We start from the raw sequence: 86,404 nt of genomic DNA, 5'->3' as shown, positions 1-86,404 counted from the left end.
GAGTGGCTTCAGAGGAGCTTCAGAGGGGCTTCAAAGGGGCTTCAGAGTGGCCTGTTGCGCCGGCTATCAAGATCGCCCGCGGTTGCCCCGCCTATGCAAACACCAGGCATACCGGTGTTGGCGTCTGCGCTGCCACGTCCATGTCGCTTAGCTGCCCTGTTGCCGCATCGATGCGCAGGCGCAGGATGGAGTCGCCCTTTTGGTTCAGCGCGTACAGGCTGCCGCCGTCTGGCGCCAGGGTCAGTGCGCGGGGGAAGCGCAGGCCCTCGGTCCAGGTTTGTACGCGGCGTAATGCGCCATCCTTGGCAACGGCGAAGACGGCGATGCTGTCGGCTTGCGGGTGGTCGTTGTCGACGCGGCGGGTAGAGGCGTACAGGAAGCGGCCGGACGGGTGGACAAGCAACGCCGCCGCGTTGCCCGCGCCGGTGAATCCGGGCGGTGTGGCGGGGACCAGGTGGCGCTGCGCCAGCACCCGGCCGGCGTGGGCGTCGTAGCCGAAGCACGCGATTGAGGCGTCAAGTTCGTTCAAGACGTATAACAGCGCGCCATCGGGATGCAGCGCAAGATGGCGTGGCCCGCTGCCCGCGGGCAGCGTCGTGCGCTCGGACAGCGACAGATTGCCATCCTTGAACGTGAACAGATTGATGCGATCGCTGCCCAGATCGGTGGCCAGGACGCGCTGGCCGGTGGAGTCGAACAGCACCATGTGCGGATGCGCGGATTGCTGTTCGGGGCGCGGCCCCGAGCCGGTTTCCTTGACGATGCCCGACACTTCACCCAACGCGCCGTCGGCCTGGATGGGCAACACGTTATACGTGCCGCCCCCGTATTGCGCCGTGACCAGGTAGCGGCCGTCTGGAGATACGGCAAGGAACGCGGGCGCGGTGCTGGATAGCGACAGGGGCTGCCGGTTCAGGAAGCGCAGGCTGCCGTCAGCCGGGTCGATCGCATAGGATTCGGCGGTGCCTCGGGCCAGGCCTTCCCATTGATCGATCTCGTTGATGGCGTAGAGAAAGCGCTGCGTGGGGTGCACGGCCAGGTAGGACGGGTTGTCGCTTTCTATCACCTGGATCAGATGCCAGCCGCCCTGCGGACGCAGGGCATAGGCGTGTATGCCGTGCGATGGCGGCCCGCCGGCCGTGCCCCCGGGCGCATCGCGGGTATAGGTGCCCACATAGGCGTAGCGGGGGTCGGCGCGCGCGGTGGCGGCGCCCATGGCCGACAGCCAGGGGCCTGCCGCGCCGGCCGCGGACAAGCTTCCGGCGAACTGGATGAAGGATCGGCGGGGTGCGCTGGATAGGGAATTCATGGCGAAGTCCGGCAAGGCGGGCGGCGCGTCATGACGGGCGCACCGACATCGCGTGGTGAAAAACGTTGTTGGGATCGTAGCGGCGCTTGACCTCTTGCAGGAAAGGATAAAGCCCGCCGTCGCCGTAGTACAACCGTGGCCAGAAGGGGTACGCCAGCATGTCGCTGTCGGGGTAGTTGATGTAGCACCCTTCGTAGCGGTCGCCGGGAAACGGGGTGCCGGCGTGGTCGGGCCGGGATGCCGGGTCGGCATATACGTCGCGATAGAAATCCGCCATCCAGCGTACGTGCAGGGCGTCGTGGTCGGCGTGCGTCCAGTACGTTTGGTATTGCAGCTTCATGATCGACGCCCGCTGGTGCACGGCGGTGTCGCGCAGGCGATCCGGCTGGTTGACGGCGCCCCCGTACGAATCCACCTGCAACAGCGATTGGCGCAGGTCGGCGCCGGGGACATCGCGCGTCAGGTGGGCATGGATACGCGCGGCTTCGTGCGCCGTGAAATTGCGCTTCATGTAGGCGGATTTGTATTTGCCGCGCTGATTCGGCCCCGAGCCGTTAAGCGTTTGCGTGGCCACCAGCCAGTCATGGCGAATGACCGTATGCGGTTCGCTGCAAAGCAGGTCGCCGCCCGCGCGCGGACGTGGCAAGCCGGGCGTGGTGGCGCGCGCGGCCACCGGTGCGCAAGGGCGAAAGCGATCCAGGAAATCTTGCAGCACGGTCAGGTCCTGGCAGGTGCCGTCGGGGTTGCAGAACTGCACGATCATGACAATCTGCCCGGCGGAGCGATGCGTCAGTTTCAGCAGCGAGAACAGGCCCCAGGTATCGGCGTCGCGGCCGCGCGTGTTCCAGTAGCTGCCGTAGATATCCAGCAACTGCGCAAAGCGCCCGGGCGTCATGCCCGCCCAGTCGAATGCGACGGTGGCGATGGCCACTTCGCGCGGGGCGCGCGGCAAGGCGGCAAAGCCATAGCTGGTGATCACGCCGAAATTGCCGCCACCACCGCCCCGGCATGCGCGGAACAGGTCGGCGTCTTGGGCGGCGCTGGCGGTGCGTGGCACGACATTGCCGTGGGCGTCCACGGTCAGGATGTCGACCGCGCTTAACCAGTCGCAAGCCAGCCCTTGCAGGCGCGACAGCAGCCCATACCCGCCGCCGCTGATATGGCCGCCCGCGCCAACCGAGTAGCACGACCCGCCGGGTAGCGACACGCCGTGACGCTTGTAGAGGTCTTGATCGCCATTCCAGTTTTGCGAACCGGCCGCCACACGCAGCAGGCCATCCGAGGACGGCACGCGGTCGAGCAGGCTGAGGTCCAGGATGACGCCGCCGGGATTGTTGGAGACAAAGTCTTCGTAGCAATGGCCGCCGCTGCGTATCGTGGGGCGCTTGCCCTCGGCAACGATATGGGCCAGCGCTGCCGCCGCCTGGGCCGGGGTTTCGCAGAGTTCGATGCGCGTGGCCGCATGGCTGGGCCGCGCGGGCCACCGTAGGTTGAAGCCCTTTTTCAAGGTCTTGTAGCGGGGATCGCCTGGCGTCACGCTGATGCTCATCTTGACTCGCCCTCCTGGCCTGGGGTCAGGCCGCGACGTGTCTAGGATAGGCCGGTGGCGCGCCAATAGCTGTAGTAGAAATCTTATTTTCGGGGGGAGTTCGGCCAGCACTTTTGCCAGTGCCATAGCGAATTCTTCGACGTCCTATTGATAGCGGTCCCGATACCCGACCGGCGACATCCCGCAGTGCTTGCTGAAGATGTCGCGAAACGCCTTCGTGTCGTTGTAGCCCACTTCATACATGACTTCGGCCACGCTTTTGCGCGACGTTTCCAGCCGCTTCTTGGCGGCCTCCACGCGCACGCGTTGCAGGTACTGCACGATGCTGTTGCCCGTCGCCTGGCGAAAGCGCCGTTCCAGCGTGCGCCGCCCCATCGCGTGGCGCTCGGCCAGGGATTCAACGGTGATCTTTTCGGTGTAGCAACGTTCGATGTAGCTCTGCACCGCGCGCACGACCTCGTCGGCATGCGCCTTCTGGCCCATGAACACGGCGAACGGCAGCTGGCTCTGGCGGCTCCAGTCCAGCTGGAAGTATTTGGCGCACCAGATGGCGGTATCGCGATCGGTGTATTTTTCGATCAGGTGCAGCACCAGATGCGCGGCGGAAAACGCGCCGCCGCTGGTATAGACACCGTTTTCGGCCATCACCACGCGATCGCTGATCCAGTGGACGTTGGGAAACAGGCTGGCGTACAGATTTTGCGCCACCCAATGCACCACCGCCTGCTGCCCGTCCAACACGCCGCCCGCCGCCAGCAAGGCGGCTCCCATGCACAGGCTGGCCACTTCGCCACCGGCGCGATGGTGGCTTGCCAGCCAATCGATCAGCTCGCGGTTGGACAGCACCACATCGGGCACCGCGCCCAGCAGGGGCGGCGCGATGCAGATATCGATACGCGGCGCGTCGGCCAGCACTTGGTCCGCCAGCACCTTGATACGCCCGTCGTCCAGGCTGACCTCGTGCGTCAACGCCAGCGTGCACACGTGAAATTGCGGTTCGCGGCCTTGCGCGACCAGGTAGGCGTTGGCCACCTGGAAGCCGTGGCGCGCCGTTTCCAGGGACGCAATATTGGTGCCCGTCGGCAGCAGGAAAGCGACGTTTTTCATGTCGGTAAGCATACGCCCGAGCGCTGTCGCAATCCACCCGCAAAAATGTCGCAATCCCCTATCTGAAAGCGCCGGCGATCCCGATAAAGTGGCGTCTACCGGCCGCTCGTGCCGGGTGGACGCGGCGTGACCAGCGGGCATGCCGAATCCCACACAACAACAGCAACCCGAGGAGTGTGCGATGCAGGAATACATAGATGGTTTTTTGCTGCCGGTGCCCAAGGCGAACGTGCCGGCCTACCAGCAGATGGCGGACCAGGCCAAGGCGGTCTGGCTGGAGCACGGCGCGCTGGATTACCGCGAAGGCGTGGCCGATGACCTGGCCAGCGAAACCTTCCGGTCGTTCAGGGAAGCGGCCAGCGCCAAGGACGATGAAACCGTGGTGTTTGCCTGGATCGTGTACGCCAGCAAGGCCGAACGCGACCGGATCAACGCGCTGGTGATGGCCGACCCCCGTCTGGCCAACACGTGTTGCGAAGGCGTGTTCGATTTCAAACGCATGTGCTGGGGCGGATTCAGCACGCTGGTAGCAAAATAAAAACCGTGGGGCGTGTCGATATCGGCGCTGCCCGTTCGTCGTATAGGCAGGGACACGCCTACCGCCTGTCCCGCCAACCCAACACCGATTTTGGAGACGCATCATGGCTACGCCCGCAACCACGCCCATTCCCGCCGGCATGCACACGCTGACCGCGCACATCGTTTGCGAGGGCGCGTCCGACGCCATCGCCTTCTACAAAAAAGCCTTCGGCGCGGAAGAACTGGCGCGCATGCCCGGGCCGGAAGGCAAGGTCATGCACGCCGCCATCCGTATCGGCGATTCGGTGCTGATGCTGATGGACGATTTTCCTCAGTGGGGCAGCCTGGGCCCGAAGGCGCTGAAGGGCTCACCGGTGACGTTGCATCTGTACGTCAAGGACGTGGACGCCTCGTTCAAACAGGCGGTGGATGCCGGCGCCACCGTGGCGATGCCGGTGGCCGACATGTTCTGGGGCGACCGCTACGGCCAGGTGATCGATCCGTTCGGCCACCGCTGGTCGATCGCCACGCACCAGTTCGATTACACGCCCGAGGAAATCCAGCAGAACATGGCCAAGATGGGCGAGATGTCAGGCTGCGGCAACGCCGACTGACCCGCCTGACGGCCCCGCGCTTCCTGGCCACGTCAACATCCGCTTACTGCGAATACGGACCCAGGAAGTCCAGCTTGCCGATCTTCACGCCGGCGTGGCGCAGGATGTCGTAAGCGGTCGTCACGTGGAAGTAGAAGTTGGGCAGCGCGAAGGTCAGCAGGTAGGTATCGCCGCGAAATTCCGGCTTGAAGTCGCCAAAGTTGACGACGATCTGCCGGTCTTCGGCGCCTTCCACCTGTTCGGCCGTCACGCTTTGCAGGTAGGCGATGGTGTTGGCGATGCGCTGCTGCAACTCTTCCAGGGTCTTTTCTTCGTCGGCGAACTTGGGCGCCTGACCTTGCGACAGGCGCTGCACCGCGAATTTGGCGGCGTCGCTGGCGCGTTGGATCTGACCGGACAGCGGGTACATGTCGGGCGCCAGGCGGGCGTTGACGAGTTCAACGGGGTCGATGCCGGCGGCCTGGGCATGCGCGGCCGCTTTTTCAAGCAGCGTGGCCAGCACGGTCATGCCGCGGATGAAGACAGGCACGGAGGCCTGGTAAACAGAAAGAGTCATGGCAGAAGTTCCAGTTGGGTCCTGGCCGGCGGCTGCGTCAATGCAGCGCCAACCGGGGATGCGGCGATGTTACCGCCGCGACGAGCCATCGCCATGACGCGCCGAGTCGACATATCCATTCCCAATCGGCGAACAATCGGTAGCCGGGTCCACGTCCTGGGTCGGGTCCACGTCCTGGGTCGGGTCAACGTCCTGGGTCGGGTCCAAGTCCCGGGTCGGGTCCGGATCTGGGTCGGGAGCTGGCCTGGGTCCGAGTCCGCGTCCGCGCTCACTGCCTGCTCAGGCCCCGGCCCCCGGTTCGCCCGCCCCCACGCGCCGCAGTCCCTGAAAAAACCGCCACACCAACGCCGACGCATCCGGGCCGTTGCGGGCGTGGTACTTCACCGACGGATCGCCGCCGCTCCAGGCGTGTTCCAGCCGCGTGATCTCGCACAGGCGCAGCACCGTCTTGCGTCCCCGCGTAAGGTCCACGCGGCGATAGGCCTTCTCGGACCCCAAACCCAGCACACGCTCGATGGGCATGTCCTCGGGGCGCGGGTGGTTCAAGGCGCGAAACTGCTCGAACAATTGCTTGGCGTTGCGCGGGGCCACCGCCGGGTCCAGCTGGCCGTGCAGGATCAGCGCGGGCATGCCCAGGTCGAACGCAGCGGGGTCCGCCACGTCACGCACCAGCGACGGCAACGGCTTGAGCGAGCCGCGCCGCATGGTGCTGATGCCGGCGGCGGCACTATGGGCGTCGCCCACCACCGGACCGGAATGCATGGCCACGGCGGCAATCAATGACGGGTGCCGCAACGCCACCAGCGCCGCCATGCCGGCGCCCGCGGACAGGCCGGCCACATACACGCGTTCGGGATCCAGCCCATGCCGCGCCACTTCTGATTCGATCAACGCCGCAATCAGGTCTGCCTCGGCGCCGCCATGTGCGTCATCGGGTTGGAACCAGCGCCAGCAGCGCTGCACCTGACGCGTCATGGATTGCTGCGGGTACAGCACCATGAAGCCGCCGGCGTCCGCCCATTGGTTCATGCGCGTACCGCGCGCGAAAGCCAGCGCGGTCTGCCGGCAACCGTGCAGCATCACCACAACCGGCATGCCTGCCGGCGTGGCCCCGGCCGGGGTGTAACGCGCAAACGTCAACTGCCGCCCCTTGCCGTCGGAAAATTGACGCGTGCCTTCCCAGCGCCCGTTGCCCAGCGATGGGGTCGCGGGCTGACGGGTCGCGGCAGCGGAAGACGCGGTCTTGGTAGCGGTCTTGGTAGCGGTCTTGCGTGGGGTGGTGGCGCGCTTTCTGGCGGGCTTGGGCGATGCCATGCGCAGCGCCGTGCGCTGTAGCTTGCTGATCTTCTTTGCGGCTTTGAAAAACAGATTGGAAAAACTGCGCGCCATTGGTAGGCCTCGGCCAGTAAACCTGCTTGAACCTTCCCGGCGTAGCCGGGGCCACCTGTCGCCATGGCGCACAGGCCACCAGCGCGACGGCGATGGTCAGATCGGTAAGGATATCCGTTGCGTCTTGCGCGACTGCGCGAGCGCGGGTGCGAGCCCAGAAAAAAGAACGTGGTCGCCTCTGCGGGCGGTAGAACTCAACCAAACGGTGTCGGTAAAACAGCCGCAGGAAATGTATCACAGGGTAACCAGCGTTCCCACCCTTTTGTCCCGAGCGTGGCAGCGCCTATTGCTGAAAATCAAAGCGGTGCGGGTTTGCGACCGACTGAACGCCGCCGTGGCGTTGAGCCTGGCACGCAAAGCGCTTAAGGTGATGACCTTGCACCCCCCATCACGTATCACGCATTCACCAGACGCACCATGTTTCCCAATGACAGACCCCAGACCCTGGGCGAAGAAATCGCCAACACCATCAGCCACGGGATCGGCGCGGTAGGCGCTTTGGCCGCCGCGCCCATTTTGATCGTGGCCGCCGTGCGCCAGGGCGACACGGCCTTCATCGCGGCGGCCGCGGTGTTCGCGGCGTCGATGTGCCTGTTGTACCTGGCGTCCACCATCTATCACGCGCTGCCGCTGTGCCGCGCCAAGCAGATTTTCAACGTCCTGGACCATTCGGCCATCTACCTGCTGATCGCCGGTACGTACACGCCGTTTGCGCTGGGCGCGCTGCGCGGGCCGTGGGGCTGGACGCTGTTCGGCCTGGTCTGGGCCATGGCCTTGCTGGGAGTGGGCCTGAAAGCCAGCAAACGCTTGAACCGGCCGGCGCTGTCCACCGGGCTGTACCTGGCGATGGGCTGGCTGGTGGTCATTGCCATCAAGCCGCTGATCGAAAGCGTGCCCACGGGCGGGCTGGGCTGGTTGGTGGCGGGCGGTCTGGCGTATACCGGCGGCGTCGTGTTCTTCGTGTTCGACAACCGTTGGCGCTACGGCCACTTCATCTGGCATCTATTCGTGCTGGCGGGCACCGTGTGCCACTTCTTCGCCGTGCTCTGGTACGCGGCGTGACGGGCAGGCCACAGGCCGCTACCCGCCGCGCAAGTAGTCCGTGGGCGACTGGCCCAGCACGCGTCGGAACATCGTTGAGAACGCCGCAGGGCTTTGGTAGCCGAAGTCCAGTGCAATGGTGGTGACGGCCCCGCCCGCAGCCAGCCTTGCAAGCGCCAGCACCACGCAGGCGCGTTGGCGCCATTCGGAAAACGTCATGCCCGTTTGGCGGCGGAAATAGCGGCTGAAGGTGCGCGGGCTCATGTGCAGGCGCGCGGCCCATGCGTCGGGCGGCGTGCGCGCATCCGGCGCGGCGATAAAGGCGCGGCACAGCGGCGCCAGCTTCTTGTCGCGAGGCAGCGGAATGTGCAGCGGCAACACCGGCGCACGGTCGATTTCATGCAGCAGCAAGGCGGCTAGCGCGCCATCGCGCCCGTCTGACGCATACGCAGCGGGCATGTCCACTGCTTCCAGCAACAGCTGCCGCAGCAGCGGCGATACCTCGATTACCTCGCAGGCCTGGCGCCCTGCCCGCGCGGCATCTGGCTCGATATACGCGCTACGCGTGCTGACCTCCAGCATGCGCACCTGATGCGTCACCCCTGCCGGAATCCACACCGCGCGCTGGGGCGGCACCACCCAGTTGCCATCGCGTGTGGACACCTGCATCACGCCGGTCGCGCCGTACAGCAGTTGCGCGCGCCGGTGCGAATGCGCGGGCAGCACATGGCCGGTCGGATAGTCATTGCCGATGGCAACCACGGCGCGGTCCAGCTGATCGTAGCGGTCGATGTGCGTATTGCGCATGGCGGGAGCGTGGGGGTGGAAGTGCGGGGCTGAAGTGCGGGGCTGAAGTGCGGGGTTGAAGTGCGGGGCTGAAGTGCGGGGCTGAAGTGCGGGGCTCACGTGCGGGGCTGGAGCGCGGGTCGGGAAATGTGCACCCCGGCGCGCGGCTTGGCCGAAACGCAAACATTATTGTCCAAAGCACGAAAGCCGGCCACCCCCGCCTTTCGTATCGTGACGACTTCCCAACCTGGACCCGTCCGATGCTCTACCTGATACTGGCTTTCTTCGGCTGCGCCAGCGGCGTCACCACCGTGCTGTTCGGCTTTGGCGGCGGCTTTGTCGTGGTGCCGGTGTTGTATGGCGTGTTGACCGCCGCGCATGGCGCGGACGACGCCGTCGGGGCGTCGGCCATGCACATTGCCGTGGCCACCTCAACCTGCGTCATGGTCGTCAACGCCATCGCCGCCACGCGCCGCCAGCAACGCGCGGGCAACCTTGTGCGGGCCTATATCTGGCCTCTGGCGGGGTACATCGCGGTGGGCGCATTGGTGGGCGCGTTGGCCGCCACGCACGCCAGCGGCACGCTGGTGCGCTGGGCCTTCGTGGCCTACCTGGCGGTGACGATTCTGGACTGCCTGCTGCGCCAGGGGTTCCTGGCGCAAGCCGACGGGGCCGACGCGGTGCCCTTGAGCCCAGGCGTGGTGGTGGGCGGCGGCGTGGTGATCGGCATCGTGGCCACGTTCCTGGGCGTGGGCGGCAGCGTGATGACGGTGCCCCTGCTGCGTCGGCGCGGCCTGCCGATGGCCAAGGCGGCGGCCATGGCCAACCCGTTGACGATACCCGTCGCCATCGTCGGCACCGTGGCCTACATGGCAGCGGCGCGCGATCTGCCCGCGCCGCTTGCGCCCTGGATCGTCGGCTATGTCGACCTGCTGGCCTTCGCCGTGCTGGCGCTGGGCGCGCTGCTGGGCATCCGTCTGGCGGCGCCGCTGATTCCGCGCCTGCCCGACCGCCTGCATGCGCGCGTCTACATCGCGTTGCTGGTGTTGGTGATGCTGGCCATGCTGCTGATGTGACGGCACCGCGCGCTGCGACGCCAGCACCGCCTTCGGCGGAAAACCGGCACACCTGCGGAAACATCGCGGCCAGCAGCGACTACGAAACCACGCAAAACGTTTCCGGGCCGCCTCCCCGGCCCCCCTCCTGAGATGCTGCCCGCCATCGTGTCCTGCCGACACAGGAAAACACATCGCGAAACTTGTCCCATGGCGGTTGTGGTCGTCATCATGGTCGGACATTAACCGGAACACGGAGGTTTCATGCAGCGTTCCAAATACGCATTCCTATCCGCCGCCATCTTGTCGACGGCGCTGTCCGGTGCAGCGGCCATGGCGCAAAACGCCAGCCAGCCGCCGGCGCAACCGCAGATGGCCCCCGCCATCACGCAACCCACCGACCAGCAATTGCAGCGCTTCGCATCGGCATCGCAAAAGGTCTCGGGCGTGGTTGACGAATACCGCCCGAAGGTCGACGCCGCCAAGACCGATGACGCCAAGCAGAAGGTCGTGCAAGAAGCCGACGCCAAGATGGTGCAGCTGGTGCGCGCCGACGGCCTGACGGTGGAAGAATTCAACGGGATCGGCCAAGCCGTGCAACAGAATCCGCAGCTCAAGCAGCGGGTGATGAGCATGAGCAAAGGCGCGCCCAAGTAGGGCAACCAAAGCAGGGCAAGGCTGGACCGGGGATTGTCCGGCCTGCGCCACGCGTCCCTTGGGCGCGTGGCGCTTTTCATTGGTGCTCTTCATTGGCGCTTTCCTTTGGCACTCTTCATTGGCACTCTTCATTGGCGCTTTTCCTTGACGTTTCCCGCACGGGCGCAAAGCAGTATCCTGGCAGCCGGTTTGCATTCGACCCACTCGGCAAGGAGCACGGATCTTGACCCCGGACATCACCCTGTATGACCTGGCTGGCGCGGACGAGTCGCTGCGCTTCAGCCCGCACTGCTGGAAAACGCACCTGGCGCTGGCGCACAAAGGCCTGTCGGCCAAGACCGTGCCCTGGCGTTTCACGGAAAAGGAAGCCATCGATTTTTCCGGCCAGAAGCTGGTGCCCGTGCTGGTGCACGGCGAACACGTGGTCAGCGATTCGTGGCGCATTGCCTGCTATCTGGAAGACACGTTCCCCGAGCGGCCCTCGCTATTTAACGGCGCGGGCGGGCGCGCGGTCAGCCTGTTTGCGAACGCCTGGGCCGACACCACCTTGGTGCCCGTGCTGGCGCGCTTGCTGCTGCCGGCCATCCACGGGCTGATCCACGAGAAAGACAAGGACTATTTCCGCGCCTCGCGCGAAAAGCGCTTTGGCCGTCTGGAAGACCTGCCGGCGGGTTACGACGAGCAGATCGGTGCGCTGCGCGCTGCGCTGCTGCCCTTGCGTCACACCTTGGCCCGGCAACCTTTTCTGTCGGGCGAGCAGCACGGGTATGCCGACTACGCGGTCTTTGGCATGTTCATGTGGGCGCGCTGCACCAGCACGCTGGAACTGCTGGAGGCCGACGACCCGGTGTATGCCTGGCGCGAGCAGTTGCTGGACGCCTTCGACGGCCTGGCGCGCCGTGCGCCGGCCGTTGCTGGCTGATCGAGCTGATCGGTCGGGGCGGTTGGGACCGTCCCGACCGTTTGATTAGGTCTTCAGGCGATAACCCGTCTTGAAGATCCAGCGCACGCCGATCAGGCAGGCCAGCAGGAACACCAGCGTCATGCCCACGCTGACGCCGACGCTGACGTCCGACACGCCGTAGAACGCCCAGCGAAAGCCGCTGACCAGATAGACCACGGGGTTGAACAGCGTGGCGGTCTGCCAGAACGGCGGCAGCATCTTGATGGAATAGAAGGTGCCGCCCAGGAACGTCAACGGCGTGACGATCATCAGCGGAATGATTTGCAGCTTCTCGAACCCATCGGCCCAGACGCCGATGATGAAGCCGAACAGGCTGAACGTCACCGCCGTCAACACCAGAAAGCCCAGCATCCAGATGGGGTGCGCGATGTCGAACGACACGAACAGGCGCGCCGTGGCCAGCATGATCAGCCCCAGGATGATGGACTTGCTGGCGGCCGCCCCCACATACCCCATGACGATTTCCACGTACGAGATGGGCGCCGAATGGATTTCGTAGATCGTGCCGGAAAAGCGCGGCATATAGATGCCAAAGGACGCGTTGGCGATGCTTTGCGTCAACAGCGACAGCATGATCATGCCCGGCACGATGAAGGCGCCGTAGCTGACCCCGTCGATCTCGACCATGTGAGAACCGATGGCGGACCCGAACACCACGAAATACAGCGACGTGGAGATCACGGGCGACAGCACGCTTTGCATCAGCGTGCGCCAGGCACGGGCCATTTCAAACAGGTAGATAGCGCGAATGGCGTAGAAGTTCATGATTGACCGTGTACCAGGCTGACAAAGATATCCTCAAGCGAGCTTTCCGATGAATTCAGGTCGGTGAATTCAATCTGAAGCCGGCTCAGGTCCTGCAGCAATTGCGAAATCTGCCCGCCGCCCTGGTTGTCGTAGGTGTAGACCAGTTGATAGCCATCGGCGGACAGGTCCAGTTGATAGGCGTCCAGCGCCGTCGGGATACCGGGCAGCGGCGCCGTCAACGTCAGCGTCAGCTGGCGCTTGCCCAGCTTGGCCATCAGCGCGTTCTTTTCTTCCACCAGGATGATCTCGCCCTTGCGGATCACGCCGATGCGGTCGGCCATTTCCTGGGCTTCTTCGATGTAGTGCGTGGTCAGGATGATGGTGACGCCGCTTTCACGCAGCCGCCGCACCATTTCCCACATGCCCCGGCGCAGCTCGACGTCCACGCCCGCCGTGGGCTCGTCCAGGAACAGGATGGCCGGCTCGTGCGACAAGGCCTTGGCGATCATCACGCGGCGCTTCATGCCGCCGGACAAGGCCATGATGCGGCTGTCCTTCTTGTCCCACAGCGACAGGTCGCGCAACACCTTTTCGATATAGGCCGGGTTGGCCGGCTTGCCGAACAGGCCACGGCTGAAGGTAACCGTGTTCCAGACGCTTTCAAACGCGTCGGTGGAAATTTCCTGGGGCACCAGCCCGATCTTGGAACGCGCGGCGCGAAAGTCCGACACGATGTCATGGCCATCGGCCAGCACCCGTCCGTCGGACGGGTTGACGATGCCACAGATGATGCTGATCAGCGTCGTCTTGCCCGCGCCGTTCGGCCCGAGCAAGGCGAAGATCTCGCCGCGCTGGATTTCCAGGTTGACGCCCTTGAGCGCCTGGAATCCCGAGGCGTATCGCTTGGATAAACCTTGAACTGATATAACCGGCTGCACACGAGCCCCCAACGTGATCGATAGCCGGGAATTTTACTCGTTACCCTGGCGCCGCTTGGTCGACGTGGTGGAACGCTGTGTTTGGGCCCCGGCGGCGAGGCCGGGCCGGGGCCCCGCGATGCGCGCACGGGCGACGCAGCCGCCCGTCGAAGACAAGCCCGTTACCGCCCCCAGCGCAACACCAGCGGCTGCAGCCGCCGCGCCGTTTCCAGCAGGCCCTGGCGCACGTCGTCGCGCATCGGCGGAAACGGATGCCGGGGCGCGTCGCAATCGATCACGCCGCCCGCCTTCATCAGCGCCTTGGCCGTCAGGATGCCGCCCTGGCGGTTTTCGTAGTTGATCAGCGGCAGCCAGCGTTCGTACCGCCGGTAGGCCTCGTCGCGCCGGCCGTCGCGGTGCGCCTCGATGATGGGGCGGATGCCGTCGGCAAAGCCGCCGCCCGTCATCGACCCGGTGGCGCCCGCGTCCAGGTCCGGCAGCAACGTGATGGCTTCTTCGCCATCCCAGGGCCCTTCCACCGCTGCGCCGCCCAGCGCAATCAGGTCGCGCAGCTTCGAGGCCGCGCCCGCCGTTTCGATCTTGAAGTACGACACCTGTTCAATTTCGCGCGCCATCCTGGCCAGCAGCGCGGCGGACAGCGGCGTGCCTGCCACCGGGGCATCCTGGATCATGATGGGAATGTCCACCGCGTCCGACACCTGCTGGAAAAACCCTTCGATTTGCGCCTCGGGCACCCGGATCGTCGCGCCGTGATACGGCGGCATGATCATCAACATGGCCGCGCCCTGCTCTTGCGCGCGGCGGCTGCGCGCCGCGCACACGCGCGTGCCGAAGTGCGTGGTCGTCACAATCACCGGCACGCGGCCGGCCACGTGTTCCAGGATGGTTCGCGTCAGCACTTCGCGTTCATCGTCCGACAACACGAACTGCTCCGAGAAATTGGCCAGGATGCACAGGCCGTCCACGCCGGAATCGATCATGAAATCCACCGCGCGCTTCTGGCTGGGCAGGTCCAGCTCGCCTGATTCCGTGAACGTGGTGGGCACTACCGGGAAGATGCCGCGATAGCGCGGCGCCTGGGATATGGCAGTCATGGCGGCCTACTCGATGATGTTGAAATCGTTGAGGTATTCGGTTTTCAAGGTCAGCCCCAGGCCCGGCTTGTTGTCGTCCAGGTCGATGAAGCCTTCCTTGGCGACGGGCTCGCCGTCGAAGATGTAGTAGAACAGTTCGTTGCCCACTTCCACGTCGAACATCGGAAAGTACTCGCTCATGGGCGAGGCCAGCGTGCTCATCGTCAGGTGATAGTTGTGCATCTGGCCGGCGTGCGGAATGACCGGCACGCTATACGCTTCGCACAGCGCGTTGATCTTGTGCGCCGCCGTGATACCCCCCACGCGGTTGGTGTCGTACTGCACCACCGACACCGCCTTCCGGTCCAGCAATTGCTTGAATCCGTACAGCGAAAATTCGTGTTCGCCGCCCGAGATCGGAATCGAGGTCAGCTGGTTCAATTCGGCGTAGCCGTCGATATCGTCGGCAATGACGGGCTCTTCCAGCCAGCGCGGCTCAAATTTTTCAAGCTTGGGCAGGATGCGCTTGGCGTATTCCAGCGTCCAGCCCATATAGCATTCCAGCATCAGGTCGGTGTCGTAGCCGATGACTTCACGAATGGCTTGGACCGACTTCAGGTTTTCAACCACGCCCTTTTGCAAGTGCGCCGGGCCGTAGCCAAAGCGCATCTTGAACGCGGTAAAGCCCTGGTCCAGATAGGTCTGCGCTTCGTCTTGCATGGCTTTCAGGTCGGTGCGGTACAGCTTGGAGTAATAGACGGGAATCTTCTCCTTGGTACGCCCGCCCAGCAGCTTGAACACGGGCTTGCCCACCGACTTGCCCAGGATGTCCCAGATGGCCAGGTCCACGCCCGAAATCGCCGCCATGGTTACGCCCTTGCGGCCCCACGCATGCGTGGCGCGGTACATGCGCTGCCACAGGAATTCATAGTCCCAGGGGTCCTGCCCCACCACCAGCGGCGCCAGGTACTGGTCGATGATGGCTTTGGCCACGCGCGGCGCCAGCGCCACGTTGCCCAGCCCGACGATGCCGTCGTCCGTTTCCACTTCCACCACCGTCCAGCCATGAAAGCGGAAGGTGCTCATGGTTTCCTCGCGCGAGGGCACCAGGTCCATCGCGTTGGAGCAGAAGTTGCCTTGCGGCGGCACGGTCTTGCCGGTCCATTCGAAAACGCGGGCGCGGACGGATTTGATTTTCATGGTGTGATCCTGTTCAAACAAGGGAAGCTCGGTGCGACGCACCCGTGGACGCACCCATACGGCACGCAATCAGAAACGCCTGCCAGGTAGCGTCCACGTTGGCGCGGCCCTGGCCGGCGATGTCATACGCCGTGCCGTGCGCCGGCGTGGTGATGGGAATGGGCAGGCCACCCTGCACGGTGACCCCGCGCGAAAAGCCCAGCAACTTGATCGCGATCTGCCCCTGGTCGTGGTACATCGTGACAATTGCCTGGAACTGGCCCGCCTGCGCCTTCAGGAAAATCGTGTCGGCGGGAAACGGTCCGGCGATGGGCAGGCCTTCCTGGTTCAGCTGCCGCACGGCGGGTTCGATGATGTCGACTTCTTCGCGCCCGCACGTGCCGCCGTCGCCGCCGTGGGGGTTGAACGCCGCGACCGCCACACGCGGCTGGGCGATGCCGTTGGCCTGCAACGACCGGTAGATCAGGCGCGTTGCGGCCTTGATGCGGTCCACGCTTAACGCGGCGGCGGCGTCCTTCAAGGGAATGTGCGACGACACGCGCGACGTCCACAAATCGCCCAACGTATTGAATTCACAGAAGGTGCCCGTCACGCCCAGGTACTGGGCAAAGTGGTGCAGTTCATCGTCGTGCTTCAAGCCGCCCTGCTTCATGGCGAACTTGTTCAAGGGCGCAAAGCAGATGGCGTCGATATGCCCGTCGCGCGCCGCGTCCATGCAGGCGTTCAGTACGCGCAATACCGACGCGCCGCCCGCCGCACCGGCCTGCCCCACGGTCACCTGGTCGGGGCGCAAGGTGTCCATGGCCAGCCACGCGGGCCGGCTTGTGTCGGCGCGGGCCCGCACTGCCGCCATGCTGGTCACCGCTTCGGTGGGCACGTCCACGCCGGCCACGCGCTGGCCTTCGCGCCACAGCCAGGCATCGCCCACCAGCACGATATTGGCGCGTTCGCAGGCCTCGGCTTGCGCCAGCAAGCGCGCGATCAGTTCGGCGCCGATGCCGGCCGGGTCGCCCAGCGTCAAGGCCACCACGGGTTTTTGGGGCATATCCGGTTTTTGCTGCATAGCTATCTTTTGCTGCGCGTGCATACAAGCCTCACTCCACGGAAATGTGGTTCTTTTTGATGATGCCGGCGTAGCGCTGGTTTTCGGCGTTATGGAACTGCGCGAACTGCGCCTGGCTCATTGGGGTGATGTCCGCGCCAATGGCCAACAGCCGCGCCTGCGTTTCGGGCATGGCCAGAATGCGGTTCACGTCGTCGTGAATGCGTGTCTGGATGGCTGCCGACGTGGCGGTGGGCATGTAGATGCCGTACCAGGCGCTCATTTCGACGCCGGGCACGCCGGCTTCCGCCATCGTCGGCACGTCGGGCAGCTGCGGGTTGCGCCGCGCGCTCAGCACCGCAAGCGCGCGCACCTTGCCGCTCTTGATGTGCGGGATGACCGACGACGCGGTTTCGAAAGCGATCTGCACCTGTCCGCCCATCAGGTCCACCATGGCCGGGCCGCTGCCGCGATACGGAATGTGCGTCATCTGGACGCCGGTGGCATCCTTGAAGAGTTCGGCCGCGATGTGTTGCGTGCTGCCCGAACCACTGCTGGCAAAGTTCAATTCACCCGGACGACGCTTCAGCAGCGCAATCAACGCCTGCACCGAGTCGGCCGGCACCTGGTTGTTGACCACCAGGATGTTCGGCACCGCGCCCACGAACACCACGGGCGTCAGGTCGCGGTCGTTGTCGTAGGCCAGCTTCAGCAGATGCGGGGCGATGGCGTGGGCGGTGGACACGCCCATCACCATCGTGTGGTTGTCGGCGGACTTGGAGGCCAGATCGGCGGCCAGCGTGTTGGATGCGCCCGGCTTGTTTTCCACGACCACGGTCTGGCCCAGCATCGGCCCCAGCCGGTCGGCCACGGCGCGCGCCATGGCGTCGGTGCCACCACCGGGTGCGGACCCCACCAGCAGGCGCAGCGGCTTGGTCGGCCAGTCGGCGCGAGGCGTCTGGGCGAACGCGGATGCCGACAGGCACAGGGTGCCCGCGGCCAATGCGGCCGTCGCCGCCAATATGCGGATCTTCATGGTTGTCTCCTTGATGTTTCTTCGCCGCATGGGCTAGTTGTTGTGCAGTCATCTTAGAAACAACGCCTGTTTCCGTAAAATGAAACTTTTGCACCAACCGTTCACCACAGGCGATCAATCATGGAACGCAACTTGAATGTGCCCGCCCTGCTGTCGCGGCTGCGCATGCGGCAGATCGTGCTGCTGCTGGCTATCGACGAACGCGGCACGCTGCGCGCGGCGGCGGCGCAACTGAACATGACGCAGTCGGCCGCCAGCAAAATGCTGCACGAACTGGAATTGGCGTTGGGGCAGCCCCTGTTTGAACGGGTGGGTCGCGGGCTGGCGCTGACGCCCGCCGGCGTATGCGTGATGGGCTACTTTCGCGGCATGCGCGGCACCATGTCGTCGCTGGCGCGCGAGCTGGACGAGCTGCGGCTGGGCAGCGCGGGCAAACTCTTCATCGGCAGCATCATGGCGGCCTCGCCCGGCCACCTGACCGACGCCTTGCTGCGCCTGAAGCAGACCTATCCGCTGCTGGCCGTGGAAATTGCCACGGGCACCAGCGACCTGCTGATCGCGCAGCTGAACGAAGGCAAGCTGGATGTGGTGATCGGCCGCATGCTGACCCTGTCGGACCGCAACTACGTGTTCCGGCCCATCGGCGACGAGGCGCTGTCGGTGATCGCAGCGGTGGACCATCCGCTGGCCGGGCAAAAGCGCCTGGCGTTCGACGCCATGTTGGCGTATCCCTGGATCTTGCAGCCGCACGGCAGCCCGATGCGCGATGTGATCGAACAGGAATTCCGGTCGCACAACGTGGCGACGCCGCCGGGGCTGATCGAGTCCGCGTCCATTTTGACCACAACCAACCTGGCGATGAAGTCGCACATGCTGGGGGTGATTCCCGAATCGGTGGCCAGCCGGTATGCGGCGCACGGCTTGCTGGCCATCCTGCCCTACCAGATACGCCAGTCGCTGACCGAGTTCGGCAGCATCGTCCCGCGCGACCGCCCGTTAAGCGCGGCGGGCCAGCATTTTGTGGACCTGCTGCACGATATTCAACGATGATGCGCGCGCGTTAGGCGAATTTTGCGTATCAGGGGAAGTACAATCGCCGATTGCGCCCCGCGCGCGTTTTATCCGAGGTTTTCCCCGTGAGTGTCCTGCCCGCCTGTCCGAAATGCCAATCCGAATACACCTACGAAGACGGCGGCAACTACATCTGCCCGGAGTGCGCGCATGAATGGCCCATCGCGGCCGGCGATGACACCGCAGCCACCGAGGACGCCCGCGTCTACCGTGATTCGGCCGGTAACGTGCTGCAGGACGGCGACACCATCACCGTCATCAAGGACTTGAAGCTCAAGGGCTCGGGCGGCGTGGTCAAGATGGGCACGAAGGTCAAGGGCATCCGCCTGGTCGACAGCGACCACGACATCGATTGCAAGATCGACGGCTTTGGCCAGATGAGCCTGAAGTCGGAGTTCGTGAAGAAGGTCTAGCGTCCGGTTGCGCCTGTGACGCTGCCCCGCGCACGGCGCGGGGCAGCGTTCTATCAAAGGTCTTCGTCTTCAACCGCCTTGGGCATCAGGTAGGCGGTCAGCAGGCTGGACAGCCCCGCCATCACCCACAGCACGAAGAACGACACCGTATAAAAGCCCATGCGCCCGGTGGGCACGTGCCCGAAGACGGCCACATCCAGCGGGTCGATCAGCGCGAAGATCAACGCGCTGCCCATCGCCGCCGCCAAGAACGACGGCCACAAAATCCACATCAATGAACGCAGGCCCATCTGTGCTCTCCCTGGTTAAGGGTTGGCTTGCGCGGCGCGTGCGCCCTCGCTTGCCCGGGGTGCGACCTGTTCGATCACCAGGCCGCGCTTGACCACGCCGTCCTGGATCGGCTCGTGGGTGAAGTTGCTGTAGGCGAAGTAGATCGTGATGAAGCATCCGATCATGGCCGCGAAGGGGCCGGCCATCAGGATCCACGGCCAGGGCTCGCGGTACCAGGGCTTGGGCGTGGGCAGGGATGAGGCGGTTGTCATGGAAAGTCCTTGAAGCGGGCGAAGCGGGCTTAATCGGGTACGTAGAAACTGGCGGCTTCGTCGGTCTGGATGGACCGGTTTTCGCCGTCGTGGCCGCGCGCGCGCAGCGTGATGGGATGGGCGCCCGGCTCCACGCCGGCAGGCGCGCGGATCACCATGGGCACCAGCTTGTTGGCGGCCGGCTCAACCTCAACCATGTCGGACCCTTGGCGCCCGGCCATCACTTGCAGGCCCGGCATGCCGTCCGCCGACAGGCGCAACCGCATGGCGGTGTCCGACGTGTTGATGATTTGCAGGCGGTAGACGTTTTCGATCTGCCCGCCGGCCACTTCGCGGCCCAAGGCGCCCCGGTCACGGATGACGTCGACCCGCAAGGGGTTGCGCATGGCCAGCGACGCCACAAAGGCCACGGCCAGTATCAGGATCAGCGTGCCGTAGATCAGCACGCGCGGGCGCAGCAGATGCGAGCGCGCGCTTTTGGCGCTCAGGCCATCCTGCATGGCGCGGTCGGACGTGTAGCGGATCAGGCCGGGTTCGTACTGCATCTTGTCCATGACCTGCTCGCAGGCGTCGATACAGGCGCCGCAGCCGATGCACATGTATTGCAGGCCGTCGCGGATGTCGATGCCGGTGGGGCACACTTGCACGCACAGGCTGCAATCGACACAGTCGCCCAGGCCGGCCGCCTTGTGGTCCACTTTGCGCGAGCGCCCGCCGCGCGGGTCGCCCCGGCGCTTGTCATACGTAACGACAAAGGTGTCCGGGTCCACCATGACGCTTTGGAAGCGGGCATAGGGGCACATGTACTTGCACACGGATTCGCGCATGAAGCCGGCGTTGCCCCAGGTGGCAAAGCCATAGAACAACATCCAGAACCATTGCCACGGGCCGAGTTGCAGCGTGAACAATTCGTGGCCCAGTTCGCGGATCGGCGCGAAATAGCCGATGAAGGTCGACCCCGTCCACCATGCCAGTGCAATCCACAGCACATGCTTGGTGATCTTTACGCGTGCCTTGTGCAGGCTCCAGGGTGCTTCGTCCAGACGGATGCGGGCGATGCGGTCGCCTTCGACCTTGCGCTCGATCCACATGAAGATTTCGGTGTAGACGGTTTGCGGACAGGCGTAGCCGCAGAACAGTCGGCCGGCGACGGCGGTGAACAGGAACAGCGCCAGCGCCGAGATGACCAGCAGCACGGCCAGGTACACCACGTCTTGCGGCCACAGCACCAGGCCGAACAGATAGAACTTGCGCGCGCCCAGGTCGAACAGCACGGCTTGGCGGCCGTTCCATTGCAGCCAGGGCAAGCCGTAGAAGATCAGCTGCGTGATGAAGACAAACGCGATGCGCCAGCGGGCAAAGTTGCCGCTGACGGATCGCGGATAGATCTTGCTGCGCACGCCGGCCAGCGTCTGCTCCAGGGTTTCGGCCCCGGGACGAGGCGGACGCGTGTGCGGGCGCCAGGGCGGCGGGTCGCCGCCAGGCTGCGTGCCGACGCTTGCGGTTGACCCTTCATCCATATGCTGCTCCGTACTGTAAGTCCATTGATGTGAAGGGCCGCCGGGGCGTCCCTTCACCTATGCGCCGCCGGCCGCGTTACTTGACCGCCGTGGTGCCGACCGCCGCGGTACCGACCGCCGCGGTATCGACCGCCGCCTGCCCGCCCGCTTCCGGCTTGTTCGACAAGCCCCATACCCACGCCGTCAACACCTTGATCTGCTCGGGATTCAGGATGTGTTCGTGCGCCGGCATGCGGTTGTCGCGACCGTCCAGGATGGTCTTGACGATGGAGGCTTCCGACGAGCCATACAGCCACACGTCGTCCGTCAGGTTGGGCGCGCCCACCAGCTGGTTGCCCTTGCCGTCCACACCGTGACAGGCGACGCAGAAGTTGCCGAACTCGCGCTTGCCACGAAACACGCGCACCGGGTCCGCCGTCAGCCCCGACAAGGACCGCACATACTGGGCAATGTCGCCGGCCGTCTTGGCATCGATGGCGGCCTTCCACGGCGGCATCACGCCATGGCGTCCTTCCTTGATGGTCTTCATGATGGTTTCGGGCGAACCGCCGTGCAGCCAGTCACCATCGGTCAGGTTAGGAAAGCTGGGGCCGCCCTTGGCGTCGGAGCCATGGCACTGCGCGCAGTTGTTCAGGAACAGGCGCTGGCCGATTTCACGGGCGCCCGTGTCCTGCGCGATCTGCGGCACGGTCATCGTTTCAAAACGCGCGTAGATGGGGCGCACGGCCTCGGCCATCTTGGCCTGCTGCCGCGCCACTTCCTCGGTGCTGCTGTAGCCCAGCTGGCCCTTGTACGAACCCAGGCCCGGCATGAAGAACAGATAGCCCAGCGCGAACAGGCACGCCAGCAGGTACATCCACGTCCACCACGTGGGAACAGGATTGTTCAGTTCGGTCAGGTCGCCGTCCCAGACGTGGCCGGTGTCTTCCACCTGCCCGGCGGCCGGCTTGGCGCCCAGCCAGCGGCGCTGCGTATACAGCAGCCACACGCACCAGACCACGCCGCCCACGGCAACGACCGAAATGAAAATGCCCCAGAAGCCATTGACGAAATCGCTCATGACCGCTTCGCTCCATCTTGTTGTGCCTGTCCGAATTCATCGGGCAGTGCGAACGGCAACATGGCCGATTCGCGATTGGCGCTCTGGCGCCCGCGCGAGCAGGCCCACCAGACGATGCCGAAAAAGGTCGCCATGGAAATGGCGGTAATGAATGCGCTCAGGATGCCCAGCATGATCAGCCTCCCGAAGCCGCCGGCGCGGCGGCTTGTGCAGCGGGTTGTGCAGCGGGTTGTGCAGTCGATTGCGCGGCGGCCTTCTTCGCCGCTTCGGCCGCCCGGGCCTCTTCGGCCTGCTTGGCGCGGCGCACGCCCACGCCCAGGCTTTGCAGGTAATCGACCAGCGCGTCTTCTTCCGTCTTGCCCTCGATGGCCTTGGGCGCGCCGGCGATCTGCTCGTCCGTGTAAGGCACGCCCAGCTTGCGCAGGGCAAGCATGCGTTCGGATACGTTCTGACCGGTGATCACCGTCTTTTGCAACCACGGATACGCGGGCATGTTCGATTCGGGCACCACCTTGCGCGGGTCGCGCAAGTGGATGCGGTGCCAGTCGTCGGAATAGCGTTCGCCCACGCGCGCCAGGTCGGGCCCCGTGCGCTTGGAACCCCACAGGAACGGATGATCGAAGACCGATTCGGCGGCCGTCGAATACGAACCATAGCGCTGCACCTCGGCGGCCAGCACGCGCACCTGTTGCGAGTGGCAGCCCACGCAGCCTTCACGGATGTACACGTCGCGGCCCATCAGCCGCAGCGGACTGTAGGGCTCGACGCCCGCCACCGGCTGCGTCGTGCTGTGCTGAAAGAACAGCGGAATGATCTGCACCAGGCCCGCGAAGGACACCACCAGGATGCTGGCAATGATCATCCAGCCGATGTTCTTCTCAAGCGTCTGGTGAGAAAAGAAGCCAGTTTTTTTGTTGGCCATGATGTCCTCGTCAAACAGTGGCGGGCACGGCGGGCGCGGCGGGTGCGGCGACCGACGGGCGAGCGGCATGGGGATCGTCAAGCGGAATGGCGGGGTTGACCGGCTGCGCGCCGCGCACCGTCTTCCACACGTTCCAGGCCATCACGAACACGCCCGACAGGAACAAGGTGCCACCCAGCAAGCGGATCAGGTAGTACGGAACCCGGGTCTTGAGCTCTTCGACAAAGCTGTAGACCAGCGTGCCGTCGGAGGCCGTGTCGCGCCACATCAGGCCCTGCTGCACCCCGGCAATCCACATCGCGGCGATGTACAGCACCACGCCGATGGTGGCGATCCAGAAGTGCAGTTCGATGGCCTTCACGCTGTACATCTTTTCGCGGCCATACAGGCGCGGTATCAGGTAGTAGAGCGAGCCGAAGGAAATCATCGCGACCCAGCCCAGCGCGCCGGAGTGCACGTGGCCGATGGTCCAGTCCGTGTAGTGCGACAGCGCGTTGACGGTGCGGATCGACATCATCGACCCTTCGAACGTGGACATGCCGTAGAACGACAGCGCGGTGACCATGAACTTCAGGATCGGGTCGGTGCGCAGCTTGTACCAGGCGCCTTGCAGCGTCATGATGCCGTTGATCATCCCGCCCCAGGACGGCGCCAGCAGGATCAGCGAAAACGTCATGCCCAGCGATTGCGTCCAGTCAGGCAGCGACGTGTACAGCAAGTGGTGCGGACCCGCCCACATGTACGTGAAGGCCAGCGCCCAGAAGTGGACGATGGACAGGCGGTAGGAATAGATCGGGCGGCCGGCCTGCTTGGGCACGAAGTAATACATCATGCCCAGGAAGCTGGTGGTCAGGAAAAAGCCCACCGCGTTATGGCCGTACCACCACTGCACCATGGCGTCCTGCACGCCGGCGTACGCCGAGTACGACTTCCACATCGACACCGGCATTTCGATGTTGTTGAAGATGTGCAGGATGGCGATGGTCAAGATGTACGAGCCGAAGAACCAGTTGGCCACGTAGATGTGCTTGGACCGGCGCTTGATGATGGTGCCGAAGAACACGATGGCGTAGGCGACCCAGACCAAGGTGATCAGGATGTCGATGGGCCATTCCAGTTCGGCGTATTCCTTGCTGCTGGTAAAGCCCATGGGCAAGGTGATCGCGGCGGCGACGATGACGATCTGCCAGCCCCAGAACGTGAAGGCGGCCAGCTTGTCGCAGAACAAGCGCGCCTGACAGGTGCGCTGGACAACGTAGTACGACGTCGTGAACAGAGCGCTGCCGCCAAAGGCGAAGATCACCGCATTGGTGTGCAGCGGGCGCAGGCGGCCGTAGCTGAGCCATGCGGTGTCGAAATTCAACTGCGGCCAAATCAGCTGCGCGGCGATAAATACGCCCACAGCCATGCCGACTATGCCCCACACCACCGTCATGAGCGCGAACTGCCTCACGATCTTGTAGTTGAAGGTATCGGCCTTGCTTGCGATTGCGGGGCAATCGTTCATCACCCTTCCCCTAAAGTAACAAATAGCTCCAGGCTTGAATGATGGGACTAGGCACACAAGTCGACGTTGATATGGATCAAGCGCACAACGGCCAGACAGGGAACGCGGCAATGCCGCAACGGACTCACGCGCGCGCGGCCTCAATGGCAACGCGCGCGCGGGCGCCCAGGCGCCGGGGAACCGGGGTGTCGGAAATGGGTGGGCGAGGTTTGCGCTTAGCCGCGCGAGCCGCGACCGCTGTCGTCGTCGCGCAGGATCGCCGTGCCGGCGTTGTCGGTATCGTCGTACTGGCCGTTGAACACGGCCCACCACAGCGATACGCCGATGGCCAGCACGAACAGCAGCGACAAGGGCAGCAAGAGATAGAGGATGGTCATGGCGCGGCTTCCAGCGCGCCGACGGGTGCGCTGCCCACCGACCAGTCGCGGCGGCACAGGCGCCACGAGTTATAGGCCACGGCCAGTGAGGACAGCAGCATCGTGATGGCGGCCAGCCAGGGTTGCACCCAGCCCAACAACGCCAGCGGCGTCATCAGCAAATGCCAGATCAACGAGCCGTACAGGTTTTGGCGGGCTTTCTCGCGCGCGCGGCGCAGCAGCGCGCCCAGCGCGGCGTCCGACATGGTGGGGTGCGCGGCCAATGCCGAATGCGCGGACGCCATGGCAGTGGGCACCGCCATCGACATCGCACAGGGGCAGCTCATGACCAGCAGCGCCACCATCACGGGCAGGCTGTGGGCGGGGTCGATGGCCGCCCAGCCGATAGCGGCGGCCAGCGCCAGCACCACCTGCGCCAAGACAAAGCGCGAGGCCAGCCGATCGGCGCGCGCGCCCAATTCCAGCCGTTGGGTTTCCACGCGCTGATGCCGCAGGCCGCCCGCCGCGTCGCCGAAGGATTGGCGGGCGCACAGTTCCAGGTAGCGCGCGGTCAGCAAGAACGCCACGAACATCGTGACGGAATCGAAATAGACGTCGCCGCGCCCGGTCCAGGTGGCGTGAACGCTGGGAACAAACGCCGCCACGATGCCCAACGCAACGGGCACGTCCATGCCCGCGCGGCCGTGGCGCAGGTTGTCACCGGCATGGCGCCAGATGGGCCAGGCCGAATACAGCACCACGGGAATGGTCAGGGCGAAGCTGGCCCAGTTCATCAGCACGATGGCCCAGTCCAGCGTTTCCAGCGCGTCGGCGGGCATGCTGTCATGGCGCAGGTAACCGGGCCACGCAAACATCATGACCTGCATCATGGCGAGCCACGCCAGCGACAGGCGCACCAAGGCGTGGCGGCGTTGCTGGCGGTCGGCGTCGGACAGGGACGCCGGGACGGCGAAAATCGATTTTGCTCGCATGCGCCGATGGTACCCAGCGGCGAAGGCCGGCACCTTGATCTGGATCAAGGCGGCTTTTCCGGCGTCCAAGCCAGCTATCGCAACGCGCCGCGCTTTTTCAGGTCGGCCACCCGCTCGGCGCAGATTCCCGCTTCGGCCAGCACCTCTTCGCTGTGTTCGCCAAACGCGGGCGCGGCGCGCGGCGTGTCCGCCTGGCTGCGACCGAACTTGATCGCCTGCGCGAAGCCCCGGTAGCTGCCAACGACCGGATGCGCGAATGTGGAGATCATGTTCTCGGCCTGCACCTGGGGAAAGTCGAACATGTCTTCAACGCCGCGCGCGGCGGCGCAAGGCACCTCTTCGCCAAACCAGGCTTCCCATTCCAGGGCGGTGCGCGCGCGCAGCGCTTCATGCAGGTGCGGCACGATTTCGTCGCGATGCTCGGCGCGCTTGCGCACCGAGTCGTAACGCGGATTTGCAGCCAGGTCCGCCAGCCCGGTCTTCTCGCACAAGGCCTGCCAGAAGTGCGGCGTGTTGGCCGAGATATACAGATAGCCGCCGCCCGTGGGGTGCAGGCCCGTGATGCCGCCCGAACGCATGTCGCGCCCGATCTCGCGCGGTTCGCCCTCGGCCCAGACCAGCCGGGCCGATTGCAACGCCAGCGCGCTGCGCAGCAAGGACACGCCCACGAACTGCCCGCGACCGCTGCGTTCGCGTTCATACAGCGCCGACGCCACCCCGGCCGCCACCATGGACGACGCGTAGTAATCCACCACTGAGCCGTACAGGATCTCGGGCGGGCCTTCCGCCTTGCCCTGCAACGCGCACATGCCCGTCATGGTTTGCAGCACCTGGTCGTAGCCGGCCTTGTCCTTGAGCGGACCGGTTTCCCCATAGCCGGTGACGGCGCAGTAGATCAGCCGGGGGTTCACCTCGGCCAGCTGCTCGTAGGCGATGCCCAGGCGCGCGGGCACGCTGGGCCGGAAGTTGTGCACCAGCACGTCGGCCTGGCGCGCCAGGTCGTGCAGCACCGCCAACGCGTCGGGCTGTTTCAGGTCCAGCACCAGCCCGCGCTTGCCCCGGTTCACGCCCAGGAAGGCGCGGCTTTCGGTGTCCAGCGTGGACGGGTACTTGCGCAGGTTGTCGCCCGTGGGCGGTTCCACCTTGATGACGTCCGCGCCCTGGTCCGCCAGCAGCGTGCAGCCATACGGCCCGGCGATGTAGGCGCTTAAGTCCAGCACGCGTACGCCCGCCAGCGGGCCACCGGTACAAACGTGTTCAGTTGCCATCATTGCTGTTGCTCCGTGCCGTCCAGCCCCAAGGCCTGGGCCGAACGCAGTATCGCTTCGGCGCGGCGCAGGAACGGGCCGTCGATCATGCGGCCGTCCACCACGAACGCGGCGACGCCTTTGTCCGATGCCTCGCGCGCGGCCTGCACCACGCGGGTAGCGTGGGCGATTTCTTCATCCGTCGGGCGAAACGCGGCGTTGACCAGCGGCACCTGGCGCGGGTGAATGCAGCTTTTGCCCAGGTAGCCCAGGCTGCGCGCCAGCTCGGCCTCGGCGCGAAAGCCCGCTTCGTCTTCGATATTGGCAAAGGCCGAGTCATAGGCAAACACCCCCGCCTCGGCCGCCGCCATGCGCAGCGCAAACATCGCCTGCTGCACGGCCACGTTCTGGCGGCGGCTGATGCCGGCGGGTTCGAAAAGATCCCCCAGGCCCAGCTGCAAGCCGGCCACCGACGGATGCGCGGCCGCCAAGGGGGCCGCCCGGCGCAACGCGCGGGCCGATTCAATGTTCAACAGCAACCCGACCGGTTCATTCACCCCGTTGGCGGCACGCGCCTGTTCGATGGCGCTGGCCGCCGCCACCACGTCGGCCTCGCTTTCCGCCTTTGGCAGATTCACCAGATGCAGGCCCGGCCGCACCACCGCCTGCACGTCGGCATGAAAATGCCCACTGTCCAGCGCGTTGACCCGCACGATCAGCGTCTTGCCCGACGCCGCGGTCTGCGGGTCGGCCAGCATGCGGGCCAGGTGCTCGCGCGCTTCGGCCTTGCGCGACGGGGCCACGGCGTCCTCCAGGTCGAACGACAACGCGTCCGCGGGGCCGCTCAATGCCTTGGCGAATAACTCGGGACGGGAACCTGGAACGAACAGTTTGCTTCTCATGCTTGCGCTCTTGTGACGGAGGTTGAATCGGGGTCGTGCTTATTGAATGGATATGTTCCGGTCGCGCGCCACCTGCTTCCACTTGGCGGCGTCGGCCTGCACCAGATCGGCAAACTGCGGCACGGTCAGTTCGGCCGGCACCGCGCTTTCCTCGGCGAACATGGCGCGCATCTTGTCGTCGTTGACGATGGCGCGGATCTCGGCGTTCAGCTTGTCCACCAGCGGCGCGGGGGTGCCGGCCGGGGCCAGCACGCCCCACCACAGTTCCACCGAGTAGCCGGGCTGGCCTTCACCGATGGTGGGCAGGTCGGGATAGAACTGCGACCGCTTGGGTGACGTGACGGCCAGCACGCGCAGCTTGCCGCCCTTGAGCAGCGATGCCGTCGACGCGAAGCTGCCGATCACGAAATCGACGCGGCCACCGGCCAAATCGTTCAGCGCGTGCGACATGCCCTTGTAGGGCACGTGCGTGAACGCCGTCTTCTCGCCACCCGCCAGGATTTCGCTGGCCATCTGGTTGACCGAGCCCAGCCCGGCGCTGCCGTAGGTCAGCTTGCCCGGTTCTTTGCGGCCGACAGCCAACAGGTCGGCCATGGATTGGTACGGCGAGTCCTTGCCCACCACCAAGGCCATCGGGCTGCGCGCCAGCATCGCCACGGGCGCGAAGCTGCGCACCACGTCGTACTTCAAATTGGTCTGTACCGCCGCGTTGGTGGTCAGCGTGGACGAAGACAGCATCAGCACCGTGCCGTCCTTGGGTGCGCGCGCGACGTATTCCGCGCCAATCGCCCCGCCCGCGCCGGGCCGGTTTTCAACAATGACGGTGTTCGACAGGCGCGCCCCGAGCTTTTCGGCCAGCACGCGTGCGAACACGTCATTGCTGCCGCCAGGCGGAAACGGCACCACCATGGTGATGGTGGGCGGTATGGAGGCGGACTGCGCCATGGCGGTCGCGGGCGCGCCCGCGGCAACCGCCAGCGTCAGGCTCAGGGCCAACGCGGGTATGGCCGCGCGCAGCGTGTGCAAAGTCAGGTTCATCGTAGGTCTCCTCGGTGTCGGTCTGTTCCGGCAGGCGTGGCACGCCCGTCCCGCAGCCGCTTTTCGTTGTGGTCGTCTCGCATACTAGGACCGGCCACTGATGATATAAAGCGAGGATTCTTAAAACACTACGTGAGGATTCCTGATGAAGATCGAATCTTTCCGTACGCTCAATGCGGTGCTGCGCGGCGGCAGCTTCGCGGCGGGCGCCGCGGACATGAACCTGTCGCCCAGCGCCGTCAGCTTGCAGATGAAGCAGATGGAGCAATACTTCGGCCAGCCGCTGTTCGACCGGTCGGCGCTACAGGTCAGGCCGAACGCCTTTGCCGCCGAAGTGGACGCGGTGCTGCAGGACGCGCTGGCCCGGCTGGACGAACTGCGCCGGCGCAGCACGCCCGCCGTTGAAGGGCGCGTGCGGCTGGGCACCATCGAACCGTTGCAGGTCACGCTGCTGCCCCCGCTGCTGCGCAAACTGCGGGAACGCTATCCCCAGCTAGACGTGCGGCTGGTGCGCGGCCGCGCCACCGAATTGACCGAGAAACTGAAAAAAGGGGAAATCGACGCCGCGATCATCACGCAGCCGGAGACGGGCGGGTCCAGCCGCCTGGTGTGGACGCCGCTGTTTCGGGAAACGCTGGTCCTGATCGCCCCGCCCGATTCCTCAGAAACGCGCGTGGCCGAACTGTTCCAGCGCTACGAATGGATCCGCTTTGACAAGACCACTATCGGTGGCCGACTGGCCGCGCGCTATGTGGCGCAGCACGCGCCGCACGCGCGCTGCCGCATCGAAATGCAGTCGCTGGCGGCGCTGACGGCGCTGGTGTCCGCAGGGCTGGGGGTCTGCGTGCTGCCCGAGCCGGGGCGCAACCTGCTAGACGTGCATCCCGTGCGCGTGTTGCCGCTGGGCAAACACGCGCCGTACCGGCAAATTTCCTTTGTGTGCCGGCAAGCAGACGAAGAGAACCGGCTGGTGCAGGCGCTGCTGGAAGGTGCGCGGCCTTAGCCGGGCTCTGCCTGCTTGGCCATATCGATAAACGCGCGCAACGCCGACGATACGCGACGTTGCCTTGGGTAATACAGCATGAAGCCGGCAATTGTGGGGCACCAGTCATCCAGCATGCGCACCAGCCGGCCCGATTGCAGCAGGTCGCGCACGTAGTATTCCGGCACGCAGCCGATGCCGATGCCGTCCACCGCCGCGCGCACTTCCGCGTGCACGTCGCTAAGCGCGATGCGGCCGGACACGTCCACCTCAACCGCCACCCCGTCCTTTTCAAATTCCCATTTGTAGTAGCGCCCGCTGGGAAAGCGGTAGCGCACGCACTCGTGGCCCAGCAGGTCGTCGGGATGGCGCGGCAATGGCCGGCCCGCCAGGTAGGCGGGCGACGCCACGGTCGCCGCGCGCAGGCTGGGGCCGATCGGCACGGCCACCATGTCTTCCGGCACGGCCTCCAGCAAGCGCACGCCGGCATCGAAACCCGAGCCGACGATATCGACAAAGCTGTCGTCCTCGGCGATTTCCAGGCGGATATCCGGGTACGCCGCCAGGAAGCGCGCGGCCATCGGCATCAGCAACATGTAGGACGCCGCGCGAGACGTGTTGATCCGCAGCGTGCCGGACGCCGAACCCCGAAAGTGGTTCATCTCTTCCAACGCGTCGCCCAGGTTGGCAAGGGCGGGAAGCAGGCGCTCGGCCAGGCGCTGGCCGGCGTCGGTCAGCGCCACGCTGCGCGTCGTGCGGTTGAACAGGTTCACGCCCAACCGTTCTTCCAGGCTGCGGATCGCGTAGCTGACGGCGGACGTGGACAGGCCCAGTTCTTCGCCCGCGCGGCGAAAGCTGCAATGCCGGGCGACGGCGGCGAACGCCGCCAGGTGCGACAGGTTATCTGCCTGCATGATTATGCAAATTCCTTCAATAAAGCATGCGGAAATTCTAGCTTGATAGCGGAAATTCCGAGGAATATTGTGAACGTCTGCTTAACAAATTTAATTCGAGTCCACCATGATCCAAGCCCGTGGCTATGCCGCCCACAGTACCGACACCCCGCTCGTCCCGTTCAGCTTCACGCGCCGCGAGCCGGGCGATGACGACGTGCTGATCGACATTCTTTACAGCGGCATCTGCCATTCCGACTTGCATCAGGCGCGCGGCGACTGGGGCAATTCGGTGTTCCCGATGGTGCCGGGCCACGAGATCGTGGGCCGCGTGGCGCAAGTGGGCAAGAACGTCACCAAGTTCAAGGCAGGCGATTTCGCGGGCGTGGGCTGCATGGTGGATTCCTGCCTACATTGCAAGGCCTGCCGCTTGAACCTGGAGCAGTACTGCGAGGAAGGCGCCACCCTGACCTATAACGACAAGGAACGCGGCAGCGACCAGCTGACGTTTGGCGGCTATTCCGACCGCATCGTCGTCAAGGAACACTTTGTTGTGAAGGTGTCTGACAAGCTGGATCTGAAGGCCGTTGCTCCGCTGCTGTGCGCCGGCATCACCACGTATTCGCCGCTGCGCCACTGGAAGGTCGGCCCCGGCCAGAAGGTGGGCGTGATCGGGCTGGGCGGGCTGGGCCACATGGGCGTGAAGTTCGCCCATGCCATGGGCGCACATGTCGTGATGATCACCACTTCCGCCGACAAGGGCCGCGACGCCAGGCGCCTGGGCGCCGACGAGGTGCTGGTGTCGCGCGACGCAGAGGCGATGGCGGCGCACGCGGGCACGTTCGATTTCCTGTTGAACACCGTGCCCGTCAGCCATGACGTGAACCCGTACCTGGCGCTGCTGACGCTGAACGGCACGATGGCGCTGGTGGGCGCGCTGACGCCGCTGGACCCGATTCCGGGCGCGAACCTCATCATGGGCCGCAAGTCGATCGCGGGCTCGGCCATCGGCGGCATGGAAGAAACGCAAGAGATGATGGACTTCTGCGCCGAACACGGCATCGTCAGCGATGTCGAGATCGTGCCGATCCAGGCCGTGAACGAGGCCTATGAACGCCTGGTAAAAAACGACGTGAAGTACCGCTTTGTCATCGACATGGCGTCGCTGGCGCAAGAGGCGGCGGCCGCTTAAGAGCGACAAGGCGCGGGCGCTGCCCCCCGAGGGAAAAAAAAAGGGTGCCCGAAGGCACCCTGAATCCACCCTACAACAGCACCTACAACTGCAAAGCAATCTATCCGTGCGTCACCCGGTCAGCGCTCACCGGGTGACGCACCATGCGTTCAAGCAATCACGCATTCAAGCGTTCAAGCCACCTTCTGTTCCTTGCCGTGTTCGAACTGGGCTTCTTCCGTGGAGCCCGTCAGCGCCGTGGTCGAGGACTGGCCGTTTTCAATCGTCTGCGTCACGGCGTCGAAGTAGCCGGTGCCCACTTCGCGCTGGTGCTTCACGGCGGTGAAGCCCATTTCGGCGGCGGCGAATTCCTTCTGCTGCAATTCCACGAAGGCGCTCATCTGGCGGCGGGCATAGCCGTGGGCCAATTCGAACATGCCGTAGTTCAGTGCGTGGAAGCCGGCCAGCGTGATGAACTGGAACTTGTAGCCCATGGCGCCCAGCTCGCGCTGGAACTTGGCGATGGTGCCGTCGTCCAGGTTCTTCTTCCAGTTGAACGAGGGCGAGCAGTTGTACGCCAGCAGCTTGCCCGGAAATTGGCGATGGATCGCGTCCGCGAACTTGCGGGCATATTCCAGGTTGGGCGTGGACGTTTCGCACCAGATCAGGTCGGCGTACGGCGCGTAGGCCAGACCACGCGAAATGGCTTGATCGATGCCGGCCTTGGTGCGGAAGAAGCCTTCCACGGTGCGCTCGCCGGTGATGAACGGGCGGTCGTTTTCGTCCACGTCGCTGGTCACCAGGTCGGCGGCATCGGCGTCGGTGCGGGCCAGCAGCACGGTGGGCGTGCCCATCGTGTCGGCCGCCAGGCGCGCCGACACCAGCTTGGCCACGGCTTCGCGGGTGGGCACCAGCACCTTGCCGCCCATGTGGCCGCACTTTTTCACGGACGCCAACTGGTCTTCGAAGTGCACGCCCGAGGCGCCGGCGTCGATCATTGCCTTCATCAGTTCAAAGGCATTGAGCACGCCGCCAAAGCCCGCTTCGGCATCGGCCACGATGGGCGCGAAGTAATCGATATAGCCTTCGTCGCCCGGGTTCTTGCCTTCCATCCATTGGATCTGGTCGCAGCGCGCCAACGAATTGTTGATGCGGCGAACCACTTGCGGCACCGAGTTGGCGGGGTACAGCGACTGGTCGGGATACATCTCGCCGGCCAGGTTGGCGTCGCCGGCCACTTGCCAGCCCGACAGGTAGATGGCCTTCAAACCGGCCTTGACCTGTTGCATGGCCTGGTTGCCGGTCAGGGCGCCCAGCGAATTCACGAAGGGTTCGCTATGCAGCAGTTCCCAAAGACGGGTGGCGCCACGTTCGGCCAGCGTGTGCTGCACGCTGATCGAGCCGCGCAGGCGGATGACATCCTCGGCGCTGTAGTCGCGCTTGATGCCCTGCCAGCGGGTGTTCTCGGCCCAGTCTTTCTGCAAATTGCGGATTTCGGTTTCGCGAGTGCTCATGGTGATGCTCCTGGTCAGTGATAAGAAGACTTCAAAGATTCGCGTCTTGCATTGCGTGAATCGTTGGACAAAGTCTATGCCTCTGCTGCAAAGCAAGGTGGGCTTGTGTCTTATAGAAGACGAAAAATATTTGCCTATAAAATCAATAGGTTGAAAGCAGCATTTCGCATCACGAAACGCTTTTGTCATCTATGAAATGCGCTTTGGTTGCGCAGCAGCAGGAACTTTCACATCACGAGACTTACATTTCACAATGCGGAAAAACGGCCTTTTTCGCAGCGCCTACAATGCCGCTATTCCCCCAGCTATTCCTGATTTGCCATGACCCTGTCGCACGGCCCCCTGGGCCAGAGCGTGGCCTACGCCTCGCAATACGATCCTTCGCTGCTGTTCCCCATCGCGCGGTCGCACAACCGCGCGGCGCTGAACCTGACCGCCGGCAACCTGCCCTTTACGGGCGTTGATCTCTGGAACGCCTACGAGCTGTCCTGGCTGGACGCCAAGGGCAAGCCGCGCGTGGCAATGGCCACGTTCTCGGTGCCGGCCGACAGCCCCAACATCATCGAATCCAAGTCATTCAAGCTCTATCTGAATTCGTTCAACCAGACGCGGCTGGTCAATTCCGCCGCGCTGCGTGGGCGGCTGGAACGCGACCTGAGCGCCGCGGCCGGCGCGCCGGTGGGCCTGGACTTCTTCCTGCCGCAGCGATTTTCCGAATTGCAGATGGGCGAGATGGACGGCATCTATATCGACAAGCTGGATATCGAGATCGACACCTACGAGCCGGCGCCGCAAGTGCTGCGCACGCGGCCGGGCGACGTGGTCCAGGAAACGCTGGCATCGCGGCTGTTGAAGTCCAACTGCCCCGTGACGGGCCAGCCGGATTGGGCCAGCGTGCAGATCCGCTACCGGGGCGCGCCCATCGACCGGGAATCGCTGCTGCGCTATGTGGTGTCCTTCCGCCAGCACGCCGAATTTCACGAACACTGCGTCGAGCGCATCTTCAGCGACATCATGCAGGCGTGCGCCCCCGAACAGCTGACTGTGTACGCGCGCTACACGCGCCGTGGCGGGCTGGACATCAACCCCTGGCGCAGCAACTTCGAAGCCGCGCCCCCGGCCGACGTGCGCACCGTTCGGCAATAAAGCCCACGCGGCGCGCCGCCTGGCGCGCGCCGCGGCTCGCCCGTTCTCACGCTTAGTTACACACGCACTGCCCGCCGCCGTTTTCGTTTATGGTTCGCACGGCATCAGGGCGGGCCGACCGGCTCGCCGCCACATCCGAACCTTAGACATTTCACTCCCCCAAGGAGGCGGCAATGCAAGTGCGAGATTGGTTTGTCGAGCGTCAACCCGAGTACGCGCAATGGAGGCAAGACCTGCATGCGCACCCCGAGTTGAGTTTCCAGGAACACCGCACCGCCGAGCTCGTCGCGGCCAAGCTGCGGCAATGGGGTCTGGACGTGCATGCCGGCATCGGCGGCACAGGCGTGGTGGCCGTGTTGCAGGGCGAACGGCCGGGCAAGCGCCGCATCGGCCTGCGCGCCGACATGGACGCGCTGCCTATGCAGGAAAAAACCACGCTGCCCTACCGTTCCACCCATGAAGGCACGTTCCATGGCTGCGGCCACGACGGCCACACCGCCACACTGCTGGCCGTGGCGCAGCACCTGTCGCAAAACCGGGACTTTGCCGGCACCATCAACTTCATCTTCCAGCCCGCCGAGGAAACCCTGGCCGGCGGCGTCGCGATGATGGCCGATGGACTCTTCAAGCGCTTTCCGTGCGACGAAATCTATGGCTTGCACAACAACCCCATGGTCGGCAAGGGCCGCGTGGCCGTGCGCGAAGGCGCGTTGCTGGCAGCCTGTGACGGTTTTGTCATCCGCGTGCATGGCGTGGGCTGCCACGGCGGCATGCCGCAACAGGGCAATGACCCGGTCGTCATCGCCTGCCAGTTGGTGGGCATGCTGCAAACCGTTGTCAGCCGCGCGCTGGACCCTCTGGAATCGGGCGTGGTCAGCGTCGGCATGATGAACGGCGGCACCGCGCCCAACGTCATCCCCGACCTGATCGAGCTGCGCGGCACGATCCGCACCATGAGCCTCGCCGCCCGCGAAACAGCCCTGCGCCGGGTACGTGAAATGTGCGAGGGGCTTGGGGTTGCCAACGCCACCCGCATCGACGTCGAATTCGGCATGGGCTGCCCCCCGACCATCAACGCGCCCGGTCCGGCGGCCACCGTCACGGCGGCCGCCACGCGCGTCGTCGGCGCCGACCTGGTCGATGACCGCATCACCCCGTTGATGGCGGGAGAAGATTTCGCGTATCTGCTCCAGGAATGTCCGGGCGCCTACTTCTTCGTAGGCCAGGACGGCCACTTCTGCCATCACCCGGAATACGACTTCGACGACGACATCCTGCCCACGGGCGCGGCCGTATTCGTTGAGATCGTGCGCGACCGCCTGGGCTGATCCGCCCTTTTCCCTGGCTGTTTCCCTTAGCTTTTCCATCCACGGACGCGCCGCTGCGGCGCGCCCGTGTTCCCTTACGCCTGTACGGCGCTTGCAGGAGTCCGTGATGACGCCTCCGTCTTCCCCCGCTTATCAAGTTTCCGCCGCCATGCGCCGCCGCGTGGTCATTGCGTCGGTGCTGGGCAACGCCTTCGAATGGTTCGATTTCGCCATCTACGGCATGTTTGCCGCCGTGATATCACGGCTGTACTTCCCCACGGGCGACAACGCGACGTCGCTGCTGCTGGGGCTGGCCACCTTTGGCGTGGCCTTTGCGGTGCGACCCATCGGCGGGCTGGTACTGGGCATGTACGCCGACCGCCACGGACGGCGGCGCGCGCTGTCGCTGATGATCCTGATGATGGCGGGCGGCACCGCCATGATCGGCGTGCTGCCCACCTACGCGTCCATCGGCATGGCCGCCAGCGTGCTGATGCTGGTGGCGCGCCTGATCCAGGGCTTTTCGGTGGGCGGCGAATATGCCAGCGCCAGCGCCATGCTGGTGGAGTTTGCGCCGCCCAACCGGCGCGGCCTGTACGGCAGCTTTCAGATGTGCTCGCAGGCGCTGGCGTTCTCGGCCGGCGCGGGCGTGGTCTATCTGCTGTCGTCCAACCTGTCGACCGCCGACCTGGAAAGCTGGGGTTGGCGCGTGCCGTTCCTGTTCGGCATCCTGATCGGGCCCATCGGCTATTACCTGCGCACGCAGGTGGACGAAACGCCCGAATTCCGCAAGTTTCAGGATCAGCGCGTCAAGCCCACGCAGACCACGCTGCGCACGCTGTTCTCGCGCTATCCGCGCGAACTGACCGGGTCGTTCTGCATTGTGGTCACGGGCACGGCGTCCAATTACGTCATGCTGCTATACCTGCCCCTGTTTGCCGTCACGGAGCTGGGCCTGACGATGGGCGACGCGCAGCTAAGCAGCGCCTTGGCCGCCGTGTTGCTGCTGGTGTTGTGCCCGCTGTCCGGCGCGCTGTCCGACCGCCTGTCGCGCCGCGCCCTGATGCTGCCGGCCACGTTCGCCTTTGGCGTCGTCACCTGGATCATGATGGCGCGCGTGCTGCAAGAGCCGTCGTTCGCCACCCTGCTGCAAGCGCAGTTGGCGGCGGCGGCGTGCATGGGCGTGATGTGGGGGCCGACGCCCGCGCTGATGACCGAGATCTTGCCGGTGAACCTGCGGTCCACGGGCGTATCCCTGTCGTACAACCTGGCCGTGATGCTGTTCGGCGGCCTGGCGCCTTTTATCAACACCGCGTTGATCCAACGTACGGGTGACCTGATGGTGCCGGTGTACTACGTGGCGTTTTGCGTATTCATCGGGCTGATCGGCTTGCTGCTGCTGGGGCCGGGCAAGCCGCGCGGCGATACCGGGCTGCACGCGGCGCTGCAAGAAAGGCCGGCGTAATGACGGCCTCGGCTTGAAAGCGGTGGCGCCGGCTCAGGGCCGGGCGACCGCCGCCCCCGCCATGACGGGATCGGCGCGGCGCGCCTGCACCGCGATCCATTGCGCCAGCAGCGCCGCCGCCGTGAACGCCACGCCGGCGCCCACCCACGGGCCCTGGCGGAAACCGGCGTCCAGCAAAATGCCGAAGGCCAGCGGCCCCAGCGCCGACCCGACGTCCATGCCCGAATACACCAGCCCATAGACCGAACCGGTCGAGCCCTTGGGCGTTACACGGCGGATCAACATGTCGCGGGACGGCGCGGCCACGCCCGAGCAGAAGCCGGCCAGGCCCACCACCGGCGCGGCCAGGGCGGCGGGCACCCAGCCCAGCGCCAGCACCACCAGCGTCAAGCCCGCCAAGAGCAGCGCAACCATCACGGTGCGCTCGGTGCGCGGGTTGGCCGATACCAGGAAGCCGCCCGCCGCCATGCCCACGGCCGAGGCCACCATGTAGCCGGACAGGGCCGAGCTGGCCACCACGTTGGACAAGCCATACAGCTGATCCAGCAACGGAATCGTGTAGTTCTGCACTGATGACAAGGCAATCGACGTGCAGGCGAAGAACAGGAACGCGCCCCACAGCGCCGGCTTGGACAGCAACGTGGCCAAGGTGGCCAGCACGCCTTCTTGCGGTTTGGGCGCCTGCGCGGCCGCGGCCTTGGCCGGGGACGCCGCCGTGTTGGTATTGCCGGTGTCGTCGCCCATGACGTCGGCGCTTAGCGGCAAGGGGCCGCCCAGCAAGTGGCCGCCCAGCACGGTCAACAGCAGCACCACCGCCACCAACCCGGCGGCGCTGTAGGCCGCCACGCGCCAGTCGGCCAGCAGAATGATCGTGGTCATGAAAACCGGGGTCAACGCCCAGCCCAGGTTGCCGGTCAGCCCATGCGCCGAAAACGCGTGGCCCAGCCGCGACGCCGTGATGCGGTGGTTGATGATGGAGTAATCGGCCGGGTGGAAAACGGAATTGCCGATACCGCCGACGATAGCCGCCGCCATCAACATCGGGTAGCCATTGGCCGACCCGATCAACACGCCCGAGAGCACGAAGCACGCCAGGCCGAACCACAGCACGGGCCGTGCGCCGATGCGGTCCACGACAAAGCCGGACGACGCCTGCCCCACGCCCGACACGACGTAGAACGTGGCCACCAGCGCGCCGACGCGCGCGAAGTCCAGGCCGAAGGCCGTGGCCAGCGACACGTTCAGCAGCGGCAACACCAGTTGGAAGAAGTGCGAGGCGGCGTGCGCAACGCCGATCAGCAAGATGGTTTTCCAGTCGCGCCGGCGAACGTCGGCTTCTGATGGAAGGATATGGGTGGCGGTGGTCATTGCAAAAAGCCGCGGCAGCGGCGCGTGGCGCAGGCGGCGAAGCCATGCGCGGGTTGTCTCCGGCAACGGCCGGGGAACCCGGACGTCGTGTTCATGGCGAATGCGGCGGCTGGGCCGGGCCGGATCGTGCCGGCCATCGCTCTTTCTCTATGTCGGCGGCCGTCCTGTCGCGAGCCGGGCCGCCGATTTGAAATTCAGGATACTGCCCGGTGGACCGGGCGCATACAGCACATACGGCCGATATGGCCGATACGGCGGACCCGCCGTAAACAACGCCTGCCAACGCCTGCCAACGCCTACAGCGCCTACAGCGCCTTTTCGCGGATGGCGGGCCAGGCGCGTTGCAGGTAGTACAGCATCGACCAGACGGTCAGCACCGCCGCAACGATGATCAGTACATCGCCCAGCAGCTTGGTATTCATGCCGTAGATCGGCTGGTTGTACAGCAGGCACGGAATTGCCACCATCTGCGCAGCCGTCTTGAATTTGCCCAGCCGGTGCACCGCGACGCTGGCGCTGGCGCCAATCTTCGCCATCCATTCACGCAGGGCCGAAATGGTGATTTCGCGGCCGATGATGATCAGCGAGATAAACGCGTCGACACGGCTCAGATCCAGCAGCACGATCAGCGCGGCGCACACCATCAGCTTGTCCGCGACGGGGTCCAGGAAGGCGCCGAAGGCCGAGGTCTGGTTCCAGCGCCGGGCCAGCCAGCCGTCAAACCAATCGGTCAGTGCCGCGATGATGAACGCCCACGCCGCAAAAGAGTCGCGGGTGGGAACCGACATCCAGCTCTCGGGCAGGTAGAACAGCCCGACCACCAGCGGAATCATGGCGATGCGCAGCCATGTCAGGATAATGGGTACGTTAATTGGCATAGTGTCCGTATGCTACATCAGCCGGATGACGCTGGCTGTATCGGCGCGGTGGGTTGGCCGAGGGATGGCCGTGGGTTGGGCCGCCCCTACCCACGCAGCGCCTCGTAGATGCGTTCCGCCAGGTCCTGCGAAATCCCGTCCACCGACGCCAGGTCCTCGATGCTGGCGGACGCCACCCCCGAAAACCCGCCAAACCGGGCCAGCAGTCGCTGCCGCCGCCGGGCGCCCACGCCCTCGATCTCTTCCAGCCGCGACACGTTGCGCGTCTTGGCGCGGCGCGCGCGCATGCCGGTAATGGCAAAGCGGTGCGCCTCGTCGCGCACCTGGGCGATCAGCATCAGCGCGGCGGACTCACCGCCCAGCGCCACGGGCGGCCGCTCGTCGGCAAACACCAGGGTTTCCAGGCCGACCTTGCGCCCTTCCCCCTTGGCCACACCCACCAGCGTCTGGATATCCAGCCCCAATTCCGCGAACACCTTGCGCGCCACTTCGACCTGGCCCTTGCCGCCGTCGATCAGCACCAGCCCGGGCATGGGGGCTTCGCCATCGGCCACCTTGGCGAACCGGCGCGTCAGCACCTGGCGCATCGCCGCGTAATCGTCACCCGGGGTGATGCCGGCAATGTTGTAACGGCGGTATAGCGACGGCTGCATGTCGTGGTGTTCGAACACCACGCAGGACGCCTGGGTGGCCTCGCCCGCCGTATGGCTGATGTCGAAACATTCAATGCGCAGCGCATCCAGCGCGGCCTCGTCGGTGTCCAGGTCCAGCGCCTCGGCCAGCGCCAGTGTGCGACCGGCGCGAGCGCCAGATTCGGTCAGTGCGCGCGCCAGGGCCATCTCGGCATTCTTGCCCGCCTGTTCCAGCCAGGATCGCCGCGCGCCCTGGGGCCGCGTCAGCATGCGCGACGGGCGCCCACCGGCCTGCTCGATCAGCAGGTTGATCAGTTCCGGGTCGGGCAAGGCGTGCGAACAGACCAGCACGGGCGGCATGGCGTTGTCGGTGTAGTGCTGGGCGATGAAGGCCTCCAGCACCTGCGGCGCGGCCTCGCCTTCGGCGTGCGTCGGAAAGAACGGCTTGTCGCCCAGGTGGCGGCCGCCGCGCACCATCGCCAGGTTCACGCAGACCTTGCCGCCCGCCACGGCCACCGCAATGATGTCGGTGTCTTCGCCGCTGGTGTTTTCCATGGTCTGCTGATGCAGCACGCGCGCCAGCGAACCCATCTGGTCGCGCAAGGCGGCGGCTTCCTCAAAGCGCAGCTCGCCCGCTGCCTGCTGCATGCGCGTTTCGATTTCGCCCATGACGTCTTTGGCCTCGCCGTTCAGAAAGCGCACGGCGCGCTGCACGTCGCGCTGGTATTCCTCGGCGTCGATCGCGCCTACGCAAGGCGCCGAACAGCGCCCGATCTGATGCAGCAGACAGGGCCGCGAGCGGTTGGCGAAGACGGTGTCTTCACAGGTGCGCAGGCGGAACACCTTTTGCAGGATCTGGATGGTTTCGCGCACGGCCCAGGCGTTGGGGAACGGCCCGAAGTACTGGCCGCGCTTGTTCGTCGCGCCCCGGTAGTAGGCAATGCGCGGCCATTCGTGGCCGGTGATCAGCAGGTACGGGTAGGACTTGTCGTCGCGAAACAGGATGTTGTAACGCGGCTTCAGGCTCTTGATGAGGTTGTTTTCCAGGATCAGCGCTTCGGCTTCCGAGCGCGTCACCGTGACCTCCAGCCGCGCCACCTTCGCCACCATCTGGGCAATGCGCGGGCTGGCCAGGTTCTTCTGGAAATACGACGAGACGCGCTTTTTCAGGTCGCGCGCCTTGCCGACATACATGACTTCACCGGCCGCATCCAGGTGTCGGTAGACACCCGGCAGATGCGGCAGGTCAGCCAGGAACGATTTGAGATTGAAGTCGTCGGGCATTCTGATAACGGCTTTCGGCCTGCAAGGTATCCCAGTCGGGCGCATCAAAACGCGGCATCAGGCGGCGGATGCGTTCGACCGATTCGGGCGCATGCTCGAACGTCAGTCGCGACAGCAGGTCGTCGGCCAGGTCCGGGCGGTTGCACACCAACACCATGTCGCAACCAGCGTTGAGCGCGGCGTTGGCACGGGCCAGGATATCACCTGCGACCGAGGCGCCTTCCATCGTCAGGTCGTCCGAGAAGACCACGCCGTCATAGCCCAGGCGCTCGCGCAGGATGTCCTGCACCCACTTTTTGGAAAAGCCGGCCGGGTGCTTGTCGACCTTGGGGTAGATCACGTGCGCGGGCATCACGGACGGCAGCACGGCGTCGCCCAGCCACGCGTACGGGGCGGCGTCGTCATTGAGGATGTCGTCCAGCTTGCGCGGGTCCACGGGGATCTCGTGGTGCGAATCGGCTTGCACATAACCATGCCCGGGGAAATGCTTGCCGCAGGCGGACATGCCCGCCAGCGACAGGCCCTGGATCAGGGCGCGCGACAGCATCGTGACCACGCGCGGGTCCGAATGGAAGGCGCGGTTGCCGATCACCTTGCTGACGCCGTAGTCCAGGTCCAGCACGGGGGTGAAGCTCATGTCCACGCCGCAGGCGCGCAGCTCGGCGGCCAGCACATAGCCGGCTTCCGTGGCCAGGCGCATGGCCTGCAAGGGGTCGCGGTCCCATAGCGTGCCCAGGTCGCGCATGGCCGGCAAGACGGTGAAGCCGTCTTCGCGGAAGCGCTGCACGCGGCCCCCCTCGTGGTCCACCAGGATCAGCAGCGGTTCCTTGCGGGCCTTGTGGATCTGGCGCGTCAGACGGGTCAGCTGCTTGCGGCTTTCGAAGTTGCGGGCGAACAGAATCACGCCGCCCACCAGCGGATGGCGCAGACGCGTCTTTTCTTCTTTGGTAAGCGAGGTGCCCGCCACGTCGACCATCACGGGGCCGGGAGGCAGGACCACCTTGGATTTTTTCTTGGCCATGAGGCTGTCCTTATATCTGTGGGGCAAGCGGCGGGCGCGGGGCCACGGCCGAAGCCGGGGCCGGGCTCGCGCCTACGGCTTGCGTTCGACCACCACGTAGGCAGCGGCCATGTCGGATTCGTCGGTAATGGATACGTGCGCGGCGCCGAAGCGCTGGCCATACCAGTCCAGCAATTCAGGGGCGATGACCAGCACCGGGCGCCCGCCCGGCGCGTTCAAGGTCTGCACGCGTCGCCAGGTCATGGGCATGCGCATGCCCAGCCCGATCGCCTTGGAAAACGCTTCCTTGGCGGCAAAGCGGGTGGCCAGAAAGCGGATGCCGCGCACCGGGTCGCGGGCGCGGCGCGCGTGGAATTTCAGCAATTCCTCGGCGCCCAGGATTTTTTCGGCAAAGCGGTCGCCGTGCCGTTCCAGCGCGCGTTCGATGCGGTCGATGCGCAACAAGTCCATGCCGATGCCGGCAATGGCGCCTGCGGGCAACGGGGCTTTGGGGGATTCAGACATGGGCGTCAACCAAAAACGGCAAAAACAGCGGCAAAAACAGCGGCGGGGCAAGCGTCGTGCGTATCCCTGCGATCCGGCCTGCGATCACAGGCCGCGCAGGGCCTTGAGCCGGGCTTGCACCATCACCGCCTTCATATCGCGCACGGCCTTTTCCCAGCCATCGAACACCGCCTGCGCCACGATGGCGTGGCCAATGTTCAGTTCGGAAATACCGTCGATGGCCGCCACCGGGGCGACGTTGCCCAGGTGCAGGCCGTGGCCGGCGTTCACGCGCAGGCCATGGCGCAAGCCTTCGGTGACCGCCACGCGGATGCGTTGCAATTCTGCCGCGCGGGCTTCCCCTTCGGCTTCGGCGTAGGCGCCGGTGTGCAGTTCGATCACCGTGGCGCCGGCCTTGGCCGCCGCCGCGATCTGCACCGGGTCTGCGTCGATGAACAACGACACCCGGATGCCGGCCTGGGTCAGCAAGCCCACCGCATCCGTCACCGCGCCCATGGCGCCGGCCACTTCCAGACCACCTTCGGTGGTCAGTTCGGTGCGCTTTTCAGGCACCAGGCAGACGTCGTTGGGTTTGACGGCGCAGGCAATCTCCAGCATTTCGGCGGTAATTGCGCATTCCAGGTTCATGCGCGTGCGCAGCTGCGGACGGATGGCGTAGACGTCCGCATCCTGGATATGGCGCCGGTCTTCACGCAGATGCAGCGTGATGAGGTCGGCGCCGGCGTCTTCGGCGCGCAGCGCGGCGGCCACCGGGTCCGGGTATACCGTATGGCGTTGTTGCCGCAACGTGGCAACGTGATCGATATTTACACCAAGTTCTATCATTGAGCGGTCGTCGTCACTTTGGTCGGTTCTTTCGTGGTTTCTTCCCAGCCGCCGCCCAATGCCTTGTAGAGCTCGACACGGTTGATCAGCGCGGCCAAACCGGTTTGCACCAGCGAAAGCTGGGCATTGAAGAAGTCCACCTGCGCGGTCTGCACTTGCAGGTAGCTGTCGATGCCATTGGTATAGCGCAAATTCGACAGTTCAAGCGTGCGCGAGGACGATTCCTGCAACGCGCGCTGCGCGTCCAGCTGCGCCCCGTACGTGGCTTCGCCCGCCAGCGCGTCTGACACTTCCCGGAACGCCTGCTGGATGGTCTGCTCGTACTGCGCCACGGCGATATTGTCGCGCGCCTTGGCCAGATTCAGCCCTTCGCGGATGCTGCCGCCCGCGAACAGCGGCGTGGTGATGGACGGCGAGAAACTCCAGTAGCCCTGCCCGCCCTTGAACAGATCGCCCAGCGACGGGCTGGCAACGCCCAACAGCCCCGTTAACGAAATGGTCGGGAAGAATGCGGCGCGCGCTGCGCCGATGTTGGCGTTGGCCGATAGCAGCTGGTTTTCGGCGGCCAGGATGTCGGGGCGACGTTCCAGCAGATCGGACGGCAGGCCGGACGGCACCGTGGCCAGCAACTGGTCGCGCCCAAACGGCGCGGCCGGCGGCAGGTCGGCGGGCAGCGGCGCGCCCACCAGCAGCACCAGGGCGTTCAAGGCCTGGGCACGGGCACGCGCCAGTTGCGCCAGGTCGGACGACGCCGTGTCCAGCAAGGACTTGGACTGGTTCAGATCCAGTTCCGAGGCCACGCCGCCGTCGAAACGGCGCTTGACCAGGTCATAGGATTCCTGGCGCGAGGCCAGCGTGCGTTGCGTCAAATCCAGCTGGACCTCGGCCGCGCGATAGTTGAAATACGACTGCGCGACGGAGCCGACCAGCGTGATCTGGACGGTTTTCTGCGCTTGCTCGGTCGACAGGTACTGCTGATACGCCGCTTCGGACAGGTTGCGCAAACGGCCGAACAGATCGATTTCGAAGGTGGTCAGCCCGATACCGGCCTGGTACGAACTGGAAATCGAACTGGAATCCGGCCCGCCCGCGCGCATGTTGGCCGGCAGATGCTGGCGCTGGCCCTGGATGCCGGCGCCGATGCTGGGCCATTGCGCCCCGCGTTGAACGCCGTATTGGGCGCGCGCTTCTTCCACGCGCTGTACGGCCACGCGCAGGTCGCGGTTATTGACCAGCGCCAGCGAAATCAGACTTTGCAGGCGAGGATCGCGGAAGAATTCGCGCCAACCCAGGTCGGCGGCCGGCGTGCCGGCCTCGGGCACAACGGCTGAGGCCGGCTGCGTGCCCAACGACGTGGGATTGTTGTAGCCGCCGTATTGCACCTTGGGCTGATCGGGCCAGGCGCCCGTGACCGGGGCGTCGGGACGCTGGTAGTCGGGCGCCAGCGAGCAGCCGGCCAACGCCACCGCCACGAAGGCGGACAAGGCGGATTGCTTGATCATCAGGGCTTTCATGCCTTGCCCTCCGGGCCACCATTGGGTTGAACGGGGGTGTATCCCGCGTCTGCGTCGGGCGAGTCGCCGGCTGCCTTCTTGGCCGCCTGCTCTTCTTCCCAGGCCTTCAGTTCGGCGCCCAACAGGCGCGGGCGGGTCTTGAACAGACCCAGCACCACCACGAAGAAGGTCGGCACGAAGATCACGGCGAACGGCGTGGCGGCCAACATGCCGCCCAGCACGCCCAAGCCGACCGCGCGCTGGCTGGCGGCGCCCGCGCCGGTGGCCATGGCCAGCGGCACCACGCCCAGGATGAACGCCAGCGACGTCATCAGAATGGGCCGGAACCGCAATCGGGCCGCTTCCACGGCGGATTCGTACAGCCCCATGCCCCGCGCGTACTGGTCCTTGGCGAACTCCACGATCAGAATGGCGTTCTTGGCCGCCAAGCCGATCACGGTCACCATGCCCACCTGGAAGTACACGTCGTTGGACATGCCCAGCGCGCTGACCAGCGCCACGGCGCCCAGCATGCCCAGCGGCACCACCAGCATGACCGACAGCGGGATGGCCCAGCTTTCATACAGCGCGGCCAACACCAGGAACACGATCAACAGCGACAGGCCCATCAGGATCGGCGCCTGGTTGCCCGCTTGCCGTTCCTGGTAGGACAGGCCCGTCCATTCGTAGCCGAAGCCTTGCGGCAGCTGCGCGACCAGGTTCTGCATTTCTTCCATGGCCTGGCCGGTGGTGTAACCCGGCGCGGCGCTGCCGCCGATACGCATGGATTCGTAGCTGTTGTAGCGCACCACCTGCACCGGCCCTTGCACCCACTCGGCCGACACGAAGGTGGACAGCGGCACCATGCCGCCCTGGGCGTTGCGCGCGTTCAGTTGCAACACGTCGGACAGCTGCATGCGATACGGCGCGTCCGCCTGGACCCAGATGTTCTGCATCCGGCCCATGTTGGGGAACTTGCTGAGGTAAGCCGAACCCACCGCCGTCGAGATCAACGACGCCGCTTCGTTGAAGTCCACGCCCAAGGCCGCGGCCTTGTCGCGGTCAACGTTCAGCGTCAGCTGCGTACCGGCCGCCAGACCGGTGATGCGCACCTGCGACAGCACCGGGCTCTTCATTGCCATGCCCATCAGCTGGCCGGTGGCCGCGGCCAAGGCCTCGGACCCACCCGACCCACGATCCTGCAAGCGCAGGTCGAAGCCGGTGGCGTTACCCAACGACGAAATAGCCGGCGGCACCAACGTGAACACCTGCGCATCGTGGATGCCCATCAACTGCTTCTGGAAGGCATTGAACGCGATGGCGCCCGCGGAGTCCTGCTTGTCCTTGCGGTCCTTGAAGTCTTTCAGGGTGGTGAACGCGATAGCGGCGTTCAGCCCGTTACCGTTAAAGCTGTAGCCCTGCACGGTGATGATGTTTTCAACGGCCGGGACATTGCGGAAATATTCCTCGACCTGTTCGATCACTTCAACCGTGCGGTTGGCGCTGGCGCCCGTGGGCAGCTCGATGTTGCTGATCACGTAGCCCTGGTCTTCTTCGGGCAGGAACGAGGACGGCAGGCGCAGGTACAACCAGCCCAGCAGCAACACCAGCACCAGGAAGGCCAGCATCATGCGGCCGCCCTTGTGCAGAATGCGCGACACCCAGTTCTGATAGCCGTGCGTGGTGGCGTCGAACTTGCGGTTGAACCAGCCGAAAAAGCCCTTCTTCTCGTTGTGGTGGCCCTTGGGCACCGGCTTGAGAATGGTGGCGCACAAGGCGGGCGTGAAGGTCAGCGCCAGCAAGGCCGAGAAGAAGATCGACACGGCCATGGCCACCGAGAACTGCCGGTAGATCACGCCCACGGACCCGCTCATGAAGGCCAGCGGCAGGAACACCGTGACCAGCACCAGCGTGATGCCGATGATGGCGCCGCTGATCTGCGGCATGGCTTTCTTGGTGGCTTCCTTGGGCGGCAGGCCTTCGGTGGCCATGATGCGTTCAACGTTTTCGACCACCACAATGGCGTCGTCCACCAGAATCCCGATGGCAAGCACCATCGCGAACATCGTCAATACGTTGATGGAAAAACCCAGCCCCAGCATCACCGCGAACGAGCCCAGCATGGCCACCGGCACCACCAGCGCCGGAATCAGCGTGTAGCGCACGTTCTGCAGGAACAGGTACATCACCAGGAACACCAGCACCATGGCTTCGACCAGGGTATGCAGCACCTGCTCGATCGACACCTTGACGTAAGGCGCGGTGTCGTAGGGGATGGCGTACTGGATGTTGCCCGGGAAGTACTTGGACAGCTCTTCCATCTGCTGGCGCACGCCCTGGGCCGTGGCCAGCGCGTTGGCGTCCGGCGACAGCACAATGGCGAAGGCAGCGGTGGGCTTGCCGTTCAGGCGGGCACCGAACTGGTAGTTGTCGGCGCCCACTTCCACGCGCGCGACGTCACGCAGCAGCACCTTGGAGCCATCGGTATTGGCGCGCAGCACAATCTTGCCGAAGCCTTCCACCGTGCTCAGCTGCCCGTTGGCCGTGACGGTGGCCGTGATGCGTTGCGATTCCGGGTTGGGCGGCGACCCGATGCTGCCACCGGAGATCAGCACGTTCTGCGCGGCAATCGCCTGATTGACGTCGTTCATGCTCAGGTTGAAGCCCACCAGCTTGTTGGGGTCCACCCAGATACGCATGGCGCGCGGCGCGGCGAACAGCTGGAACTGGCCCACGCCGGCCACCCGCGACACCGGGTTCTGCACGTTGCGCGTGATGTAGTCGGCCAGCGCCGTCTGATCCAGCGAGCCGTCGTTGGACGACAGCGTCACGATCATCAGGAAGCCGGTACTGGTCTGCTCGTATTGCAGGCCCTGCTGCTGCACGGCCGACGGCAACTGCGCGATCACGTTCGATACGCGGTTTTGCACGTCAACCTGCGCCAGGTCGGGGTTGGTGCCCGGGGCGAAGGTGGCGGTGATGGTGGCGGTGCCGTACGAATCGCTGACCGACTCGTAGTAGATCAGGCCCTTGGCACCGTTGAGCTTGTCTTCGATGATGCTGGTGACTGATTCCGCCACTTCCTTGGCGGACGCGCCCGGGTACGTGGCGGTGATGGTGATGGCCGGCGGGGCCACGTCCGGGTACTGCGCCACCGGCATGTTCGGGATGGCCAACACCCCGGCCAGCAAGATGAACAGGGCAACTACCCAGGCAAAAATTGGTCGATCAATGAAAAATTGCGGCATGTGGGCTGACTCTGAAAGCGATGCTCACCAAAGGGGAACGCGGCGCCTTTGCGCCGCGTGCCGCTTAAGATTTCTGGCCTGCGGCCTTGTCCTGCGTTGCGGGCTCGGCGGGCTTGGACGGATCGGCCGGTGCGGCCGGCTTGGCGCCGGGCTGCGCCGGCGCCTGGCCGTCTTTGGCGGCGGCCCCGTTCTTGGTCCATTGGCTGACCTGCACGGGCGCCCCTGGACGGATCTTCTGGAAGCCTTCAACCACGACCACGTCGCCGGCCTTCAGGCCGCTGGTGATCAGCCAGTTGTTCTTGATGGCGCCGCCGGTCGTGACGGGCAACTGCTGAATCTTGTTGTCCTTGACCAGCATCAGGCTTTGCGACCCGTCGGCGGTGCGTTGCAGCGCCTGCTGCGGCACGACCAGCGCCTTGTCGTCAACGCCCTGCTCCAGCCGCACCCGCACGTACATGCCGGGCAACAGGATGCCGTCGGGGTTGGGCACTTCGGCGCGCAGGTTCACCTGGCCCGTGGACGGGTCCACGGTGATGCCGGTGAACAGCAGCTTGCCCGCGTGCTGGTATTCCGAACCGTCTTCCAGCACGACCGTGGCGCGCGCGGTGTCTTTACCCACCTGCTGCAACTGGCCGCTGGCAAACGCGCGGCGCAGCGTGGCCAGTTCGGCGGTGGACTGGGTGAAGTCCACGTAGACCGGGTCCAGCTGCTGCACGGTGGCCATCTGCGTTGCCGACGTAGATTCCACCAGCGCGCCCTCGGTCACCAGCGGCTTGCCGATGCGGCCCGTGATGGGCGAGGTGACGTCGGTGTAACCCAGATTGATCTTGGCGTTGTCCTGCGCGGCCTTGGCGGCGGCGACCGCGGCGTCGGCCTGGCGGAACGAGGCCACCGCGTTGTCGTATTCCTGCTTGCTGACGGCGTTGGCCTTGACCAGCGGCGCGTAGCGGTCGGCCAGCAGCTTGGCGCTGAACAGATTCGCCTGTGCCTGCTTCAGCTGCGCCGTCGCCTGATCGTAGGCGGCCTTGTACGGCGCCGGATCGATCTTGAACAGCAGTTGGTTTTCCTTGACGTCGCCACCTTGCTCGAAGGTGATCTTCTGCACGATGCCGGTCACGCGCGAGCGGATCTGGGCATCGCGCACGGCATCCACGCGGCCGGGCAGTTCGGAGACGATGGGCGCGCGCTCCGGCTGTACGGTGATGACGCTGACTTGAGGCATGCCAGGGTTCATCTGGGGCTTCTCGCCGCACCCGGCCAATATCAGCGCGAGGATGCCACCGGAAACTGCCAGACCTGAAACACGTTTAGGCGAAAACCGCATTGAAACCCCCGCGTAGCGTAGTGAACCGAACCAACAAAGCGATCAGATAATGCCTAACGTCAGTCATGGCACGTGAATAGCCCAATAATGTAACTCAGTTATTGGGGATTACACGTATTTTCAGCCGCTCAAACGATGCGCGGGAGAGACACTGCGCAACAGCCTCAGAGAGTGGAAAGCTCTCGGAGATTGCCCAGGAATACATAGCCCACGCCGTGCACAGTATGCAGCGGCAAGCGGATTCCCGCGCGCAGAACTTTGCTGCGCAGTCGGCAAATTGCCACATTCAACGTGCGCAGATTGGTGCTGGCGCGCGTGGCCATCAGCTCTTGGCGCAGCAGTTCGCGATTGGGGTTGCGCAGCAGGCACAAAAAGCACGCACGTTCGATTTCGGTCAGGTCGATACGCGCGCCGCTGGGTGCCAACAATGTCCACCCTCGGTAAAGCAGGCTCCACCAACCGTCGACCTGATCGCCGCTTGAGAACGTCGGCTCGTCGGCGTGGGGCAGTCGGGCGGTATCCGGCGGTTGCGGACCATGGGGGGCAAGAGCATCGAAAGCAGTCATCACATGTCTCCACCGGGGCGGCTTGGCCAACGGCGGCGCGGCCGGCTCCCGGAACTGGGTTGCTGGTGGTTCTGGGAGACTACCGGCGTTACGGCCTGATGACGCGCTCTTGATACGGGTTTGGCCTGAATATCAGACCAGTCCTATGCAAATGCTTATGAAGGGTGCTTGCCGTTGCGGTGGATATCGTGAGTCACGAAGCAACTGTCTTCGGTCGGGCGGGCCAGAATGCCGGGCTTGGCTAGCGTCTGGCGGATATCCGCCAAGCCGGATTCCCAGTGTTCGCGCATGGCCTCGGTGCCGAATTCATAGTCCTTGGAATAGCGTTCCCGGTGCTTGGATTCGTAGATCAGGTTGATGATGTTGGTGGCCGGCGTATGCGACAGCTTGCGGATGTCGGCCAGATCCGGGGCATTGCGCTCGGACTCGGGCATGCGCTCAAGCAAGCGCTGCAATCCGTGGCGCAACTTCAGCACGCGCCGCAGCTGGTCGGTGACCAGGCGCGTGCGGCTGGAATACTGGATGTCTTTCTGCCGTTCGGCCACCTCTTCCAGCGACGTCGGCAGCGCCCCCCGCGCGGGCCACAGGTCTACCTGGAAGGCCAGCGTGTCGCGCATGTTGTCGGTGGTCAGCACCTGCGCCAGCGGCGTGTTGGACACGACACCGCCATCCCAATAGTGTTCGCCATCGATTTCCACCGACGGAAAGCCCGGTGGCAAGGCGCCGGACGCCATGATGTGCTCGGGCCGCAGCGTGTCTTTCAGGCTGTCGAAATAAGCGAAGTTGCCCGACTGCACATTGACCACGCCGAAGCTGGCGCGCACCGCCCCACTGTTAAGCACGTCAAAGTCCACAAACTGGCGCAACGTGGCGGCCAGCGGCGTGGTGTCGTAGAAACTGGTCGAGGCCGCGCCCCGGCCGCTGGCCCAGTAAGGCGGCGGAAAACGCGGTTTGAAAAAACCGGGCTGGCCCGAGAACAGCGCCTGGAAGGCAGACAGCTGGCCGTTCATGGCAGGCGACCCGAAGCCAAACGGAATGCCTTCGAACATGCCCGCCAGCGTGTCGCCCCAGGGCACCGAGGCAAAGCCGGCAGGCCGGCAGATGGCTTCCCAGAAACCGCGCAGGCGATCTACCCGCTCGTCTTCGCGAGAGCCCGCGATGATGGCCGCGTTGATCGACCCGATAGAAATGCCGGATATCCAGTTGGGCCGGATGCCCGCCTCGTGCAAGCCCTGGTAGACGCCTGCCTGATAGGACCCCAGCGCCCCGCCCCCTTGCAACACCAGCGCGACGGTTTCGTAGGGTGGCGTATCGCCGGTGTCTTGGGATGGGGCGTTGCGACGAGCGGTCATGCGGCTACCTCGGGTCAGGGTTTGCTTTTGTCCGGCAACTGCGGCGCGGCCACGCCGGCGCGGAACGGATACTTGGCGAAGATCTGCGCCACGGCCTTGTCCACGTTCTGCGGCGTGTTGGCGCTGTCGGGATTCTGCACTTCGCCCACGGCCACGCCCTCCCACACCAGTTGCTTGCGGCGCGCGTCCACCAGGTCGATGTTCAGCGTGCCTTCGGTGTATTGGTACACGTCGTCGCCCCAGCCGTAGCCGGGCCAACCGCCGTAAAAGCCGGAGCGATAGCCATAGTACGGGCCCATGGGCGGCGCCGCGGGCGTGACTTGGGTTTTTTGCTGGAGCTTGGCGCTGAAGTTGACCAGAAGGTCGGGATTGGACGGGGTGTAGGTGTAGCCCCGCATTTCCATCTGGCCGCGCGTGGCGTCCTTCAGGCGCTCGGTCAGCAGGCTGCTGTAGCCGGCTTTGTCGGTGCCCAGGGGGCTCATGAAACCGAAGGTCTGATACTGCGCGAAATTGGCTTGATGATCGTAATCGCCTTTGATCGTGGGCCCCGAGGCGCAAGCCGCGAGCAAGCCAGTCACGGAACCCGCCGCCAACCATTTCACCGCTTGAATCGCTTTCATGTCGATGTCTCCAAGAGCACTGGGCCACGCCATAGTGCCGCGAAGCCCGTAAACTTTCAACAGAATCTCATTCGCATCACGTGCCGGCTTCTGCCCTGTCGCGGCTGATCGGCCGCCAGGTCGCGCCACGTAGTTTGGACATTGTCCATTACACTCTTGGCTCGCTTTTGACCTTGACCCCGACCCAACCCCTGAACCGTACCCCCTGCCCATGTTGGAACTTGACGGCTCGATCTGGTTTCGTTCCGGCGCCCAGACCTGGGGCGGAAGAAACCGCATAGACCTGCTGGCGCAAATCGACGCCACCGGCTCGATCACGGCCGCCGCGCGCGCCGTGGGCATGAGCTACAAGGGCGCCTGGGACGCCATCGACGCCATGAACAACCTGGCGGGCGAACCCCTGGTGCTGCGGGCGGCGGGCGGCAAAGGCGGTGGCGGCACGCAACTGACCGACCGCGCGCGCCGCCTCATCATGACGTTTCGCGCGCTCGAGGCCGAACACCAGAAGTTCATGGACAACCTGACGCGCGCCGGCCTGGACGCCAGCGGCGACATCGACCTGATGAGGCGCTTCATGTTGAAGACCAGCGCACGCAACAAGTTCCTGGGCACCGTGACCGACATCCGCACCGGCGCCGTGAACGACGAAGTGCAGCTGCGCATCGCGGGCGGCCACCTCATCACCGCCACCATCACCCGCGACAGCACCGCCGAACTTGGCCTGGCGCCGGGCAAGGAAGCGATTGCGCTGGTGAAGGCGTCGACCGTCATTGTGGGCGCGCCGGGCCCCGGCTTGCGGCTATCGGCGCGCAACCAGCTGCAAGGCCACATCACGGCTATCCGCCCCGGCGCGGTCAACAGCGAAATACTGATCGGCATGGAAGGCGGCGCCACGCTGGTGGCCATCGTGACCAACGACAGCGCGCAAGAGCTCGGGCTGGAAACGGGCGCGCCGGCCGTGGCCATCTTCAAGGCTTCCAGCGTAATCCTGGGCGTGCTGGACTGAAGCGCGGTCCACTCCGCCCTGCATTGTTCCTGCGCCATTCCCTGCGCCAATCCCTGCGCCATTCCCTGCGCCTTTCCCCGCACTCCGCCTACACGCCCACGTCATCCCGGCGGCGGCCCACCCTGCCTTCGCGCACTTCGAAGACCTCGTCGGCCAGCGCGTCGACATCGGCGGGGTCGTGCGTGATCAGCAGCATCGGCACATCCAGTTGACGCTGCAAGGCATTCAATTCCTGGCGCATGCGGCCGCGCAGTTGCGAATCCAGCGCTGAAAAGGGTTCGTCCAGCAGCAGGATGTCCGGTTGCAGCATCAGCGCCCGAGCTAGCGCCACGCGCTGCTTCTGCCCGCCGGAGATCTCGCCGGGATAGCTGCCGACGATGGCGCCCAGTTCGAACGCATCCACCCAGCGCCGCGCCTCGGGCAGCACTTGGCGCCGGGGCGGATTGCGCCAGCCGCGCCGCAACCCGAACGCGATGTTCTGGGCCACTGTCAGATGCGGAAACAGCGCGTAGTCCTGGAACAGATACGCCACCCGCCGCGAACGGGCGGGCAGGCACACGCCCGCCTGCGCATCGAACAGCACGCGCCCATTGATCTCGATGCGCCCGGCATCCGGACGCAGCAGCCCCGCCACGGCGCGCAGCGTCAGGCTCTTGCCCGCGCCCGATGGCCCGAACAAGGCAATGCGCTTGGACGACGACGTGAAGGCGGCGTCCAGCTCAAAATGCCGGTCGCCCGACACCATGCGTTTTTGCACCTGGATGCTGACGCTCATCGGCTGCCTCCGTCGCGGGCCCGGGCGCCCTTGGGCACCAGCTTGCCCGCCACCACCAGCACCACCACGCAGGTGATGGACGTGACCAGCACCAATAGGTTGGCGGTACGGTCATCGCCCGCCTGCACCGCTTCGTAGATGGCCACCGACAGCGTCTGGGTACGGCCCGGCAGATTGCCCGCGATCATCAGCGTGGCGCCGAATTCGCCCAGGGCACGGGCAAAAGCCAACAGCACGCCGGCCAGGATGCTGCGCGCCGCCAAGGGAAGCGTCACGCGGAAAAACACGCCGATTTCGCCCACGCCCAACACCCGGGCCGCGTTTTCAAGCTGCGCGTCCACGTTGTCGAACGCCGCCCGCGCCGACTTGAACACCAGCGGAAACGCCACGATGGACGCGGCAATCACCGCGCCCTGCCAGGTGAAGACCAGTTCGATATTCCACTTGGCCAGCGTTTCGCCGATGATGCCGCGACGGCCCAGCAATACCAGCAGGTAATAGCCCAGGACGGTGGGAGGCAGCACCAGCGGCAAGGTCAGCAGCGCGTCCAGCACATCGCGCCCCGGCCAGCGCCAGCGCGACAGCCCATAGGCCGCGGCGGTGCCGGCCAGCGTCGCCAGCAGCGTGGCCCAGCCCGCCACCTTCAGCGACAGCAGCAGCGGGACCCAGACGGGATCAGTCATCGGCAACCGCCATCACCCAGGGTCAGGGCTGTTGAAAGCCGTAGCGCGCCAGGATGGCCTGCCCGGCGGGCGACAGCACATAGGCCACGAAACGCTGGGCTTCCTGGGCAGCGGCCTCGCGCGCGGTCACCGCAATGGGATAGGTGACGGGCGTTTGCGACGGTACGCGCAGCGCCACCTTGACCTTGTCGGGCATGATGGCGGCGTCCGTGGCGAACACGAAGCCGGCATCGACCTCGCCGCGCGAGACATAGTCCAGGCTTTGGCGCACGTTCTGCGCCAGCACGCTCTTGGCCTGCACGGCGGTCCACAAGCCGGCCGCTTCCAGCGCGCCCTGCGTGTAGCGCCCCACCGGCACCGACGCCGGGTTGCCGTAGGCGATGCGCTTGACGTCCGCGCGCGTCAGGTCGTTCAGCGACGTGATGTTGGCCTTGCTGTCCGCCGGCACGATCAGCACGATCTGATTGGCGGCGAAGTCCACGCGCGAATCGCGCCGCACGGCCTTTTCCTCCACCGCCTTGTCCATCGCCTTTTGGTCCGCTGACGCGAACACATCGGCGGGAGCGCCCTTCACAATCTGCTGCAACAGCACGTCGGACGCGCCGAAATTCAGCACGACATGGGTGCCGGGGTGTTCCTTTTCATAGCCTTGCGCCACATCCTTGAACGCATTGGTCAGGCTGGCCGCGGCGGACACGACCAGATCGGCGGCCTGGGCGCCTGCCCCCCACAGCGCGGAAATCGCCAGCGTCAGCGCCAGCATCGGACGTTTGCAAGACATGGTCTTCCTTGGAAATGGGGTCGATAACAGGGCCCCGTCGGTAACGAAATATATAGAGGTATATAACGCCCGTCAATTTGCCACCCCGCGCGTTCTGCGCCAGATCAAACCCAAGGAAAAAGCGGGATCAGCCGCGCGCGACCGTCGTCACGTTGACCGAGGCGGGCGCCAGCGCGTCGCGCAGGCTGGCCAGCGCCAGCTCGGGCTGCGCCGCGCCGCACATGAAGATGTCCAGCGCCGCGAACCCGTGCTCGGGCCAGGAATGAATGCTGATGTGCGATTCGCTCAGCATGACCACGCCGGTCACGCCCGAGCCTTCGCCAAAAAGATGGAAATGCGCGCTCAGCACGTGCGCGCCGGCGGCCCGCGCCGCCGCGATCAGCTGCGCTTCCAGGGCCACGGCGTCGGTCAGGCGATGGGCCGGCACCCCGCGAAAGTCGGCCAGCACATGACGGCCGGCGCAATCATGCACGGTCACTTGTGCGACCCGCCCGATGACCAGCCCGAACTGCCGGATGAACTGCTGCCCCAACTGCTGCTGCTACCCCCGCCGCCACCCACCATGCGCACGCCGGGGGAATTGAAGCCCGTGGCCGCCAGCACGACCACCAGGGCATACACGCCATAGATAAACTTGCCCATGGTCCTAGTCGTCCCCTTCGGAAAGCTTGTCCGCCATCTTGGCGGGTAACCACAAGAACGCCAGCCCGATCAGGATCGGGATAAAGCGGCCGCCCAGGATATTGCTCAAATTCAAGAACACCATGCCGATCGTCGCGATCCAGGCCCATTTGCCATAGCCGCCACTTTTGCCTCCCCTCGGCAGCGCTTTTTGCGCGGCCAGCTTGGGGTCGTCGAACCACTGCGCCAGCTGCGCCGGGGCCACGGGCGACGATGCCGACCAGCCCAATTCCGATTCGCTGCGTTCGCGCGTCAGCTTGAGCGTGCCGGCCTTGTAGTCGGTGATGTGCGTGGTGTCGCCCGCCTTGACGCGCCAGTTGAACGCGCCCAGCGGCATCTCGACCTGCGAGGTGTAGTCGTACAGCTTCTGGTACAGCTTCGAGCGCCAGCGCACGCTGGTGGCGTTGTTCGGGCTGGGCCAGGTGTCGCACACCTGCACGCGTTCCCAGCCCTCGTCCGTTTCCACCAGCCAGATAAAGCCCTTGGCCGGGTTGAACAGCAGGTATTCGATCCAGTCGGACGGCTCTTCGGGATCGCGGTCGGCGCATTTCATCAGCCCGATCAAGGTGTAGCTGGCGCCGTCGATCTTGGCCACCGCGCCCAGCGACAAGGTGGTCTTGATGGACTTGACCTTGCGCGCCTTCTCGATGACTTCGGCGGTGGGCCCGGAACAGTCGACGGTCGCCGCGCATGACGGGCACACTACGGTCGTCGCCATCGCCGCCACGAAGCTGATCGGCGCCCCGCAGTTGGGGCAGGCCAGCGCCTTGATCTGGCCGCGATAACGGCCGGCCGTCTCTTGCACTTGTTCGTTGCTGCGCAACGTGGCCGCCTGCATGGCGGACAGGTCGAAGGCCTTGCCGATGTACAACTCGGGTTCGGGGCCGTCTGAAAAATCCAGCGTGAGGAACGCGTCCAGGCTGCGGAAATCAGCCACCTTGGCGTCCCAGCCGTCGCCCGGCACGAAGGGCAATTCGCCCTGTGCGCCACTGGCCCGCGCCCGGCGCACGTCCGAGGCGATGAACCGCTGTCCGTCCAGTTTGAGCTCATCGCCCGGCGCGATGTCCGCAAACGCGGGCATGCCCTGTACCGACTTGACGCCGCGCCGCCGGGTCAGCGCGTACTGGCCCGACGCGTCCGACAGCCAGCCATCGGCGCCATCGTCGAACCACACGTACCACTCGTTCCAGAAGCCGTCCTCATAGCGCAGCTGGATGCGACCGATCACGTCGAAACGCTTGCCGTCGGCCTTGCCCGCCGCGCCCAGGCACAGGGGCGAATAATCTTCCAGCACGTCGGCCATTTCGCCGATGCGCTTGACCGAGTCGGCGTCTTTGAGCAAGGTGCTGCGGCATGCGCCGCAGACTGCCATGACGGAAGCGGTGGACGTGAACTTGACCGGGGCGCCGCACTGCGGACACAGAACCTGCTGCATGGGACCTTAGCTGGTAAGTTTCTTCAGCACTTCGGCCTTGGCCGTGTCGTAATCGGCGGCGGTGATCAGCCCTTTATCCAGCAGGTCTTTCAGCTGTTGCAAGCGCGCGACCGGGTCGGCGCCGGCGGCTGCCGGCGCAGGCTGAGCCGGCTGTGCGGGTTGCGCAGGCTGCCCGGCTTGTCCGGCTTGCCCGACGCCCAAGCCCGCGGCCATCGTCTGCCCCAGCGCCGCGCCGGCCGCCAGGCCCGCGCCGATGCCGGCGATGCCGCCTTCGTTCTGCGCGGCCAGCGGAATCGACGTGGCCGTCTGGTACTGGGTGAACTTGCCCAGGTCCCCCGCCATGCCCATGGAAATACGCGTGTCCAGCGCCTTTTGCAGCTCTTCGGGCAGCGACACGTTTTCAACGGTGAAGTTGTCCAGCTTGACGCCATAGCGGTCGAACACCGGCGCCAGCGCCTCGCTGATGCTTTGCGACATCAAGCCCTGGTTGCCGGCAATATCCAGGAACGGCACCTTGGAGCCGCCCAGCGCCGTCGTCATGGCAGCCACCACCATGTTGCGCAGCTGCAATTCCAGGTCGTCGACCGTGTATTCGTCGCGCGTGCCGCTGATTTCGCGATAGAACTTGGCCGGGTCCGAGATCTGGTACGAATACACGCCAAACGCGCGCAGCCGCACCATGCCGAACTCGCTGTCGCGCAGCGTCACCGGCTGCGCCGTGCCCCAACGCCGGCCCAGTTGCAGGCGCGTGCTGAAAAAGATCACGTCCGACTTGAAGGGCGACTCGAACAGCTTGTCCCAGTTCTTCAGGTACGTCAGGATCGGCAGCGTCTGCGTCGTCAGCTTGTACATGCCGGGGCCGAACACATCGGCCACCTTGCCTTCATTGACGAACACCGCCATCTGCGATTCACGCACCGTCAGGCTGGCGCCGTACTGAATTTCAAAGTCCTGCATCGGATGGCGCCAGGCGAGCACGCCGTCGCGATCTTCGTTCCATTGCAGGATGTCGATGAACTGCTTGCGAATAAAGGAACCGAGACTCATAGGTCCTCCCGTGTCAGGTGGGATTGCGCGCGTTTGCCCTCAGGTCAGGCAGCCCGCGTTCACGATGCCGGCGGCCAGCGAGATCGAACCGATCAGGCCGCCCATGGCGATATTGTTTTGTTCGATGGCCTCGTTCATGCCGGCAATGGCCTTGTTGACCACGACATAAACGACGATCTGCACCAGCATGGCGGCCACGCCCCACACCAGGAACATCACGAAGCTGGCATGCACGGCGATGCTGGAACACAAGGTCAGGCTGAAGCCCACCAACGCACCGCCATAGGACAGCACGGCGGCGATATTGCCTTCGCGGATCAGGTCGAATTCCTTGTAGCGGGTCACGGCGGTATAGACCGCCGTGAAAACGCCCAGCATGACCAGCGCCGAGACGATATAGATCAGATAGGTCACCGCCGGATGCATCGCTTCTCCCATTGCCACCCTCCTAATTGCGCGCAGTATATACGCGGCGTTCGATATACTGCGAACGCATTTTTCGCCCCGGACACCCCAATGCGCGACCGCGTTCTCATCCTATCGGTATTGATCGTTGCTTCCTGCGGCTTGGGCTATGAGCTCATCAGCAGCGCGCTGGCCAGCTATTTACTGGGCGATTCGATCCTTCAGTTCTCCTCCGTTATCGGCTGCTATTTGTTCGCCATGGGCATCGGTTCGTGGTTGTCAAAATATGTAAGAGACGAAGACGTTTTGAATCGGTTCATCGACGTCGAACTGCTGGTGGCGTTGCTGGGCGGCGTCTCGGCCGCCGTGTTGTTCCTGGTGTTCGCCTGGCTGTCCGCGCCCTTTCGCGCGGCGCTGTATGTGGGCGTCTTTGTCATCGGCTTGATGGTGGGCATGGAGATCCCGTTGGTAATGCGCGTGTTCAATCAGCGCAAGACCGAATTCCGCGAGATCGTCAGCCGCGTGTTGACGTTCGACTATCTGGGCGCGCTGGCGGTGTCGCTGATCTTTCCGCTGCTGCTGGCGCCCAAGCTGGGCCTGCTGCGCACCAGTTTCCTGTTCGGCATCCTGAACGCCAGCGTGGCCTTGTGGACCACGTGGCTGTTCCGCGCCGAAGTGCGCCGCCCCGGCGAAAAAGCCATACGCGCCTGCGTCGTGATCGGCTTTCTGGCGCTGGGCTTCATCTATTCCACCGCGATGACGGCCTGGGCCGAAAAGGGCTTGTACGGCGATGACGTGGTGCATGCCGAAACCACGCCGTACCAGCGCCTGGTGGTGACGCGCTGGCATGACGACCTGCGTCTGTACATCAACAACAACCTGCAATTCTCGTCGCGCGACGAACACCGCTATCACGAATCGCTGGTGCATCCCGGGCTGCAAACGCTGCCCTGGGCGCGCAACGTCTTGGTGCTGGGCGGCGGCGATGGCTTGGCGGTGCGTGAAATCCTTAAGTACAAGCACATTGAACACATCACGCTGGTGGACCTGGACCCGGCCATGACCGGGCTGTTCTCGCGGTCCGATCCCCTGGTTGCGTTGAACCAGGGCGCGCTGAAAGACCCGCGCGTCACCGTCATCAACGACGACGCCGGCCGCTGGCTGGAAACCCATGCCGAGGTCTACGACTTCATCGTGGTGGACTTTCCCGACCCGTCCAACTTCGGCCTGGGCCGCCTGTATTCCGTGCCCGTCTATCACCTGATGGCGCGCCACCTGGCGGAAAACGGCTACATGGTGATCCAGTCCACCTCGCCCTACTTCGCGCCGCGTTCGTTCTGGAGCGTGAACGCCACGCTGAAGGAAGCAGGCTTGAACACCTGGCCGTATCACACCTACGTGCCCTCGTTTGGCGACTGGGGCTTCATCCTGGCCAGCAAGCGCCGCGACTACACGCCGCCCGACAAGATCACCGTGCCCACGCGCTACCTGGACCCGGCAACCACGCGTGAACTCTTTCACTTCCCGGCCGACATGCCCGCGCTGGAGATGCCGCCCAACCGCTTGAACGAGCAGTCGCTGGTGCGCTATTTCGAAGAGGACTGGCGCAAGGTCATCCGCTGATGCGCCGCCGCAGCTTTCTTCTGGGCGCGGCCACGGCGGCGGTGGCCGGCACCGCGGGCTACTACCGCCAGCGCATCGTCGAGACCCCGGCAAACGTGGCTTACCCCGGCATGCAGGCGGGCCACGCGCTGCGCGACGGCGCGGCCCTGCCCGCCGCCACCGCGCACCATCGGCACCAGGTCGTCATCCTGGGCGCGGGCGTGGCCGGCCTGTCATGCGCGTGGAAGCTGGCGCGCGAAGGGTTTACCGACTTTGTCGTGGTGCAGGGGCCGGAATTCGCCGGCAACGCCGCCGCCGGGCGGCAGGACGAACTGCACTATCCGCTGGGCGCGCATTACCTGCCGCTGCCTTCGATGGCGTCCACCCATGTGCGCCAGATGCTGGCCGACTTCGGCATCATCGAACACGGCGCGGGCGATGTCCGCCCGGTGTATGACGAATCCGTCCTGGTGCATTCGCCGCAAGAGCGCCTGCTGCGCAACGGGCGCTGGGAAGACGGCTTGCTGCCCATGACGGGCCTGCCCGATGCCGACGTGGCGCAGCACCATCGCTTCCTGGCGCTGGTCGAACGCCTGCACACGCAGCGGGGCAATGACGGGCGGCGCGTGTTCAGCATCCCGCTGGTGCTGTCCTCGCAAGACCCTGCCTGGCGCGCGCTGGATCAGATCCCCTTCAAGCAGTGGCTGGATCGCGAAGGCTACACGTCGCCCGCCTTGCACTGGTACCTGAACTACTGCTGCCGCGATGACTACGGCGCGGGCTACGACGTGGTGTCGGCCTGGGCCGGCCTGCACTACTTCGCCAGCCGCGACGGCCACGCGGCCAACGCGGGGGAAGGCGCGGTGCTGACGTGGCCGGGCGGGCTGGGCGTGCTGGCCGACCGCATGCGCCAGGCCATCGACGACAAGCTGGGCCACACGCGCTGGCTCATGGCGGGTACGGCGGTGCGCATCGCCGACACGCCCGCCGGCCCGCTCACCACCTGCATGGCCACGGGTTTGGCCCCGGGTTTGACCCCGGGTTTGACCCCGGGTTTGGCCCCGGACTCCACGCCGCGCGCCTACACCTTGCAAAGCCGGCGCACCGTCTGCGCCATGCCCTTGTTTGTGGCGCAACGCCTGTTGCCTGACATCCGCGCCTATGGCTACGACCCGGCCGTGCATGCGTCATCGCACGCGCCCTGGCTGGTGTCCAATTTTCTGCTGGAAGGCTATCCGCAGGAGGCGCCCGGCGAGCCGCTGTCCTGGGACAACGTCGTCTACCAAGGCCGTGCGCTGGGCTATGTGGTGTCCACGCACCAGCTGCTGCGCGTGGCGCGTTCGCCGCGATCCGTCTTCACGGCCTATCACGCCTTGAGCACGCAGACGCCCAACGCGGCGCGGCAATGGCTTAGCACGGCCAGCCCCGAAGCCCTGCGCGACGAAGCGGCCGCCGACCTGATCGCCGCCTACGGCCGGGAATTCTGGCGCCATGCGCGCCGGCTGGACATCACCGTGCGCGGCCATGCGATGGCCTCGCCGCTATGCGGCAGCCTGTCCAACGCCGGGCTGGCCGCGCTGCGCGAGGTGGACGGCCCCGTGCTGTTCGCGCATGCCGACTTGTCCGGGTATTCCGTCTTCGAGGAAGCGTCCTGGTGGGGCGTGGTGGCGGCCGGGCGGATATTGGGGCAAGCGCCGCCAAGCGCTTGATTTGCGTCCCCCGCAACAGGGCGACGCGCGCCCGAATCGCGACCCCGATTTTGCTACACGCGCCCGCATCCGCTGCCCTACAATCGCCCGTCATTCGGGCTACGAAGAAGAACTCATGGGAAAGCACGTCATCGTCCTGGGCGCCGGCATTGTGGGCGTGTGCTGCGCGCTGGAACTGCTGCGACGCGGCTTGCGCGTGACGCTGGTCGACCGGCAGGCGCCCGGCATGGAAACGTCGATGGGCAACGCCGGCGTGCTGGCGCGCAGTTCGCTGATGCCGTTCAACCACCCCGGCCTGTGGGGCCAGTTGCCCCGCCTGATGAAGAACGACACCGTGCAGTTCCGGTATCGCGCGTCCTATCTGGCGCAGAACCTGGGCTGGGCAGCGCGCTTCCTGCTGAACGCGCGGCCGTCGGTGTTCAAGGAAACCACGCGCGCGCTGGACGAACTGATCCGGCTGTCCGCCCCCGAACATCTGCGGCTGCTGGATGCCGCCGGCGCGCGCCATCGTTTGCGCGACACCGGCTGGGTGTTCCTGTACCGCAGCCCGGCCGCCTGGAACGCCAGCGCGTTGGCGCGCCAGACGTTCGCGCAACACCAGGTGCCCACGCAGACGCTGGACCCGGTTGAACTGGCCGCGTTGGAACCCGCGCTGTCACCCATCTTTCACCGTGCGCTGTGGATCCAGGGTTCGTATTCCGTTGACGACCCGCAGGCCGTGGTGACCGCATACGCCGACCTGTTCCGGCAAACGGGCGGCACGGTCAAGGCGATGACGGCCACCGGCATCCGGCGCGACGGCCAGGGCTGGACGGTGCAAGGAGCCCAAGGTTCGGAAACCCTGTCGGCCGATCAGTTGGTGGTGGCGTTGGGGCCGTGGTCCAAGGCGTTGCTCAAGACCACCGGCATCGATCTACCCATGGCGTTTGAACGCGGCTATCACATGCACTATCGCGGCCAGGACGGCGCGCGTGTGACGCGACCGGTGTACGACACCGGTGGCGGCTACGTGCTGTCGCCCATGGCGCGCGGGCTGCGCCTGACCACGGGCGTGGAACTGGACGCCTGCGAAGCCGCGCCGCGCATGACGCAATTGGATCTGGCCGAAGCGCGAGCGCGAGAGGCCTTCCCGCTGGGGGAACGCGTGGACCCCGCCGCCTGGCTGGGCCGGCGCCCCACCCTGCCGGACAGCCGCCCGATGATCGGGCAGGCGCCCAAGCACCCGGGGCTATGGCTGGCGCTGGGGCATCAGCACATTGGCTTCAGCACGGCGCCGGGCACGGCGAAGCTATTGGGCGAACTGATGTTCGACAATCCCGACCCGTCGCGCCACCATGCGTTCCGGCCGGGGCGCTTCATCTAGGGCGCTTCATCTAGGGCGCTTCGTCCAGAGCAGCTTCGTTCAGGGCTATCACCCCAGCAACAGCGCGTCGTCCGACAGCTTTTCGCCGCGCACGCGCTCGAACATCGCCAGTAGATCCGGCACATCCATGCCGCGGCGTTCATCGCCCGACACGTCCAGCACCACCTGCCCTTGATGCAGCATCACCGTGCGGTCGCCCACGTCCAGCGCCTGCCGCATGCTGTGCGTGACCATCATCGTGGTCAGCTGGCTTTCGGCAACGATGCGCGCCGTCAGTTGCAGCACGAAGTCGGCGGTACGCGGGTCCAGCGCGGCGGTGTGCTCGTCCAGCAGCAGGATGCGCGACGGCTGCAAGGCCGCCATCAGCAGGCTGACCGCCTGGCGCTGGCCGCCGGACAACAGGCCGATGCGGTCGGTCAAGCGGTTTTCCAGGCCCAGGCCCAAGGTGGCCAGACGTTCACGAAAGCCGTCCTTCATCGACGCCTTGACCGCGCGGCTATAGCCACGGCGCACGCCGCGCATCTGCGCCAGCGCCATGTTTTCTTCGATGGTCAGGTCTTCGCAGGTGCCCGCCATGGGGTCCTGGAACACGCGGGCCACGCGGCCGGCGCGCGCCCACACGGGCTGGCGCGTCACGTCCACGCCGTTGATGTCGATGCGGCCCGAATCAATCGGCAGGTCGCCCGACACCGCGTTCAGGAACGTGGACTTGCCGGCGCCGTTCGAACCAATGACGGTTACGAACTGGCCTGAAGGAATCTCCAGCGACAGGCCACGCAGCGCGCGCGTCTCGATGGGCGTTCCCGCGTTGAAGGTAATTTTCAGATCTTTTGCGGACAACATATCAGCGCCCCTTCTTGCCGACGATACGGCGCTTGAGCATCGGGATGACCAGGGCAATCGTGACCAGCACCGCGGTGACAAGGTTCAGGTCTTGTGCCTTCAGGCCGATGAAATCGCTATTGAGCGCCAACGCGATGAAAAAGCGGTAGACGATGGCGCCAATGATGACGGCCAGCGTCGCCAGCACCAGCTTGCGCGACGGCAGGATGCTTTCGCCGACGATCACCGCGGCCAGGCCGATCACGATGGTGCCGATGCCCATCGAGATATCGGAACCGCCCTGCGTCTGCGCGAACAGCGCGCCGGCCAGCGCCACCAGCGCGTTGGACAGCGCCATGCCGCCCATGATCATGCGGCCGGTGTTGACGCCCTGCGCGCGCGCCATGCGGCCGTTGGACCCGGTGGCGCGCACGGCCAGCCCAGTCTGCGTGGCAAAGAACCAGTCCAGCGCCAGCTTGGCCAGGATGACGATCACAATCAGGATCAGCGGGCGCGCGACATAGTCGGAGATCCAGCCCGGCTGCAAGATCGTGAACACGGTGGGTTCGGTGATCAGCGGAACGTTCGGCTTGCCCATGATGCGCAGGTTGATCGAGTACAGCGCGATCATCATCAGGATGCTGGCCAGCAGGTCCATGATCTTGAGCTTCACGTTCAGCATGCCCGTGATCAGGCCGGCGACCGCGCCCGCGAACGTGGCGATGATCGTGGCGGAAAACGGATCGGTGCCCGACGCAATCAGCGTGGCACAGACGGCGCCGCCCAGCGGAAAGCTGCCGTCAACGGTCAGGTCGGGGAAGCGCAGCAGGCGAAAGGAGATAAACACGCCCAAGGCCACCAGGCTGAAGATCAGCCCGATCTCCAACGCGCCTAACAACGAGAACAATGACATGGGTTAAATCCAATCAGGGTAAGGAAGGTGCATATTAAAGAGTTGAAACGTCGGATTTCTTGCGTTCAGGCATCAGTTTTACCCGAGCTTTCGAAACAAACGTTTCCCGGTTCGTCATTTTCTCGCGTTTCGTTCCAAAGCATCCGCGCGCTTGCCGGGCAGACCGGAAAGCGGCGACGTTCAAAGCCAGGAAAGGGAGCAAAACCGCAGGACCCGGTCGCGGTGCGACCCGAAAAAAGCTTAACAAAAACCCCGCGCACGCCGGGCGGCGTGGCGGGGTCTGGCGGGTGTCGCTTTACTTCACGACCACCGCGGCCGACTTGATCACGGCGTCCGACAGGGTCACGCCCTGCTTGGCGGCGGCGCCCGGGTTCACGTAGAGCTCAAGCTTGGAGATGACTTCCGACGGAATGGCGCCGGGCTTTTCGCCCTTGAGAATGCGCACGACCACCTTGCCCGTCTGCACGCCCAGGTCGTGGTAGTTGATCCCCAGCGCCGCGATACCGCCGCGCTTGACGCTGTCGGTATCCGAGGCGATCAGCGGGATCTTGGCGTCGTTGCCCACCTTGACCAGCGATTCATACGCCGACACGACGTTGTTGTCGGTGTTGGTGTAGATGACGTCGACCTTGCCGATCAGGCTGCGCGCGGCCGAGGCCACGTCAACCGAACGCGGGGCGGCGGCTTCAACCAGGCTCATGCCCGACTTGGGCAGGATTTCCTGCAACTTCTTCACCACCACGACCGAGTTGGCCTCGCCCGGGTTGTAGACGATGCCCACGCGCTTGGCGTTGGGAACGATTTTCTTGATGAGTTCAACCTGCTTTTCCAGCGCCAGCATGTCCGACACGCCCGTCACGTTGGTGCCCGTGGCGTCCATGCTCTTGACCAGCTGCGCTGCCACCGGGTCGGTCACGGCCGAATACACCACCGGCACGTCCTTGGTGGCGGCCACGACGGCCTGGGCCGAGGGCGTGGCGATCGCGACGATGGCGTCGGGACGGTCACCCACGAACTTGCGGGCGATCTGCGCAGCGGTGCCGTTATTGCCCTGCGCGCTTTGGTACTGCCACTTCAGGTTCTTGCCGGATTCGTAGCCGGCCTGCTTCAGGGCGTCTTGCACCCCATCACGCACGGCGTCCAGCGCCGGGTGCTCGACGATGGCGGTAATCGCCACCGACTTTTGCTGCGCCGACACTGGTGAGGCGATAGCCATCGCCAGCGCCATGGCGCCAACCGTCAGAAAATGTTTTTTTCCGATCAGCATACGTAAGCTCCTTGAACCCTTGGTTTTTGTTCGTTATTACAACTACGCCGGCGGCTTCCCGTCGGTCGGTCAGCCGTAAAGCCATATAGTCTAACTTGCCGTCAGACAAAAGAATTTGCGGGGAATCCCTGAAATGGTGCATGCCGGCAAGCATGCTCCACGCCGGGGCGCGCCGCGCCAATATACTAAATATCGCCAAGGCCGACGGCGGATCGTCGGCCACATCCCAAGGCCTCATCATGATCAAACGCGCTCTGGGCCGTTCCGGCCTGCAAGTTCCCCCCCTGACTTTCGGCGGCAACGTCTTCGGCTGGACGGTCGACGAAGCCGGCGCCTATTCCCTGCTTGACGCCATGGTCGACGCGGGCCTGAATTTCATCGACACGGCCGACGTGTATTCGCGCTGGGTGCCCGGCAACCAGGGCGGCGAATCCGAAACGCTGATCGGCAAATGGCTCAAGCGATCCGGCAAGCGCGACCGCGTGATGATTGCCACCAAGGTCGGCATGGAAATGGGCCCCGACGCGCGCGGTCTGGCGCCCGCCTACATCCGGCGGTCACTGGATGCCTCGCTGGCGCGGCTGCAAACGGATTATGTGGACCTGTACCAGTCGCACAAAGACGACCCCGATACGCCGCTGACCGACACGCTGGCGGAATACGCCAAGCACATCGAGTCCGGCAAGGTGCGCGCCATCGGCGCGTCAAACTACACGGCCGTGCGCCTGTCCGAAGCGCTGATCGCGGCCGAACGCCACGACCTGCCGCGCTACGAAAGCATCCAGCCCGAATACAACCTGTACAACCGCGCCGGGTTCGAGACCGGGCTGCAAGGCCTGGTGAAAACGCAGCAGATGGGCACCATCAATTACTACGCGCTGGCCAGCGGTTTTCTTAGCGGCAAATATCGCAGCGCGGCCGACGCCGGCAAAAGCGCGCGCGGCCAGAAGATTGTGGAGACCTATCTGAACGAACGCGGCCTGCGCATCTTGAAGGCGCTGGACGAGGTCTCGGAAGACGCCGGCTGCACGCCCGCGCAAGCCGCGCTGGCCTGGCAGATTGCGCAGCCGGGCATCACCTCGCCCATCGTCAGCGCCACGTCGTTGGCGCAGCTTGACGAACTGGTCAAGGCCGCCAGCCTGACGCTGACGCATGACCAGTTGGCCAAGCTGAGCCAGGCCAGCGAATGGCGCTAAGGCATTAATCCAGCTTCACGCCGGAATCTTTCACCACCTTGGCCCAGCGATCGACTTCGCTGTCGACGAACTTGCCGAAGTCGGCGCCCGTCAGCGTGGGCACCGCCGAGCCGTTGCCGGCCCACGTTTCCTTCAGCTTCGGGGTGTTCAGCGCCTTGGTGATTTCCACCGCCATCTTGTCGACCGCCTCCTTCGGCGTGCCGGTCGGCGCCCAGATGGCGTACCAGGTCGACACGACGTAATTCGGCACGCCGGCTTCGGCGGCGGTCGGCACGTTGGGCAGCGAGGCCGACCGTTCGCTGGCCGCCACGGCCAGGGGCTTGATGGCGCCCGCGCGTATATGTCCGGACGACGAACCCAGCCCATCGAACGCCAGGTCTACCTGACCACCGATCAACGCGGACAGCATCGGGCCGGCGCCCTGGTACGGCACGTCCACCAGCTTGATGCCGGTCTGCATGGCGAACAACTCACCGGCCAGGTGGTGCGTGCTGCCCTTGCCGGCGGTGCCGTAGTTGATTTCGCCCGGATGCTTCTTGGCGTAGTCGACGAATTCCTGCAAGGTCTTGACCGGCAACTTGCCGGCGTTGATCACCACCACCTGCGGCGGCTGCGCCACCAGCGCGACCGGCACGAAGTCCTTCTGGATGTTGTAGTTCAGGCTTTTGTACAGCGACGGGGCCAACGCGTGGTGCGCGCCGCCCATGAAGAAGGTGTAGCCGTCGGGGCGGGCCTTGGCGGCGACGCCCGCGCCGACCGTGCCGCCCGCGCCGCCCTTGTTGTCGATCACCACCGTCTGGCCCAATTGCATGGTCAGTTGTTGGGCCAGCGGGCGGGCGAAGGTGTCCGTGCCGCCGCCTGCGGGGAACGGAACGATCAGCGTGATGGGGCGCTCTGGCCATTGCGCGGCGGCCGTGCCGCCGAAACCCAGGGCTGCCACGGCGACTAGGGCCACGGCGGACTTGCGAACTTTCATAATGTCTCCTCTTGCTGCATCACGGGGACGGCGCGGTTGTGTGCGTCTCGTCTCTTGAAATTCTTATTGAATGAATGCTGCCAGGACTGCAATGCGTAGTCGGATCGAGTCGGAAGGCCTCCTGTGTAGAAAAAAAATGCCGGCCCATGCAGGCCGGCATCTGGCATGGCGTCAAAGCGTCTTATAGGTTTCGCGCAGCACGTTCTTTTGGACCTTGCCCATCGTGTTGCGCGGCAATTGGTCAACGATGTGCACGCGCTTGGGCACCTTGAAGTTGGCGATGCGTGACTTCAGTTCCCGTTGCATCGCGCCCGCGTCCAGCGACGCGCCGTCCTTGGGCACGACCACCGCGACGACGGCTTCGCCGAAGTCCGCGTGCGGCACGCCGATGACCGCCGATTCCGCGACGCCAGGCATGTCGTCGATCAGCGTTTCGATTTCCTTGGGGTAGACGTTAAAGCCGCCCGAGATGATCAGGTCCTTGCTGCGCCCGACGATGGACAGCGTGTCGGCGGGCACTTCGCGCCCGGCGGATTCGCCGCCCCAGCGGCCGACGTCGCCCGTCTTGAACCAGCCGTCTTCGGTGAATTCCTCGCGCGTTTTTTCCGGCATGCGCCAGTAGCCCGAGAACACGTTGGGGCCACGCACCTGCACGTTGCCGATCTCGCCCGGCGCCAGCGGCACGCCCGCGTCGTCCACCACGCGCACTTGCACGCCCGGCAACGCGCGCCCGACCGTGCCGGCCAGGCGCTCGCCCTGGGCGGGGTCATAGGGGTTGGACGTCAGCATGACGGTTTCGCTCATGCCGTAGCGTTCCAGGATGGCGTGCCCGGTGCGCGCCTTGAAGTCCGAGAACGTCTCGGCCAACAACGGCGCCGACCCCGAGATGAACAGGCGCATGTTGGCGCACACGTCGCGGTTAAAGCGCGGGTCGGCCAGCAGACGCACGTAGTACGTGGGCACGCCCATCATCACCGTGCATTGCGGCAGATAATGCAGCGCCTGGTCGGCATCCAGCTTGGGCAGCCAGATCATCTTGGCGCCGGCCAGCAAGGCGCCGTGCGAGGCCACGAACAAGCCATGCACGTGGAAGATGGGCAGCATGTGCAGCAGCACGTCGTCTTCGCGCCAGCCCCAGTATTCGTGCAGCACCTGCGCGTTGGCGGCCAGGTTGCCATGCGACAACATCGCGCCCTTGCTGCGGCCGGTGGTGCCGGACGTATACAGAATGGCGGCCAGGTCGTCGGGCTTGCGCTGCACGGTCTTGAACGTTTGCGGCAGGCCGGCGGCGGCGTCCAGCAGAGTGCCCGTGCGGTCCTCGTCCAGCGTGTAGACGTGCGCGCAGCCGGCCTTGTCGGCGGCGCGTTGCACCCAGTCCAGGTTCTTGCTGGCGCAGACCACTACGGCGGGCTCGGCGTTGCCCAGGAAGTATTCGATCTCGGCTTCGCGGTAGGCCGTGTTCAGCGGCAGGTACACCAGCCCGGCGCGCAAGGTGGCCAGGTACAACAGCAGCGCTTCCGGCGATTTTTCCACTTGCACGGCCACGCGCGAACCGTCGGGCAGGTCCAGCGACGTCAGCAGGTTGGCCAGGCACGCGGTGGCGCGGTCGATGTCATCCCAGGTGTATTGCAGGTCGGGCGTTTCCAGCGCGACTTTGCTGCGGTCTTTGGGAAAGCCGCCTTGCAGGACAGCATAGAGGTTGGCGTTGCTCACCTTGGTCAGTCTCCGGAAAAGGAAGGATCTACGCCGGCCAGGAAAGCGCGCACGCCTTCCTTGTGGTCCCGGCTTTCGGCATAGGAGAAATAGTCTTGATATTCGTCTTCGGTCAAGGCGCCCCCTTGGGCAAGCCGCGCCGACAGGCGTTTATTGATGCGGGCGGCCAATGGCGCGCCCTGGGCGATGCGATCGGCGCTGCGGCGGGCGGCATCGGCCACCTGATCGTCGGGCACGATGCGCGTGAGCAGCCCCAGGCCGTGCGCCTCGTCGGCGCCGAAGACCCGGCCTTCCAGCAAAATTGCCAGCGTGGCCGCGCGCCCGACCAGGGCCAGCAGACCGCGCATTTCATCGGGCGCCATGGGAAAGCCCAGGCGGTTGATCGGCACGCCGAAACGCGCCGACGCGCCTGCGATGCGCAAGTCGCACTGGCTGGCAATTTCCAGCCCGCCGCCCACGCACACGCCTTCGATCTGGGCGATGACGGGGTGCGGGCAGTCGGCCACGGCCCGCAAGGCGGGCGCCAGGATGTGGCGGTGGTAATGCTGCACGCCGGCGGCATCGGCCCGCTGCACGGGAAATTCGCGGATGTCGGCGCCCGCGGCAAAGTTGCCGCCTTCGCCCCGCACGATCACGCAGCGCACGGTGCTGTCGGCGGCCAGGCGCGTGAACACGTCACCAAGCTCGCCCCACATGCCCACCGTTATCGCGTTCAACCGCCCCGGGTGCGATAGCGTCACCCAGGCCAACGGCCCCTCGCGTTCCAGCCGCACGCGGCCGGCCACGTCTTGCGTCATGTCCCGTTGCCCCTTTTTTTATTGATATGGACCGCTTTGTAAAGCGATCAGGCCACGCGTCCGACTCCCCGGCTTACCTGCGGCTTACCTTCGCCCAAGCGGGCAAGGTTGGTGTCCAGCTCGTCCAGGTCATACAGGTAGTTGACCATCAGCGCGCAAGACTGCTTCATGCCCTTGACCGAGGTGTCGGCCGCCCAGTTCAAGCGTTCGATGCGCGCGCCGTTGCCCAGGTGAAAACGCGCCACGGGGTCCAGCGGCAGCCCGTTCTTCATGGATTGCAAATACGTGGCGGCCAGCCGGAAGCCGGCGCGTTTGATCACGTCGGACGCCTTGCCCTGCGCGGCGGCCTTGGCCAGCCGCGACACCCAGCGCTGGCCGTCCGGCACCCCTTCGCGCTTGCGGTCCTTGGCGCGCGACTTGTCTTCGCGCACGATGGCCTCCACGGCGTCGGCGTCCAGCTTGCCCAGCCAATCCGAAAACCCGGGAATGGGCGACAGCGTGGCAAAGTTCTTCAGCTTGGGCAGCTCTTCCAGCAGCTGCTCGACCACGCGCTTGAGCAGGAAGTTGCCGAAGCTGATGCCCTTCAGCCCGGGCTGCGTATTCGAAATGGAATAGAAGATGGCCCAGCGCGCCTTGTCCAGATCCTGCGGCGGCAAGGTGCTGTCCAGCAGCACCTGCACGTTGTCGGCCATGCTGCTGGCAAACGCCACTTCCACGAAAATCAGCGGCACGCCCGGCATCTGCGGATGGAAATAGGCGTAGCAGCGGCGGTCGGGCGACACGCGGCGGCGCAGGTCGTCCCACGAGGTGATCTCGTGCACGGCTTCGTACAGGATCAGTTTTTCCAGCAGCGACGCGGGCGAATCCCAGGTCAGCGGGCGCAACTCCAGCAAGCCCACGTCAAACCAGGCGGACAGCAACCCTTCCAGTTCCTTGTCCAGCCCCTGGATACCCGATACCTGCTTGCGCCAACGCAGCATGTCGGCGCGCAGATCCACCAGGAAGCGCAAGCCGTGCGGCAGCGCGTTAAAGCGCTTGAACAGGCGCGTGCCCTCGCCGCCGTCGCCCGCGTACGTGGCGCGCACCTGAGCCAACGCCGCCAGCATCAGCCGGCGGTCCTTGCTGTCGGCCGTGCTGTATTGCTCGCACCAGCGGCGCGCCAGCTTGTTGGCCGCCACATCGGTCAGGCGCGCCTCGAACAGGCGGCGCACCTCGGATTCGCTGGGCAGGCGCCCGCGTTCCCACAGCTTGCCCAGGCGCGTCATCAGGCTGGCGCCCTCGGCGGCCGCCGCAGGGTCGATCAGCTCGGGCTCGGGCTCAGGCGTGCGTGCGCCCCGCGCGGGCGCGAGATTGGCGGGTACGGACATGGGCGGGCTCCTCGATAACGATGGGATCAGGTAACGCCGGATCGGCGGCGTCTTCATTGGCCAAAATGCGCAGCGCTTCCAGCTGCCGCATCAGATGGGTGTGCGCCAGGGCCTGGGCGGCCTCGCTGTCATGCGCTTTCAGGGCGTCGAAAATGGCCAGGTGCTCGGCGCAGGACTGCTGGATACGCCCGGGGCGCGCCAGACTGCGGTGCCGCGACAGGCTCAGGACCTTGCGCAGGTTGCCCACCATGTCCGACAGCCACTGGTTGCCGGCCAGCGCCTGGACGGCTTCGTGGATCAGGTAATTGGTTTGGTAGTAGGCGTCGATGCGGCCGGCGCGGGCATGGCCGGCCAGCTCGGCGTGCAGCGGCTCAAGCGCGGCCAGTTCGGCGTCGGTCGCCTTGCGGGCGGCTTCGAAAGCGCAGCGCCCTTCCAGCATGGCCATCAGCGGGAAGATGTCTTCCAGGTCTTGCGTGGACAGTTCATTGACAAAGCAGCCGCGGCGCGGCTCCAGCCGCACCAGCCCTTCGGTGGCCAGCACCTTCAGCGCCTCGCGCAAGGGGGTGCGGGATATGCCCATTTCGCCGGCCAGCCGAAGTTCGTCGATCCATTCGCCGTTGGACAGGGCGCGCGCATGGATCATGCCGCGCAGGCGATCCGCGACTTCCAGGTAAAGGGCTTGACGGACGATGGGTTGGCTCATGGGGGCCGGCGCGGGCAGCGCCGTAATTCATAATTATGAACAAGCCCATGTTAAATCCCGACGCGGAAAAAGGTAAACCCCTGGAAAACCCCTTCCGCCCGTCGGCTGCTTCAGAAGTGCAGAACCCCGTCCACGGCGTGGCGCGTCAGCGATCGGGCCCAACGGCGGGCCGGCAGGCCGTATTTGGATTCCACGACTTCGGCCCGCGCCAGCAGATCGGCGGGCGTCACCGCCAGGCGCGGGCCGGAGAATGCCAGCACGATCTGGTTGCCGGCGTCCACCTCGGGCAGCAACACCACGCGGTCGTCGAAGGCCTTGGACAGGTTGTCGATGTTCTTGCCAAAGCTTTCGTGGCGGCCGAACAGGTTGACGGCCACCACGCCGACCTCGCCCAGCACGCGGCGGCAGTCGCGGTAGAACTTCACGCTGTCGCGCACGGGGCCTTCGGCCGAGGCGTCGTACAGGTCGACCATCAACACCGGGCAACGCCCGGCATTGGCGGGGTCGGCCACCCACTGGCCGGCGTCCGCGTGTTCGACCAGCAGCCGGTTCGAGCCCGGCAGGCGGAAGAACATATGGCAGGCGGCGGTTACGCGCGGGTTCCATTCCACGGCCAGCAGCGGGCTACGCGTGTGCTTGACGCAAAAGCGCGCCAGCGACCCCGCGCCCAGGCCCAACATGCCGATGGATTCTTCCTTGGGCGGTTCCAGGAACAGCAGCCAGGCCATCATCTGCGCGGTGTATTCCAGCACCAGTTCAGCCGGACGCTTGACGTGCATCGCACCCTGGACCCACGGGGTGTTGAAGTGCAGATAACGCACGCCATCCAGCTCGGACAGGGTCGGCTGGTCCAGTTCAGAGGGGAAGTTCGATTTATTCATGGCGGCGATTGTAGGTCGGACGCCGCGCCAACGGTGGCTCAAGGCAGATCAGCGTTTTCCTCGGCGGCGCCTTCCCAGATGCGCTCCAGCCACTGGGTGCAAGATGCGTCCGCATGCAGGCTTGCCGCCAAGCGCAACACCCGCTTCAGATACAAGTGCGCGTCGCATTCCCAGGTGATCCCCATGGCGCCATGCACCTGGATGGCGTTCTGGGCCGCGCGCCGGCCCGCTTCCACCGCCAGCAGCGGCACGTAGAGGCTGTCGCGTTCGGCCGAGGGCGCGTCGGCATCGTGCGTGGCGGCGGCGGCTCGACCGGCCAGACGCGCATCGTCCAGCGCCATCCAGTCGTCCGCCAAGCGGTGCTTGATGGCCTGGTTGGCGCCGATGGCGCGGTCAAACTGGCGCCGTTCGCGGGCATACGCCGCCGCCATGTCCAGCGCGGCACTTGCCGCACCCAGCAGCTCAGCCGACCGCAGCAAGGTCAGCCGCGTCTTCAGGCGCCGCCACTGGCCGGCGTCCAACCGCACGTCCACGGTTTCCGCTACGTCAGGACTCGCCACGCTTGCGACGGGCATCGTCGGGTCCAGCCCTGCCCTGCCCGCCACGGGCGCGTGGCGTTCCAGCCGCAACACGCCCGGCGCGGGGCAATGCACCGCCAAGCCGGACACGCCCTGGCCTGCGCCTTCCACAAACGCAGACCCGTCCGGGCGCAGCGTCACATCCGCGAAATATCGCTGGCCTTGCATCATCTGGCGCGCCCAGGTTGCCGCCGGCTCGGGCAAGCCCGCCTTGCAAAGGGTTGGCAGCAGCACCAGGTTTGCCACCAGCGGCAGGCTAAGCAGATGACGCCCTGCCGCTTCGGCCACCACCCAGGCGTCGGCCAGCCCCAGGCCCAGGCCGTCTTGTTCAGCGGGCGCCAGCAGTGCGGGCCAGCCTTGTTCGCACAGGTCTTGCCACAGCGCCAGCCGGTCGGCGGCCGGCTGCGTCGCGGCGGCGCGCGCCACGCGGGGCGGATGGCGATCCGCCAGAAAGCGCGCGGCCGATTCTTGCAGCATGCGCTGGTCTTCGTTCAAGGAAAAAGTCATGGTGTCGGCGTTGGTTCAAATCAGGCTTTGGGCTTCGGGCTTCAGGCTTTAGGCAGTCCCAGCATCTGCTCGGCGATGATGTTGCGCTGGATCTCGGAGGTGCCGGCCAGGATGGTTTCGGCGCGTGACCACAAGTAGGCGTGCGTCAGCGTTGCCGCGTCCGCGTCGATATCGGCGTGGGAATCGGCTTCGATACAAGCGTTGCAAGCGGGGCTGATGCCAGCTTCCCTATCGGCCTCAACACCGGCAGTACCGCGCACATCGATACCCGCATCGATACCCGCATTGCCGACCGCGCCCGCCTTGCCGGCTCCCTTGCCGTCGCCCGCGCCATGCCCCGCCCCTTCCAGGCACGCGCCTTCTCCCAGCATCTGCAAGGACAGCTCCAGCAAGCGCTGGTGCGCCTCGCTCCAGTGAATCTTGGTGGACGACCCTTCCGGCCCAGGCGGATCACCACGCATGGCGCCTTCCAGCGCGCGCCGCGACTTCAACGCCAGCACGTGGCTGTCGGCCGCCAGCCGCGCCCAACGGTGGCGCACGTCGGCCGACGAAGCCGGCGTGTGCCCGTACGCGTCGGGCCGCAGCGCCAGCCGCCGCACCGCTTGCAGCTCTTGCGCAAACCGCACCAGACGCGGAATGAAGTAAGTGCCGCGTTCGAAACTGGCGGCGGCCATCGCCACCTTCCAACCCTGGTTCTCGGCGCCCAGCAGCAGGTCTTGCGGCACGAATACATCTTCGAAAAACACTTCGCAGAATTCCGCGTCGCCCGTGATCTGGCGGATCGGTTCGACCCGGACGCCCGTGCTGCGCATGTCCACCAACAGAAAGCTCAGGCCCTTGTGCTTGGGCACGTTGGCATCGGTGCGCGCCAGCACGAAGCACCACTGGGCGCGGTCGGCGAACGACGTCCAGATCTTGTGCCCATTGAGTCGATACCCGCCCGCCACCGGTTCGGCGCGCGTGCGGACCGAGGCCAGGTCCGACCCGGCGCCGGGTTCCGAATAGCCCTGGCACCAGACGTCGCGGTTGGACAATATGCCCGGCAAAAAACGGCGCTTTTGTGCGTCCGTGCCGAAGTGCAGCAACGTAGGCGCCAGGATGCCGTGGCCGATCAGGTTCACGCCCAACGGCGCGCCGCAACGCGCATGCTCTTCATGGAATACGGCCTGGCGCGATAGCGGCAAGCCGTGCCCGCCATATTCGCTGGGCCAACCCAGGCCGGACCAGCCGTGGCCGCACAAGGTGTCTTCCCAGGCCCGGCGAAAGTCCAGGTCACGGGGGCACGCGCCGCCGGGCCAGCCGCGCACAAAGCCGGCATAGGTCTCGGCCAGCCATGCGCGCAACCGCGGGCGAAAGGCGTCGTCGTCCAGAGCCAGGATGCGAGCGGCCACGTTGTCCTGTCGATCCATACCGCTTACTCCAATCGGATATTCGAATCGCGCGCGACCTTGGCCCAGGTCGACACGTCTTGCCGGATGAACGCCGCGAATGCTTTGGGGTCGCTGCCGATGATGTCCAGCCCCAGCCCCACGAACTGCGCTTTCACGTCGGGCTGTTGCAGGATCTGCGCCAGATTCGTATAGAGCTTGTCGACGACCGCCTGCGGCGTGTTCGCCGGCGCCACCAGTCCCAGCCACGGCATGGCCGAATAGCCCGGCAGGCCGGAAGCCGCCACTGTCGGCAGGTCGGGCACCGAGGCCGAGGGCTTCGTGGTCGTCACCGCCAGTGCGCGCAGCTTGCCGTCCTTGACGAACGGGCCGGACGAGGCCCAGGCGTCGAACATCACCTGGATACGCCCGGCCACCAGATCGTTCAGCGCCGGCGCGCTGCCCTTGTACGGAATATGCGCCATCTGCACGCCCGCCATGCTGTTGAACAGTTCGGCTTCCAGGTGCGTGGAACTGCCCGCGCCCACCGAGCCGTAGCTGACCTTGCCGGGGTTGGCCTTCAGATACGCAATCAGTTCGCCCACGTTCTTGGCCGGAATCGACGGGTGCACCTCAAGCACGTGCACCACCGAGGCCACCTGGCTGACGGGCGTGAAGTCCTTGATGGGGTCGTAGTTGACCTTGGCGTACGTGCTGGGCGCGATGCCCAGCGATGACGCGGCCATCAGCAGCGTGTAGCCGTCGGGCGCCGCGCGCGCCACGTAGTCGGACGCAATCATCGTGCCGCCGCCCGGCTTGTTCTCTACGATCACGGTCTGGCCCAGCTTGGCGGTCAGCCGTTCGGCCAGCAAGCGGCTCATGATGTCGGCCGCGCCACCCGGCGAGAACGGCACCACGATGCGCACGGGCCGGCTGGGATACGCGTCCTGCGCCAGCGCGGGGGTGGCCGCGCCGGCCACGGCGAAGGCCATGCCGGCCAACAGCCCTTTGATTGCTTGTCTCTTCTTCATGCCTGTCTCCTCCTGGGGAATGCGTTGCGCGCATGGCGCGGTGGCACTACGGGGTTGCGGGCAGGATCAACGCGTCCAGTACGGCAACGCCTTGTCCCGCCTCTTTGATCAGCAAGGGATTGACTTCGATTTCGGCCACCTGCGCGGGCGCGGCCAACAGCGCGTTGCCCACGGCGACAATCGCCCGGCAGGCCGCCGCCACGTCCGCGCGCGGCTTGCCCCGGTAGCCGTCCAGCAAGGGGTACGCCTTCAGTTCTTGCAGCATCCGCATGGCGATGGCCTCGTCCACGGGCAGCAGGCGGTGGCTGGTGTCTTGATAGATCTCGGTCAGCACGCCGCCCAGGCCCACCGTCAGCACGGGGCCAAAGACGGGGTCGCGCGTGGCGCCCACGATCAGCTCCGCCACCCCGCGTTCCATCTTCTGCACCATCACGCCATCGACGCGCGCGTCGGGTTGCGCGGCCGACGCTGCGTGCAGCACGCGGTCGAACGCAGTGCTGACGGCGGCGTCGTCGGCCAGCCCCAGCGCTACGCCGCCGGCCTCGGTCTTGTGCGCGATGTCGGCGCTAAGTATTTTCAGCGCCACGGGATAGCCTGCCTGGCGCGCGTGGGCCACCGCGTCATCCGCCGTGCGCGCCACGCCGGCAAGCGCTTGCGGCAGCCCGAAGGCGGCGACGTAGGCGCGCGCGTCCACTTCGTTGCAGGGCAGCGCCGGCACGGGCGGGACGTTGACGTTGATGGGTTGGTCGGTGGGGTTGTCGATGGCCGCCATCCGCCGCGTGCCGCGTGCCTCGCACCACAACAGATACGGCGCCAGCGCGGACACGGCTAGCCCCAGGTCTTCAAACACCGCGACCTCGGCGTCGCGCAAGGCGGCGCGGCTTTGCGCCAGGCCGGTGTCGATGGCGACGAACAAGCGCTGATGCTGGCGCGATGCCTCGGCCAGCGCGTCGGCCATGCGGTCCAGCATGTAGCCGGGCGCGTAGACCACCACGGCGTCGATGGCGTCGGTGGTGGCCAGGGCTTGCAACACCGTTCGCACAAACGCCGGATCGTTGACGACGTTGCCGGTCACGTCCACCGGATTGCCAACCATGCCGTAGTCCGGAATGCCGCCGCGCAGCACGGTTTGCAGGTCGTCGGGCAGATCCGGCAGTTCCAGCCCCGCGCCGATGAACTTGTCGGCCAGGATGGCGCCCAGCGCCCCCGACATCGTCAGCACCGCCACGCGCTTGCCGGCGCTGCGATGGCGCAGCGTGGCCAGGCTGGCCAGGTGCGCCATCTGTGCAAAGTCGGTGGCTTCGATGACGTTCAATTGGCGAAACGCCGCCGCGTAAACGCGCTTGTCGCCCGCCAGCGCCGACGTGTGCGAACGCACCGCCGCCGCGCCTTTATCGGTGTTGCCGGCCTTCAGCGCAATCAACAACTTGCCCTGGCGTTCCAGCGCCTGGCAGGCCCGCACGAAGCGTTCGCCATCGCGCAGTTGTTCGATGTAGCCCAGCACTATCTCGGTGTGGGCGTCTGCCGCCAGATATTCCAGGTACTGCGAAAAATCCAGGCAGGCCTCGTTGCCGGTATTGATGAAGTGCGAAAACGGCAGGTCAAGCCGACGCGCGATGGCGTACACCGCCGCGCACACATTGCCGCTTTGTGTCAGCAGGCTGACCACGCCCGGCTGCGTTTGCGCGGGCGCCGTCTTGAATACCGAGGCAAAGGCGGTGTGCGCCTGCGTGTTCAAGTTGGCAAACCCCATGCAGTTCGGGCCCGCCACGGCCATGCCGCTTTGCGCCACGAACGCTTCCAGCTCGTCTTGCAGGCGCGCGCCCTCGCCGCCCGCCTCCGCAAAACCCGCCGCATACACGATGGCCGCGCGCACGCCCCGGGCGTGGCAACGGCGCAGCATGGGCGTGACCTCGGCGGCGGCAATCGCCAGCACGGCCAGGTCCACGGGTTCGGGCACGGCTTCAATCTCGGGCCAGCAACGTAAGCCGAACACTTCCTGGTACTTCGGGTTGACGGGGTAGATGCCGCCCGCGTAGCCAAAGCGCGTCAGCAGTTCCAGCGGCATGCCGCCAATGCGGCCGGCGTTGGCGCTGGCGCCGATCATGGCAATCGAACGCGGATCCAGCAGGCAGTCCAGCGCGGGCCTCATGCCGTTTCGCCCTTCTTGTTGCGCTGAATGGCCTGGGCCAGGCCGCGTTCGCGCACGGCCTGGAATTCTTCACTAAGGTGCGACAGCTGGTGCGTGTCGAAATGCGCCGACAAGGCCGTGCGAAAGCCCTGCGCATCGGCCGTGCGGTTCAACGAGCGCTTGATCAGCCGCAGCCCGAAGGGCGGCGCCTGGGCAATGCGCCGGGCCAGCGTCAGCGTGGCCTCGTCCAGCTCGGACTCGGGCACCACGCGGTTCACCATGCCGATACGCAGCGCCTCGGCCGCGTCGACTTTTTCGCCGGTGTAGAGCATTTCCTTGGCTTTGCGCAGGCCCATCACCCAGGGGTGGATCAGCACTTCGGTGGCGGCGGCGGCCAGCGTGTGGCCGACGGGGTCCGAAAAGTACGCGGTGTCGGCGCACACGACCAGGTCGCACATGTTGGCGATCATGAAGCCGCCCGCCACGCACGCGCCCTGCACCTGCGCGATGGTGGGTTTCGGGAAATCCCAGATGCGCAGGCAATAGCCGTAGTAGCGGCGCGACTCGTATTCCCAGCGTTCTTCCACGGTGAAGTCGGCGCGCTTGGCTTGCGCTTCTTTCAGGTCGTGCCCCGCCGAAAAATGCGCGCCGCGTCCGGCCAGCACCACGACGCGCACGGCGTCGTCTTGTTCGGCCCGGGTCAGGGCGTCGTCCAGTTCATCCAGCATTTGCTGGCTTTGGGCGTTGCGCGCCGACTCGCGCGCCAGGCTGATGCGGCAGATCGAGTCGTGGTGCTCGACGGCCAGGGTGGCGTATTCCATAGTCTCCTCGTCTTTTGCAACGCCCGCGCTTGTGGATGGCACGGGTCGATGGGTCGATTCGATTGAATTAACGCACCTGGAATCCTAGAATACAAAATATTCGACCACTTTTTCCCACAATATGAACAAGACGATGGCTACCGGCGGCACCCAAAGCATGCGGCGCGCGCTGGGCCTGCTGCGCGTGCTGGCCCAGCATCAGGAAGACGGCATCGACCTGCAAGGCGTGATGAGCGCGACGGGGCTGGAACGGTCCACCGCCCACCGCCTGTTGAGCTGCCTGCTGGAAGAGCAATTCGCCGAACGCGACGCACGCACGCGGCGTTATCGGCTGGGCGTGGATTCCATGCAGCTGGGTTTCGCGGCGTTGCGACGCACGCCCTTGCTGGATGCGCTGCGCCCCTTCGCGCAGAAGCTGGCCCGATTGTCGGGCGACACCGTGTTCCTGGTGATCCGCCAGGGGGATTACGCCTTGTGCCTGCTGCGCGAGGCGGGCTCGTTTCCGGTCAAGGTGTTCACCATCGACCAGGGCGAACGGCGGCTGCTGGGCGTGGGCGCGGGCGGGCTGGCGTTGATGGCGAGTTTGCCGGACGAAGAAATCGCGGCGCTGTATGCGCGGCACGCGGCCAGCTACGCGCAGATTGGCGTCTCAAGTGCGGCGTTGATGAAGGCCGTCAAGCAGACGCGCGCGACGGGCCATTCTGAAATCGTGGATACGATCACGCCGGGCGTGTCGGGCGTGGGCGTCGCGTTTCCGGTATCGGAGTTGACGTGGGTGGCGTTCAGCTTCGGCGCCATCAGCAGCCGGCTGGATGCGCCGCGCCGCGCCAAGATGGGCGAGCTGCTGCGGGCCGAGTGCCAGGCCTGGGCGGCGGGCTATCTGGGCCAGGCATGAAGGAAAAGCGCCCCGCGGGGAGGCGGGGCACTGGGCGGCGTCATTCAGCTGCGTCGTTCGGCTGCGTCATTCGGCTGCGTCATTCGGCTGCGTCATTCGGCTGCATCCAAAGCCGCAGCCAAACCGGCATCAAACCCTTAAATGCGTTCGAAGATCGCGGCAATGCCTTGGCCGCCACCGATGCACATCGTCACCAGCGCATAGCGGCCGCCCACGCGTTGCAGTTCGTGCAACGCCTTGACGGTGATGATCGCGCCCGTCGCCCCGATGGGGTGGCCCAGGCCGATGCCGCTGCCGTTGGGGTTGACCTTGGCGGGGTCCAGCTTCAATTCACGCGCCACGGCGCACGCCTGGGCAGCAAACGCTTCGTTGGCTTCGATGACGTCCAACTGGTCCACCGTCAGACCCGCGCGCTTCAAGGCGGCCTGCGTGGCGGGCACCGGGCCGATGCCCATGATGTTGGGGTCGACGCCCGCGTGCGCGTAGGCCACCAGGCGCGCAAGCGGCTTGATGCCGCGCTTGGCGGCTACCGAGGCGTTCATCAGCACCACGGCGCCCGCGCCGTCATTCAGGCCCGACGCATTGCCCGCCGTGACCGTGCCGTTCTCTTTCTGAAACACCGGCTTGAGCCCCGCCATGGTGTCGGCGGTGACGTCGCGGCGCACGTGTTCGTCGGTGTCGAACACGACTTCGCCCTTGCGGGTCTTTTGCACCACCGGCACGATCTGGTCGCGGAAGTAGCCAGCGTCAATGGCGGCGGCGGCGCGGCGATGCGATTCGGCCGCCAGCGCGTCCTGGTCCTGGCGGCTGATGTTGAATTTGGCCGCCACGTTTTCGGCCGTGACGCCCATGTGCATGCGGCCGAAGGGGTCGGACAGGGCGCCGGTCATCATGTCCAGCATGACGCTGTCGCCCATGCGCGCGCCCCAGCGTTGCGAGGGCACGATGTATGGGGCGCGGCTCATGCTTTCGGCGCCCGCGCCGATGGCGATATCGGCATCGCCCAGCATGATGGTTTGCGCGGCCGACACGATGGCCTGCAAGCCCGAACCGCACAGGCGGTTGACGTTGAAGGCAGGGGTTTCCTTGGCGATGCCGGCGTTCATGGCCGCCACGCGCGACAGGTACATGTCGCGGGGTTCGGTGTTGATGACATGGCCCACCGCAACGTGGCCGACTTCGTCGCCCTTGACGGCGGCGCGTTCCAGCGCGGCCCGAATAACCGTGGCGCCCAGGTCGCAGGGCGGCACGTCTTTCAGCGCGCCGCCAAAATCGCCGATGGCGGTGCGCACGGCGGATGCGACGATAACTTCATTCATGGTGTTTCCTCCTTGTGATGTTTTCCATCATAACGCCGGCCTAGCGCCGCCGCGCCGCAAGGAATTGGGCGACGGCGTCCGCGTGCGCGTCGGTCTTGTGGGCCAGCGCCTGGTACGCCGCCGACAGTTCCAGCAAGGCGTCCAGGCGCGCATGCTGGCTTTCGCGCAAGAGGCGCTTGGTCAGCCGCACGGCCTGCGGGGAATTGGCCGCCATGCGTCCGGCCAGCGCGCGCGCTGCCGGCAGCAGTTCCTGGCCCGGCACCACGCGCGACACCAGGCCCCATTCCAGCGCCGTGGCCGCGCCGATGGCGTCGCCGGTAAACGACATTTCGGCGGCACGCGCCATGCCGATCAAGCGCGGCAAAAACCACGCGCCACCGTCGCCGGGAATGATGCCCAGCTTGACGAAGCTCTCGGCAAAAGTGGCCGACTCCGCCGCGATGCGCACGTCGCACATGCAGGCCAGGTCGCAACCCGCGCCGATGGCCGGGCCGTTGACGGCGGCAATGGTGGGCACTTCAAGCGCGTGCAAGGCCAAGGGCAATCGTTGGATGCCGTGCCGATATTCCTGGCGCAGCGCGGCCGGGCTCACGTCCGGCCCGATCTGGCGCTGCATTTCGTGAATGTTGCCGCCCGATGAAAACACCTTGCCTGTCGCGGTCAGGATCAGCACGCGCACGTCGGGGTCGTGCTCGATACGCGCGAAGATGGCCAGCATCTGGTCCACGATATCGCTGCCGGTCAGCGCGTTGCGCGTAGCGGGGTCATCCAGCGTCAGCGTCGCCACGCCGTCCGCGTCCAATTCAAAATGCACGAGTTCCGTCATGTTTGCCCTTTCCCGATTACAGGTTTTGGATCGCCGCCGCGCGCGCCGGCAAGAATGTCCAGCGTAGGCGCGTGGCCGGGCAGCGTCCAATATTAGTTTTTGCACCGGCGATACGAATCCGGTATCGAAAAGGCCAAAAATAATATTGGACGGCGGTGGTGGCGCTGCCGGATAGTGCCCTGACGTGCCCGCCATCCAGGCGGCGTCGCAACGGAACCGGACCATGATCGAACCGCTGGACCTGACCCCCATCCCCGCCCGCGACGAAGCGCTGCGCGCGGATATCCGCGCCTTTCTGGCGGACACGCTGGACGGGTTGGAGCCGGATGAACGCGCGCGGTCCTGGATGGGGTTTGACGCGGGCTTCAGTCGCCAGCTTGCCGAACGCGGCTGGCTGGGCCTGACGTTGCCGCGCGAATTCGGTGGGGCAGACCGAGGCCATTTCGCGCGTTTCGTGCTGTCCGAGGAATTGCTGGGCGCGGGCGCGCCGGTATCGGCGCACTGGATCGCCGACCGCCAAAGCGCCCCCTTGATCTTGAAGGTGGGTACCCCCGCCCAAAAGGCGTTTTACCTGCCGCGCATCTGCCGCGCCGAGGCGTTCTTTTGCATCGGCATGAGCGAACCGGGATCAGGCTCGGACCTGGCCAGCATCCGCACGCGGGCAGAGCAGATGCCTGGCGGTTGGCGCTTGAACGGCAGCAAGATCTGGACCACCAACGCGCACCGCTCGCACTACATGATTGCGCTGGTGCGCACGTCGGGATCCCCGCAGGACCGGCACCAGGGTCTGTCGCAGCTGATCGTGGACCTGTCGCTACCCGGCGTGTCGGTGCGGCAGATTCAAGACTTGACCGGCGATGCGCATTTCTCGGAAGTGTTCTTCGACAACGTGGAATTGCCGGACGATGCGTTGATCGGTGAAGAAGGCGCGGGCTGGGCGCAGGTCAATGCCGAATTGGCGTTCGAGCGCAGCGGCCCGGAACGGTTGTATTCCAGCGTTGCGCTGCTTGAATGCTGGTTAACGCACTGCCGCGCCTTGTCGGGCGACGCCGTGGACCGCGCGACCTTGGGCGCCATCTTGTCGCAGATGGCGGTGTTGCGGGCGATGTCGCTGGCGGTGGCGGGCAAATTGGCCGCGGGCGGCAGCCCGGCCACCGAAGCGGCGCTGGTGAAGGACTTGGGCACGGAACTGGAGCAGCAAATTCCCCGCCTGATCGGCGACGCGCTGGGCCGTCACCCCAACCTGCCGCCCCCATTGCCCCTGCTGCGCACGCTGACGTACCTGGAACAGGTTGCGCCCACGTTCTCGCTGCGCGGCGGCACCCGTGAAATTCTGCGCGGCATCATCGCGCGCGGGCTGGGGCTGCGGTAAGGCGCGGGGTGATGTCATGGGGCTGATGCCAGGCCGGTGATATCAGGCCGATGATGTCAGGCCGGTGATGTCAGGCCGGTGATGTCACTGGGCTGATGTCACTGGGCTGATGCCAGGCCGCTGATGTCATACAGGCTGATCTGCGGCGAATTAACTGAATACGGACGGACAAGGGCTACATCATGAACAACGCTGGCGACACGCTTTCCGACAACCTGCTGGGCGACGCGGCCGAACGTCTGTTCGCCCAAACCTGCACGCCCGCGCTGCTGCGCGCCGCCGAGCAGGGGCAGCCCATTGATGCCGCGTGGCGGGCGTGCGAGGACGCGGGATTCGCCGATGCGCTGGTGCCCGAGTCGCTGGGCGGCGCCGGGCTGCCGTTGGCGGCGGCACTGCCGGTGGTGCTGGCGGCAGGCCGTCACCTGTGCCCCTACCCCATCGCACATACCATGCTGGCGCGCGGCTGGCTGGCGGCCCACGGACATGCGCGCCCCGCGGGGCCGATCGCGCTGGCCCCGCACGGGCTGTCCGTGGCCGACCACCGCATCGCCGGCACGAACGTGCCCTGGATACGCGTGGCCAGCCACGTGCTGGCGCAGATCAATGGACAAGCGTGGTTGTTGCCCCTGCAAGCCGCCGATGTGCAGAGCAACGGCGTACATGGCTCGCTGGACGGCGAAGCGTCATGGG

At 65.5% G+C, this 86,404-nt stretch carries 83 protein-coding genes; 21 read left to right on the top strand and 62 right to left on the bottom strand.

The features are described 5' to 3' along the window. Nucleotides 1–91: 91 nt before the first annotated feature. The 3 genes from YH64_RS19675 to YH64_RS19665 form a co-directional block, all read right to left on the bottom strand. Nucleotides 92–1,309, bottom strand: a complete 1,218-nt coding sequence (locus tag YH64_RS19675; protein WP_046805377.1) for a beta-propeller fold lactonase family protein — start codon at nt 1,307–1,309, stop codon at nt 92–94. 28 nt (nt 1,310–1,337) lie between these two features. After that, on the bottom strand, nt 1,338–2,858 hold the full coding sequence (locus tag YH64_RS19670; protein ID WP_046805378.1) for a BBE domain-containing protein: 1,521 nt from the start codon (nt 2,856–2,858) through the stop codon (nt 1,338–1,340). Nucleotides 2,859–3,002: 144 nt separating this feature from the next. Then, nucleotides 3,003–3,977, bottom strand: coding sequence for a GlxA family transcriptional regulator (locus YH64_RS19665; protein WP_046805379.1), 975 nt, complete (start codon nt 3,975–3,977; stop codon nt 3,003–3,005). 169 nt (nt 3,978–4,146) lie between these two features. On the opposite strand from YH64_RS19665, the gene YH64_RS19660 reads away from it, so the two are divergent. Next, nucleotides 4,147–4,503 carry a DUF1428 domain-containing protein gene (locus YH64_RS19660; protein ID WP_046805380.1) on the top strand — a complete coding sequence of 119 codons (357 nt, stop codon included), beginning with the start codon at nt 4,147–4,149 and terminating at the stop codon, nt 4,501–4,503. Nucleotides 4,504–4,606: 103 nt separating this feature from the next. Next, nucleotides 4,607–5,098 (top strand): VOC family protein, encoded by a 492-nt coding sequence (locus YH64_RS19655; RefSeq protein WP_046805381.1) that lies wholly within the window; start codon nt 4,607–4,609, stop codon nt 5,096–5,098. A 43-nt stretch (nt 5,099–5,141) separates the two neighbouring features. Here the strand turns inward: YH64_RS19655 and YH64_RS19650 are convergent, their stop codons facing one another. Continuing rightward, a complete protein-coding gene (locus tag YH64_RS19650; RefSeq protein WP_046805382.1) occupies nt 5,142–5,654 on the bottom strand; it encodes a DUF1993 family protein in 513 nt (170 codons plus the stop codon). A 279-nt stretch (nt 5,655–5,933) separates the two neighbouring features. Continuing rightward, complete coding sequence (locus tag YH64_RS19640) at nt 5,934–7,043, bottom strand: PHB depolymerase family esterase (protein ID WP_046805383.1); 1,110 nt, start codon at nt 7,041–7,043, stop codon at nt 5,934–5,936. A 417-nt stretch (nt 7,044–7,460) separates the two neighbouring features. On the opposite strand from YH64_RS19640, the gene YH64_RS19635 reads away from it, so the two are divergent. Beyond that, nucleotides 7,461–8,105 carry a hemolysin III family protein gene (locus YH64_RS19635; protein ID WP_046805384.1) on the top strand — a complete coding sequence of 215 codons (645 nt, stop codon included), beginning with the start codon at nt 7,461–7,463 and terminating at the stop codon, nt 8,103–8,105. A gap of 18 nt (nt 8,106–8,123) precedes the next feature. Here the strand turns inward: YH64_RS19635 and YH64_RS19630 are convergent, their stop codons facing one another. Then, nucleotides 8,124–8,891 (bottom strand): helix-turn-helix domain-containing protein, encoded by a 768-nt coding sequence (locus YH64_RS19630; protein WP_046805385.1) that lies wholly within the window; start codon nt 8,889–8,891, stop codon nt 8,124–8,126. A 239-nt stretch (nt 8,892–9,130) separates the two neighbouring features. On the opposite strand from YH64_RS19630, the gene YH64_RS19625 reads away from it, so the two are divergent. The 3 genes from YH64_RS19625 to YH64_RS19615 all read left to right on the top strand — a co-directional run bounded on the left by YH64_RS19625 (nt 9,131) and on the right by YH64_RS19615 (nt 11,504). After that, a complete protein-coding gene (locus tag YH64_RS19625) occupies nt 9,131–9,946 on the top strand; it encodes a sulfite exporter TauE/SafE family protein (protein WP_046805386.1) in 816 nt (271 codons plus the stop codon). 243 nt (nt 9,947–10,189) lie between these two features. Further along, entirely contained in the window at nt 10,190–10,582 is a 393-nt protein-coding gene (locus YH64_RS19620) for a DUF4168 domain-containing protein (RefSeq protein WP_046805387.1), read from the top strand. A 223-nt stretch (nt 10,583–10,805) separates the two neighbouring features. Beyond that, complete coding sequence (locus YH64_RS19615) at nt 10,806–11,504, top strand: glutathione S-transferase family protein (RefSeq protein WP_046805388.1); 699 nt, start codon at nt 10,806–10,808, stop codon at nt 11,502–11,504. A 45-nt stretch (nt 11,505–11,549) separates the two neighbouring features. Here the strand turns inward: YH64_RS19615 and YH64_RS19610 are convergent, their stop codons facing one another. The 6 genes from YH64_RS19610 to YH64_RS19585 form a co-directional block, all read right to left on the bottom strand. Further along, nucleotides 11,550–12,311, bottom strand: a complete 762-nt coding sequence (locus tag YH64_RS19610; protein ID WP_046805389.1) for an ABC transporter permease — start codon at nt 12,309–12,311, stop codon at nt 11,550–11,552. After that, nucleotides 12,308–13,231 carry an ABC transporter ATP-binding protein gene (locus YH64_RS19605; protein WP_046805390.1) on the bottom strand — a complete coding sequence of 308 codons (924 nt, stop codon included), beginning with the start codon at nt 13,229–13,231 and terminating at the stop codon, nt 12,308–12,310. The genes YH64_RS19610 and YH64_RS19605 overlap by 4 nt, the downstream gene beginning before the upstream one ends. 161 nt (nt 13,232–13,392) lie before the next feature. Then, nucleotides 13,393–14,325 (bottom strand): dihydrodipicolinate synthase family protein, encoded by a 933-nt coding sequence (locus YH64_RS19600; RefSeq protein WP_143215447.1) that lies wholly within the window; start codon nt 14,323–14,325, stop codon nt 13,393–13,395. 6 nt (nt 14,326–14,331) lie between these two features. Beyond that, a complete protein-coding gene (locus YH64_RS19595) occupies nt 14,332–15,504 on the bottom strand; it encodes an L-rhamnonate dehydratase (RefSeq protein WP_046805392.1) in 1,173 nt (390 codons plus the stop codon). 13 nt (nt 15,505–15,517) lie between these two features. Continuing rightward, on the bottom strand, nt 15,518–16,549 hold the full coding sequence (locus YH64_RS19590) for a 4-hydroxythreonine-4-phosphate dehydrogenase PdxA (RefSeq protein ID WP_143215446.1): 1,032 nt from the start codon (nt 16,547–16,549) through the stop codon (nt 15,518–15,520). A gap of 49 nt (nt 16,550–16,598) precedes the next feature. Further along, on the bottom strand, nt 16,599–17,582 hold the full coding sequence (locus YH64_RS19585) for a tripartite tricarboxylate transporter substrate binding protein (protein ID WP_046805394.1): 984 nt from the start codon (nt 17,580–17,582) through the stop codon (nt 16,599–16,601). Between the two features lie 120 nt (nt 17,583–17,702). On the opposite strand from YH64_RS19585, the gene YH64_RS19580 reads away from it, so the two are divergent. After that, complete coding sequence (locus YH64_RS19580; RefSeq protein WP_046805395.1) at nt 17,703–18,632, top strand: LysR family transcriptional regulator; 930 nt, start codon at nt 17,703–17,705, stop codon at nt 18,630–18,632. Between the two features lie 86 nt (nt 18,633–18,718). After that, nucleotides 18,719–19,066 carry a zinc ribbon domain-containing protein YjdM gene (locus YH64_RS19575; RefSeq protein WP_046805454.1) on the top strand — a complete coding sequence of 116 codons (348 nt, stop codon included), beginning with the start codon at nt 18,719–18,721 and terminating at the stop codon, nt 19,064–19,066. 53 nt (nt 19,067–19,119) lie between these two features. Here YH64_RS19575 and YH64_RS19570 read toward each other — a convergent pair whose 3' ends face one another. From YH64_RS19570 to YH64_RS19515, 12 genes are all read right to left on the bottom strand, one after another. Continuing rightward, nucleotides 19,120–19,356, bottom strand: a complete 237-nt coding sequence (locus YH64_RS19570; protein WP_046805396.1) for a hypothetical protein — start codon at nt 19,354–19,356, stop codon at nt 19,120–19,122. A gap of 15 nt (nt 19,357–19,371) precedes the next feature. Further along, a complete protein-coding gene (locus tag YH64_RS19565; protein ID WP_046805397.1) occupies nt 19,372–19,608 on the bottom strand; it encodes a FixH family protein in 237 nt (78 codons plus the stop codon). A 29-nt stretch (nt 19,609–19,637) separates the two neighbouring features. Beyond that, on the bottom strand, nt 19,638–21,128 hold the full coding sequence (ccoG, locus tag YH64_RS19560; protein ID WP_046805398.1) for a cytochrome c oxidase accessory protein CcoG: 1,491 nt from the start codon (nt 21,126–21,128) through the stop codon (nt 19,638–19,640). A 76-nt stretch (nt 21,129–21,204) separates the two neighbouring features. Further along, nucleotides 21,205–22,188 (bottom strand): cytochrome-c oxidase, cbb3-type subunit III, encoded by a 984-nt coding sequence (gene ccoP, locus YH64_RS19555; protein WP_046805399.1) that lies wholly within the window; start codon nt 22,186–22,188, stop codon nt 21,205–21,207. Further along, a complete protein-coding gene (locus tag YH64_RS19550; protein WP_046805400.1) occupies nt 22,185–22,361 on the bottom strand; it encodes a cytochrome oxidase in 177 nt (58 codons plus the stop codon). Before YH64_RS19550 ends, ccoP begins: the two co-directional genes overlap by 4 nt. 2 nt (nt 22,362–22,363) lie before the next feature. Then, entirely contained in the window at nt 22,364–23,110 is a 747-nt protein-coding gene (gene ccoO, locus YH64_RS19545) for a cytochrome-c oxidase, cbb3-type subunit II (protein WP_046805455.1), read from the bottom strand. A 10-nt stretch (nt 23,111–23,120) separates the two neighbouring features. Further along, nucleotides 23,121–24,617: a cytochrome-c oxidase, cbb3-type subunit I gene (gene ccoN / locus YH64_RS19540; RefSeq protein ID WP_046805401.1), complete on the bottom strand. Its 1,497-nt coding sequence runs from the start codon at nt 24,615–24,617 to the stop codon at nt 23,121–23,123. A 215-nt stretch (nt 24,618–24,832) separates the two neighbouring features. Beyond that, nucleotides 24,833–24,994 (bottom strand): cbb3-type cytochrome oxidase assembly protein CcoS, encoded by a 162-nt coding sequence (gene ccoS, locus YH64_RS19535; protein WP_046805402.1) that lies wholly within the window; start codon nt 24,992–24,994, stop codon nt 24,833–24,835. Continuing rightward, nucleotides 24,991–25,965, bottom strand: a complete 975-nt coding sequence (locus tag YH64_RS19530) for a membrane protein (protein ID WP_046805456.1) — start codon at nt 25,963–25,965, stop codon at nt 24,991–24,993. The genes ccoS and YH64_RS19530 overlap by 4 nt, the downstream gene beginning before the upstream one ends. Nucleotides 25,966–26,039: 74 nt before the next feature. Next, nucleotides 26,040–27,236: a CaiB/BaiF CoA-transferase family protein gene (locus tag YH64_RS19525; RefSeq protein WP_046805403.1), complete on the bottom strand. Its 1,197-nt coding sequence runs from the start codon at nt 27,234–27,236 to the stop codon at nt 26,040–26,042. Beyond that, nucleotides 27,233–28,114 carry a CoA ester lyase gene (locus YH64_RS19520; protein WP_143215445.1) on the bottom strand — a complete coding sequence of 294 codons (882 nt, stop codon included), beginning with the start codon at nt 28,112–28,114 and terminating at the stop codon, nt 27,233–27,235. The genes YH64_RS19525 and YH64_RS19520 overlap by 4 nt, the downstream gene beginning before the upstream one ends. A 39-nt stretch (nt 28,115–28,153) precedes the next feature. Then, a complete protein-coding gene (locus tag YH64_RS19515; protein ID WP_046805405.1) occupies nt 28,154–29,152 on the bottom strand; it encodes a tripartite tricarboxylate transporter substrate binding protein in 999 nt (332 codons plus the stop codon). A 145-nt stretch (nt 29,153–29,297) separates the two neighbouring features. On the opposite strand from YH64_RS19515, the gene YH64_RS19510 reads away from it, so the two are divergent. Beyond that, nucleotides 29,298–30,155, top strand: coding sequence for a LysR family transcriptional regulator (locus YH64_RS19510; protein ID WP_046805406.1), 858 nt, complete (start codon nt 29,298–29,300; stop codon nt 30,153–30,155). Here YH64_RS19510 and YH64_RS19505 read toward each other — a convergent pair. Beyond that, entirely contained in the window at nt 30,152–31,048 is an 897-nt protein-coding gene (locus tag YH64_RS19505; RefSeq protein ID WP_046805407.1) for a LysR family transcriptional regulator, read from the bottom strand. The genes YH64_RS19510 and YH64_RS19505 overlap by 4 nt on opposite strands. A 106-nt stretch (nt 31,049–31,154) precedes the next feature. Here YH64_RS19505 and YH64_RS19500 point away from each other — a divergent pair, with 106 nt between their 5' ends. Continuing rightward, nucleotides 31,155–32,219, top strand: coding sequence for an NAD(P)-dependent alcohol dehydrogenase (locus YH64_RS19500; RefSeq protein WP_046805408.1), 1,065 nt, complete (start codon nt 31,155–31,157; stop codon nt 32,217–32,219). A 173-nt stretch (nt 32,220–32,392) separates the two neighbouring features. Here the strand turns inward: YH64_RS19500 and aceA are convergent, their stop codons facing one another. Further along, entirely contained in the window at nt 32,393–33,712 is a 1,320-nt protein-coding gene (aceA, locus tag YH64_RS19495; protein WP_046805409.1) for an isocitrate lyase, read from the bottom strand. Between the two features lie 321 nt (nt 33,713–34,033). Between aceA and queF the strand changes: the two genes are divergently transcribed. From queF to YH64_RS19480, 3 genes are all read left to right on the top strand, one after another. After that, nucleotides 34,034–34,858: an NADPH-dependent 7-cyano-7-deazaguanine reductase QueF gene (queF, locus tag YH64_RS19490; protein ID WP_046805410.1), complete on the top strand. Its 825-nt coding sequence runs from the start codon at nt 34,034–34,036 to the stop codon at nt 34,856–34,858. A gap of 173 nt (nt 34,859–35,031) precedes the next feature. Further along, nucleotides 35,032–36,186 carry a M20 aminoacylase family protein gene (locus YH64_RS19485; RefSeq protein ID WP_046805411.1) on the top strand — a complete coding sequence of 385 codons (1,155 nt, stop codon included), beginning with the start codon at nt 35,032–35,034 and terminating at the stop codon, nt 36,184–36,186. Nucleotides 36,187–36,292: 106 nt separating this feature from the next. After that, nucleotides 36,293–37,630 carry an MFS transporter gene (locus tag YH64_RS19480; protein WP_052946036.1) on the top strand — a complete coding sequence of 446 codons (1,338 nt, stop codon included), beginning with the start codon at nt 36,293–36,295 and terminating at the stop codon, nt 37,628–37,630. A 33-nt stretch (nt 37,631–37,663) separates the two neighbouring features. On the opposite strand, the gene YH64_RS19475 is transcribed toward YH64_RS19480, so the two are convergent. The 12 genes from YH64_RS19475 to YH64_RS19420 form a co-directional block, all read right to left on the bottom strand. Further along, complete coding sequence (locus YH64_RS19475; RefSeq protein WP_046805458.1) at nt 37,664–38,998, bottom strand: MFS transporter; 1,335 nt, start codon at nt 38,996–38,998, stop codon at nt 37,664–37,666. Between the two features lie 305 nt (nt 38,999–39,303). Continuing rightward, the gene (gene pgsA, locus YH64_RS19470) at nt 39,304–39,876 is read right to left on the bottom strand and encodes a CDP-diacylglycerol--glycerol-3-phosphate 3-phosphatidyltransferase (RefSeq protein ID WP_046805412.1); all 573 of its coding nucleotides are present in this window, start codon (nt 39,874–39,876) and stop codon (nt 39,304–39,306) included. Between the two features lie 86 nt (nt 39,877–39,962). After that, complete coding sequence (gene uvrC, locus YH64_RS19465) at nt 39,963–41,792, bottom strand: excinuclease ABC subunit UvrC (RefSeq protein ID WP_046805413.1); 1,830 nt, start codon at nt 41,790–41,792, stop codon at nt 39,963–39,965. Further along, entirely contained in the window at nt 41,755–42,813 is a 1,059-nt protein-coding gene (gene nagZ / locus YH64_RS19460; RefSeq protein ID WP_046805414.1) for a beta-N-acetylhexosaminidase, read from the bottom strand. Before nagZ ends, uvrC begins: the two co-directional genes overlap by 38 nt. Nucleotides 42,814–42,885: 72 nt before the next feature. Further along, entirely contained in the window at nt 42,886–43,317 is a 432-nt protein-coding gene (gene acpS / locus YH64_RS19455) for a holo-ACP synthase (RefSeq protein WP_046805459.1), read from the bottom strand. A gap of 84 nt (nt 43,318–43,401) precedes the next feature. Then, on the bottom strand, nt 43,402–44,142 hold the full coding sequence (locus tag YH64_RS19450; protein WP_046805415.1) for a pyridoxine 5'-phosphate synthase: 741 nt from the start codon (nt 44,140–44,142) through the stop codon (nt 43,402–43,404). Continuing rightward, a complete protein-coding gene (locus YH64_RS19445; protein ID WP_046805416.1) occupies nt 44,139–45,656 on the bottom strand; it encodes an efflux transporter outer membrane subunit in 1,518 nt (505 codons plus the stop codon). Before YH64_RS19445 ends, YH64_RS19450 begins: the two co-directional genes overlap by 4 nt. Beyond that, on the bottom strand, nt 45,653–48,883 hold the full coding sequence (locus YH64_RS19440) for an efflux RND transporter permease subunit (RefSeq protein WP_046805417.1): 3,231 nt from the start codon (nt 48,881–48,883) through the stop codon (nt 45,653–45,655). Before YH64_RS19440 ends, YH64_RS19445 begins: the two co-directional genes overlap by 4 nt. A 64-nt stretch (nt 48,884–48,947) precedes the next feature. Then, nucleotides 48,948–50,207 (bottom strand): efflux RND transporter periplasmic adaptor subunit, encoded by a 1,260-nt coding sequence (locus YH64_RS19435; protein ID WP_046805418.1) that lies wholly within the window; start codon nt 50,205–50,207, stop codon nt 48,948–48,950. A 164-nt stretch (nt 50,208–50,371) separates the two neighbouring features. Beyond that, the gene (locus YH64_RS19430; protein WP_046805419.1) at nt 50,372–50,773 is read right to left on the bottom strand and encodes a winged helix-turn-helix domain-containing protein; all 402 of its coding nucleotides are present in this window, start codon (nt 50,771–50,773) and stop codon (nt 50,372–50,374) included. A gap of 155 nt (nt 50,774–50,928) precedes the next feature. Beyond that, nucleotides 50,929–52,125, bottom strand: coding sequence for a patatin-like phospholipase family protein (locus YH64_RS19425; RefSeq protein ID WP_046805420.1), 1,197 nt, complete (start codon nt 52,123–52,125; stop codon nt 50,929–50,931). 14 nt (nt 52,126–52,139) lie between these two features. Continuing rightward, a complete protein-coding gene (locus YH64_RS19420) occupies nt 52,140–52,736 on the bottom strand; it encodes a DUF4136 domain-containing protein (protein WP_370512764.1) in 597 nt (198 codons plus the stop codon). Nucleotides 52,737–52,956: 220 nt separating this feature from the next. On the opposite strand from YH64_RS19420, the gene YH64_RS19415 reads away from it, so the two are divergent. Next, nucleotides 52,957–53,751, top strand: coding sequence for a TOBE domain-containing protein (locus tag YH64_RS19415; RefSeq protein ID WP_046805422.1), 795 nt, complete (start codon nt 52,957–52,959; stop codon nt 53,749–53,751). Between the two features lie 88 nt (nt 53,752–53,839). On the opposite strand, the gene YH64_RS19410 is transcribed toward YH64_RS19415, so the two are convergent. The 8 genes from YH64_RS19410 to YH64_RS19380 form a co-directional block, all read right to left on the bottom strand. After that, the gene (locus YH64_RS19410; protein ID WP_046805423.1) at nt 53,840–54,526 is read right to left on the bottom strand and encodes an ATP-binding cassette domain-containing protein; all 687 of its coding nucleotides are present in this window, start codon (nt 54,524–54,526) and stop codon (nt 53,840–53,842) included. Next, nucleotides 54,523–55,209 (bottom strand): molybdate ABC transporter permease subunit, encoded by a 687-nt coding sequence (gene modB / locus YH64_RS19405; protein WP_046805424.1) that lies wholly within the window; start codon nt 55,207–55,209, stop codon nt 54,523–54,525. The genes YH64_RS19410 and modB overlap by 4 nt, the downstream gene beginning before the upstream one ends. Nucleotides 55,210–55,231: 22 nt before the next feature. Then, the gene (modA, locus tag YH64_RS19400; RefSeq protein WP_046805425.1) at nt 55,232–55,990 is read right to left on the bottom strand and encodes a molybdate ABC transporter substrate-binding protein; all 759 of its coding nucleotides are present in this window, start codon (nt 55,988–55,990) and stop codon (nt 55,232–55,234) included. Between the two features lie 127 nt (nt 55,991–56,117). Beyond that, nucleotides 56,118–56,468, bottom strand: a complete 351-nt coding sequence (gene speD, locus YH64_RS19395; protein WP_046805426.1) for an adenosylmethionine decarboxylase — start codon at nt 56,466–56,468, stop codon at nt 56,118–56,120. After that, nucleotides 56,465–56,632: a hypothetical protein gene (locus tag YH64_RS30230; protein WP_162941240.1), complete on the bottom strand. Its 168-nt coding sequence runs from the start codon at nt 56,630–56,632 to the stop codon at nt 56,465–56,467. Before YH64_RS30230 ends, speD begins: the two co-directional genes overlap by 4 nt. 4 nt (nt 56,633–56,636) lie before the next feature. Continuing rightward, nucleotides 56,637–58,106 (bottom strand): DUF4178 domain-containing protein, encoded by a 1,470-nt coding sequence (locus YH64_RS19390; RefSeq protein WP_046805427.1) that lies wholly within the window; start codon nt 58,104–58,106, stop codon nt 56,637–56,639. Between the two features lie 6 nt (nt 58,107–58,112). Beyond that, a complete protein-coding gene (locus YH64_RS19385; protein ID WP_046805428.1) occupies nt 58,113–59,153 on the bottom strand; it encodes an SPFH domain-containing protein in 1,041 nt (346 codons plus the stop codon). Nucleotides 59,154–59,192: 39 nt separating this feature from the next. Then, entirely contained in the window at nt 59,193–59,579 is a 387-nt protein-coding gene (locus tag YH64_RS19380) for a DUF350 domain-containing protein (protein WP_046805460.1), read from the bottom strand. A gap of 90 nt (nt 59,580–59,669) precedes the next feature. Between YH64_RS19380 and YH64_RS19375 the strand changes: the two genes are divergently transcribed. The 3 genes from YH64_RS19375 (at nt 59,670) to YH64_RS19365 (ending at nt 64,232) form a co-directional block, all read left to right on the top strand. Next, a complete protein-coding gene (locus tag YH64_RS19375) occupies nt 59,670–61,181 on the top strand; it encodes a polyamine aminopropyltransferase (RefSeq protein ID WP_046805429.1) in 1,512 nt (503 codons plus the stop codon). Then, the gene (locus YH64_RS19370; protein WP_046805430.1) at nt 61,181–62,869 is read left to right on the top strand and encodes an NAD(P)/FAD-dependent oxidoreductase; all 1,689 of its coding nucleotides are present in this window, start codon (nt 61,181–61,183) and stop codon (nt 62,867–62,869) included. Before YH64_RS19375 ends, YH64_RS19370 begins: the two co-directional genes overlap by 1 nt. Before the next feature lie 115 nt (nt 62,870–62,984). After that, nucleotides 62,985–64,232, top strand: coding sequence for an FAD-binding oxidoreductase (locus YH64_RS19365; RefSeq protein WP_046805431.1), 1,248 nt, complete (start codon nt 62,985–62,987; stop codon nt 64,230–64,232). 48 nt (nt 64,233–64,280) lie between these two features. Here YH64_RS19365 and YH64_RS19360 read toward each other — a convergent pair whose 3' ends face one another. The 3 genes from YH64_RS19360 to YH64_RS19350 form a co-directional block, all read right to left on the bottom strand. Beyond that, on the bottom strand, nt 64,281–65,075 hold the full coding sequence (locus YH64_RS19360; protein WP_046805432.1) for an ABC transporter ATP-binding protein: 795 nt from the start codon (nt 65,073–65,075) through the stop codon (nt 64,281–64,283). 1 nt (nt 65,076) lies between these two features. Further along, entirely contained in the window at nt 65,077–65,967 is an 891-nt protein-coding gene (locus YH64_RS19355; RefSeq protein WP_046805433.1) for an ABC transporter permease, read from the bottom strand. A gap of 295 nt (nt 65,968–66,262) precedes the next feature. Further along, nucleotides 66,263–67,234, bottom strand: a complete 972-nt coding sequence (locus tag YH64_RS19350; RefSeq protein ID WP_046805434.1) for an ABC transporter substrate-binding protein — start codon at nt 67,232–67,234, stop codon at nt 66,263–66,265. 239 nt (nt 67,235–67,473) lie between these two features. Between YH64_RS19350 and YH64_RS19345 the strand changes: the two genes are divergently transcribed. Next, complete coding sequence (locus tag YH64_RS19345; RefSeq protein WP_046805461.1) at nt 67,474–68,430, top strand: aldo/keto reductase; 957 nt, start codon at nt 67,474–67,476, stop codon at nt 68,428–68,430. Nucleotides 68,431–68,434: 4 nt separating this feature from the next. Here the strand turns inward: YH64_RS19345 and YH64_RS19340 are convergent, their stop codons facing one another. The 11 genes from YH64_RS19340 to YH64_RS19285 form a co-directional block, all read right to left on the bottom strand. Next, nucleotides 68,435–69,406, bottom strand: a complete 972-nt coding sequence (locus tag YH64_RS19340; protein ID WP_046805435.1) for a tripartite tricarboxylate transporter substrate binding protein — start codon at nt 69,404–69,406, stop codon at nt 68,435–68,437. A gap of 171 nt (nt 69,407–69,577) precedes the next feature. Then, nucleotides 69,578–71,119, bottom strand: a complete 1,542-nt coding sequence (locus YH64_RS19335) for a malonyl-CoA synthase (protein ID WP_143215444.1) — start codon at nt 71,117–71,119, stop codon at nt 69,578–69,580. Between the two features lie 5 nt (nt 71,120–71,124). Next, nucleotides 71,125–71,916: an enoyl-CoA hydratase/isomerase family protein gene (locus tag YH64_RS19330; RefSeq protein ID WP_143215443.1), complete on the bottom strand. Its 792-nt coding sequence runs from the start codon at nt 71,914–71,916 to the stop codon at nt 71,125–71,127. A gap of 47 nt (nt 71,917–71,963) precedes the next feature. Beyond that, a complete protein-coding gene (locus tag YH64_RS19325; RefSeq protein WP_046805438.1) occupies nt 71,964–73,283 on the bottom strand; it encodes a malonyl-CoA decarboxylase domain-containing protein in 1,320 nt (439 codons plus the stop codon). Then, nucleotides 73,234–73,986, bottom strand: coding sequence for a GntR family transcriptional regulator (locus YH64_RS19320; RefSeq protein WP_046805439.1), 753 nt, complete (start codon nt 73,984–73,986; stop codon nt 73,234–73,236). Before YH64_RS19320 ends, YH64_RS19325 begins: the two co-directional genes overlap by 50 nt. A gap of 110 nt (nt 73,987–74,096) precedes the next feature. Continuing rightward, a complete protein-coding gene (locus YH64_RS19315) occupies nt 74,097–74,867 on the bottom strand; it encodes a spermidine synthase (protein WP_046805440.1) in 771 nt (256 codons plus the stop codon). Nucleotides 74,868–74,905: 38 nt separating this feature from the next. Then, complete coding sequence (locus YH64_RS19310) at nt 74,906–75,952, bottom strand: acyl-CoA dehydrogenase family protein (protein ID WP_223264876.1); 1,047 nt, start codon at nt 75,950–75,952, stop codon at nt 74,906–74,908. Nucleotides 75,953–75,993: 41 nt separating this feature from the next. Beyond that, a complete protein-coding gene (locus YH64_RS19300; protein ID WP_046805441.1) occupies nt 75,994–77,361 on the bottom strand; it encodes an acyl-CoA dehydrogenase family protein in 1,368 nt (455 codons plus the stop codon). 5 nt (nt 77,362–77,366) lie between these two features. Continuing rightward, nucleotides 77,367–78,350 (bottom strand): tripartite tricarboxylate transporter substrate binding protein, encoded by a 984-nt coding sequence (locus YH64_RS19295; protein ID WP_046805442.1) that lies wholly within the window; start codon nt 78,348–78,350, stop codon nt 77,367–77,369. Between the two features lie 46 nt (nt 78,351–78,396). After that, nucleotides 78,397–80,502, bottom strand: coding sequence for an acetate--CoA ligase family protein (locus YH64_RS19290; RefSeq protein WP_046805443.1), 2,106 nt, complete (start codon nt 80,500–80,502; stop codon nt 78,397–78,399). Continuing rightward, on the bottom strand, nt 80,499–81,302 hold the full coding sequence (locus YH64_RS19285; protein WP_046805444.1) for an enoyl-CoA hydratase: 804 nt from the start codon (nt 81,300–81,302) through the stop codon (nt 80,499–80,501). The genes YH64_RS19290 and YH64_RS19285 overlap by 4 nt, the downstream gene beginning before the upstream one ends. A gap of 121 nt (nt 81,303–81,423) precedes the next feature. On the opposite strand from YH64_RS19285, the gene YH64_RS19280 reads away from it, so the two are divergent. Continuing rightward, the gene (locus tag YH64_RS19280) at nt 81,424–82,197 is read left to right on the top strand and encodes an IclR family transcriptional regulator (RefSeq protein WP_046805445.1); all 774 of its coding nucleotides are present in this window, start codon (nt 81,424–81,426) and stop codon (nt 82,195–82,197) included. Nucleotides 82,198–82,334: 137 nt separating this feature from the next. On the opposite strand, the gene bktB is transcribed toward YH64_RS19280, so the two are convergent. After that, complete coding sequence (gene bktB, locus YH64_RS19275) at nt 82,335–83,516, bottom strand: beta-ketothiolase BktB (protein WP_046805446.1); 1,182 nt, start codon at nt 83,514–83,516, stop codon at nt 82,335–82,337. Nucleotides 83,517–83,556: 40 nt separating this feature from the next. Next, complete coding sequence (locus YH64_RS19270; protein ID WP_046805447.1) at nt 83,557–84,342, bottom strand: crotonase/enoyl-CoA hydratase family protein; 786 nt, start codon at nt 84,340–84,342, stop codon at nt 83,557–83,559. 223 nt (nt 84,343–84,565) lie between these two features. On the opposite strand from YH64_RS19270, the gene YH64_RS19265 reads away from it, so the two are divergent. Next, nucleotides 84,566–85,714 (top strand): acyl-CoA dehydrogenase family protein, encoded by a 1,149-nt coding sequence (locus YH64_RS19265; protein WP_046805448.1) that lies wholly within the window; start codon nt 84,566–84,568, stop codon nt 85,712–85,714. Between the two features lie 182 nt (nt 85,715–85,896). Beyond that, nucleotides 85,897–86,404, top strand: a 508-nt coding sequence (locus YH64_RS19260; protein ID WP_185975399.1) for an acyl-CoA dehydrogenase family protein, incomplete at its 3' end; no start/stop codon positions are given.

Source organism: Achromobacter sp. LC458 (assembly GCF_001005835.2).
Taxonomy (GTDB): Bacteria; Pseudomonadota; Gammaproteobacteria; order Burkholderiales; family Burkholderiaceae_B; genus Achromobacter; species Achromobacter spanius_B.
This window is presented reverse-complemented; position numbering and strand designations above follow the sequence as displayed.

What these genes read in the sequence shown, in the direction of transcription:
- YH64_RS19635 (WP_046805384.1), top strand. Translation starts at nt 7,461, where the DNA reads ATGTTTCCCAATGACAGACCCCAGACCCTGGGCGAAGAAATCGCCAAC.
- YH64_RS19270 (WP_046805447.1), bottom strand. Translation starts at nt 84,342, where the DNA reads ATGACGGAACTCGTGCATTTTGAATTGGACGCGGACGGCGTGGCGACG.
- YH64_RS19520 (WP_143215445.1), bottom strand. Translation starts at nt 28,114, where the DNA reads ATGAGAAGCAAACTGTTCGTTCCAGGTTCCCGTCCCGAGTTATTCGCC.
- YH64_RS19430 (WP_046805419.1), bottom strand. Translation starts at nt 50,773, where the DNA reads ATGACTGCTTTCGATGCTCTTGCCCCCCATGGTCCGCAACCGCCGGAT.
- YH64_RS19290 (WP_046805443.1), bottom strand. Translation starts at nt 80,502, where the DNA reads ATGAGGCCCGCGCTGGACTGCCTGCTGGATCCGCGTTCGATTGCCATG.
- YH64_RS19510 (WP_046805406.1), top strand. Translation starts at nt 29,298, where the DNA reads ATGAAGATCGAATCTTTCCGTACGCTCAATGCGGTGCTGCGCGGCGGC.
- YH64_RS19565 (WP_046805397.1), bottom strand. Translation starts at nt 19,608, where the DNA reads ATGACAACCGCCTCATCCCTGCCCACGCCCAAGCCCTGGTACCGCGAG.
- YH64_RS19295 (WP_046805442.1), bottom strand. Translation starts at nt 78,350, where the DNA reads ATGAAGAAGAGACAAGCAATCAAAGGGCTGTTGGCCGGCATGGCCTTC.
- YH64_RS19585 (WP_046805394.1), bottom strand. Translation starts at nt 17,582, where the DNA reads ATGAAGATCCGCATATTGGCGGCGACGGCCGCATTGGCCGCGGGCACC.
- YH64_RS19360 (WP_046805432.1), bottom strand. Translation starts at nt 65,075, where the DNA reads ATGTTGTCCGCAAAAGATCTGAAAATTACCTTCAACGCGGGAACGCCC.
- YH64_RS19285 (WP_046805444.1), bottom strand. Translation starts at nt 81,302, where the DNA reads ATGGAATACGCCACCCTGGCCGTCGAGCACCACGACTCGATCTGCCGC.
- YH64_RS19325 (WP_046805438.1), bottom strand. Translation starts at nt 73,283, where the DNA reads ATGTCCGTACCCGCCAATCTCGCGCCCGCGCGGGGCGCACGCACGCCT.
- YH64_RS19640 (WP_046805383.1), bottom strand. Translation starts at nt 7,043, where the DNA reads ATGGCGCGCAGTTTTTCCAATCTGTTTTTCAAAGCCGCAAAGAAGATC.
- pgsA (WP_046805412.1), bottom strand. Translation starts at nt 39,876, where the DNA reads ATGCCAATTAACGTACCCATTATCCTGACATGGCTGCGCATCGCCATG.
- ccoN (WP_046805401.1), bottom strand. Translation starts at nt 24,617, where the DNA reads ATGAACGATTGCCCCGCAATCGCAAGCAAGGCCGATACCTTCAACTAC.
- YH64_RS19630 (WP_046805385.1), bottom strand. Translation starts at nt 8,891, where the DNA reads ATGCGCAATACGCACATCGACCGCTACGATCAGCTGGACCGCGCCGTG.
- YH64_RS19580 (WP_046805395.1), top strand. Translation starts at nt 17,703, where the DNA reads ATGGAACGCAACTTGAATGTGCCCGCCCTGCTGTCGCGGCTGCGCATG.
- YH64_RS19595 (WP_046805392.1), bottom strand. Translation starts at nt 15,504, where the DNA reads ATGAAAATCAAATCCGTCCGCGCCCGCGTTTTCGAATGGACCGGCAAG.
- ccoO (WP_046805455.1), bottom strand. Translation starts at nt 23,110, where the DNA reads ATGGCCAACAAAAAAACTGGCTTCTTTTCTCACCAGACGCTTGAGAAG.
- YH64_RS19530 (WP_046805456.1), bottom strand. Translation starts at nt 25,965, where the DNA reads ATGCGAGCAAAATCGATTTTCGCCGTCCCGGCGTCCCTGTCCGACGCC.
- YH64_RS19500 (WP_046805408.1), top strand. Translation starts at nt 31,155, where the DNA reads ATGATCCAAGCCCGTGGCTATGCCGCCCACAGTACCGACACCCCGCTC.
- YH64_RS19390 (WP_046805427.1), bottom strand. Translation starts at nt 58,106, where the DNA reads ATGCAGCAGGTTCTGTGTCCGCAGTGCGGCGCCCCGGTCAAGTTCACG.
- YH64_RS19340 (WP_046805435.1), bottom strand. Translation starts at nt 69,406, where the DNA reads ATGAAAGTTCGCAAGTCCGCCGTGGCCCTAGTCGCCGTGGCAGCCCTG.
- YH64_RS19370 (WP_046805430.1), top strand. Translation starts at nt 61,181, where the DNA reads ATGCGCCGCCGCAGCTTTCTTCTGGGCGCGGCCACGGCGGCGGTGGCC.
- YH64_RS19505 (WP_046805407.1), bottom strand. Translation starts at nt 31,048, where the DNA reads ATGCAGGCAGATAACCTGTCGCACCTGGCGGCGTTCGCCGCCGTCGCC.
- bktB (WP_046805446.1), bottom strand. Translation starts at nt 83,516, where the DNA reads ATGAATGAAGTTATCGTCGCATCCGCCGTGCGCACCGCCATCGGCGAT.
- YH64_RS19355 (WP_046805433.1), bottom strand. Translation starts at nt 65,967, where the DNA reads ATGTCATTGTTCTCGTTGTTAGGCGCGTTGGAGATCGGGCTGATCTTC.
- YH64_RS19655 (WP_046805381.1), top strand. Translation starts at nt 4,607, where the DNA reads ATGGCTACGCCCGCAACCACGCCCATTCCCGCCGGCATGCACACGCTG.
- YH64_RS30230 (WP_162941240.1), bottom strand. Translation starts at nt 56,632, where the DNA reads ATGGGCAAGTTTATCTATGGCGTGTATGCCCTGGTGGTCGTGCTGGCG.
- acpS (WP_046805459.1), bottom strand. Translation starts at nt 43,317, where the DNA reads ATGTCTGAATCCCCCAAAGCCCCGTTGCCCGCAGGCGCCATTGCCGGC.
- queF (WP_046805410.1), top strand. Translation starts at nt 34,034, where the DNA reads ATGACCCTGTCGCACGGCCCCCTGGGCCAGAGCGTGGCCTACGCCTCG.
- modB (WP_046805424.1), bottom strand. Translation starts at nt 55,209, where the DNA reads ATGACTGATCCCGTCTGGGTCCCGCTGCTGCTGTCGCTGAAGGTGGCG.
- YH64_RS19450 (WP_046805415.1), bottom strand. Translation starts at nt 44,142, where the DNA reads ATGATAGAACTTGGTGTAAATATCGATCACGTTGCCACGTTGCGGCAA.
- YH64_RS19590 (WP_143215446.1), bottom strand. Translation starts at nt 16,549, where the DNA reads ATGCCCCAAAAACCCGTGGTGGCCTTGACGCTGGGCGACCCGGCCGGC.
- YH64_RS19675 (WP_046805377.1), bottom strand. Translation starts at nt 1,309, where the DNA reads ATGAATTCCCTATCCAGCGCACCCCGCCGATCCTTCATCCAGTTCGCC.
- YH64_RS19365 (WP_046805431.1), top strand. Translation starts at nt 62,985, where the DNA reads ATGGGAAAGCACGTCATCGTCCTGGGCGCCGGCATTGTGGGCGTGTGC.
- YH64_RS19480 (WP_052946036.1), top strand. Translation starts at nt 36,293, where the DNA reads ATGACGCCTCCGTCTTCCCCCGCTTATCAAGTTTCCGCCGCCATGCGC.
- YH64_RS19380 (WP_046805460.1), bottom strand. Translation starts at nt 59,579, where the DNA reads ATGCATCCGGCGGTGACCTATCTGATCTATATCGTCTCGGCGCTGGTC.
- YH64_RS19570 (WP_046805396.1), bottom strand. Translation starts at nt 19,356, where the DNA reads ATGGGCCTGCGTTCATTGATGTGGATTTTGTGGCCGTCGTTCTTGGCG.
- YH64_RS19515 (WP_046805405.1), bottom strand. Translation starts at nt 29,152, where the DNA reads ATGAACCTGACTTTGCACACGCTGCGCGCGGCCATACCCGCGTTGGCC.
- YH64_RS19385 (WP_046805428.1), bottom strand. Translation starts at nt 59,153, where the DNA reads ATGAGTCTCGGTTCCTTTATTCGCAAGCAGTTCATCGACATCCTGCAA.
- YH64_RS19550 (WP_046805400.1), bottom strand. Translation starts at nt 22,361, where the DNA reads ATGCTGGGCATCCTGAGCGCATTCATTACCGCCATTTCCATGGCGACC.
- YH64_RS19600 (WP_143215447.1), bottom strand. Translation starts at nt 14,325, where the DNA reads ATGACTGCCATATCCCAGGCGCCGCGCTATCGCGGCATCTTCCCGGTA.
- YH64_RS19445 (WP_046805416.1), bottom strand. Translation starts at nt 45,656, where the DNA reads ATGAAAGCCCTGATGATCAAGCAATCCGCCTTGTCCGCCTTCGTGGCG.
- YH64_RS19485 (WP_046805411.1), top strand. Translation starts at nt 35,032, where the DNA reads ATGCAAGTGCGAGATTGGTTTGTCGAGCGTCAACCCGAGTACGCGCAA.
- nagZ (WP_046805414.1), bottom strand. Translation starts at nt 42,813, where the DNA reads ATGGCCAAGAAAAAATCCAAGGTGGTCCTGCCTCCCGGCCCCGTGATG.
- YH64_RS19300 (WP_046805441.1), bottom strand. Translation starts at nt 77,361, where the DNA reads ATGGATCGACAGGACAACGTGGCCGCTCGCATCCTGGCTCTGGACGAC.
- YH64_RS19280 (WP_046805445.1), top strand. Translation starts at nt 81,424, where the DNA reads ATGAACAAGACGATGGCTACCGGCGGCACCCAAAGCATGCGGCGCGCG.
- YH64_RS19415 (WP_046805422.1), top strand. Translation starts at nt 52,957, where the DNA reads ATGTTGGAACTTGACGGCTCGATCTGGTTTCGTTCCGGCGCCCAGACC.
- YH64_RS19665 (WP_046805379.1), bottom strand. Translation starts at nt 3,977, where the DNA reads ATGCTTACCGACATGAAAAACGTCGCTTTCCTGCTGCCGACGGGCACC.
- ccoS (WP_046805402.1), bottom strand. Translation starts at nt 24,994, where the DNA reads ATGACCATCCTCTATCTCTTGCTGCCCTTGTCGCTGCTGTTCGTGCTG.
- YH64_RS19310 (WP_223264876.1), bottom strand. Translation starts at nt 75,952, where the DNA reads ATGACTTTTTCCTTGAACGAAGACCAGCGCATGCTGCAAGAATCGGCC.
- ccoP (WP_046805399.1), bottom strand. Translation starts at nt 22,188, where the DNA reads ATGAGCGATTTCGTCAATGGCTTCTGGGGCATTTTCATTTCGGTCGTT.
- YH64_RS19345 (WP_046805461.1), top strand. Translation starts at nt 67,474, where the DNA reads ATGATCAAACGCGCTCTGGGCCGTTCCGGCCTGCAAGTTCCCCCCCTG.
- YH64_RS19620 (WP_046805387.1), top strand. Translation starts at nt 10,190, where the DNA reads ATGCAGCGTTCCAAATACGCATTCCTATCCGCCGCCATCTTGTCGACG.
- aceA (WP_046805409.1), bottom strand. Translation starts at nt 33,712, where the DNA reads ATGAGCACTCGCGAAACCGAAATCCGCAATTTGCAGAAAGACTGGGCC.
- YH64_RS19320 (WP_046805439.1), bottom strand. Translation starts at nt 73,986, where the DNA reads ATGAGCCAACCCATCGTCCGTCAAGCCCTTTACCTGGAAGTCGCGGAT.
- YH64_RS19315 (WP_046805440.1), bottom strand. Translation starts at nt 74,867, where the DNA reads ATGAATAAATCGAACTTCCCCTCTGAACTGGACCAGCCGACCCTGTCC.
- ccoG (WP_046805398.1), bottom strand. Translation starts at nt 21,128, where the DNA reads ATGGATGAAGGGTCAACCGCAAGCGTCGGCACGCAGCCTGGCGGCGAC.
- uvrC (WP_046805413.1), bottom strand. Translation starts at nt 41,792, where the DNA reads ATGCCCGACGACTTCAATCTCAAATCGTTCCTGGCTGACCTGCCGCAT.
- YH64_RS19375 (WP_046805429.1), top strand. Translation starts at nt 59,670, where the DNA reads ATGCGCGACCGCGTTCTCATCCTATCGGTATTGATCGTTGCTTCCTGC.
- YH64_RS19425 (WP_046805420.1), bottom strand. Translation starts at nt 52,125, where the DNA reads ATGACCGCTCGTCGCAACGCCCCATCCCAAGACACCGGCGATACGCCA.
- YH64_RS19670 (WP_046805378.1), bottom strand. Translation starts at nt 2,858, where the DNA reads ATGAGCATCAGCGTGACGCCAGGCGATCCCCGCTACAAGACCTTGAAA.
- YH64_RS19410 (WP_046805423.1), bottom strand. Translation starts at nt 54,526, where the DNA reads ATGAGCGTCAGCATCCAGGTGCAAAAACGCATGGTGTCGGGCGACCGG.
- modA (WP_046805425.1), bottom strand. Translation starts at nt 55,990, where the DNA reads ATGTCTTGCAAACGTCCGATGCTGGCGCTGACGCTGGCGATTTCCGCG.
- YH64_RS19440 (WP_046805417.1), bottom strand. Translation starts at nt 48,883, where the DNA reads ATGCCGCAATTTTTCATTGATCGACCAATTTTTGCCTGGGTAGTTGCC.
- YH64_RS19475 (WP_046805458.1), bottom strand. Translation starts at nt 38,998, where the DNA reads ATGACCACCGCCACCCATATCCTTCCATCAGAAGCCGACGTTCGCCGG.
- YH64_RS19610 (WP_046805389.1), bottom strand. Translation starts at nt 12,311, where the DNA reads ATGAACTTCTACGCCATTCGCGCTATCTACCTGTTTGAAATGGCCCGT.
- YH64_RS19330 (WP_143215443.1), bottom strand. Translation starts at nt 71,916, where the DNA reads ATGACGCAAGACGTGGCCGGCCGCGTGCGGCTGGAACGCGAGGGGCCG.
- YH64_RS19625 (WP_046805386.1), top strand. Translation starts at nt 9,131, where the DNA reads ATGCTCTACCTGATACTGGCTTTCTTCGGCTGCGCCAGCGGCGTCACC.
- YH64_RS19435 (WP_046805418.1), bottom strand. Translation starts at nt 50,207, where the DNA reads ATGCGGTTTTCGCCTAAACGTGTTTCAGGTCTGGCAGTTTCCGGTGGC.
- YH64_RS19525 (WP_046805403.1), bottom strand. Translation starts at nt 27,236, where the DNA reads ATGATGGCAACTGAACACGTTTGTACCGGTGGCCCGCTGGCGGGCGTA.
- YH64_RS19350 (WP_046805434.1), bottom strand. Translation starts at nt 67,234, where the DNA reads ATGCTGATCGGAAAAAAACATTTTCTGACGGTTGGCGCCATGGCGCTG.
- YH64_RS19650 (WP_046805382.1), bottom strand. Translation starts at nt 5,654, where the DNA reads ATGACTCTTTCTGTTTACCAGGCCTCCGTGCCTGTCTTCATCCGCGGC.
- YH64_RS19660 (WP_046805380.1), top strand. Translation starts at nt 4,147, where the DNA reads ATGCAGGAATACATAGATGGTTTTTTGCTGCCGGTGCCCAAGGCGAAC.
- YH64_RS19265 (WP_046805448.1), top strand. Translation starts at nt 84,566, where the DNA reads ATGATCGAACCGCTGGACCTGACCCCCATCCCCGCCCGCGACGAAGCG.